Source organism: Cedecea neteri NBRC 105707 = ATCC 33855 (assembly GCF_001571265.1).
Lineage (GTDB): Bacteria > Pseudomonadota > Gammaproteobacteria > Enterobacterales > Enterobacteriaceae > Cedecea > Cedecea neteri.
Window position 1 is genome coordinate 1 of record NZ_BCTL01000036.1, and the last position, 84,472, is coordinate 84,472.

Sequence of the window (84,472 nt, forward strand, 5' to 3'; positions counted from 1 at the left end):
CATACAATTTTTTATACTATATCAATTAATCATTTACTTTCTACTATACGATATTTCGCTCAACCGGGTAAAATATTGATAGCGTAGCCCCAAGTGGGGCTTCACTACCCTCAGAACCCACGCATTCCATTGATAAAGGTATCAATCACGCTACAAACCTTATCATAGACACGTTTAAGCACCGTCTTCCTTTCAAGGATCCTTGGTGTCCACGTTAGAACCCTGGCTACCTCGTCCTCGCGTGGGGTCACATCGGTAAACAGGTAGTTATCCAGCAGGGCGGCAACTTTGCTTTCATCCAGATTTTCTTCAGCACATAGCGTTGCAACCGCTTTACGTTTTTCACGTTCAACGTAGGTTTCAAAGATCTGGGCAATATCTTCATCGTGAGATACATGCAATAGGTTTTCTTCGATGAAATTATCAATCAGTTCGCGTTTGCTGCGTAGCGTGACATCACTGTCAACGATATCCATGACCTTCTTCTTCTGCTCCTGCTGCGCTTCGGGTGGCATGGCCTGTATGCCAGCCAGTAGCCTCAGGATATAGCCGACATTAATTTCATCCCGATGAATCAGTGACACTTCAAAATCGACCTCATCCAGAATCGAGACTTTATCTTTGCCAGTGCGTTTTTTCACCTTGTCATAAATATCGAGATATTTACTGGTGTAATCGGCAAGAGTCTGATCCGATAAAGGCTTACTCACTTCATCAAAATCAGCAAAGCTCTCTAGGATATTCTTCAGTCGCATCATGTCACGGAAAGCTGTCACAAAAGCAAGCTGAGCTTTTTCATCAGGGAGGCTGTCCACGCTTTCCACTGTAGGTGTCAGGGTCATCAAGGTATCTACAGCAGCTTGATAGTCGCTCAGATACTCCTCGAAAGGCTTAACCAGCACGACTGAGGATGCGTCTTTGTTCGAGAATAGCGCTATGGCATCATCAGTGGCTTTCTTGAGGTTGCGGAAGCAGACGATGTTACCGTGGCTTTTCTTCTCATTAAGAATACGGTTGGTACGGGAGAATGCCTGTATTAATCCGTGATAACGCAGGTTTTTATCCACGTAAAGCGTATTGAGAGCCGGGCTGTCAAATCCCGTCAGGAACATATTGACCACCAGCAGGATATCGATCCCTTTTTCTTTGGTTCGCTGTGCAATGTTCTTGTAATAATTGTAAAAGCTTTGCGAATCATTAGCTGAATAGTTGGTGCCATACAGCGTATTGTAATCTTTGATGAAGTTGTCCAGATGGTCCCGACTGGATATATCGATTTTCCCGCCTTGAGGCAGGCTGATATCTTCTTCATCCAGTAAGCCGTTAACAGCTTCCTTATCGCTTTTGTCCGCTTCGTTTGCTGCATAAGTAAAGATTGTTGCGATACGCAGCGGCTTGTAATCTGGATTTGCCTGCTGAAGCTCTGTTTGTTTATCTTTAAAGAGTTTGTAGTATTTAATCAGCATGTCCACCGAGCCCACGCAGAACATCGCGGTAAACTCCCGGTTTCGGGTCTTTGCATTGTGGTGAGCCAGGATGTAGTCGGTTATCTTGCCCAGCCGGATATCGCTTTCCATGACCTCTCTGGTGTCGATATCTTCCACATCGATATCAATCTCGTTGCTGGTTTCCTTACGGCGATAAGTTCCTACATACTCTACAGCAAAGCGCAATACGTTCTCATCACGGATGGCATCGACAATGACATACTTGTGGAGGCATTTATCAAACAACATTTCAGTAGTCTGCTTGATGCCATTGGTGATGTTCACGTTATCGGCAAAGATCGGTGTACCTGTGAAACCAAACAGTTGTGCATTTTCAAAGAAATTCACGATAGCCTTGTGAGTATCACCGAACTGACTGCGGTGGCATTCGTCGAAGATAAAGACAATCCGTTCCTTACGTAGGTGCTCCAGCTGTGCCTTATAGCCTTCATGAGTAATGGCATTGTTCAGTTTCTGAATGGTGGTCAGTATCAGTTTACTGTTGTTAGCCTTGAGTTGCTTAATCAGCGTACTGGTATTGTTAGTCGTATCTACGCTGTCTTTAGCGAAACTGTTAAACTCTTTGGCTGTCTGATAATCCAGATCGCGACGATCGACGACGAAAATAACCCGATCAACTTCAGGCATCGACATGATTACCTGGCTCGCCTTAAAGCTGGTCAACGTTTTACCGCTACCTGTAGTATGCCAGATATAGCCATTACGGGGTTTCCGATGTAGGTGAAGACTGTCCTTAACATGGCGGATCATAGCTTCACAGGCATAGTACTGATAGGGACGCATGACCATCAGGCACTTACGGGTTTCATTCAGCACCGTGTAGTGAGTGATCATTTTTGCAATGTGACAAACTTTCAGGAAGGCTTCTGTAAACTTCTCCAGCGACTTAATGGGTTCATTTTTCTCGTCTGTCCAGAAGAAGGTCTGCTCGAAATGGTTAGTGCGGTTATTGGCGTAATATTTAGTATCAACACCATTACTAATAATAAACAGTTGAACATACTGGAACAGACCACTGCCTACCCAGAATGCATCCCGATGGTAACGGTCAATCTGATTAAAGGCTTCCTTCAGGCCCAGTCCACGGCGCTTTAGCTCAATTTGTACTAGTGGCAGGCCATTAATCAGCAGCGTAACGTCAAAGCGTGTTTTGCGCGTGTTTTGCTCTGCGCTGTACTGCTTAACCTGACGGGTGACCTGAAACTCGTTCTGGCACCATTCGTCTTTATTAATAAAACTGAGCCATTTCTCAGTACCGTCATCACGCAGCAACTGGTAGCGATCGCGCAGGATTCTGGCGCGATCGATCACTTCATTACCTTTGGTCAGATGCAGAAAAACATGGTTAAATTCGCTGTCAGTGAGTGGGGCAGCCTCCAGCCGATTGTGTATTTCAATCTGCTTGCGCAGGTTGGCTTTCATACTGGTTTCGTCGGTGACATTGACCAGTTCGTAGTGCATACCCACCAACTGGTTAATCAGCTGTGTTTCTAACTCGTATTCGCTTTGCGTTGCCATCAGTGTATGGTGCCTTTTGTTATTTTTTCTGCTCCAGAGTGCCCCCGCCTGGATGATTTTTATATAAACATTTGCTGGAGCAGGCCCTGTTTCCAAGTTTTTAACTTATCCAGTTCTGTTTTTTTGGTAGTGATTTTGTCGTCAATGGCAGAGAGAAATCTAGCAATTTTAGTTTGTTCTTCATCAGAAGGTTGGGGTACCGGAAGATCGAAGAAATCTGCTCCTGAAATATTCATACGGTCATGTCTGGCACCACTATTCGCTACACTTTTCATGTAATCATGCCAAACTGAACTTTCAAAAAAATATTGATAAAATTTCAACAATCCTTTTTCAAAACGAAAAACGGTATACAAAGGAGACATAACTCCTTGTGTCAATTCATTCATTTTTATAGGACCAACGGGAGCCGTTGAAGATATTCGCGGGTTGTATACGAAATCACCGATTCTAACGACGTAATATCCTGTTAAGTTGCTCTCTGTAACAATCTCTCTTTCAAAATAACTTTGTTGGCTAACAATGCCTTGTGTGGCAGAATTGGTTAAAACTGTACTTACTGAATTATCTCTATTTTTAGTATTTACCTTAGAGGCTATTTTTTTTAGCTCCACCTCTTCCCACTGAGGAAAATTCCCACCATTATCATCCTTAAACCACAGTTCCTGACTAAAAATCTTCTGCATCATGCTTTTTTTGTACTGGCATAGCAGGTCGTACTGCTTGTGCAGTAACGTGATTTTTTCGTCTACAGAGGACAGAAAATCGGCGATTATGGTTTGTTCTTCCTTGCAGGGGAAAGCTAACATGATTTGAAAAACATCTTTTTTAGTGATGTTTTTCATGCTATTACTTGTCCCTGATGCTTGCTCCTTAAGTAAAGACCTACCTTTATCTGAACTCAAAAAGCTAGCTAACCATTTAATATTACAAATATTGTCTTTTACTTTAACTTGCCATAATCGATCTGGAACAAAAGTATTTCTAGGAGCATCTTTAATATAAGCATTAGCTCCAACCAATGCTGGGGTGTTCATTCGACTTATTAAAATACTATTACTCACTAGCATTTCTTTTAATCTAGAAACCTCATCATTTACAACTTTTTTTCTCTCTCTTTCATCAAAATATCCAAATGATACACAGCTTGTTTTAAGAATAGAATATTCATTATCGCCGGGTAATTCGTCTATAGAGTTAACAGACACACCAGCATCCAAAGATACAACTAATTTACTGAGATAAGCCGAAGTCCAAGTATCTTTGAACGATGTAAATCTTAGTTTTGGCACCATCACTTATCCCCCTCAACGATAGTAAACGGCGCATCAATCCCCAGTTCCTTACAGAATCCAGCAATGGTCTTATCAAGCTCAGCTACTCTCCCTTCCAGCTCACGGATCTCTTGCGCCACGGCGTTGAGGTCAATTTCATCTTCCGCTTCAAAGGTATCGACATAGCGAGGGATATTAAGGTTGTAATCGTTATCCCGGACCTCTTTAAGAGTCGCAATATGGCTGTACTTTTCCAGCGCTTTCCAGTCGTTGTAAGTATCTGCAATCTTGTCGATATGTTCCGGTAGCAGGCGATTCTGGGTTTTCACCTTCTCAAAGTCATTGCTTGCGTCAATAAACAAAATACCGTCGTTGTGTTTGCGGCACTTACGCAACACCAGCACACAGGTTGGGATACTGGTGCCATAGAAGATATTCGCAGGTAGCCCGATAACGGCATCAATACAGTTCAGCTGTTCAATCATGAACTTGCGGATGTGTCCTTCTGCCGCACCACGGAATAAGACCCCATGAGGCAGGACAACCGCCATTGTGCCATCATCTTCTAGGTGATAGAACATATGTTGCACAAATGCCATATCCGCTTTGCTGGACGGCGCGAGCTTACCGTATTGCGCAAAGCGGTCATCGTTCATAAACAGCGGGCTGGCACTCCATTTGGCGGAGAATGGCGGGTTGGCGACGATAGCATCAAAATTCAGATGCGTGTGCTGCGGATGCTCCAGTGTATCTTCCTGCATGATTTCAAAGTCAGCATAGTGAACGCCATGCAGAATCATATTCATACGTGCAAGGTTGTAGGTGGTTCGGTTCATTTCCTGACCGTAGATTTTACCTACGGAAGAGGCTTCACGTTTTACACGCAGCAGCAGAGAGCCAGAGCCACAGGTCGGGTCATAGACGTTTTTCAGTTTGAGCTTATGTGTGGTAACAATTTTTGCCAGCAACGTAGAAACTGGCTGCGGTGTATAGAACTCGCCCGCTTTCTTACCTGCACCGGATGCAAACTGACCAATCAGATACTCGTAAGCATCGCCCAGAATGTCAGAACTGGCTTCACTCAGGTTAAAACTCAGTTTGTCGAGTTCGGTAATAACCTTACCAATCAGCTCATTTTTGGCTTTGGCAGTATTACCCAGTTTGCTGGAGCCTAAATCCAGGTCTTCAAACAGGTTGCTAAAGTCATCTGCGGAGTCAGTGCCCAGGGTGCTTTGCTCAATATTGCGCAGAGTGGTAGCAAGATCTTCAAGGATAAAACCTTCTCCAGCACCTTTCTGATCTTTCGCTACACGCTGAGCCATAGTGTGGAACAGGTCAGTTGGGGGCAGAAAGTAACCCAGCGTCTGAATGCTGTCGTCTTTTACCGCATCAATGATGTCCTGATAAGCCGGATGTCCAGCGGTCAGCTCGTTATACTTAATCCCGTCTTCTTTCAGGATTTTGTTGGCATAAGTGACAAACTTCTCGGAAAGATACTTGTAAAAGATGAAACCAAGGCAATAGTCACGAAATTCATCGGCATTCATCTTGCCACGCAGGGTATCTGCAATATTCCAAAGGCGGCTTTGCAGTTCACTTAAATTCTGTGCTTCAATCTGGGGCGACATACTTCTTCCTGTTGTTCTTATCAGTCCCGGTTAAGGGATAATTATTGAATCATATCACTGAGCTGGCTCAGGATCTGTTGTTCGTTAAGGGCGGCCAGGCGTTCCTGGTAATGGCGTTTTTCAAGGGTTGCCAGATAGAGCCCACCGATTGCCTCCTGCTTATGGAGGGGAGGCAGCGTTGCGGTAAACTGACGTACCTCAGTAAGAGACAAACGCAATACAAACGTTGACCCCTGCGTTGCCAGAGCCTGCTGGCGGCGGCTTTCCCTGCTTTCATTGAAGTGCCAGACAAACCACGCAGGAACAACCTTACCGCCGTCAACTTCGACCCTGACATAGTTATTACTGAGCAGACGACCGGCATGCTCAGGGCTGACGATAGCGGCCTTACCATGAATCAGGCTAATGACCACACCTCCCGTCCGGACTGAAAGAACAGCTTGAGTGGGGCGTACAACCTGCTCTTTATCACCGTTGATGGTATTACCCGGTTGCCAGCAGTCACTCATAAACTGCTCGGTGGCGTAAAAACGACATGCTTTAGCCTCATCATTCTGTCTGATGCGACTGACATGGGCACCGGGAGTAAATGAAGCAACGGTGGAATAGGGTACTGGCTCATTTTTCATTGAATAAACTTAAATTACAATGTGTTTAATGAGTGTATCGAACTATACGGTGAGGTCAACTGAATTTAATTTTATTACGTAACACTCTCGTTTTCAGGCCAGATCGGAGGAGTCACGTTGGAGAGTTGCATGTTACTTACTTAGTAACTTTATTGAAAATTTTACGTACTAAATTCCAGTTATTTACTAAATTTGAATGATTAATGCGATTTTTAATTACTTTATTACGTTTTAATGATATTGATTTATCTTAAATGGTTAGAATGCAATGAGGCAGTAAATTTGTATGGAGAGCTATCAGAATAATATGACTTGGGGAGAGCCTCCTCTTCCAAAAGGACCTGAACACTTTGGTGAGCGTCTGAAAACTGTTATCGGGAAACAGTCTGTCGCCTCTTTTTCCAGGGATTGTGGGGTTTCCGAAGCCTCCATGAGGAAATACCTGAAAACTGATACCGTGCCGGGTATCGATAGCGTGGCTATGATTGCCTCCTGTACGGGGCGTTCTCTGACCTGGCTTATTACGGGGGAAGGCGACCCCTTTACGGACAACGCCAGGCAGGAACACTTTTCAGAAGAAGATATCAAAAAATGGTGGGGCCTTATTTTCGACGCTTTGGACGTTGAAAATAAAACCAAAATTATCCATGCTTTTCAGCAAGGTGGACTGAGTTCTGTATTTCACCCTTCTCTCGCTACCAGTAAGGCGGTCAAAATAAAGGGATAGTGAGGGCCTGTAAGCGCATTCCTGGCTGTAGGATGTCCGCGTGAGCAACGACTTCAGGATGGCTTACCGGTCGCTTGGAGGTGGTATCTGAGCTGTCGCTTTATTCCCCGAATTCGATTTACCTTCCGGCTGATTATAATTCCAGCTCCAGTCTCTCCGGCTGATACTGTATATCCCCGTTTTGCAGGTCTTACAATGTTTCTCCCCCCGATAGTGAGTATTGCACCAGACACAGAACCAGTGCGTAACCGGGTTGATGGTATCCATACTGTCAACCAGTGCGCGTAATCGTAGAAGAAAAGCCTGTCTCCTGATTTCTGCCCGAATGTAACCGCATTTTGACACATCGGCTTTAGTGATTTCAGTGGGCTGAAGATGTTCAAACCAGGCATCTTCACCGATGATGTTGTCCTGCAGCCTTACCGGACAATGGCAATCAGGGCAACGCCACAGGTTGTCAGTCCCGGGATTAACCTCTTTTGCAGGAACGTAATGATTGTCAGCGTCGAGTGCCAGATACTGCTTTACCCGCAATATGTTTATCTTGGGCATGGCTATGATTCCTCTTAGTTTCATACAGATGAGACAGATAAGGCTAGTACGGTGCCCCCACCAGACATGATGTTTATGATTCAACAATGGTGGTCGCAGGGGATGTGTAAATGCTCATTGTATTTCTGTCGGTATTTTCGATATGCGTAGAATGCGCTAGATGCATTTCTGACCGATTTACTTTTTAAGATTGATAACTTTCTGGTTTTAAAGCGTAAAGCTTCAATGAAGGCTTTGGGGCGGTTTGAGTCAGTAGCTGGAGTCAACTTATCAGGTTCATTCTCAGTTGTGTTACTACCGTGACTGATTGATGCGGTTTTGAAGCCAGGCTTCTACTTCACTTTGCATCCAGCGGGAGCTGCGACCCAGTTTAATTGGCTTCGGAAATTCACCGTCTTTAATCAGCTTGTAGAACCATTTATCGGTTAAGCCCGTGAAGCTGGTGATGAATGCCATATCGACCATTTTGTCGTTAAGCAGGCTGGTATTGTTGTTCTGGGTGGTCATGATGACTGTTTCCATATGCATGTTGAGAGATATGGAGAAGCGCCTGTACTGGTGATGGTTAACCATTGACGCATTCTCCTTCTCAACATCCAGACGGCAGTAATAAAATAATCTGTTCCCGCTACCGAACTGAGCAGCCAAAGTTACGCTGACCATCTGAATTGTCTTTGCTGTACTCTTTAGCCATATACATCGCTCTTGAGGTCAAATCTTCGTAAGTGTCCTCGAAGTAACGGTTATTACGGTTTAACTGGTAAAACCCGCTTGGTGGGATGTGAATCAGTCCCACATACTTGCTTTCCGCGTATTCTCGTTTGATTGCCCGTATCCATGCCCGAACAACCATATTAAAAACACTCTGGTTGAAGGTATTACTAGGGTCTTGTTTAATCTTCCCCGGCCACGCATAGGCGTCTTTGTTTAGCAAAAGCAATACATGGTAATGTTTCTTGCTCCCTTCCTTATTAAATTCCCGTACCCATACAAATCTCATGTTGCATGTCAGCGTTTTCTTCCCCGCTTTCCTCTTACGTTTAATGTCCGCTTTGATCTGTGCTTTTACCGAGTTGATGAAGCGAGTGATGACCTCAGGGCCTGTATAACACTGTGTAGGGCAATCTGGACGCTCTTCTTCGTCAGGGAAGCGCAGATCGAATCTGATTGCCAATAGACGGGGATACTGTTTTAACGCTCTGTCGATTGTTTTGGTTATACCGTGCACATAGGCTTGATTAAGTTCCCCATACCAATTCTGGTTCTTGATGCTCATTACGTGGTGTCCTTAGCTGATTGAACTCAGCTCATCGGATACCTAGTAATGATTTAAGGAATGCTGAAATCTACTAATCTCTTCTCCTTGCGATATGCCACTACTCCACTTCCTATAGATTTCCCCTACCGGGATGGTTACGGGTACTCATATCCCCTTATGTAGATCTACTTCCGTATGTCTTTGTTGCTTATTGATATCTACGTCTACTACATCTACGCCCATTATTAACAATACGAAGGAACAGAGGGGAAAAGGAAGGTGATCTCAATAGAAGAAAGAAAGCTCAAAAACGAAGGAAAACAGCTACCAAAACCGACTGAAATCGCTCTCTAGTTACTCTGAGAAAATCTGGTCATTTACGAACATCTGGGGATGGTACTCAAAACTGATTATCTGCAAACCGCGTGCTCTGTAGTATTTTTTTACCCTAATGTACAGACGCATTAGGCGCATTCGGAAGCTGCAATTACAGGATTCTTTTGACATGTATTTGTAACTAAGTTATTTATTATCAGCAATAACATAAAAACAGCATCACCATAAAAATAGTATATACTAGGATCTGAACTAACTTGACAGGTGGTTTTATGATTAACAAAAGACTTTCAGTTCACTTTTCATCATTAGCAATGAAACAAAAAATAATAGAACTTGCAGAAATAAATAACTTGTCAGCATCAAAGCTAGTCGAAGATCTAATTTCATTTAGGTTGTATGACTCAGATTATTCCAAGGAGCTTCTTAAGAAGTTAGAGGGAGGTAATTATGTTAAAAATAGAAATATGCTTCCTAGCGATGGGTTTGAGTCCGCTATAAAAAGAAGCAAATTTAGATTTAATGTGTCTACAGCGGAAGTTACAGATATTTTAAGGGGATCTTTTGTCACAGAGGTTCGTAGTGGCGATATTGATGATTTTGAGAACGATAAAATTAAATATGATAAGCTAACCAAAACAATTTTTAAATGTGTTCGTGAATATATAGAAACGCAAAGCACTATAAATTGGATTGATAATGGGTATTCATCATTTAATTCAAATCTCACCCTTGTATTTATTAATGATGTTAATGTTAGTTTTGTATACTACCCACAAAGTGATTATCTACATATAGATTTTATTAGCAAATATGTCCACACTATTCCTTTCGTTTTTGATGAAAAAAATAATAATGAGTTTGTGCGCTATCTTGACTTTGACTATATCCGATTTAAAACATTTAAAAGCTATGCTGAAGATGGCTGGGATAGAAGGAAGCACTCACATCTTATTTATATTGATCGTGCTTCCAATTCAAAATCTGGTGGTTTTTTTATTGGGGTTAAGTATGAAGATAATGGCCTTTTTAAAAGTGATGAGGAAAAAAGTCGCGCGGAACTATTTGATACTGAAACGAAGATATTTTTCGCACACAGAGCTTTTAAACTAAAAAAATATCAAATAAAGGACGATAAAGACCCTTATATCCCTAACCTTTTGGATGGCTTTCAATATGGCATTGAAAAAGCAAAAAAACGATACAATCATGAATGATTCGTTTTAGTAGAGAGTTAAGAAATTAAAGAGTGTATTAATCACATGCATAAAAAATGAGACATATATAATCAATGTGAGTTAAGCAGTTTTTTATTTATCAAATAAAATCATGATAGTTACTGAAGGCCATACCCTCGCGGGTATGGCCTTTTCTGTTAATGGTGCGAAGAAGGAGTTTTCTTATGAAATTAATTAGCCGTTTTGGTCGAGTGAATCAGATTCGCCGCGACCGTCCTTTAACTCGCGAGGAGCTCATTAGTCACGTTCCCAGCGTGTTTAGCGGAGAAAAGCATGAATCCCGCAGCGAGCGGTACACGTACATCCCGACAATTACCCTTCTTGATAACCTGCAACGTGAAGGTTTTCAGTCGTTCTTTGCGTGTCAGACTCGCGTTCGTGACCTGAGTAAGCGCGAGCATACCAAACATATGCTGCGGTTACGCCGGGAAGGCCAGATTACGGGTAAGCAAGTGCCGGAGATCATTCTTCTTAACAGCCATGACGGTTCGAGCAGCTATCAAATGTTACCTGGGATTTTCAGGGCTGTATGTCAGAACGGGTTAATTTGCGGTGAGTCCTTTGGTGAAGTGCGTGTCCCCCATAAAGGAGATGTTGTTGAGAAAGTCATTGAAGGTGCCTATGAGGTTTTGGGGATCTTTGGTCGCGTAGATGAACGACGTGAGGAAATGCAGGCATTAATGCTTCCAGCACCTGCACAACAGGCTATGGCTAAAGCGGCGCTGACCTACCGATTTGGAGAAGAGTACCAGCCAGTAACTGAATCGCAAATTCTTGCACCTCGTCGCTGGCAGGACGAGAGCGATGACCTGTGGACCACCTACCAGCGCATTCAGGAAAACCTGCTGAAAGGCGGGCTAAGCGGGCGTACCGCGCAGGGTAAACGCACCCACACCCGCGCAATAAACGGGATTGATGGCGACGTTAAGTTAAACCGTGCGCTCTGGGTGATGGCAGAGAACATGATGAACCTGTTGGGCAGGTAATAACCCGCGCCCAGCCACCGAAATCAATCCCCGGTCCGACACTTCCATTCAACATATTCATGCATAAGGAAAAATTAACATGACCGACATAATTAATATCAACGATAACAATCAGCTACCTCTGCAGGCTATAGATGAAGGTTCTGCACCGGCACTGACAGCCACGCCCGTACCGGACGAACAGCGTGTGGAATTCTGGCCGCAGCACTTTGGCAGCATACCGCAGTGGATAACCCTTGAACCGCAGGTCTTTGCATGGATGGACCGGTTCTGCGCTGACTACAGCGGCGGTATCTGGAATTTTTATACTCTCAGCAACGGTGGGGTCTTCATGGCTCCGGAAACAGACAGTGATGAATTCTGGTCGCTGTTCAACGCCATGAATGGCAACGCCGCAGACACGAGCGCCGAAGCCGCCGGGATTGCAGTCTGTCTTGTCGCTTACAGTCATCATGCATGCCGCACAGAATGCGACGCCATGACGGAACATTACTGGCGTCTCCGTGACTATGCGCTCAATCACGCAGAATGTAGCACCATCATGCGCATTATCGACTGAGTGTCCCGCCATGCAGCATGAACTGTCTCACCTTAATGCCCTGTGGGATGCACTGGGGAAAACAACTGTCAGGGATGAGGACGGTGATGTTGTGACCGACGAACCCTTCCTGCATTTCCCGACGGGTACCCCTCTCTTCCATATCTGGTCATGGTTTGAATCCCTGCACGACGAGTTCGCCGTTGCCGCGAAACTGTACAACACATACGTCCCGGACGCATTAACAGACAGGAAAAGCAAATGAACATTACCACTTGTGCCCCCGACAGCAGGGGGATATCTCCCGCCGCACAGCGTACCATCAGACGCGCACTGACCCTGCTGGAACGTCAGTTACGCGAGCCAGGCGCGGCATTTACCTCCAGCCATGCAGTCCGCGACTGGCTTCGTCTGCAGCTCGCCACACAGGACCGCGAAGCCTTCACCGTCCTGTGGCTGGATAATCAGCATCGCCTGATAGCCCACGACACGCTGTTCCTCGGTACGATCAACTCTATCACTGTACATCCACGTGAGGTCGTTAAATCCGGTCTGAAAAATAATGCCGCTGCTGTCGTTCTTGCGCATAACCACCCGTCGGGTGAGGCTGAACCGAGTAAAGCCGACAGGCTGATTACAGAACGTTTGAAAAAGGCGCTGGAACTGGTTGATATTCGCCTGCTGGATCACCTGGTAGTTGGTGGCATGGATATCGTTTCGTTTGCTGAACGCGGCTGGTTATAGGGAATAAATAGCGATGAAAATTATCAGCAAACGTCAGGCGATGACGATATACCGTCAGCACCCGCAGTCCCGGCTCTTTCGTTTCTGCACCGGGAAATACACGTGGTCCGGCAGTATCTGCCACTATGCCGGTCGGGAGGTGCAGGATATCAGCGGTGTGCTGGCCGTATTCGCAGAACGCCGTCAGGACCGCAACGGTCCTTATGTCGTATTGCGCAGCGTAACCCTGAATTAACGCACAGTTAAGGATTACTTAAATGCAGAACACAATAAATGTAGCAAACCATGATATTGCTGAACCCTGGTGGGGACTTAAACCCACCGTCACGCCATGCTTTGGCGCACGGCTCGTACAGGAAGTAAACCGCCTGCATTACCTGGCTGACCGCGCCAGCATCTCCGGGACATTCAGCGATGAGGATTTACGCCATCTTGACCAGGCATTTCCGGTGCTGCTCAAACAGCTGGAACTGATGCTCACCTGCGGCGAGCTTAATCCACGGTACCAGCACTGCGTTTCGCTGTATGCAAAAGGACTGACCTGCGAAGCGGATACGCTTGGTAGCTGTGGCTACGTTTATCTCGCTATCTATCCCACCCAACGCTAAGTCAATTTCCCAACGAGAAACCTTATGAAAACTCTTCCTGCAAATCAGCGGGGGGCGAAGCCATGCCCGCCGCCAGCGCTTGTCTGGCAAACGTTACTTACATGCCTGCTGGAACAACACTATGGTCTGACGCTGAACGACACGCCGTTCAGTGATGACAGCGTTATTCAGGAGCATATCGAGGCGGGTATCTCACTGTCCGATGCCCTGAATTTTATTGTTGAAAAGTATGAACTGGTCCGCACTGACCGGCCAGGCTTCAGCATCCTGACGCAGTCTCCGTTTATTACGGCCATTGATATTCTCCGGGCCAGAAAGGCTACAGGGCTGATGAACCGTGGCACGTATAAAGACGTGACGGCTATTACCGAAGGACAACATCCGCAGGCCAGCACTTCAGGCAAGCGATGATTCGGATAAAAAGAACCGCATCCCGCAAGTACATAAACACCAGCCCTGAACGGCTGGTGTTTTTCTGACTATAAAGGAGAGAACTAATGGTCGTGCAAAATGTTAATGAACCCGAAGTGTTAACCGGGCACACCGATGTGATTTGCTCCACCAGCATTGAACGTATTGTTACAGGCCGTAATGCTGCGCTGACACGGATTGAAAGCCTTATCAGTGAACTTGATGATATCTCCATTCTGACCCACGATATCGGCGGTGGTACAGGACAAGAGTGGGGAATGCGGGAGGGCCATCGCTACGATTGCTGGTTCACGGAAAAACCCGTTAAAGCGATGAAAGCGATGACCCGCAATATTGATCGCCGTATCTGGCGCGATCTGATGAATAAATCAGGCATGCTGAGCCTGATGGATGCTCAGGCGCGTGACGAGTGGCACAAAAGCCTGGAGAAAGACGATATTCCCGCGATCTCTGAAGACAATATCCTTAGTACCTTTGAGCAACTGCATCAGAGCAAAGGTGAGGTATTTGAGCGTGGCGTAATCAATGTCTTCAAGGGGTTAAGTTGGGACTATAGAACCAATAACCCCTGTTATTTTGGCAAGAATATTATCGTTAACAATCTGGTGAAATACGACAAATGGGGTTACAGCCTGAGCTGGGGCTGGCGGCGTGACCAGTTAGCCGACCTGGAGCGCATGTTGTTTCTGCTGGATGGTAAAACCATTCCCGATAATCGGCATGATGTGACTATACGGCTGATGGACTTCATACGCGATAATCCACGACAGCAGGTATTCGAAGATGATCTCTTCACTATTCGCCTTTTCCAAAAGGGCAGTGGTCATATCACGTTTAAGCGTATGGATCTGGTAGAGAAGATGAACGATATCATCGCGAAGCACTATCCGGGGATGCTGGCTGCTAAGTGAGTGTAAAAGATCTTCTCTTTTGGGTGATGGCCTTTTAAATCTTCCATACTTATGACAAATTTTTATTTGAATACACATAAATGTGTATTTACGCGTTTTTGTGTTTTATTGTTAGCCATCAACCTCATGAGAAGAGCGATGCCATGATACAGAACAACATCAAACAGCTTCGTACTCAACTGTCGATTACGCAGCGCGAGCTGGCGTATATGGTCGGCACCAGCCAACAGCAAATCCAACGCATCGAAACCGGAAAGGTCGCAGCAAAGCTGGGCATTGCACAGGCAATATGCAGTGCTCTGGATAAGCCTTTAAACATCGTATTCCCGGAAAGCGATCAGTTGATTAACGACTTTCACAAGAAGCGCCGTAAAACCGATGATGATCTTGAGGAGATAGCTACAAGCGGTATTGAAATGGATAGCGGTCTCTGGACCGTAAAACTCTGGCTGCAGGGGCAGCAGGATTATTTATTGTTGCCCATTTCTGCTGCGGATAAGCGGAGGTTTTATTATTATTTTCAGGAAACAGTTAGCCCGAATGTAGAGCGATTTTTTGTCTTTGACTCGGACCAGTATCGCTATGCGTTAAATATGCGTGAAGTGGTATTTCACCAGTTCTTGTCTGATGGTCTACCGCCAATCGTTGCTGAAGAAGATGATGATTACGAAGATGATTATTTTAATGTCCATATCACCTTAGTGAACGGTGGCCCAGTGATTCCTCTGAGCGTTGAGCCTGATGCACCGCAAAACGAGGAGACGGATGATATCGGTCAGTTGAATGCGTTCTTTGAAAAGCTGGACTGCGAGCCTGAAACCACAGATCGTTATATGTTAACCGATGAAGACGGTGAAGATGCTTTTATCCGTATTGGTTCTATTGCCATGGTGCGAGTCGTACTTGACGCGCTGGAGCCTGTGGAAGAAGATGAAGAGTAGTTTTTAGCTAGCCGTATTCACAGGGAATCGCGTTGAGTATACATGTGAGTATATATCGTGGTTTATCGTTTTTATAAACCTATTTGTTTCAATTGGTTATGACTTAAAGCGCGGTGCGGCCTTCGACCCTACCAAAAAGAGCAGGCTGCATATAAGCGGCCTGCTCCAAAGTAATTAACTACGAACTGGTCATGTGGGTGAACGCACTAACTCCCGATTACGTCTCATAGACCGCTCCCGATCAACAATCTCCCCATCCTTCCCCACATATCGCTCAGGCCATATCTCACTCGGATGAACCTCAAGCGCTCTGGCTATCAAAAACTCACCTTTTGGCCACGGACGCGTTAACGCATTCGCTAGCGTTGAAGAAGCCAGGCCACATTCTCGTGAAAGTGCCGCCAACGATGTTCCTTTCTTGCGTAAACCGGCGATGATATCCGCTGAATGCCAACCTTTAGTCATGATTCCCTCCTGACTGTTACCTGTAAGTGGATGTGCTACAAATCAATGCTACGTTATTCGTAGTATCGTGTCTAAACAAAAACTACGAATATCGTAGTTATGCGAACCACTCCAAATTACCGTGAAATATTCTGCAAAAGGCTCAGGGCATCACGCCTTGCTAGTGGCCTGTCTCAGAAAAAGCTCGGTATGTTGGCGGGTATAGATGAGTTTGCAGCAAGTGCACGTATCAATCGGTATGAGCGTGGAATCCATGAAGTTGATGTTCAGACTGCCCAACATCTGGCTACTGTATTGAATGTGCCATTGGCCTACTTTTATGCCGATGACGATCAGCTTGCAGAGTTGATCCTTGCCTTTGGTCGATCCATATCTCAAAAATGAAAAGAGTTTATTTTGACCTTAGGTTGTAGGACTGCGCGCAGACTCAAATTTGTAACGAACTACGTTACTCGTAGTAGTAGTTGAGTCTTAAAGCTACGACTATCGTAGCCATGAATACTTCAATTAATTATCTCGACGTTTTCTGCCAGCGACTGAAAGCTGCGCGCTTGGCTAAAGGCCTATCACAAAAGAGCCTCGGCATTCTTGCCGGGATCGATGAGTTTGTCGCGAGCACTCGTATTAACCGTTATGAAAAGGGCGTTCACCAGGCCAGCATTGATGTTGCTCAACAGCTTGCTAATGCTCTGGAAGTGCCGTTGGCATACTTCTATATGGCTGATGATGAACTGGCGGAATTGACGCTTAATTGGTCCAAACTTTCTGATGAAGAAAAAGACAAGATCTTTGCCTTCATAAAAAACAAATCATCCTGATTTCTGAATAATAGAGCCAACTTATTGGTTCTATTATCATCCTTAATACTTATCTTTATTGTTTGCTGTTAACTATTGCGGTTATCGATGAGTGATGTTCATATTAAAACTAATTTATATGCTATCCGTGCTTTTTAAGAGATTAATATTCGTGACCATTATCTAACTTTTAACTATTTAAGAACAATCTCCCAACTGGACATTATCTTTAATTATCACAGGGTAGTACACTGGATAATAACTCATAACACGAAAAGGAATTTTGAATGGTAGTTGGTGAGAGGACAAAGCCTACATCGGGCACGCCTATAACTCCCGGGGGAGTCAGGCAGTTAACATTAGGTGAGATTGCATTAGCTAAGACTCTTTATGGTAACAGTATAAATTACAGCAGGATTTGGGTTCATAGGAAAAGTTACCTTCCCTTTAATCTACGGCCAGTTGGTGTTGCTATGAGCCCAAATGGAGAGATGTGGTGCAGGGAAGGTACATATTCACCTGATTTCTCATTAGAGACAGAGATACAAAAAAAGCACCTGTTTATGCATGAGATGATGCATGTATGGCAATCCCAAAAAGAGATGTTTGTAAGAACAAGAGGAATGTTCTCCCGGTTCGCCGATTATAGCTATAGTCTGGATAAAGCTGATTTGCTTCGTTACGGATTAGAACAGTAAGCATCAATAGTCAGTGATTATTGGCTTTTGTTGAATTATGGCTTACAGGGTCATAGCGACTTGCATGAATATCGTAATTACAATACTAATGAACCTGTTCATTCATTGATTTCAAGATGCAAATTGATTTTAAAGAGGTTCCCTGTATGAGGAAAATAGCTGCTACATTTACGGTTGTGATTATGCTTACAGGTTGCCCAGGGGGTAAACCGGCGCCACAGGTAAGATATACTTACATCAATGATGAAAAGCTATGTTTCAGCGTTGATAAAAAAGATGTATTGAATTATTATCGAATAGAATCAATTCAGGAAACAGGATGCATTGTAATAAAAAATGATGAAGGGTTACATCTAAAATATCCTGGTGATTGTATTAATGTGAAATGGAAGTACGGCTATAGCTATGCTATTTCTTATGGTCTGAATGATAAGCGTGATATACACCGATTTTTTATTGACAACAACGGGCAGCTCACAAATACGAAGTGTTAATAATGTCTTTTCCTGCTTGTTTATTTTTGGCGGAAATGGAGTGCAAATTGTTGGTGATTGTATACTGGCTGTCCGAGGGGCTACAGAGTTATAATCAGGATCTCAAAATTCAGTGAATATTCTTGGAGACGACCCACACGATCAATTCTGGATTAAACAGGGAATAGATTATGCCAAACAACACGGTTATTAAGAGCCTGCACTGTACGTTAACGGCTGTGCTTTTATTGCTTGTGGGTGGCTATGCGGCATATCAGTATTACTTCAATGGCCCACCGGATGATGTGTTTTTCTCCCGCCAAAAAGTCACCGATACTACGTTCTTATATATCACGCGTTACAAAGGTGGTGGCGCTACGGTTTCGGAGGTCTATCGCTATTATCTGGACGGCAACCTATCGGGCGATCCAATGGAGCATCTGAAGAGTCGTGCCCCGTTTTTGATATCAGCAGTAAGCAATGCGAAGGTTACGGGTTATGGCAGCCACGTTAACGTCACGCTCACTGGCCGCGTGTATTCGTTTACCAACTCTGACTTGTTCTATTCCGATGGCGTCGCGATTATGCCGGTTATCAGCTTTACGGCTAACGGCAGCCGTTAAAACCCCCGCACCAGTCGCGCCGGGCTGCCAACATAAACCCCGGCCACCAGAATATCTTTCGTCACCACGCTGCCTGCGCCAATCACCGCGCCGCTGCAAATATGCGCCGTCAGAATGGTGCTGCCGCTGCCGATGGTGACGTTATCGCCGAGGGTGATGGCTATCCAGCTCTCCGGGTTGGGGTCTGGCTTGCCGCTGCGGAACAGGTCGTTGGCGAAGGTGACACCGTGGCCGATAAAGCAGTTTTTGCCGGTGGTGACGTTTTCGCACAGGAACGAGTGGGACTGGATGCGGGTGCCGGAACCGATCACGCAGTGGCGCTGGATCTCAACAAATGGCCCGACGAATACGCCGCTGTGCAGCGTGCATTCGTAGAGGTTAACTGGCTCAACAACCGTCACGTCGTCAGCAGCAATCACATCCCGGATGCCGCTTTTGATGATTTTCATAAATGCCTGCCCTGGTTCATTAATCCCGTCCATTAAACAGAAGCCCCGGCCTCCCGGCCAGGACTTTGCATGCCGCTACTTCGTATAAAACCGATAAGTCGCCGTATAAGGCACTTTCAGCGTTGCGCCAAACGTTGCCGGGTCGCATATCGTTGCGCCGGTTACGCCACCGCGCGTGTCCACGCGCTGGATGCTGCTCACGTTGGCGAACAGGCCTGGCTGCGCTTCGGAAGTACCGGTTAGCAGCAGCCACGGAATCGAGCCTTTATCTTTCGACGGGCGAGTGGCGCTGAGCGTTCCGGCGACCACGCTGCCGTCCGTGGCCTGCCAGTGCGGGCCGTCGAAGTGCTTGCCGACGAGGTGCTTCAGGCCTTTGTCGCTGAACAGGTCGGCTTCCGGGGCCTGGAACACCCAGCTCCCGGTTATCGCTTCTGCGTCCGCCGCCGCGCAGCGGTAGATCTGCACGCCACGGGCATAAAGTTCGGTTTGTAGGTGCTCGCCTTTTGGCGCGTCGATGGAAGTCTCTGCCGCGTTTGCCAGGGCCGGAAGCCCGCCTGCCATCAGCGCGAAACACGCCATCGTTAAGAAGCGCTTGCTCATGACGTTACTCCGCACACCATACGCGCTCCGCCGCCGCCGAGCATCGCGGGGTGGTCAGAGTGGTTGTCACCGCCGGCGTGGATCATCAGCGAGTGGCCTTTGAGGTCAGACATGCGCAGGCGAGGAGCCAGCACCGGGTAGGTTGCCGTGCCGTCGCTGTCGACGTACAGCGCAGGCAGGTCGCCGAGGTGGCCGTTGCCCCACGGGCCTTCGTGTTTGCCGGTGTGGGCTGGATCTAAGTGGCCGCCAGCCGCCAGGCCTGCCACCATTTTGCCGTCCTGCATGCCGGGGCCGCAGTTCGGATTAGTGTGCACGTGGAAGCCGTGAATGCCCGGCGGCAGGCCTTTCAGGTTTGGCGTAAAGACCACGCCATATTGGGTGGCGTGGTATTCAATGGTGCCCGCTGGCGTTGAAGTGCCTTTGGCATCCACGGTGTTCATGGTCACGGTGGCGGCCTGCGCCAGCCCGGTACAGGCGAGGGCGGTAATACACAGCGTCAGTTTTAGCGTTTTTAACGTGTTCATCGTTTAACCCTGTATTTTTATCGGATGATGCAAAGAGACAGATGTCGCAAAATTTTGTGCTGCGGGCTTATGCGCGGCAGCAAGCTGGTTATAACAAACCGTTTTGCGGCGTGTTTGATTGCTCTGATAGGTAAAATTGTGGGTTGAAATTCAGCGTGAAGATTTTTAAAAACAATATTTTCATGAGCTTATCCTGTGGTCGGGAACGATTAAAGGGAGAGGCCTGAATGAAAAAGAAAGCGTATTTAACGGTGATAAGAGAGAGTGCAAACGACCGGCTAACGATCGTTAAAAATTATTTGGCTGCTATGCCTTAGATAAAGCATAGATGATTGCGCTGAGCGGGTTGAATACGGTCGCTGAAAATCGCGAGATTTTTAAAAAGCCCTTAATTTTCATGTGGCTTGATAAATAAGATATATCCGAATAGCAAAAGGGCCGCTTAGCGGCCCTTGAAGTGAATAAAAAGATTTAAGCCAGCGGCCGGGAGCCAATCATTCGGGCGCTCTTAATCCACGCCATAGAGCCCATCACCGCAATTGCCGTCAGCAGGATGTATTCCAGCGACATGGCATACACGCCCTGAATGGCGTAAATCACCACGCTAATCACGTCGATAATTACCCACAACAGCCAGTTCTCGACATATTTACGCGTCATCAGCACCATCGCGGCAATCGACAGGATCAGCATCGCGGAATCCCACAGCGGGAAGGCATCCGGCTGCAGCTGAGGCATCTCAACCGCCACGCCGAGGCTTTGCATAATGCCCACCGCAATGCGGGTCAGAACGGCGAAGACCGGGTCGATAAAGAAGGTCATCAGCGCGATGGCGACCAGGCACACCGCCACCAGCGTGAACGCCTTGCTGCGCGGCAGCCAGCGGATCTTCAGGGCGGCCTCGTTGGCTTCGTTCTGGCGGCTCCAGGCGTACCAGCCGTAAAGGTTGGCGGCGAAGAAGAACACCTGCAGCAGCAGGCTGGCGTAAAGCTGGATCTGGAAGAAGATCGCCGCAAACAGTGTGACGTTAATCAGGCCGAACAGGTAGTTGATGATTTTCTCTTTGCTGGCGAACCAGATGCAGAGCAGGCCGAAAACGGTGCCGATGGCCTCGATCCACGAGAGCGCGTAGCCGCCTTCGCCGAGCGGAATGGTGACCATCACATTCTTAATGCTGAAGAAATCCATGATTACTGCTCCTGGCTGTCAAGGTAGAGCGCTTCGAGGGCGAGTAAGATCTCGCGGGATTCACCCTGCAGGCAGGACTGTTCCTGCTGCTGGTAGTTGTTAATGCCTTCTTCCAGATTGCCGCTGTGTTCGACCACGACGTTCAGCACGGAGGCAATGCGCAGGCCGCGCAGCGCGCCGACTACCATTAGCGGCGCCGTTTCCATATCCGCGGCGAGAATGCCCTTGCCGGACCAGAACTGGTTAATCTCATCTTCGCGTTCGGTATAGAAGCTGTCGTGGCTGCGCACGTAGCCGCAGTGGCTGGCGTAGCCCAGCCGTTTGGCCTGTTGAGCGAGGTGATGCACTAGGCCGATGTCCGCGCAGGCCGGGTAGCCTTTGGCGATGTACATATTGCTGGTGCCGTCGTCCCGCACGGCGGCGGTGGCGATGACGAGGTCACCGAGGCGGATGTGGTTTTGCATCGCCCCGCAGCTGCCAATGCGAATCAGGTTGGTGACGCCAATCTGGCGCAACTCTTCCACGGCGATGGCGGTAGAAGGCCCGCCCATGCCGGTGGACATCACCAGCACTTCCACCCCACGGAACCAGCCGCGCAGGGCGCGATATTCCCGGTTGCTGCCGAAGTCTTCTACGTTTTCCAGAAACTGAGCGACGTGTTCCACGCGTTTAGGATCGCCCGGCAGGAGCGCATAACGGGCGTGCGTCATCTCCCGGCTGAGCCGGATATGGGGCTGGAGTTGGGTCATGATGTTTTACCTGGTGTTAAACGAGCCCTGTAAACGGGCCCAGGATTTACTGCTGTTATTTAATGTTCGGCGTACTGACGCAGGCGCTGAGGGTCGAGAACCTGAATCTGCTCGCCGTGAATCGCAATAATATTGTCTTCCCGCAGTTCGGATAAAATGCGGTTAATGCTGCGCGGAGCCACCGCAAATTGTTCACTTAATTGCTGTTTATTAAGCGGGATGTTGCCCTGTATTTGCTGGTATTTCTGCCACAGCACCAGGCAAATACGCTGATGTAACGAATAAAGAATGTCTTCTCCGGCTTTTTTGGACAGCTGATAATATTGATCGCTGACGGCCTGTAATATTTTTTGATTAAAGTAATTGTCTAACCCCAGCCAGCGAATAAACTCTTCCCGCGTCAGCACTAATAACGCCGCGTCGCTAACCGTTTCGACCGAGCAGATGTATTGCCGTCGCTCGAAGATTTCCAGCTCGCCCAGCATGTCGCCTTTTTTATAGCGCGCCTGGGAGTATTTTCGCCCGTCGTCGGCGGTAGTGAAAACGTCTATTTCCCCTTTAACGATCAGGTGGAATTCATCGCAAATTTCCCCCTGGCGAAAAATCAGCGAGCCGCGAGGGTAATGTTTTAGCTGCCAGCTGCGCAGAATATCCAGCGGGCAATACTTCAGCAGCTCATACAGCGCTGGGTCGCCGGTCACTCTTTCAATGACGCTGAGCCAGTCGCCGGGTCTGCTCTCGTTTTTCATGCTGTTCACTATAAAATTTCCCGTCAAATAAGGACAGGACGCCCGTCCCGCGTTGCCCACAGATTAGCGTGAAAACTGCCAGCGGGATCTGAAATCCGTATCGTTGCCGGGACATTTGTCCCGCCGATGCGCGGGCGGAGTGGGCGATCTGTTTGTTTTTCGTACATACTGTTTTTGAAGCTCACCCAATCTATTAACTGTTTATGATTTTAATCAAGGAGTTAACATGTCTGGTTGGTTCGAATTAAGCAAAAGCAGCGACGGGCAGTTCAAGTTTGTGCTCAAGGCGGGCAACGGGGAAGTGGTGCTCACCAGCGAGCTGTATAAAACCCGCGCCTCGGCGGACAACGGCATCGCCTCCGTGCGCACCAACAGCCCGCTGGATGAACGCTTCGACAAGAAGGTCGCCAGCAACGGGAAGTTCTACTTTAACCTCAAGGCCGGGAATCATCAGGTGATTGGCACCAGCCAGATGTACGCCACGGAGCAATCCAGGGATAAAGGCATTGCCTCGGTGAAAAATAACGGTGGAACCGAAACGGTGAAAGATAAGACTTAACAGGAACCAGGGGCGGCGGGGCAATCCGCGAGCATTCACCTGGGTGATGTTTTCGCGTGATGCTGCCCCGGCCGCCTTTTCCCGGCCGCAGCCTCAATGGCTTGTTGTTTATCGCCGGGAGCCTGGCCGTAAAAATGAAAGTTGAATCAACCCCTGCGGCATATCGCCATGCGGAACTTCACCTGTCTGCAGAGAATGAAATCCCCGGCACGGATCTGCGGCAGCTTGTCTCGCAAATCAAAGATAAAACCGGCCTCGTGCCTGCACACCTTATCCCACTTCAAAAAGTCGCCTCGGAACACAACTGCATCATTGGCGTTCGCCCGGTGGACAAGCTGGCAACGGCGCTGATTGAGGCCGGGCATCCGACCAAAGGTTTTCACATCAAGGGAAAAAGCGCCTCGTGGGGGCCGCAGGCGGGGTTTATCTGCGTGGAGCAGAGTTTCAGCAAGCTGGAGAACGCCTCGCCCGAGCGAATCACGAAATTCAACTTGCAGACGCAGGCCTGTATCGCCGAAGGGCATGCTGTCGCCGTGCCGCTAGAGGTTTCCCAAAGCCGCCTGCACGACTTGTTTGAGCAAGGGCTTATCGACAAGCTCTCGCCGGAGAATACCGGCGGCGTGAGTCATCTCAGGGCCTGCGGGCCAGGCGGGGAGCCTTATGCGTTTGAAGCCCGGCGTCTGCCGGGCAGTGGAGAAGCGCGTTACCGGATCTCTCATCACGGCGCGCCTCTGCAGGTGCTTGCTCCGAATACAGAAGCCAGGCCCTTTACTGCAGATTATGACCTGATGGTTATTGCCCCGCACGTCAGCGAGTTAGGGCCGGAAGACAATTTACAGGTGCCGGATGTGTCCCATCAGGTGTTTCGCCAGCGGCTGGAAAACTACCGCACGCTGCCGGAGCATCAGGCGCTGCGCGGGGACTATGACGACCCGGCAAGCTTCTACCGCAAGAGCGACGAGGAAACAGGCAACACGAGCGAGCGCGCCCGTCGGATGATCGGCGTGCTGAACCAGGCGCTGGTGGGAGAGGGCGAAAAAGTGGTGCATCACGCGACGGACAGCGCTAACCCTGTCACCGATCCGGAAAGCAACTACCCGGCCACGTTCGCATTGCCGGGTAAAATCGGGCGCTTCGAACCGTTGTGCATCATTGAGAATAAAGACGATCTCGCGGAGCTGGTGCTGCAGGCCAAGAACGCGGGCTACCACGTGCCGCTGAATCCGTTGTGGGAAAAAGAGGTGCTTAGCGTGCGCAGCGACAGGTTTACCGCCGCGAAACTGACGCTGGAGGCAGCGCAGTTAGCAAGGCCGGTACGGTAGCGTTGATACCGCACCATGGAAGACATTACTAGCCTGCTGTGCTAAAATTTGAGCAATAAATGAGGAGAGTTTAATGGTCATGCAAATGCTCGATGGTGTAGCCAGCTACGTTAAACAAATGGCTGAAGACAATAATGTTACTGCCTGGCGTGATGAAGCAAGCAGCATGGCCGTTGTCATCACCCGCCTCTCGGACGATGTTGTTGAGCTCGACAACGTTGAGCAGTTGCTTGTGAATCTGAAACGTGAAGGGATCCTCAGTAAAGCAGAAGCGCTTGAGCTGCAGGGGCGTTACTTTCACGAGCAGGGGGCGGCTGGCAAGAAACTCAGTGTATGAGCTTTGATCCTTTCGGCGATTTCTCTACCGCTGGCTATCTTCGAAATTCACTGCAATTAAAAGATCCTGAAAAAATCAAGAGATCTGAACATCTTGCGTTTGAATTGAGCCTTCCAGATGCTCTCAACTTTTTGTCCAGTCAGAAAGTCATTAACTACAATTCCATTCTTAGTGTTCATCAAATTCTGTTTTCCGATTTTTATCCCTGGGCAGGGAAGGACAGATATGAACTCGTCCCCAAACTTGCCGTTTTCAAAGGTTCCAGTGATAACCCGCGTCATACCGTTTTTGAGCAACCGGCCCTCATCCGCCGGGCGTGTGAGTATGCCCTTTCGCTTGCAGGTAATCATGACAGCTTTCTTCAAAAGCCGCGGGAAGTTATGGGGTTACTGGCTTTTGCCCACCCGTTCCTTGATGGTAACGGTCGAACTCTTTTGCTGGTATTTATGGAACTGGCTTTTCGGGCTGGTTTTGCCATTCACTGGGGGCAAACCAATAAGGATGAGTATTTACAGGCACTGAGCCATGAAATCAACGAGCCCGGCGGCAGGCACCTGGATAAATACCTCGAGCCTTATATCGTGCCTATTTCACGTCGTGAAGACTGGCCGCAGATTATCGGCGAAATTCGTGGGTTAGATGGGCTGGATAAAGAAAACGTCAGCTACGGAAGCCTTAACGATCCAGAAGTTCAAATCATCTATCAAACCTATCGCTCCCGTTAGCGCTGCACCTTAATACATCCGCCAGACAATGCGTGAAATGCCCCTGCAGAGCAGAGGCATTTTTTGGTACTACCGGTTATCCAACTGGGCGCGAACGTTGTTCAGCCCGGTGGTGTTGATCCGGTACGGTTGCCCATTGCTGGATTTAATCAGCTTCTTGGTTCTGAGTTTTTTGAACACGGCCAGCGTGCAGTCGCTGAGCAGCAACCCTTCGCGGGTATAACATTCAACGGTGGTGACGCGGCCAGAGCTGTCGCGGGTGTGAACGATGCGTCCCCCTTTCGCTAAAACGTGAAGGGTACGTTGTTCCTGACGGGATAAATTCATACTGGAAAAGCCTTTTCATCATCATGTGCAAAACGTGCCAACACAACGCGTGTGTTCGCATACGGATTAAGCGCAGTGATAATCAGTCCGTCCTTTGATGGGCGGGGAGCTGATTATCTGATGATTACATTCTCCAGCATCAGGCCTCTGAGTGACTTCGGTTGAGGAAACGGGCGGATAATAACATAGAAAAACTATGGGGGAATAATCTGATTATTATTTCATCTGTAATATCCTGCAACACGCTTGGTTAAAGTTCGCTCCAGCGTAAACGCCTGCGCGTTCGTGAGGGCTGCTCTGCCATTGCCTTCGCAATGGCCGCTCCAATCGCTGCGCATTCGGTAAGACCTTGCACAAAAGGCTGGTCATGCATCAGGTAAGGTAGCGCACCAAACGCGATGTGCCCGCGAGCGCACTCGGGTGAGAGCAGCGTATAGTCATCACCGATGTCCGGGATCTCATCACCGCAGGCCTCTAGTTGATGCCTTAGTGAGGTAAACGGCAGATCTCTGGTTTGCAGCGGCTTTTGCCCCCGCGCATCGATAAATACATCGAACCTCCGGCTTTTCCCTTCTGCGACGATCGACGTCTGGCTCTCTTCGACGTCCATTTTATAGTCCTGCCCCAGCGCTAATATAGTGATTAATCCCGCTTCACGTAGGGCCAGCAGGCGGCGGATTGATTCCGATGGGATGGCCGCATAGTTATCGATAAACACTCGCGCAATGCCCGCGTGGAAGCGCTTACTGTCTTCTTCATTAAGATAAGGAACGATGTCCTGGACGGCTTCATGCAGTCGCAGAATGGCATAACGCCAGGGCACCGTTCGCCTGTCGCGCTTGTTGCGCTCAACTTCAATCAGGTTGGCATAGGCCCAGCGGAAAGGATCGTTTTTACGGCGATCGGCAAACCAGGCGTGGGCAAAACTGTCTGCATCCAGCGTGCTCAGTCCGATCAACCTGCTCCACGACGGGTCGGCTAGCTCAAGTTCTTCCGCCATCAGACGGAAGATCCTGTCGAGCAGGCCCTCTGATCCCGCGGTAATCTCTTTTTCCACCGCCTGCGCGGTGACGATGCATAAAGGTTCATAGGGGAGCGGGCAGTAAAAATCAGCTTCTGGCAGGATCCCCGAGCGTGACATCAAGACGATCTCCAGCCCTTCGCTGCCTTCATCGAGTAGAAATTCAAGGTGTCCGTCATCTGTCTGTACAAACTCACCATGCTGTATCACTACGGCCATCGCGGCGTCGATTCCGCTGAGCGAGGTGCCCAAAATGCCGACTTTACAGGGTGGAATTCTGGCTTCCATCAACCCTGACCAGGGGCTGGGAAAGAAAGTTGGTGTGGATTTGCTTTCTTCTGGCCAGACGTGGCCGGTGGCGATAACGGCGAGATCAAAATGCTCTGCGACAGGCTGCCCCCTGGCCCACAGCTGTGCACCTTCCGGCGTAGCCTTCAGGTCGGTTACCTGACAGGATTCATGGACTTCTACGGTAAAACCCCGCTGTTTTGCCTGAGCAACAAGCTGCAAAAACTGGTCGCGAAAATACTCGCCAAGCAGAATTCGCGGCAGAAACTGACGAATGTGCAGGGAGCCACGCTCAACGCCATAGCGTGCGAGGCGGCTTTCACTCAGCCTGCGCAACCAGTCAATATAGGAGGAAATAACAGGGGGGATTTCAATACTGGCGATATTCGCCAGCATCATCCGCGAGTTTTCCTCGTTGCTGTAGGGCATTCCGATACCCGCCTCCCGCGCCTGCTCATATATTGAAATGGCCAGCGGAGGGGTGCTTTTGACCAGGGCGAGAAGGGTATAAATTCCCGTTGGCCCTGCGCCGATAATCGCTACCTTTTTCATCGAGGCTCACTCATCATTATTGTTATCGCGCCCGTTAGCGCCGGATTTTCACGTGGAAGCAAAACCCTTTCTGATAAGTGTGGTAGAAAATGGATATTGAGCCAGGGCATTATCTTTCAAGATGTTGGAATAATTTATTCCATTGCTGTGTCTGGCTTTGTTATTAATATAAGCCTTATCTCGTGATATTTATCACACCAAAGGAATAAAATATTCCATACTATGCACAGCAGAACACACTAATGGATGTCCCGATGAAGATTAATTTAACCAAACTGGTCACCGAGAGCCGCAATACGGCGAGCGTGGAAATCGATACGCTGCCCACTTTAGACATGCTCAAAGTTATCAATAACGAAGACAAACAGGTGCCGGTGGCGGTTGAGGCGACGCTGCCGCAGGTGGCTCAGGTCGTCGATCAAGTGGTGGCCGCGTTCGCCCAGGGCGGCAGGCTGATATACAGCGGCGCAGGGACATCAGGCCGACTGGGTATTCTGGATGCAAGTGAGTGTCCGCCAACTTTTGGCACCCCGCGCGAGCAGGTGGTCGGCCTGATTGCCGGCGGGCATCCGGCCATTCTGCAGGCGGTGGAAAACGCCGAAGACAGCCGTGAAATGGGCGAGCAGGATCTGCGGAACCTGAACTTCAGCGCGCGTGACGTGCTGGTGGGCATTGCCGCCAGCGGCCGTACGCCGTACGTACTCGGCGCCATGGCCTATGCAAAAAGTGTGGGCGCCACCGTCGCGGCAATCTCCTGTAATCCCGGCAGCGAAATGAGCCTGGCGGCAGATATCGCCATCGAACCCGTGGTCGGCCCCGAAGTCGTTACCGGCTCTTCACGCATGAAGGCAGGCACGGCGCAAAAGCTGATCCTGAATATGATCACCACCGGGTCGATGATTCGCAGCGGCAAAGTCTACGGCAACCTGATGGTGGACGTGGAAGCCACCAACGCCAAGCTGATTCAGCGCCAGATTAATATCGTGGTTGAGGCTACCGATTCCAGCCCTGAGCAGGCAGAAGAGGCGCTCAATGCCTGCCACCGGCACTGTAAAACGGCGATCTTCATGCTGCTGAGCGGCCTGTCTGCCGCAGAGGCCAGCGAGCTGTTGGCAAAAAATCAGGGCTTTATACGTAAAGCATTGCAGGGGTTAAACGGATAGCTATGGCGAAAATCACCGGCTCGATGATGGAACAAGTCCTGCGCCTGACGGGCGGCAGCGGCAATATCCTTGTCTGTGGCAACTGTATGACGCGCCTCAGGCTGACGCTCAAAGACAGAGATCTCGTTCAGCACGACGAACTGAAAAAAATTCCCGGCGTGATGGGCGTGGTCAACGGCGACGATCAGCTGCAGATCATTCTCGGCCCCGGCAAAGCGCAAACCGCCAGCGAGCTGATGAATTCGATGCTGAAGCAGGGTGGGCAAAGCGAGTCGGAGAACGGCGACAGTGCGGATCTGGCCGCGCTCGCCAGCCAGAACAAAAAGCAGATGAAGGCGAAGCAGAACAGCGCGGTGCATAACTTCCTCACTAAGTTTGCCACTATCTTCACGCCGCTGATCCCGGGATTTATTGCCGCCGGGCTGCTGCTGGGGATTGCCACGCTGCTGCAGCAAACGCTGGTGGTGGAAGGCACAACTCCTGCGGTGTGGCTGACCCAGCTTATTGCCTATATGAAGGTGTTCAGCATCGGGCTGTTTACCTTCCTGAGCATTCTGATTGGCTTCAATACCCAGAAGGCCTTCGGCGGCACCGGCGTGAACGGGGCCATCATCGCCTCGCTGTTTATTCTGCGCTACGTGCCGGAAGGCAAAGTCGGCTATTACGCGGGGATGGATACCTTCTTTGGGCTGACAATCGACCCGCGTGGCAACATCATTGGCGTGCTGCTGGCATGTATTCTGGGTGCGTGGATCGAACGCCAGGTGCGGCGGATGATCCCGGATAACCTGGACATGATCCTGACCTCGACGATCACCTTGCTGATCACCGGGGCTATCACTTTTGTGGCGATCATGCCCCTCGGCGGTGAGCTGTTCAAAGGCATGTCGTGGCTGTTTATGCACCTGAACGGCAACCCGTTCGGGACGGCGATTCTGGCCGGGCTGTTCCTGATTGCCGTGGTGTTTGGTATCCACCAGGGCTTTGTCCCGGTGTATTTCGCACTGATGGATGCCCAGGGATTCAACTCGCTGTTCCCGATTCTGGCGATGGCCGGTGCGGGGCAGGTGGGCGCGGCGCTGGCCCTGTTTGCCCGCTCGCCGAAAGGCTCGGTGCTGCGTACACAAATCAAAGGGGCCATTATTCCCGGCCTGCTGGGCATCGGCGAGCCGTTGATTTACGGCGTGACGCTGCCGCGCCTTAAGCCGTTTATCACCGCCTGTATCGGCGGCGGTATCGGCGGGTTCTTCATCGGGCTGGTGGCCTGGCTCGGGCTGCCCGTCGGGCTGAATACCGTCTTTGGCCCGTCCGGGTTAGTGTCGATTCCGCTGATGACCTCAAGTCAGGGGATCTTCGCCGGGATGGCGGTTTACGTCGCCGGGATTGTTATCGCCTACGCCGCCGGTTTTATCATGACCTGGTGCTTTGGCAGCAAGAACGTTGATTTAACTTAAGTTAATATAACTCTGCCCGCCCGCGCTCTGCGGGCGGCATTATTCCCACCTCACAGCTATCGTTACCCACTTTTTTTCTAAGGACAGAAAAGCATTAGCGATAATTTTTTATTCTTTTATGGAATCGTTGCCGTTGGAAATACTGCTCTCTCCCCCGAGACAGGAGCAGAATCATGGCAGCAAAACGACACTCACTCTGGCTGGTTGCACTGGCCCTTATTGCGGCTCAGGCCCACGCGGTGGACGTCACCGTGGCGTACCAAACCTCCGCCGAACCCGCCAAAGTGGCGCAAGCCGATGACGCTTTTGCCAAAGACAGCGGGGCGAAAGTGGAATGGCGTAAGTTCGACAGCGGCGCGAGCGTGGTGCGAGCCCTGGCATCGGGCGATGTGCAAATCGGTAATATCGGCTCCAGCCCGCTGGCCGTTGCCGCCAGCCAGAACGTGCCGATTGAAGTTTTCCTGCTGGCCTCCCAGCTCGGTAACTCCGAAGCGCTGGTGGTCAAAAAAGCCATCAAAACGCCGCAGGATTTAATCGGCAAACGTATCGCCGTGCCGTTTATCTCCACCACCCATTACAGCCTGCTGGCTTCCCTCAAACATTGGGGCATCAAGCCGGATCAGGTTCAAATCCTCAACCTTCAGCCTCCGGCAATTATTGCCGCCTGGCAACGCGGGGATATCGACGCCGCCTATGTCTGGGCTCCGGCAGTGAATGAGCTGGAAAAGGACGGCAACGTGCTGACGGACTCTGCGCAGGTGGGCAAATGGGGCTCCCCAACGCTCGACGTGTGGGTGGTGCGTAAAGATTTCGCCGAAAAACATCCTGATGTCGTCACCGCCTTTGCCCGCAGCGCCATTGCGGCCCAGAAAGGCTACATCGACAACCCGGAACAGTGGCTCAAGCAGCCGGACAACCTGAGCAAGCTCTCGCGCCTGAGCGGCGTGCCGGAAACCGACGTCCCTGGGCTGGTGAAAGGCAATACCTACCTGACGGCCAAACAGCAGGTCGAGCAGCTTAGCGGCCCGGTGAATAAAGCTATCGTCGATACAGCGCACTTCCTGAAAGAGCAGGGCAAAGTACCTGCGGTAGCAGCCGACTATAGCCAGTTTGTGACCGACCGCTTTGTGAAACCGCTGGCGCAGTAACAGTTAACAGGAGGCACGGCGATGCTACAGGTTTCGCATCTCAGCGCGGAGTACGGCGGTAAAGCGGTACTCGACGACATTAATCTGACGGTGGATGAGGGCGAGCTGCTGGTGGTGCTCGGCCCTTCCGGCTGCGGTAAGACGACGCTGCTTAACCTGATCGCCGGTTTCGTCCCCTATTACTCCGGCAGTATTACGCTGCAGGGTAAAACGGTTGAGGGCCCTGGCGCCGAGCGCGGGGTCGTTTTCCAGAACGAAGGGCTGCTGCCCTGGCGCTCGGTACTGCATAACGTGGCCTTCGGGCTGCAGCTTGCCGGGCAGGCTAAGCCCGAGCGGGAAGAGATTGCGCTCGACATGCTGCGTAAGGTTGGGCTGGAAGATAAGGCGAAAAACGCCATCTGGCAGCTTTCCGGCGGGCAGCGGCAGCGGGTGGGCATCGCCCGCGCGCTGGCAACAAAGCCTCAGCTTTTGTTGCTGGACGAACCCTTCGGGGCGCTGGATGCCTTTACCCGCGAGCAGATGCAAACCCTGCTGCTGAAACTGTGGCACGAAAGCCGCCGCCAGGTGCTGCTGATTACTCATGACATTGAGGAAGCGGTATTTCTGGCGACGGAGTTAGTGTTGCTGTCACCCGGCCCTGGCCGCGTGCTGGAGCGTTTGCAGCTTGATTTCGGGCGTCGTTTCGCCGACGGAGAGCCGTGCCGCAGCATCAAATCTGACCCTGAATTTATCGCGAAGCGCGAATACGTGCTGAACCGCGTGTTCGAACAGCGGGAGGGCTTCTTATGAGCGTAGTCATTCAGGACAAACCTGTGCGCCGCCGCCTTACGCTGCGCTGGCCGTTTTCTCGTCAGCTCACTCTGAGCGCAACCACGCTGGTCGTATTGGTGCTGCTGTGGTGGTGGGTAGCGGCACAGCACTGGGTCAGCCCGCTGTTTCTGCCGCCGCCTGGGCAGGTGCTGGCGAAGCTGATTACCATTGCCGGGCCACAGGGCTTTATGGACGCCACGCTGTGGCAGCACCTGGCTGCCAGCCTGGGGCGCATTCTTACCGCGCTTGCCGCTGCGGTACTGATCGGTATTCCGGTGGGGATTGCGATGGGGCTCAGTACCACCGTGCGCGGCATTCTTGATCCACTGATCGAGCTTTACCGCCCGGTGCCGCCGCTGGCCTATTTGCCGCTGATGGTGATTTGGTTTGGCATCGGCGAGACCTCCAAAATTCTGCTGATTTACCTCGCGATTTTTGCGCCGGTGGCGATGTCCACTATGGCGGGCGTGCGCAGTGCGAAGCAGGTACGTATTCGCGCCGCTCAGGCGCTGGGCGCGTCTCGTTTGCAGGTCATCTGGCATGTGATATTGCCGGGTGCGCTGCCTGAAATTCTGACCGGCTTCCGCATTGGGCTGGGCGTAGGCTGGTCCACTTTGGTGGCCGCAGAGCTCATCGCCGCCACGCGCGGGCTGGGCTTTATGGTGCAGTCGGCCGGTGAGTTTCTGGCAACGGATGTGGTACTGGCCGGGATCGGCGTAATTGCCGTCATCGCGTTTTGTTTAGAACTGGGGCTGCGGGCGCTACAGCGTCGCCTGACCCCGTGGCATGGAGAAGGGCAATGAGTGAAAAAGTGAACGTTAAGCCATTGGGGCCGTACATAGGGGCACAGGTCAGCGGCGTGGATTTAACACGCGGCCTGAGCGATAACCAGTTCGAGCAGATTTACCACGCGTTGATCCGTCATCAGGTGCTGTTCTTCCGTGAGCAGGAGATAACGCCTTCTCAGCAGCGCGCGCTGGCTCTGAGATTCGGCGACCTGCACATTCACCCGGTTTACCCGCATGCCGAAGGTGTGGAAGAAATTATCGTGCTGGATACCCACAATGATAATCCACCGGATAACGACAACTGGCACACCGACGTGACCTTTATTGAAAAGCCACCTGCCGGGGCGATTCTGGCGGCGAAACAGCTGCCGGAAACCGGCGGGGATACGCTGTGGACCAGCGGTATTGCTGCTTATGAAGCGCTGTCCGAGCCGTTTAAAAAGCTGCTGTCCGGGCTGGAGGCAGAACATGACTTCCGCAAATCGTTCCAGGAGTACAAGTATTCCCACAACGAAGTTGAGCACCAGCGCTGGCGCGAGGCCGTGGCGAAGAACCCGCCGATGCGCCATCCGGTGATTCGTACTCATCCGGTCAGCGGCAAGCAGGCGCTGTTCGTCAATGAAGGCTTTACCACGCGTATTGTTAACCTGACGGAAAAAGAGAGCGAGGCGCTGCTGGGCTTCCTGTTTGCCCACATCACCAAGCCGGAGTTCCAGGTGCGCTGGCGCTGGCAGCAAAACGATATTGCCATCTGGGATAACCGCGTCACCCAGCATTATGCCAACGCCGATTATCTCCCGGCTCGTCGCATCATGCACCGCGCGACTATTTTAGGTGATAAGCCTTTCTGGCGAAGTTGATAAAAAAATAGCGCCTAATATCAGGCGCTATTTTTGGATTTTTTTAAGCTCGAACTTTCACCGCAACCAGCATCGCCGTCAGCAGCATCAGGCTGCCGGACAGCATCAGCGGAGCCAGCAGGCCGAGGTTATCCAGCGCCAGGCCGCCTATCGCCGCCCCGCAGGTGTTAGCCAACTGGATCACGGCTACCTGAATCGACCCGGCTTTTTCCGCCTGATCCGCCAGCGAACGGGTGATCCACGTTGACCAGCCGACCGGTACCAGGGCAAAAGCCAGCCCCCAGACCACCGCAATCACCGAAGCCACGACTTTGTTCGCCCCCCAAAGCACCAGTACCGCGGCGCTGATAGCGAGGATCAGCGGCGCGCAGGCCAGCGCCAGCTTGAGCGATCGTTTGAGAATAGGCGCGGAAAGCGAGGTGCCGACGAAGCTGGCAATACCAAAGCTCAGCAGCACCAGCGTCAGGCCGTCAACGTCAAAGCCCGACATTGTCATATAAACCGGGCGGATATAGGTAAAGAACGAGAACTGACCCGCAAACGCCATGAAGATGGCGAGCATGCCCGCCAGCACGCCCGGGCGTTTGAGCAGGCCAAACATGTTTTGTTTCTGGTGTGCCGCTTCGCCCGGCAGGGAAGGCAGCGCTTTCCAGACCCAGACAATACAGGCGACACCCATCAGGGCGGCGGCGTTAAAGACGTTGCGCCAGCCGATGATCCCCCCGAGAAAGCTGCCCAGCGGGGCGGCAATCACTAACGCAATCGATACGGCACCGAAGATAACGGACAGCGCCTTAGGCACCGTGCGCGCAGGAACAAGGCGCATGGTCAGTGAGGCCGACATGGCCCAGAAACCGCCCAGCGCCAGCCCGAGGCACGCGCGACCAAGCAGCAACAGAGAGAAATTACCCGCGAACGAAACCAGCAGGCAGGAGGCGGTCAGCAGGACGGCAAAAAGCAGTACCACGCGGCGGCGATCGGTAGAGCCAATCAAGTTGGTAATAAACAGGCTGGCAAACATCGCCACAAACGCGGTGACGGTGACCGACTGTCCGGCAACGCCCTCGGAGATATTCAGTTCCTGCGCCATCGGAGTCAACAGGCTAACCGGCAAAAACTCAACGGTAATCAGGCAGGCCACGCAAAACGCAATAGCAAAGACTGCTGACCAGTTGGGGCGGGTTATCGAGGTCGCTGGAATGGCATGGGGAGCGGTTTCATTCATCCTGAAGTCCTGGGTAAATTTTTTGATGGCAAGCCCTCCAGTGTATCACCGCTTGCGTAACGGCTTTAACGTTTTGGCAACTTCGCTCAGTTTTGCGCATGAGGTGTTCAAAATCATCTTTCCTTGATAAAACAAAAAATAAACAAATTTAACAAAAAGTGAACAATATTCTTGTGCTCAGAGAACAATATAACCCCCTAAATTAACGAGCCTTTTATCCCTTTATGCCCGTTTTACCGAAAGGTTGCCCTGGTTATTTCTTAGGCCTCATTAAGACCTCGCTTATATAACATAAAGAATTGGCATCTATTACTTAATTCAAATTTGGCTTAATTTAGCCACACTTCGTAACCCATCACGAATATATAAAATTTCATCTTGAATTATTAAGGATAACGTTGTTCGGTGCATGAAATAATGTGCTGGGGAAGCGTTCGTCTTTAATTCTAATGAAACCACTAAGCATTCTAAGGAATTCCCACAGGATGTGGGGAATGCGTTATGCGGTCATTTAAGACCGATGATGATTCAAACGGAGTCATGAAGGATGCATAACTCCGATGTGCGTTTTATATATGAAGGAATACCCATGAAATTAAGCAAAATCGCCTCTTCTCTGATCGCAACCGTTGCTCTGGTCAGCGGCGCCGCTAACGCAGCAGATCCTGTTACCGTTAATGGCGGTACCGTGCATTTCCAGGGCGAGCTGGTTAACGCCGCTTGCGCAGTCAGCACGCAGTCCGACGGCCAGATCGTTAAACTGGGCCAGTACCGTACCGCAGCTTTCACCAAAGTGGGCGATACCTCTTCCCAGATCCCATTCAACATCGTACTGACCGATTGCGATAGCACCGTTGCGGCCACCGCTTCTGTGGCATTCACCGGCCAGACTGACGCCACCGACCCAACGCTGCTGGCGGTAAACTCCGGCGGTAACGCAACCACCGCGAAAGGCGTAGGTATCGAGATCCTGGATCGTACCTCTAAGACCCTGTCTCCGAACGGTTCTACCTTCTCTACCGCTCAGACGCTGAACGACGGCGAGAATACCATTCCGTTCACCGCTCGCTATAAAGCTACTGCTGCTACCGCCACTGCCGGTGCTGCGAACGCGGACGCAACTTTCGTAATGAAATACGAATAATCAGCCACGGCTGATTGCTCAGGGATGATTCAGCCTCAGGGACGAGGCTTGTCCGACGCGAGTCCAGAGAGGACGATGATGATAAGGAAAATCCTGCTCCTGGCTATCCTGGCCGCGGTGAATCCCGTTCAGGCAAAGCGCATTGTGGTAATCCACGGTGGGGAAGTGCATATGCAGGGTGAGCTGGTCAACGGCGCCTGCGCCGTCGCGCCTGAAAGTCAGGAAATGACCGTGCAAATGGGCCAGTACCCGAGCAACGTTTTTAAAGATGTTGGCAGCTACGCGCCGCCCAGCATCCCTTTTACCCTTCGGCTGACGGACTGTCGCCCGGAGGTTTATGACCATGTGGGCATCGCGTTTCAGGGGTCTACCCCGGCGGAAGATCCTCTGGTCTTTCTGGCCACGTCCAGCGTAAGTGGCAATGACGCCAGCAGCGGTATTGGCCTCGCGTTATTCGACCAGCAGCAGCAGTTAATTATTCCCAATAGCGAACCGGCTTCTTATTCGCAAATAACTACGCAGGAAATGAGTTTTCATTTTACTGCCCGTTATCGTTCGGTTTCTAAGCATATGTCGCCCGGAAATATTCGCTCCGACATTTGGTTCACGCTGGTTTATCCCTGAACCTCTGCTTCTCCATTCTGGCTATTTTGATGGTACCTGTCGTGATGAACAAATTATATAAAGCCGCTTCGGCACTGATGCTCTCTTTAATGATGATTGCTTTTAATGCGCAGGCCGCGGGCGGTATTGCCCTGGGGGCCACGCGCGTTATTTATCCGGCCGACGCGAAACAAACTTCGCTGGCTATCACCAACAGCGATCCGAAAGAACGCTTCCTGGTGAACTCCTGGATCGAGAACGATTTGGGGCAGAAAGAGAAAAGCTTCGTGGTTACGCCGCCGCTGTTTGTCAGCGAGCCAAAAAGCGAGAACACGCTGCGTATTATCTACGCCGGACCCGCGTTGCCGACGGATCGCGAGTCCATTTTTTGGATGAACGTTAAGGCGATCCCTTCAGTGGATAAAAACAGCGTGGAGGGCAAAAACGTTCTCCAGCTGGCGGTTCTCTCCCGCATTAAGCTGTTCGTGCGTCCTAAAAATCTGCAGATGCAGCCGGAAGATGCGCTGAAAGAGATTCGCTTCGCGCGTAACGGTCAGTACCTGAAGATAAGCAACCCTTCGCCTTACTACGTTTCGCTGGTCAACCTGAAGATGGGAAGTGAAAAACTGCCTAACACTATGGTGGCACCGAAAAATAGCGTGCAGGTTGCCGTGCCGTCCGGCGTTCAGGGCGCGGTGAGCTTCCAGACCGTTAACGACTACGGCGCGGTGACCAAAGCACAAGCGGGTGTCATGCAGTAACGCCAGGCTGGCAAAGGGAAGCAGGTAAATCATGAAGAGATCAGTCTCGCGTAAGGTGTTTAGGTTAGCGCCACTGACGGTGACCATTGTGGCCTCACTCTGGCCCGCGTTCGCTGCCGCTGAGAGCTATTTCAACCCGGCATTTTTGTCGGACGATACCGCGGCGGTGGCGGATCTGTCTCGTTTCGAAAAAGGCAGCAGTCAGCCGCCGGGCGTTTATCGCGTGGACATCTGGCGCAACGATGAATTTGTTGCCACCGAAGACGTGCGTTTTACTGCCACGGAATCGAAAGCCCCTGCTTCTGAAGCCGTGAAGTCCGGCGGGCTGACGGCCTGTCTGGACGTTGACTGGCTCAAGCGTCTTGGGCTGAATATGCTGGCGTATCCTGAGCTGGCGAAATATAAATCCGGCGAGTGCGTACCGGTGACAACGGCGGTGCCGGGCGCTGAAATGAGCTATGACTTTTCGCGTTTGCGGCTTGATATTAGCCTGCCTCAGGCCTCTTTAATCAACAGCGCGCGCGGCTACATCCCTCCGGATCAGTGGGATGAAGGGATCCCTGCGGCGCTGCTGAACTACACCTTCACCGGCAACCGCGGGACTTACAACGACAGTTATTATCTGAACTTGCAAAGCGGCCTGAATCTGGGCCCGTGGCGTCTGCGTAACAACGGCGCCTGGAACTATACCAGCGGTGATGGCCACCATCAGAACCAATGGCAGAACATCAGCACCACGCTGCAGCGCACGATTATTCCGCTCAAGGGCGAACTGGTCATGGGCGACAGCAACACCGGCAGCGATGTGTTCGACAGTCTCGGGTTTCGCGGGGCGCGCCTCTACTCTTCTGACAGCATGTATCCGGACAGCCTGCAGGGATACGCGCCCACCGTGCGTGGGATTGCCCGTACCAACGCCAAAATCGTCGTCCGCCAGAATGGCTATGTGATTTATCAGAGCTACGTCTCCCCGGGCGCGTTTGCCATCAGCGACCTTAACCCGACGTCTTCAAGCGGTGACCTTGAGGTTACGGTAGAAGAGAAAGACGGTTCTTTGCAGAAATACACCGTGCCTTATTCCACCGTGCCGATGCTGCAGCGTGAAGGCCGGTTTAAATATGACGTGGTGATGGGGGATTTCCGCAGCGGGAATAATCAGCAGGATAAACCGTTCTTTACCCAGGGCACGCTGATTGCCGGTCTGCCGAACGGCTATACCGCCTATGGCGGGACACAGCTGGCAGATCGTTATACCGCAGTCGCGTTAGGTGCCGGTAAAAACCTCGGCGACTGGGGGGCTATTTCGCTCGATCTCACCCATGCACGCAGCAAGCTGGCGGATGACAGCGAGCATCAGGGGCAGTCGCTGCGCTTCCTGTATGCGAAATCCCTGAGCGATTATGGGACCAACTTCCAGCTGCTTGGCTATCGCTACTCTACGCGCGGTTTTTACACCCTGGATGACGTGGCTTACCGGAATATGGAAGGCTACCAGTATGAGTGGCAAAACAACGACAGCAACCGGCAGGAGCTGGTGGCGACCAGCTATCACAACCTGCGCTACAACAAAAAGGGCCGATTTCAGGTCAACATATCCCAGTCGCTGGGGGATTACGGCTCGGTCTATGTTTCCGGTAGCCAGCAAACTTACTGGGGAACCGATCAGGACAATACCTGGTATCAACTGGGCTATTCCAGCGGCTGGCGCGGCATCAGCTATTCGCTTTCCTGGTCGTGGAGTAAGTCGCTCGGCCTGGCAGACACCAACCGGATTGTCGCGTTCAATCTTTCGATTCCGTTTAGCACGCTGCTTGGTCACGGTTATTCGCGCGATACGGCGTTGGATCGTGCCTATGCCACGATGGCCACAAGCCGCAGCTCTGACGGTAAAAACAGCTGGCAATCCGGGGTCGGCGGCACGCTGCTGGAAGGCCGTAACCTGAACTACAGCGTGAGTCAGGGGCATACCAGCAATAACGGTTATTCCGGCAGCGCTACCGCCAACTGGCAGGCTACGTACGGCACGCTCGGCCTGGGCTACAACTATGACCGCAATCAGCATGACTTTAACTGGCAGACTTCCGGTGGCGTGGTGGGGCATTCAGATGGCGTGACCTTCAGCCAGCCGCTGGGCGACACCAACGTGTTAATTAAAGCGCCAGGCGCTTCCGGAGTCAGCGTTGAAAACCAGACCGGCGTGAAAACGGACTGGCGTGGTTATGCCGTCATGCCGTATGCCACGGTTTACCGCTACAACCGCGTAGCGCTGGACACCAACACGATGGATAACCACACCGATATTGAAAACAACGTCAGCAGCGTGGTGCCGACGGAAGGCGCGCTGGTTCGCGCCACCTTCGACGCGCGTATTGGCGTGCGCGCCATCATTACCGTTAAACGCGGTGACCGCCCGGTGCCGTTTGGCTCAGTGGTGCGTGAGGTGCAAAGCGGCGTGACCAGCATGGCTGGCGACGACGGGCAAATCTACCTCAGCGGCCTGCCGTTGAAGGGGAACTTGTTGATCCAATGGGGCGACGGAAAAGGCTCCCAGTGTCGCGCCAACTACTCCCTGCCGGAAGAGAGCCTGAAGCAGGCTGTCGTCATGGCAACCGCCACCTGTTCATAGCGTGCGGAGAGATTCAGGAAGATGAAGATGAAACTGAACAACTTGATTACCGGCGGGCTGCTGCTGGCCTGCGCGGGGCCCGCTGCGGCGACGGTTTGCTCGAATGAAAACGGCATTCCGACGGATATTGCTTATGATTTATCTGACAAATTTAATAGCAGCAATAACAACGTCGGACAGATCGTTACCCTGTCCGAAAAATCAGGCCTGATTGGCGTGAATGCGATTTGCCCGAAGGGGACGTCGGGGAATACCACCAAGCGTAGCTACGTGACAGATTTACCCATTCAGGAAGTGGTGGGTAGTTATAAATATCTGAAAATAAACGATTACCTTAATGGGACAATGAAAATCAACGACAGCTATGCCGGTGATTTTTATCCTCCGGTGAACTACATGCAGATGGGTTCGCACCCTAACGTGTCGAAAAATAAGCCTTTTGGGGTCACAGATTCGAAACTGGTTTTTCGTCTTAAAGTCACCCGCCGTTTTATCAATATGGTGCCGATTCCACGGCAGACGATGTTCCGTGTCTACGTGACGACGACCACCGGGGATCCGTTAAGTACGGTGGTTTACACCATCAGCTATAGCGGCAAAGTTGAAGTGCCGCAGACCTGTGAAATCAACGCCGGCCAGGTGGTTGAGTTCGACTTCGGCAGTATTGGTGCCTCGCTGTTCAGCCAGGCCGGGGCCGGTAACCGCCCGCAAAGCGTGACGCCGCAGAGCAAAACCGTCGGCATCAAATGCACCAACATTGACGCTCAGGCTTACCTTACGCTACGCCTTGAGGCCGAGAAGACTAACGGCAATATGATGGTGTCCGATAACAGCGATCTTGGCTTTATCGTGGCCAATTCCAGCGGGACGCCGCTGACGCCAAATAACCTGGGCAGCAAAATTAATTTCCAGCTTGATGACACGGCGGCGGCCAGGGTGGGGATTCGCGCCTGGCCGGTCAGCGTAACGGGCGTCAAGCCGAAGGAAGGGCCGTTCACCGCCCGTGGCTATCTGCGTGTTGACTTCGATTAAGGGGACAAGGATGAAAAAATTATCCCTGACCGCGTGGGTGCTGTTTTCAGTGTTGCTGAATCCCACGGTGAAAGCAGCCTCTCCTCTGGGGGAAATCAACGTTGAGCTACGTGGCAATATTGTGGATTTCACCTGCGTTGTAGAGACGGGCAGCGACAACAAGACCGTGAAACTGGGATCGTGGCCGACCAAACAGCTGCGCACCGCCGGGAGCACAACTCAGGCAATGCCGTTCAACCTCAAGCTAACCGGCTGCCCGCCGGGCGGCACCGCCTCTATCACCTTTAACGGAAAGAGTACCGGGACGGGGCTACTGGCGCTTAATGCTGCCAGTACGGCGAAGAATGTGGCCATTGAGCTGATGAATGAGGATAAGTCCCGATTGTTGCTGAATGATGCCAGTAAAACGATGCCGGTTGATGCTAACGGTGATGTCACGCTGAAATTCTGGGCCAACTATATTGCCACAGCAGATAATGCGGATGCCGGGCTGGCTAATGCGGATGCGACGTTTCTGATTAGCTACAATTAAAAGAGTTTAATGGTTCCAGAAAATAACCGGGAGGAGCGTTCCCGGTATTTCCGCTTCCTGTGCGTGGGTATCCTTTATAGCAGTTCGTGCACCTTGGCATAGTCAATCAGCTCAACGATGGAAGTGAGTCCGAGTTTAGAGAATATATTCGCTTTATGTGCGCTTATGGTTTTATTGCTAAGCAGAAGTTGCTCGGCAATCTCTTTATTTGATAGCCCATTCGCCAAATAGCGCAGCACTGTCACCTCACGGTTGGATAACGGCATATCGTCCATTGTCCCCCGACGTGATTTATGACTGCTGATAAAGTGCAGCGTCTCCGAAGGGAAAAAGGAGTAGCCTGACAGCAGCATTTCCACCGCGTTAAATATATCTTCCTGTTCCTTACGTTTGCTTACAAAGCCGTTGGCACCGGCCTGAATAGCGCGCCCGGCGTAAAAAGACTCTGATTTTGATGACAGGAAAAGGATCTTGGTTTTTTCCTGTATTCCTTTGATTCTCTTGAGTAATGTGAAGCCGTCGGTGTTGGGGAGTTCAATATCAAGAATCACCAGGTCGACGGGATTTGCTCGCATATAGTCGATAACTTCCCGACCATCATCTGTTTTTAAAACAACATTAATATCTTTATTCTTCTGGAGCAGCACTTCTATCGACATTCTGACAATAGGGTGTTCGTCCATAATGATTACGGATGCCGGTTTCATTTTTTTTGCCTCGAGTGTTTGATAAAAACATCGCTTTGACACAGCGTCAATGGCAGCGAAAGTGATAAACAGTGAGTTGGCGGTTGCCGGTCTTTATGCGGGAACCTCCTTGTTTATATTAATACTTATCCCTTTTTAAATTCGTTATTCATGGCTGGAGAATGACTGCCTAAATAACTTCACATTTAAACGTTATAAATGCCCTGGCAAATATAAATATGTGATGAGGTGATTATACAGCGCAGTTTTTGTGGGAAAAGTCTGATGTTCCAGGCGTGCATCTGAGTCAATACGAAATGCTGTCTGGTTAATGGGCCTTTTTCCAAATTGAATTAACTCACCTTAATTTTAAGTTAGGTTGGTTTGAAAGACTTTTTATTGCAGAAAAAATGACATTTAGTTCTGATTGTTGTTAATTTGTTTTGGATCAAAAAGTGCTGAATGGCGGTATAGCGGAAGAATTGCTTCCAGGAATAGTTGTAATTGTTATTATTTTGTTGGTTTTTAACTCAGGCCAAACATAAAAATTAAGTAAATTCTTAAAATATCTTACCACTCAGTAGGTTAGTTCGATCGCCAATGTGCGTTATTTGCAACAGAAATTTCATGAAGCAGATGCAGTAGTTTACTGCGCTTATCAAGCGCCAGTCGGGCCAGCAAAACGTTGAAGCGATAAACGACGTAATGATAGGGTTTCTCCAGAAAAAGAGCGATAGATTTCAATGACTCCCCGCGACTTAGCGCCAGCAAAATCACCCATTCTCTAATGGAAAAACCGGGTGTGTCGTATCGCGTGGGTAAATCGGTGTCGCTAAAGCTCAGCGCCTGCTTTAGTTTGTCCGGCGGCAGACGACGCTCTACAAGTTTGCAGTCAACGGCCAGCAGGATAAACCGCATGACTTCAGGTTTTCGTAGTGCGCTAAGCAAGGTGATTTGGGGCTGCGGCGTGGTGATTATTTGTTGACGAATGGCCTGCAGAACTTCAAACGTCGGTGTCTCCAGACTGTCGAGGTCGATGATCAGACGGGGCACAGAGGAGAGTGCCTGATGCGCAATAACGTCATCCAGTGAAGAGGAAACCGGAATGTTAAGGTGCTGAAAAAGGTTGCCGGTGATTGCGCTGCTGAGAAAGCTGTCGGCAGAGATCAGAATGGCGTCGGGCTTCTTTGGTTTTTGTCCCCCTATCAATTGCTGCTGAAGATATTCAAGACGATCAAAAAAAAGCGGCGCGGTGTAGTTGGCGGGGTTTAGAAAATAATCAGTCCGACTACGGCGGTGTTTATTTCGCCTCATAGCTGCGCACATAAGCCTCCTCACAATGACAATGTATCAGAGAGCAGCCTGCGTTTATGCGGCCATAAATAGCCTTGTCCGAGGCTGGCGCCAGACTGGCGAGCGAGCTCGAGATGTTGCGTGTCTTCGATACCTTCAATGACAACCTGAGGCGATATATCTGCGCATTGTGCAACCAATTGCCGAAGTGCCCGGCGGTTTTTGCTGAGCGTCCAGAATGCGTGTTTATCAATTTTTACTCCGCCGACATCAATGGCGTAGCGGTGGAAGCTTGCAATACAGGTATCGGTAAGGTCATCAAGCCATACCGAAATCTTACGTTGCTGTAACAGCTTAATTCGCTCACACAGGCGAAGTTGATGCTGCCTGGAGCACATACCAAAATGTGGGGCATCCTGTATCTCAATTGTTATCCATGATTCACAAACATCAAGCAGCCGGGTGAATAGCCGATCGTCAATCAGCGCCATAAGGGGAAGGTTAAGGCTGTACCCGCCGGGTTCTGGCAGGGACTTCAGCAGGCTGGCCTGGTGGCAGAAAAGCGCCATGCTGTCGGAAACCGGCAGATGGGCAAAGAAATCGTCAGCGTCGTTCGACGGCGATAGCTGACTGAGTACTTCGTGAGTAATAACGCGTCCATTAAATAAATTAACAATCGGTTCCAGACGGAGGCCGGATATATGCTGGTTACCCGATAATAAAATGTTATCACTAGAAATATTTATCATTATTTTGTCGCTAATTGTGACAATTATTACGGAGTTGCTGATCGATCAATGACCTGAGAGAAAGAGGTGGCGTGCTGTCAGCAAATTTGGAGATTATTCTGAGTGTATTCTCTCAGCGCCGCGAAGGGGTTAATAGCAGGGATGGCTTATTCCAGGTTGCGAAAATTCGCAACCCTGAAGTGTGAAGGGAGTGTTTTTTTAATAATTAAGAGTAATTCCCTGGCGTAATAAGAAAGTACTTAATAAATGGATTCAATCCAGCAAGAAAGGCAAATTAAGCTTGATATAATTCATGAGTTTATATTGGCTCTTGATATTCAGTTTTTTCATAATCGACAGTCGTTTATCCCGCGCTGCATTTTCATCGATATGCATAATAAAAGCCGCGTCAATCAGCGAATAACCACAGGCCATTAGCTTCAGCAACTCGCGCTCCTGCATGCTGAAATGCCGTGTTGTGCAGTAGTGGCAAATAGACGTAGGCACGGGCAGCGTGTTTTTTTTGCGGCGTTCAGGATCTACCCAGGGGGCCAGCTTGAGCCTGACATCTTCGACCTCATCCTCACGGTAGATAGACGGCAGCATATACAGGCAGGGGCGAAACATCAGGTTCTCCTGATCCTGCTTTTTGCAGATGAGGATCACTCGCTGATGGCGCGTCGTCTGCGGTATTTTGTAGCAGTTGGCCGTTGACCAGTTGTCATCGAGTGCGAAAAAAACCAGATCCGCGACATCCTGGTGCGCCAACGGTAGGAAATGATAAGTCTCGCTAAACTGATGGCAGAGCTGCTGGATAATAATTTTAATGCCATTTGCAAAATGGCTATTTCTTTCACAGATAGCAACGGTAAGCATGCCTTCCTCCGGGCTGGTTGACTATTAAAAAAATGATAGTGAAAAAAACTCGGTTTATGAATGTGTTACGACTTAACCCCGCAGGCGTGGAGGATGAATTATTGCCAGGCCATTTCCTGGGAGTAGCAGAAAAAACGGCAAAAAAACGCTTTGGGTAAAGTTTTCTGCTGTTACGCCGATGATTAAGACTTGTCTTACAGGGAATGAGAAGCAATGTTAAACCGTATCAAAATCGTTACAAGCTTACTGGTCGTCCTGGGGCTGTTTGGCATTTTGCAGATAGCTTCTGGCGGGTTGTTCTTCAACGCGCTGAAGCAGGACAAAGAAAATTTCACCGTTTTACAAACCATTCGTCAGCAGCAGTCAACGCTGAACGGCAGCTGGGTTGCGCTGCTGCAAACCCGTAATACCCTGAACCGAGCGGGTATTCGCTACATGATGGATGCCAATAAAATTGGCAGCGGTTCGACCGTTGAAGAGCTGATGGCCATTGCCAGCACCTCGCTGAAACAGGCGGAAGTTGAGTGGGCGGCTTATGAAGCCTTGCCGCGCGATCCACGCCAGAGCGATGCCGCCGCGCAAGAAATTAAGCGCAACTACGACATTTATCACGGCGCGCTAGCGGAGCTGATTCAGCTGCTTGGCGCGGGGAAAATTAACGAATTCTTCGATCAGCCAACCCAGGGGTATCAGGACGGTTTTGAGAAGCAATACGTTAACTATCTGCAGCAAAACGACCACCTTTATCAGGAAGCTGTCGACAGCAGCAACAGTTCCTACAGCATGGCGATTTGGATCCTGATTGGCGTCCTGATTGTGGTGCTGGTGGTGATCCTTGTGGTCTGGCAGGGGATCCGCACAACGCTTATCTCTCCGCTGAATCGTCTGATCGAAAGCATTCGCCATATTGCCAGCGGCGATTTGGTGCGCAAAATCGACGTTGAAGGCACCAACGAGATGGGGCAGTTGGCCGAGAACCTGCGGCATATGCAAAACGAGCTGGTGATTACCGTGGGTGAAGTCCGCAACGGCGCGAATGCTATTTATAGCGGTGCCAGCGAGATTTCCATCGGCAATAACGATCTCTCTTCTCGTACCGAACAGCAGGCGGCTTCGCTTGAGGAAACGGCCGCGAGCATGGAGCAGCTGACTGCCACGGTTAAGCAGAATGCCGAGAACGCCCGTCAGGCCAGCCAGCTGGCGCTGAGCGCCTCTGAGACCGCACAGCGTGGTGGCAAAGTCGTGGACAATGTGGTGCATACCATGAGCGAAATTGCCGGCAGCTCGCAGAAAATTGCCGACATTATTAGCGTGATTGACGGCATTGCCTTCCAGACTAACATTCTGGCACTTAACGCTGCCGTTGAAGCTGCCCGTGCGGGTGAGCAGGGGCGTGGTTTTGCGGTCGTAGCCGGTGAAGTTCGTAACCTGGCGCAGCGCAGCGCCCAGGCCGCAAAAGAGATTAAAACCCTGATTGAAGACTCGGTCAGCAAGGTGGATACCGGTTCGACGCTGGTTGAAAGCGCCGGGGAAACCATGGGGGAAATCGTTAATGCGGTTACCCGCGTGACCGATATCATGGGTGAGATTGCCTCTGCTTCTGACGAGCAGAGTCGCGGTATCGATCAGGTTGGATTAGCGGTTGCAGAAATGGATCGTGTGACCCAGCAGAACGCCGCGCTGGTGGAGGAGTCTGCCGCTGCCGCTGCCGCGCTGGAAGAACAGGCCAGCCGTCTTACGCAGTCCGTTTCCGTGTTCCGTATCGCTCAGGAGCGCCAGGCAAAAGCACAGTCTGCCGCGCCGAAGGCTACTGCGACGACTGCTGCACCGCGTAAAACCGTGGCCGCAGCGTCTGACGATAACTGGGAAACCTTCTGATTTAATAGTTTTCGAAACGATAAGGCGGACAGTTTAAAGCTGTCCGCCTTTTTTATACCCTGGCCACCATTTCCAAAGCGTCGCTATCCTGAAGCCAGTCGCGTGAATTTATCCTCAGCATTTCCATAAATGTATTCCCTGCGGTGGAAAGCCGCCCAATGCTTGGGCAAACGATGTTCACGCTGGTCGCCGGTAATACTTCTTTGAGCGTGAGTGGACGAAGGTTTTTTTCATAGCCGGGAAAACGCAGCCTGACCGAAGTCCACATGCTGACAATGGGCGCTTGCTCCATCATGCGCGCCATAATCCACGGCGAAGAGCAGTGCACAATTGTCGGCGGCAGCGGCAGGTTATAGCGGCGGAAAACCTGGCCCAGAATAGAGTGCTCCCCCGGCTCATCCCAGTCCAGCCAGGGAAATTGCATCAGGCTCTTCAGAGTCGTGGTGTGGGTCACGGGATGATGTTCGCCAGCAATAATAGTGTTAGTCAGGGCGTAGAGCGCCTCGTGGTACAGCGTGCCGCTGGTGGTCCCACTGGCGCTGGTCATCACCGCCATATCCAGCCGTTGATTAGCCAGGGCATCCAGAATCTGGTGCGGCCTGCCTTCCATGGCGGTGAGTTTCACGCCAGGGTAGCGGCTTTGGTACTGGCTCATTGTGGTGCTGAAAGGGCCATAAGAGGCAGCTGAGGTAAACCCAATGCGCAGCTGACGCATGGCTTTACCAAGCAGGCTGTCTATTTCATCCCTTGCCTGATGCAGCGAACGATCGATGTCTCTGGCATGGCGCAACAGCACCTGCCCGTACTCATTTAACGTCACGCCCCGTGATGAGCGTTGCAAAATTGGCATGCCGATTTCAGTTTCCATCTCCTGAATGGTTTTGGAAATGGCTGGCTGGGTGAGGTGTAGCGCCCGGGCGGCCTTGCCAATGCTGCCTTGTGCGGCAACTTCTAATAACACATCTAACTGATTTAACTTTATTTTCATTTGTTACCCTGCCAAAGACCACCGCCGTAGTGCAAAAAATGTGCTCTCAGAATACAAAGAATATAACCAAAGCCATAACCAATTTTTATGTTTGCGATGTTCTTTTTTTATGCAGATAGTCGAATCACTCCCAGGAGTAACAACACGACATGCAAAATATAATTAGAAGGAAGTGAGCATGAAACCATCTGCCAGTTCTGCCTCAGCGGCCAACGGGTTGATAGCCCCGATCCCGCCTCAAACCCGTCCGGTGGAAGAGCAAACCAGCGCTAAGTCCCTGGTGGCCGTGACGTTGGGAAACGGGTTAGAAATCTATGATTTTGCGGTTTATAGCTTTTTCTCTGTCATTATTGGCCATCTCTTTTTCCCCTCCAGCAATGACTATGTTTCGCTGCTGCTGGCCGTTGCGACCTTTGGCGTAGGCTTTGTGATGCGTCCACTCGGTAGCCTGGTACTTGGCAATTATGCAGACAAGCATGGGCGCCGTGCAGGGATGACGCTGATCCTCGGTTTGATGGCCCTTGGTGTGATGCTGGTGGCGTTTGCGCCCACTTACAGCCAGGCGGGAATTTTTGGGCCGCTGGTGCTGATTTGCGGGCGCCTGCTGCAAGGGTTTTCTGCCGGTGGTGAAGTGGGCGCGGCAACCAGCTGGTTGATGGAGGCCGGAGATAAATCCCGACGCGGGCAGCGCGTGAGCTGGCAGATGACCAGCCAGGGTGGCGCGGCGCTGTTTGGCGCGGCAATGGGGGCGGGATTGAGTCATTATCTCAGTGAAGAAGCCCTGTACGATTGGGGCTGGCGCGTTCCTTTTATTCTAGGTCTGGCCATCATGCCCATCGGCATGTATATCCGCCGCCACCTGCCGGAAACCCATCATACTGAAGCCGCTCCACAGGGGGAGAATTCGGCCAAAATACTCTGGCGAGAGCATCGACGTGCCCTGTTGCTCGGCATTTTGCTGATCATGAAAGGCACGACCACGTTCTACATCATTATCTATTACATGCCTGCGTATATGGTGAACACGCTGCATATGCCTGCGGCAACGTCCTACTGGGTAAGCCTGACGGCGGCGCTGATGACGCTGCTGATCCCCTTTTTTGCCGGTAAGCTGGCGGATCGTCTGCCCCGACGTAAGCCGATCATGACCGCTTGCTTTGCCGTATCGTTATTGCTGATTTGGCCGATCTTCGCATCGATCCTTAACGGCATGCCGCTGTTTGTCACTATTGCGTTAATCGCTGTCGATCAGGTGCTGGCGAATATTTGCACGGTGGTGTTGTTCCTGCTGCTGCTTGAAGCGTTTCCGAAAACGGTGAGAGCTTCGGGTATCGGCATCGTGTATGCCGTTGGCGTGACGCTGTTTGGCGGCTTTGCGCAATTTAACGTGACCTGGCTACTCAAAGTAACCGGCCAGCCTATGACGCCGGCCTGGTATCTGATTTTTTGTTCTTTCGTTTCTCTGGCGGCGTTGCTTGCCTGGCGGGAACGGAAAGCGCTACCTGATGCTTAACACAAGGAGCTGATTATGTTGATTAAAGAGATTCTGGATCGTGAAGAAGAGATGATCGCCATTCGGCGCGATTTCCACCAACATCCGGAGCTGGGTTTTGAAGAGTTCCGAACGAGCGACCGTATTGCCGGGCTGCTGACTGAATGGGGTTACGAAGTGCATCGTGGGTTGGGCGGCACCGGCGTGGTTGGCACGCTTAAGGTGGGCAACGGTGGTAAAAGATTGGGGATCCGTGCCGACATGGATGCGCTACCGATGCAGGAGCAAACGGGTTTGCCGTGGGCAAGCCAGGTAGAGGGGAAGATGCATGCCTGTGGGCACGATGGTCACTGTGCCATTCTGCTTTCTGCGGCGCGTTATCTGGCGGAGAAAAAGTCTTTTAACGGCACGCTGCATCTGATCTTCCAACCTTCGGAAGAAAAGATCGGCGGCGCTAAACGCATGATTGACGATGGCCTGTTCAAGCTCTTCCCGTGTGATGCGGTGTTCGGCCTGCATAATTTCCCACTGATCCCTGCCGGGCAGATTGTGACGAAACCGGGCGCGCTAATGGCATCTTCTGACAGCATGACGATTACCCTGGAAGGCAAAGGGGGGCATGGGTCGATGCCGGAACATTGTATTGATCCCACCATTGCTGGAGCATCTATTGTGATGGCGTTGCAAACTATCGTCTCCCGCAATATTGATCCGCAGGATTCAGCGGTGGTCACCGTAGGCAGCCTGCAGAGCGGCACAACGCATAACATTATCCCTCACAGTGCCGTGCTGAAACTGAACATGCGCGCTTTTAAAGAGGAAGTTCGTGAGGCGCTTAAACAGCGGGTTGAAACCCTTGTACATGCTCAGGCGGAAAGTTTTGGCGTGAAGGCTAGCATTGAGGTGGATTTTGGTTATCCGGTGACGATCAATAACGAAGCGCAAACGGCATTCGCGCTGCAGGTTGCCCGGGACACGTTCGGTGCGGATAAAGTGGCAGATCCTCAGCAAGTTAAGAGCATGATGGGCAGCGAAGATTTCTCTTTTATGTTGGAAGAAGTGCCGGGTTGTTATATCTGGCTGGGAACTGCGACGGGTAAAGATGACTACTCGGTGCATCACCCGCTGTATCAGTTCAACGATGCCTGTATATCGGTGGGCGCAACCTATTGGGTGCGGTTGAGCGAGGCATTTTTGCGCTGAGGTTTTCCCCCTGACGCTTTCCTTTGTGGGAGCGTTAGGGGGAGGATATCCATTACTCTGCGTCTTTAGGCGCTTCGCGGTTTTCCAGCTCGGTCAGGCGCTGCTCGAGGAGAGCCAGCTTCTCGCGGGTGCGCAACAGGACCTGAGTCTGGACGTCAAACTCTTCGCGGCTTACCAGGTCAAGGCGGGTTAGCTGAGACTGCAGCACCTGGCGTACTTTTTTCTCCACGTCATCCCCGAACTCACGAATCCCTTTCGGCATTGACTCATGGACCTGACGGGCGATTTGTTCAATTTTTTTCGGGTCAATCATAGCGGCTTCCATTATCTGGCGGGTTATTGGGCTAATTGTAATGCCTGATTGCTAGGGGATAAACTGGAAATGTTGCCTGCGTAATCGTTGCCCACAAAAATGATTAGCGCTATAGTGAACCTGCTTATTCTCAGGGCGGGGCGAAACTCCCCACCGGCGGTAAATCAGCGAACGCTGAAAGCCCGCGAGCGCTTCAGGCTTTGCCTGAAGGTCAGCAGATCCGGTGTAATTCCGGGGCCGACGGTTAAAGTCCGGATGGGAGAGAGTAACGATCACGTCAGGCTTCGGCCTGCCCGCGTTATTTTTTTAGCTCCTAAGACTGCCCTGATTCTGGTAACCATAATTTTAATGAGGTTTTTTTACCATGAATCAGACGCTACTTTCTGCATTTGGCACCCCGACTGAGCGCGTTGAGCGTGCTCTTGATGCGCTTCGCGAAGGCCGTGGCGCCATGGTTCTCGACGACGAAAATCGTGAGAACGAAGGCGATATGATCTTCCCGGCTGAAACCATGACCGTTGAGCAAATGGCGCTGACCATTCGCCACGGGAGCGGTATTGTCTGCCTGTGCCTGACCGACGAACGCCGTAAACAGCTCGATCTGCCAATGATGGTCGAAAACAACACCAGCGCTTTTGGCACCGGTTTTACCGTGACCATTGAAGCTGCTCACGGCGTCACGACCGGCGTTTCTGCTGCTGACCGCCTGACCACCGTACGCGCGGCAATTGCCGACGGCGCGAAACCAAGCGATCTGCATCGTCCTGGCCACGTTTTCCCACTGCGCGCGCAGCCGGGCGGTGTGTTAACCCGCGGTGGCCACACCGAAGCCACTATCGACCTGGTTTCTCTGGCCGGTTTCAAACCCGCTGGCGTCCTGTGTGAGCTGACTAACGACGATGGCACCATGGCGCGCGCGCCGGAGTGCATCGAGTTCGCCCGCAAACACAATATGGCCGTTGTGACCATCGAAGATCTGGTGGAATATCGCCAGGCGCAAGCGCGCAAAGCCAGCTAAAAAAGTAAAGCCCGGTCAGCGCGATCGGGCTTTTGTATTTCACCTCACTTCCGCTGTTTTCGTCTTTTCAGACCTGTTCAAAATTTCTGATGATCATCATCATGCTTATCTGAGTTCTTCCCCTAAAAATTGGGCGTAATCTGTGTTCATTAAAGCTTAGCCATTTAAGGACACCCTCATGACAACCCAACGTATGCCCGCGCTGTTCCTTGGTCACGGTAGCCCGATGAACGTGCTGGAAGATAACCGTTATACCCGTGCCTGGGCGCAGCTTGGCGAAACGCTGCCGCGGCCAAAAGCGATTGTGGTGGTGTCGGCCCACTGGTTCACCCGTGGAACAGGCGTGACCGCGATGGAAGCGCCGAAGACGATTCACGACTTTGGCGGTTTTCCGCAGGCGCTGTATGACACACATTACCCGGCGCCCGGCTCGCCTGAACTGGCGCAGCAGCTGGTTGATCTGCTGGCCCCGACGCCTGTGGCGTTAGATAAAGAGGCGTGGGGCTTTGACCACGGTTCATGGGGTGTGCTGATCAAGATGTACCCGAATGCGGATATCCCGATGGTGCAACTGAGTATCGACAGCACGAAGCCGGCAGCCTGGCATTTGGAGGTTGGCCGCAAACTCGCCACGCTGCGTGACCAGGGCATTATGCTGGTGGCGAGCGGTAACGTGGTGCACAACCTGCGCACCGCCCGCTGGCACGGTGAAAATACGCCATATCCCTGGGCCGAGTCGTTTAATGACTATGTTAAAGCCAACCTAACCTGGCAGGGGCCTGCGGAGCAGCATCCGCTGGTGAACTATCTCAGCCATGAAGGTGGTTCACTGTCTAACCCTACGCCGGAACACTTCCTGCCGCTGCTTTATGTGCTGGGCGCGTGGGACGGCAAAGAGCCGGTCACGATTCCGGTCGACGGAATTGAGATGGGATCGCTGAGTATGCTGTCGGTTGTGGTGGGATAAAGAAAAGGCGCCGGATGGCGCCTTTTTTAACGTTTATTCCACAAAAATATGCGGATAGAAACGGGAAAGATCCTGCGTAATAAGTTCGCGATCTTCACGAATACCGATCCCAGCAGGTTGATCGTTAATCAGCCAGCTGCCAATTAGCGTATAGCTGTCGCCGAATTTAGGTAGCTGATAGAACTGTTGGACGATCATGCCTTCTTCGCCGTAAGGACCGTCAACGCGAGCGATCTCCTGCCCATTTTCGATGATCTTCACGTTGGCGCCTTCGCGGGAAAAGATTGGCTTCACGACGTATTTTTCCATCGGCGGGAAGTTATCTTCGGCGAAATAGGCTGGCAGCAGGTTAGGGTGGTTCGGGAACATCTCCCACAGCATCGGCAGCAGGGCTTTGTTGGAGATAATGCTTTTCCAGGCCGGCTCCAGCCAGCGCACGCCAGCATCTTCCAGTTTGGTAGAGAACATCTCACGGAGCATGAATTCCCACGGGTAGAGTTTGAACAGGTTGCTGATAACCTGATCCTGCAGATCGGTGAACTGTCCTTTCTCCCCGAGACCAATTTCCTCAATAAAGAGGAATTCGCTGGCGACGTCAGATTCGGCGGCGCAGTCCTGCAGATACTGCACTGTGCCGCGATCTTCGACGGTGTCCTGGCAGCAGGCAAAGTGCAACAGATTAAAGCCGTGCTGCTGCTTTAGCTCGGCGAAGCGTTCAATCAGCTTTTCCTGCAGGCTGTTGAACTGGTCTGCGCCTTCGGGCAGGTTACCTGCAGCGACCTGATCTTCAAGCCAGATCCACTGGAAGAACGCCGCTTCATACAGCGACGTTGGCGTATCGGCATTGTTTTCCAGCAGCTTGGGTTCACCCACGCCATCCCACGCCAGATCCAGGCGGGAATAAAGGGAAGGCTGCTGGCTGCGCCAGGACTGGCGAACAAATTCCCAGGTGTGTTTCGGAATGCGAAAACGGGCCATCAGCTCGTCGCTGGCCACCACCTTTTCCACGACCTGGAGACACATTTGATGAAGTTCGGCAGTCACCTCTTCCAGGCGTTCAACCTGAGCCAGCGTGAGCTTGTAATAGGCGTCTTCACACCAGTACGGCTCGCCGTACATGGTGTGGAAATTGAAGCCGTACTCTGTGGCTTTTTCGCGCCAGTCAGGACGCTCAACGATAGAAACTCTTTCCATGATTGATCAGCCGCCCATCGAACGGCTGCTGCCGGAGGTGGCGCTGCTGCGCTGCATGGTAGATTGCTTGGCAACGGATTCACCAAAGCCGCCGCGCGTCACCGTTGAGGTCGTGGCTGGTTTTGGCGCCATTGCGCTTTTCGGGACGGTCGTCGTCCGGCCTGGCGTGGCCGCACCGTAGCTCTTACCGCTGGCATCGGCGTACTTGCCGTAAGCCGGGCTGGCCGGGTTTTTCGAGGTAAACAGCGGTTGCTGTGCAAAGCCCGCGCCGCCGCCCATCAGGCGACCCATCATGTACCCCGCCATCAGCGGCATCCAGAAGCTACCGCTTTGCTGGGGCTGTGCCTGAGCCTGGCTTTCACCTGCAAGGCTTGCCTGAGCAGGAGCTTGCTGGCACTGGCCTTCGCCAAACTCGGCGACACAGGCTTCACGGGAAGCATATTTCGGCGCCGTGCGTTCGGCTTCTTTCAGGGCGTTATTATAGGCGGTGGTACATTCCGCGCTTTTGCTCGGGTTTGCCTGCGAGCAGTCGTCCGCGTTTTGATACATTGAGACGGTTTCGTCGTTTTGTTCACAGCCGGCCAGCATAAAGACGGCGGTAACAGCTAACGCCACCGGCGTTAAATGGCGTGCGTTCCAGCTTTTGCGGAACGATGAATGATTTATATTTTTTGTCCGTTTCATTTAATCAGTCCTGAGCCCAGTAGGTTTGGTGCTAAGGATAGGGGATGAGCGGTTGAAATTGAAGCGATGTTGGCCTGTTGGCAGGGGATCTTTACGTTGCCTTACGTTCAAATGCGAGACAGAAAAAAAGGGGCGTAAAAATACGCCCCTTTCATTGGCATTCCGGCGATTAATTAGCGAATGGGTTCGCTTTTTTGCCGCTGGTGGCCGCTGCCGGAGTGGCATGCGCCGCTTTAGTGGATGTCGTCGCTGGCGTGGTGTTGTAACCGTCAGCACGAGCATCTTGATCTGGGGTTTCCGGGGCAACGCTGTCTGCAGAGGTTGAAACCGGTTTGCCCAGCGCATTGTTCAGCGCAATCAGATCCTGCTCGTTCAACGTCCCCAGCGCTGATTTAATATTCAGCTGATTAATCAGGTAGTTGTAACGTGCGCTGGACAGCTGTTGCTTCGCGTTATACAGCGTGGTGGTAGCGTCCAGCACGTCAACGATAGTACGGGTGCCGACCGAATAACCGGCTTCCATCGCATCCAGAGAACTTTGCGCAGACACAACGGCCTGTTTGTAAGCGTTGATGGTGCTGATAGAGGCGTTCACGTTGTTAAAGGAAGAACGCACGGTCTGGACTACGCTGCGGTGCGCGCTTTCCAACTGCTCGCTGGCGCCAACAAAGTTGTACTGCGCCTGTTTAACCTGAGAGTTAACCTGACCCCCCTGGTAAAGCGGCAGGGAGAAGCTCAGGCCAACCTGGTTCTGCCCTTTGTAGCTGTTGTCATACGCCGAATTATTGGCTGTTTTTGAACCGTTATAGCTGGTGTTAGACACGCCGCTGGACGCGTTCAGGCTCAGGGTCGGCAGGTGGCCGTCTTCAGCAAGGCGAATTTGTTCGCGCGCAAGATCCTGGCTCAGGCGAGCCTGAAGCAGGCTAAGGTTGCGTTTCTCAGCGTCTTTCAGCAGGTTATTCACCGCATCTGGCTTGGTGGTTTTAAAACCATCAACGTTCAGAGAAGCCAGGCTCAGATAGTCGTTACCGGTGACCTGGCGCAGAGATTCCACCGCGTTGTCCAGATTATTGCGGGCGGTAACTTCGTTCGCCAGCACGGTGTCGTACTGCGCGCGGGCGTTCTGTACGTCAGTGATTGCAACCAGGCCTACGTTAAAGCGCTGAGTGGTCTGATCCAACTGGCGGTAGATAGCCTGTTTCTGCGCTTCAGTATAGGAAAGCGCGTCAATTGCGCTCAGCACATTAAAATAGGCTGTTGCGGTGTTTAGGATCAGCGACTGCTGATCGGTCTGGAAGCTGACATCCTGAATCCCTGCGGTTTTTTCCTGCAGGCTCAGTGCGCGCCATTTCGACATATCAAAAATGGTTTGCGTCAGCTGTAACGTTGCGCTTGTGGCGTTGGAATTAACACCATTCTGATCGCGGAAACCGTTGCCGTAGGTGTAATCTGCACCCAGGCCCAGTTGTGGTAATAATGGGCTGCGTGCTTCATTAATTTTTTCGAATGCGGCGTCACGATCAGCAGCGGATTTACGCAGGTCTGGGTTGCTGGTGCGGGCCTGTTGATAAACCTGCAGCAGGTTTTCTGCCTGGCTCATGGCGCTGAAACCCGTTAGGCTCAGACCGATAAGAATGGGGAGCAGTTTCTTCATTTGCATTCCTTGTTGTGAAGCAGAATTATTTTGTTTAACGCCGACAGGAGTCAAAGATGATCGCCGATTCTACAGATTCCGTCAGCCGGGCAGGTTGGCGTAAAGTGCCATCTACCTTAATTTTCACCAATCTACCACATCAAAATTGAAAGGGCAGTTACGCAGGGTTGAAATCGCCCAGCCAGCGCCCATTTGCCATCAGGACATCATCTATGAACAAGTCAGAAAAGCTAGCGGCTACTTTCGCCAAAAAGGATGTAGAAATTATTGCACGGGAAACGCTTTATCGTGGCTTTTTTTCACTCGATCTTTATCGTTTTCGCCATCGTTTGTTTAACGGCGAAATGAGTGGTGAGGTCAGGCGTGAAATTTTTGAGCGCGGTCACGCTGCGGTGCTGCTACCCTATGACCCTGTGCGCGATGAAGTCGTGCTAATAGAGCAGATTCGTATTGCCGCCTGGGACAGCAGTGAAACCCCGTGGCTGTTGGAAATGATCGCCGGCATGATTGAAGAAGGTGAAAGCATAGAAGATGTTGCGCGCCGCGAAGCCGTAGAAGAGGCGGGCCTTACCGTGGGTCGGACCAAACCGGTTCTGAGCTATTTAGCCAGCCCTGGCGGCACCAGCGAAAGGTTGTCTATTTTAGTCGGCGAAGTGGATGCCACTCAGGCCAAAGGTATTCATGGCCTGGTGGAAGAAAACGAAGATATTCGTGTTCATGTGGTCAGCCGGGAGCAGGCTTACCAGTGTGTCGAAGAGGGGAGCATCGACAACGCGGCGTCGGTCATCGCTTTGCAATGGCTGCAGCTGCATTATGAGCAACTAAGAAAAGAGTGGAACCACTGATTATGAAGCGCTATACCCCTGACTTCCCCGAAATGATGCGTTTGTGCGAAACCAACTTCGCGCAGCTGCGCCGCCTGTTGCCAAAAAATGATGCAGCGGGCGAAACGGTAACCTATCAGGTTAATAGCGCCAGATATCGCTTAACTATCTCAGAATCAACGCGTTATACAACGCTAGTGGAAATTGAACAAACGCAACCCGCGGTGAGTTACTGGAGCCTGCCGTCAATGTCGGTCAGGCTGTATCACGATGCGATGGTGGCGGAAGTGTGTTCAAGCCAGCAGATCTTTCGCTTCAAAGCGCGATATGATTATCCGAATAAAAAGTTGCATCAACGCGACGAAAAGCATCAAATTAACCAGTTTCTTGCTGATTGGCTGCGCTACTGTTTAGCGCATGGAGCAATGGCCTTGCCCGTGTATACCTAGTTTTTTAGGGACCAGGACGGCTAACGGCACAACGCCCTGAATAAATGGATGATATTGATACCCTGAATGAATCGAGCTGCCGCCTGGATATCAGCAGCTTAAGTGTGGTGGGTAGTAAGTGTGCGTGAAACCTAAGGACACCATTTGGAAAGCCTGTTAACCCTTCCTGTGGCCGATGGAGGCCGAATCAGGATACTGCAAATAACCGATACCCATTTGTTCGCCGGAAAGAACGAAACGCTGCTCGGCATAAATACCTGGAAGAGCTATCAGGCGGTGTTGACCGCCATTCTCGCCGAACAGCGTACCTGCGACTTACTGGTGGCAACCGGGGATTTGGCCCAGGATCACAGCGTGGAGGCTTATCAGCACTTTGCTGAAGGGATCTCCCGTATTTCTGCGCCTTGCGTTTGGCTGCCAGGTAACCACGATTTTCAGCCTGCGATGTTTAACGCCCTGCAGGACGCGGGTATTTCCCCGGCAAAGCGCGTTTACATCGGCGACCACTGGCAAATCTTGCTGCTGGATAGCCAGGTTTTTGGTGTTCCCCACGGTGAACTGAGCGATTTCCAGTTGGAATGGCTCGAGCGTCAGCTGGCTGCGGCTCCTGAGCGTCACACGTTACTTCTGCTGCATCATCATCCTCTGCCTGCCGGCTGTAGCTGGCTGGATCAGCACAGCCTGCGCAATGCTGCCGCACTGGATGCCGTGCTTAAGCCCTGGCCACAGGTGAAAACTCTGCTTTGTGGACACATTCATCAGGAACTGGATCTCGACTGGAACGGTCGTAGAATGCTGGCCACGCCTTCGACATGCGTCCAGTTCAAACCCCACTGCGCCAATTTCACGCTCGACACCATTGAGCCGGGCTGGCGCTGGCTCGATCTTTACCCTGACGGCAGCCTGACGACAGAAGTTTGCCGTCTGCAAAGCGGTAAATTTAGCCCCGACACGGATTCTGAGGGTTATTAATGCCTGCGTTACTGTATCTGCACGGGTTTAATAGCTCTCCGGCCTCCGCAAAAGCGACCCTTTTTAAGGCATGGCTGGCGCAGCATCACCCTGAAATTGAAATGATTGTGCCTCAGTTGCCGCCGTACCCGGCAGAAGCCTCCGAGCTGCTGGAGTCGCTTGTGCTTGAGCGTGGAGGAGAGCCGCTGGGCGTTGTGGGGTCTTCCCTGGGCGGCTATTATGCGACCTGGCTTTCGCAGTGCTTTACTCTGCCAGCGGTGGTGGTCAACCCGGCCGTTCGCCCCTTTGAGCTGCTGGTGGGTTATCTCGGTAAAAACGAGAACCCCTACACCGGGCAGCAATATGTGCTAGAGTCACGCCATATTTACGATCTGAAAGTTATGCAGATTGACCCGCTGGAAGCACCGGACCTGATTTGGCTGTTGCAACAAACGGGTGATGAGGTGCTTGATTACCGCCAGGCCGTAGCCTACTACGCGCTCTGCCGTCAGACGGTGAAACCCGGTGGCAATCATGCCTTTACGGGCTTCGAAGATTATTTCACACAGATTGTCGACTTCCTCGGCTTGCGCTGAGGCCTGACGGCCGATTTCCTGTTTCGCTATCTGAATGAATAAACCATGACGCAATCCTATAATGCCGATGATATAGAGGTACTCACCGGGCTTGAGCCTGTTCGCCGCCGCCCGGGGATGTACACTGACACTACTCGTCCTAACCATTTAGGGCAGGAAGTCATTGATAACAGCGTGGATGAGGCGCTGGCAGGTCACGCTAAGCGCGTGGATGTCATCCTGCACGCCGACCAGTCGCTGGAAGTCATTGATGACGGGCGTGGGATGCCTGTTGATATCCATTCCGAAGAGAAGGTACCGGCCATTGAGCTGATCCTTTGCCGTCTGCATGCCGGCGGTAAATTCTCAAATAAAAACTACCAATTCTCCGGCGGCCTCCACGGCGTAGGGATCTCTGTGGTTAACGCCCTTTCCAAACGCGTTGAAGTGACCGTCCGCCGCGACGCTCAGGTATACAGCATCGCTTTTGAAAACGGCGAGAAGGTGCAAGATCTGGAAGTGATTGGTACCTGCGGCAAGCGTAATACCGGGACCAGCGTGCACTTCTGGCCGGATGAAAGCTTCTTCGATAGCCCGCGTTTTTCCGTTTCACGCCTCAGCCACCTGCTGAAAGCGAAGGCCGTATTATGTCCGGGTGTCGAGATTACTTTTACCGATAAGGTGAATAATACCGAGCAGCGCTGGTGCTATCAGGACGGCCTTAACGACTACCTGTGCGAAGCCGTAAATGGCCTGATTACCCTGCCGGAAGCGCCGTTTATCGGCAATTTCTCAGGTGATACCGAAGCCGTTGACTGGGCGCTGCTCTGGCTGCCAGAAGGCGGTGAACTGCTGACGGAAAGCTACGTAAACCTGATCCCCACCATGCAGGGCGGTACTCACGTAAATGGCCTGCGTCAGGGCCTGCTCGACGCGATGCGTGAGTTCTGTGAATACCGCAATATTCTGCCGCGCGGCGTGAAGCTCTCCGCGGAAGATATCTGGGAGCGCTGCGCTTATGTGCTGTCGGTAAAAATGCAGGATCCTCAGTTTGCCGGTCAGACCAAAGAACGCCTCTCTTCACGTCAGTGCGCGGCTTTCGTCTCCGGCGTAGTGAAAGATGCTTTCAGCCTGTGGCTGAACCAGAACGTGCAGGCGGCAGAACAGCTGGCCGAGCTGGCAATTTCCAGCGCCCAGCGCCGTATGCGTGCGGCGAAGAAGGTTGTACGTAAGAAGCTGACCAGCGGCCCGGCATTACCTGGCAAGTTGGCGGACTGTAGCGCGCAGGATTTGAGCCGCACCGAGCTTTTCCTGGTGGAAGGGGACTCGGCGGGCGGCTCAGCGAAGCAGGCTCGTGACCGTGAGTATCAGGCGATCATGCCGTTGAAAGGGAAAATCCTGAACACATGGGAAGTTTCTTCTGACGAAGTGCTGGCCTCGCAGGAGGTTCACGATATCTCCGTGGCGATCGGCATCGATCCGGACAGCGAAGATCTGAGCCAGCTGCGCTATGGCAAGGTTTGTATTCTTGCGGATGCGGACTCCGATGGTCTGCATATTGCCACCTTGCTGTGCGCGCTCTTTGTCCGCCACTTCCGGTCATTAGTGAAAGGCGGCCACGTTTACGTAGCAATGCCGCCGCTCTACCGCATCGACTTGGGCAAAGAGGTTTATTACGCGCTGGATGAAGAAGAAAAAGCGGGCGTGCTGGAACAGCTTAAGCGCAAAAAAGGCAAGCCAAACGTGCAGCGCTTTAAAGGGCTGGGTGAGATGAACCCGCTTCAGCTTCGCGAAACCACGCTTGATCCGAATACCCGCCGTCTGGTTCAACTGACCATCAGCGATGAAGACGATCAGCGCACGCTGGCGACGATGGATATGCTGTTGGCCAAGAAACGTTCAGAAGACCGTCGTAACTGGCTGCAAGAAAAAGGTGATCTGGCCGATATCGAGGGCTAAACACTTTTCTCTAAAACGTAAAAGGGATGGCAAAAGCCATCCCTTTTTGCATTCTTAGACGCCTGTTACTTCACGGCTTCTTCGAGAATGCGGATATGCACTTCCAGCACGTCGTCTTTCACGCGGGCGCTATGCTCTTTCATGTGCGTGGTCTGAAGATGCGCTTCCAGGTGCGCAACGCTTTCCCATTTTTCGAGCATGAAGATGGAGTCCGGGGCGGTTGTCTGGAACGTTACCTGGGCGTTATGATCGACCAGCGGCGCGTAGCCGTGGCAGCCTTTTTCCTGCAGCACAGTTGGAATAATTTTCTCAAACGCTGCAATTACCGCCTGGCGATGGTGTGAACCAGGACGCGTGCGAATTTCTGCAATCACTGTCAGCATGACTAACTCCTTATGTTATCCGGCCAACAGTTAAGCAAAAATAGCAGCCAGATGCTTGCGATATTCTGCTACATAATGTGGCACGTCAGGTGCTTTGATAACGTCATTAGCGATAAAGGTAGGTAACCCTTCCATGCCCAGGAACTGGTTCGCCTTGTGGAACGGAAGATACACGCCGTCTACGCCAACGCCATGGAAGAACTGATCTTTTTCGGTGAAAGCTTCTAAAGGCGCGTTCCACGTCAGGGAGATCATGTAGGTTTTACCCTGAATCAGACCACCGGAGCCATATTTTTTAGACGCGTCTGAACGTGTACGGCCGTCGCTCGCATACAGCGAACCGTGGCCTTCAGTGAACACATCGTCAATGTACTTTTTGACCGTCCACGGGGCGCCCATCCACCAGCCTGGCATCTGCCAGATGATGCTGTCTGCCCAAAGGAATTTCTCAACTTCCGCTTTAACGTCGTATTCACTGTCTGCGCGGGTTACCTGAACATCATGTCCGAGGTCGCGCAAATAGCTTTCCGCGACTTCAGTCATGGTGTCATTGAGCTGGCCGTTAGAATGGCCGAATTTTTTACCGCCGTTAATAATCAGGATGTTGCTCATCGTTAGCCCTTAAATAATTACGTTTGCCAATCATTATAATGAGCGCGTTACTGTGAAAAAATGACCAAAATGTGCAAAGACTTTTGCTGTGTAAGCAATAATCAGGCTGAAATCTCTCAGCTCCAACTGATATGAACCCTAAAACCGCCGCTTTCTACGTTGCCGAAAGTTGCCTTCATACCGTGCAGCGCCGCAATTCGACTCACGATAGACAGCCCTAGCCCGCTGCCGGTTTTTAGCTGCCCTGGCGGGCGGAAGAAACGTTCGCCCAAAGAGGCAAGATATTCAGGGTTCACGCCCGGCCCATTGTCGATAACCTCAAGGTCATGTTCGTTTAGCACGACGTTCACAACGCTGCCTGCCGGACTGTAACGGACGGCGTTATCCAGGATATTGCGTAGCATCAACCCGAGTAGAAGTGGCTGGCCACGGCGAATCACCGATTGCTCCAACATCTGTAGGCGAATATCAATGTGTTCTCGCTGGGCCCCGTGCCACGCTTCCATCACGTTTTCCTGAAGTAGCGTCTGCAGTGATACTTCTTGCACATCGTTAAGTTCAGCCAGGGAGTCGAGTCGGGAAAGCGTAAGTAGCTGTTCAACAAGACGAGAGGCGCGATCGATGCCGTGGTGAAGCTGGTTTAGCGCCTGATCTCTGACCTGGGTATCATCTTCGGCGAGTTGAGCCACCTCAGCCTGTACCTTCAGGGCGGCCAGCGGGGTACGGAGTTCGTGCGCGGCATCGGACGTAAAGCGCCTTTCACGCTGCATAAACGCTTCCGTGCGCTCAAAAAGCTGATTTAAGGCTTCCACCAGCGGCCTGACCTCCAGTGGAAGCGCCTGTGTCGCCAGCCTGCTGCTGTCGCCCGGAGGACGATGCTGTAGTTTTTGCGTTAGCTTACGCAGCGGTGCCAGTTCTGAGCTGACTAACCAAATCAGCAACACCAGCATCAGCGGCAGCGCGATTAGCCAGGGCGTTAACTGAGCGGAAACGATGTCCAGGGCCATATCGTTCCTGTAGTCCCACTCCTGGCCGACCACGATGCGATAATGCCCATCAGGCGTAGTCAGCCAGACCAGGCGCCATAGATCGTCATCATCCTCAAGTCGCCCGTCAGCAAATCCATCTCTATGCCATGAATAGGTCAGCCCTTTACCGCTGTCGCCGTCATTGAGCACAAGCCTGCCCTCTGTGGTAAAAATGGCGAAGGCTAATGTGTCATCATCAAGTTTACCTCGATGTTTTTTCAGTATTTTTTTACTGCGCGGAAGCTGTGAATCGGCAGTGTTTGCGGCGTTGAAATCCAGCACGCTTAGCCGCTTGGCAAAAAGCAGTTGTTGCGTATCGAAGAGCTTGTTGAGCGATTTGCGGGCTTCATACCACGCGGTGGTACTGGCAATGGCCGCTGCAACAAGGGTAAGTACAATAAACCCTGCAGTCAGGCGGGTGCGCAGGCTTTTGGTCAAGGTGCTTAGCATGAGTCACCTAACGTATAGCCGATGCCGTGCACGGTGCGAATAAAACTGCTGCCCAGTTTTTTGCGAAGATGGTGGATGTGAACTTCAAGGGCGTTACGCGAGACTTCATCGTCCCAGTTATAGATTTTTTCCTCGATCAAGGTGCGTGGCAGAACACGCCCGACATTACGCATTAGCAACTCGAGTAAAGCGAATTCTTTAGGCTTTAGCTGTAAGGGCTCGCCGTTGAGAGATACCGTATGGTTTACCGGTGAAAGCACGACACTCCCATAGGTCAGCTCTGGTTGCGCGTGGCCGTGCGCCCGGCGGATGAGTACCTGCAGCCGGACAGCCACTTCTGTCAGTGCGAAAGGTTTGCAAAGGTAGTCGTCCGCACCCAGTTGCAATCCTTCAATACGCTCTTCCAGTGAGTCTCTGGCTGTCAGTATTAGTACGGGCTGGCTGTGCCCCTCTTTACGCCAGGTTCGCAGAATATCCAGACCATCCATGCCGGGCAGGCTTAGGTCCAGCACCACGGCGTCGTAGGGTGCGAGGCCCAGTGCGGCTTGCCCCTTTGGCCCATCGCTAAACCAGTCAACTGCAAACCCCATTTTGATTAATCCGGCTTTAATACCGTCACCAATCAGTGGGTCATCCTCAATAAGTAACAGGCGCATGGCGCACTCCTTGTGGCTGCCGTTAAGACGTGCAGTAAATACTTGTAGCCTTTGTGTGTACAGAAGAAAAGCCGGCTCCTTCGGCAAAGGCCGCAAATACACAATAAAAATAGTTTCAGCGATGGTGATTAAGATCCCGCTAAGATTTGGGCGTTTTAATGGGGGCCTGGAAACGAAAGGAGAATAACATTATGAAAAAGACAGCTGCTTTATTCGCCATTATTGCTTTAACTTCCGCCCCCCTTTTTGCTGCGCAGACAGGCGGGTTTGTTGACCCGAATGCCTCGGTACAAACTCAGCCTATACAGCAGGGCGGCTTTGTGGGCCCAACAGGGAGTAAAACCACGGTAAAACAGGCCAAAACGTTATCTGATGACACTTGGGTGACACTGACCGGCAAAATAGAACAGCGCATTGGTGGGGATGATTACATTTTCCGCGATGCAACCGACAGCATCAACGTAGACATTGATCATAAGCGTTGGAACGGCCAAGTGGTCACCCCACAGGATACTGTGGAAATTCAGGGTAAAGTGGATAAAGACTGGAATTCGATTGAAATCGACGTAAAGCAAATTAACAAACTGAAGTAACGCTGAAAATGCGGCTTGTCCTTCTGGGCTGCCGCTTCGTATAAAGCTATTCATCGCTATGACTCAACAGGCCAGATAAGGTACTATCGGCGGCAATTACGCCGATTGTGGCCACAATCGGTTCGTCAGTTTGAGGATGAATGAGCAATGAGTGATTTGACTCATGATGGTGCTGAGCGTCTTGCGCTGCACGAATTCACGGAAAATGCGTATCTCAACTATTCCATGTACGTCATCATGGACCGCGCTCTGCCGTTTATCGGCGATGGGCTTAAGCCGGTTCAGCGTCGAATCGTATATGCGATGTCTGAGCTGGGGCTAAACGCCAGCGCGAAATTCAAAAAGTCTGCCCGTACCGTGGGTGATGTGCTGGGTAAATACCATCCGCACGGCGACAGCGCCTGTTATGAAGCGATGGTGCTGATGGCGCAGCCCTTCTCTTACCGCTACCCGCTGGTAGACGGGCAGGGGAACTGGGGCGCGCCGGACGATCCTAAGTCCTTTGCTGCAATGCGTTATACCGAATCTCGCCTGTCGAAGTATGCGGAGCTGCTGCTTAGCGAACTTGGTCAGGGGACGGTAGATTACATCCCGAACTTTGACGGAACGCTGCAGGAGCCAAAAATGCTGCCTGCGCGTTTGCCAAACATTCTGCTTAACGGGACAACCGGCATCGCCGTGGGTATGGCAACCGACATTCCTCCGCATAACCTGCGTGAGGTTGCACAGGCCGCCATAACGCTGATTGACCAGCCAAAAACGACGCTGGAAAGCCTGCTGGATATTGTTCACGGTCCGGACTATCCGACCGAGGCGGAGATCATTACCCCGCGTGAAGATATCCGCAAAATTTACCAGAACGGGCGCGGTTCAGTCCGCATGCGTGCGGTATGGCGTAAAGAAGACGGTGACGTTGTGATCACTGCTCTGCCGCACCAGGTATCGGGTGCTCGCGTGTTGGAGCAGATTGCCAACCAGATGCGCGCGAAAAAGCTGCCGATGGTGGAAGACCTGCGGGATGAATCGAACCATGAAAACCCAACTCGCCTGGTGATTGTGCCTCGTTCCAATCGCGTAGACGTTGAGCAGGTAATGAACCATCTGTTCGCGACCACCGATCTGGAAAAAAGCTACCGCGTTAACCTGAACATGATTGGTCTGGACGGTCGTCCGGCGGTGAAAAACCTGCTGGAGATCCTCAGCGAATGGCTGGTTTACCGCCGCGATACGGTGCGTCGTCGCCTGAACTACCGTCTGGAAAAAGTCCTCAAGCGCCTGCATATCCTCGAAGGTTTGCTGGTGGCATTCCTCAATATCGACGAAGTGATTCACATCATTCGTAGCGAGGATGAGCCCAAGCCGGTACTGATGTCCCGCTTTGATATCAGCGAAACTCAGGCTGAAGCCATTCTTGAGCTGAAGCTTCGCCACCTTGCCAAGCTGGAAGAAATGAAGATCCGCGGCGAGCAGGACGAGCTGGAAAAAGAGCGCGATCGGCTGCAGGGCATTCTCGCTTCCGAGCGCAAAATGGACACCCTGCTGAAAAAAGAGCTGCAGTCCGACGCCGATACCTACGGTGACGCTCGTCGTTCTCCGCTCCATGAGCGCGGCGAAGCGAAAGCGATGAGCGAGCACGATATGGTGCCGTCTGAACCCGTCACCATCGTGCTGTCGCAAATGGGCTGGGTGCGTAGCGCCAAAGGCCACGATATTGACGCACCAGGCCTGAGTTACAAAGCCGGTGACAGCTATCTGGGCTCAGCCAAAGGCAAAAGCAACCAGCCTGTGGCGTTTATCGACTCCACCGGTCGAAGCTATGCGCTGGATCCCATCACGCTGCCGTCAGCACGCGGCCAGGGCGAGCCTTTAACCGGTAAGCTGACGCCACCACCGGGCGCGACGGTTGACTATGTTCTGATGGCTGCGGACGATCAGAAGCTGCTGATGGCGTCTGATGCGGGCTATGGTTTCGTCTGTACCTTTAACGACGTTGTGTCACGTAATCGTGCGGGTAAAACGTTGATTTCCCTCCCGGATAACGCCCGCGTTCTTGCTCCGCTGGAAATTCACAGCGCAGACGACATGCTGTTGGCTATCACCGCCGCCGGGCGCATGCTGATGTTCCCGGTGAGTGACTTACCGGAACTGTCGAAAGGCAAGGGCAATAAAATTATCTCTATCCCGGCAGCCGAAGCGGCGAAGGGTGAAGATAAGCTGGCACATCTGTTTATCCTGCCGCCGCAAAGCACGCTGACGCTGCACGTCGGGAAGCGTAAAATTAAGCTGCGTCCTGAAGAGCTGCAGAAAATTACCGGTGAGCGAGGCCGTCGCGGGACGCTGATGCGTGGCCTGCAGCGTATCGACCGCGTAGATGTCGATTCCCCGATGCGGGCTGGAGCTGGAGACAGCGAAGAATAATCCGGGGTACGGCGGCAAGGTTGCCGCCGTCCGGTGTGTTTTACGCTAAAGCCGATATACTTATCAACGGCTTCGGCTCATGAGGTAGTTATGCTAGCGATTGTACGTTTTATTATTGTCGTTATTTACTGCATCCTGGTATGCATCTTTGGTTCAATTTATTGTCTGTTTAGCCCGCGCAATCCGCGCCATGTGGCAACTTTTGGGCACCTTTTCGGGCGTCTGGCACCGGTATTCGGTCTCAAGGTTGAAACCCGTTTACCTGCCGGGGCTGAAAACCATCCAACCGCGATTTACATCGGTAACCATCAAAACAACTACGATATGGTGACGGCCTCGAGTATCGTGCAGCCGCCAACGGTGACGGTTGGGAAAAAAAGCCTGGTGTGGATCCCGTTTTTTGGCCAGCTTTACTGGCTGACGGGCAATCTGTTGATCGATCGGGATAACCGGGCAAAAGCCCACGGCACTATCTCCCAGGTTGTAGAGCAGATTCGCAAACGCAATGTTTCTATCTGGATGTTCCCGGAAGGGACCCGCAGCCGTGGCCGTGGTCTGCTGCCGTTTAAAACCGGCGCGTTTCATGCCGCGATTGCCGCAGGCGTGCCGATTATTCCGGTATGCGTTTCCAATACCAGTAATAAAATTAAGCTAAACCGTTGGAACAACGGTTTGGTTATCGTCGAAATGTTGCCGCCCATTGACACCAGCGCTTATGGGAAAGATCAGGTCCGCAAGCTGGCCACTGACTGTCGTGAACTGATGATGGCTAAAATCGACGAACTCAATCAAGAAGTTGCCGCGCGTGAAGCCGCTGGCAAAGTTGAAAAGAATCAGGCGAGTTAAATGCCGCCTTTGGCGGTACGGTTTGTATCGCCTTTCGTTATTCAGTTTTACATGGAGCAATTATGTCACTCAGTCGGCGTCAGTTTATTCAGGCATCCGGAGTTGCGCTTTGTGCCGGCTCAGTGCCGCTGAGGGCAAACGCGGCAGGGCAGCAGCAACCTTTACCCGTCCCCCCTCTGCTTGAATCTCGCCGCGGTCAGCCGTTATTCCTGACGCTGCAGCGCGCTCACTGGTCATTTACCGGCGGCGCGAAGGCGCCCGTTTGGGGCTTCAATGGTCGCTATATGGGGCCAACCATCCGCGTCTGGAGCGGGGATGACGTGAAGATGATTTACAGCAACCGTCTGCAGGAAAACGTTGCAATGACGATTGCTGGCCTTCAGGTGCCTGGGCCTTTGATTGGCGGGGCGGCACGTATGATGTCGCCAAACGTAGACTGGGCGCCCGTATTACCTATTCGCCAGCGTGCGGCCACGCTGTGGTATCACGCCAATACGCCGAATCGGACTGCACGGCAGGTTTACAACGGCCTGGCGGGAATGTGGTTGATTGAGGACGAGGTAAGTAAATCTCTGCCGATCCCTAACCATTACGGCGTGGACGACTTCCCGATTATCATCCAGGACAAGCGGCTCGATAACTTCGGCGCACCGGAATACCAGGAACCAGGCAGCGGCGGTTTTGTTGGCGATACGCTACTGGTGAATGGGGTGCAAAGCCCGTACGTGGAAGTGTCCCGTGGTTGGGTACGCCTGCGTTTGTTGAACGCATCAAACTCGCGTCGCTACCAGCTTCAAATGAGCGATGGTCGCTCCATCGCAGTGATTTCTAGCGATCAGGGGTTCCTGCCGGCACCGGTCTCGGTCAAACAGCTGTCGCTGGCGCCGGGAGAGCGGCGGGAAATTCTTATCGACATGACCGAAGGCAAAGAGGTCTCGATTACCGCGGGTGAAGCGGCCGGGATCATGGATCGCATTCGTGGTTTCTTTGAGCCGTCGAGCATTTTGATTTCCACGCTGGTGTTAACGCTGCGGCCTACCGGGCTGCTGCCGCTGGTGACCGACACGCTGCCAATGCGCCTGCTGCCGGAAGAGATTATCGGCGGTAACCCAACGCGCAGCCGTGAAATCACCCTCGGTGACGATCCGGGAATTAACGGCCAGCTGTGGGATATGAAGCGGATTGATATTCAGACCCAGCAGGGCACCTGGGAGCGCTGGACGGTGCGCGCGGACACGCCGCAGTCCTTCCATATTGAGGGCGTCAGTTTCCTGGTGCGCAACGTCAACGGCGCTTCGCCGTTTGGGGAAGATCGCGGCTGGAAAGATACCGTGTGGATCGACGGCCAGGTGGAGCTGCTCGTCTACTTTGGACAGCCGTCCTGGGAGCATTTCCCGTTCCTCTATTCCAGCCAGACGCTGGAGCTTGCCGACCGCGGCTCCATCGGTCAGCTATTGGTTCAACCCGCGCCGTAGTTTTTTACCCTCACCCTAACCCTCTCCCTAAAAGGGAGAGGGGACAGCATGGCACTCTACGCCGAGTGTTTTCCCCCTCGCCCCTTTGGGGAGAGGGCCGGGGTGAGGGGCATAAAACACCGAATAACCCTTCAAAAAATAGTCCTAATAGGCGTATAATCGCCGTCCTTTTGTTCATTTCTACCTCATCTTTTCGGAATTCCTATGAGCGTCAAAAGCCTGATCCAGCCGGATCGCGAACTCTTTTCGTGGCCACAATACTGGGCTGCCTGTTTTGGTCCGGCCCCGTTTTTACCCATGTCCCGCGAAGAGATGGATGAACTCGGCTGGGACAGCTGCGACATCATTCTGGTCACCGGCGATGCCTACGTTGACCACCCCAGCTTCGGGATGGCCATCTGTGGCCGTATGTTAGAGGCTCAGGGCTTCCGCGTGGGTATCATTGCCCAGCCTGACTGGTCTTCTAAGCAGGACTTCATGCGCCTCGGCAAGCCGAACCTGTTCTTTGGCGTCACCGCAGGGAACATGGACTCGATGATTAACCGCTACACGGCAGACCGTAAGCTGCGCCATGACGATGCCTACACGCCGGATAATGTCGCAGGCAAGCGTCCCGATCGTGCTTCTCTGGTCTACACCCAGCGCTGCAAAGAGGCATGGCGCGATGTGCCGGTGATCCTTGGTGGCATAGAGGCCAGCCTGCGCCGCACCGCGCATTATGACTACTGGTCCGATACCGTGCGCCGTTCGATTCTGGTGGATGCCAAAGCGGATATGCTGATTTTCGGCAACGGCGAGCGCCCGCTGGTGGAAGTGGCGCATCGTCTGGCTAACGGAGAAGGGATCGCTGACATTTGCGACGTGCGCAATACCGCCATCATGCGAAAAGAGGCGATGCCCGGCTGGGCTGGCGTAGATTCCACCCGGCTTGATACGCCGGGAAAAATCGATCCGATCCCGCATCCTTACGGGGACGACCTCCCCTGTGCCGACGGCAATAAACCGAAAGACCAAAAGGCGGATGAAGCCAAAGCCGTTACCGTGCAGCCGCCACGGCCAAAACCGTGGGAGAAGACTTATGTCCTGCTGCCGTCTTTTGAGAAGGTGAAGGCCGATAAGGTGATGTACGCCCACGCTTCGCGGATCCTGCATCATGAAACTAACCCTGGCTGTGCCCGGGCGCTGATGCAGAAGCACGGCGATCGCTATATCTGGATCAACCCGCCGGCGATCCCGCTTTCAACCGAAGAGATGGACAGCGTGTTTGCGCTTCCATACCAGCGCGTGCCTCATCCCTCCTACGGTAAGGCCCGTATTCCGGCCTATGAGATGATCCGCTTCTCGGTGAACATTATGCGCGGCTGCTTCGGCGGCTGTTCTTTCTGCTCCATTACCGAGCACGAAGGCCGCATTATTCAAAGCCGATCCGAAGATTCCATCATCAGCGAAATCGAAGCCATGCGTGACAGCGTGCCGGGCTTTACCGGCGTGGTATCGGATCTTGGTGGCCCAACGGCCAATATGTATATGCTGCGCTGTAAGTCGCCGCGCGCCGAGCAAACCTGTCGCCGCCTGTCGTGCGTTTACCCGGAAATTTGCCAGCATATGGACACCAATCATCAGCCGACCATCGATCTCTATCGCCGAGCCCGCGATCTTAAGGGCGTGAAGAAGATCTTAATCGCCTCCGGCGTGCGCTACGATCTGGCGGTTGCCGATCCGCGTTACATCAAGGAGTTGGCAACTCATCACGTTGGTGGGTATCTGAAAATTGCCCCTGAACACACCGAAGAGGGGCCGCTGTCGAAAATGATGAAGCCGGGGATGGGCAGCTACCATCGCTTTAAAGAGCTGTTTGATACCTATTCGAAGCAGGCTGGCAAAGAGCAGTATCTGATCCCATACTTTATCTCCGCTCATCCTGGGACGCGCGATGAGGATATGGTGAATCTCGCACTGTGGCTGAAGCAGCATCGTTTCCGCCTCGATCAGGTTCAGAACTTCTATCCGTCGCCGCTGGCTAACTCCACTACCATGTATTACACGGGCAAAAATCCGTTGAGCAAGGTGAACTACAAAAGCGAGGATATCGTCGTGCCTCGCGGTGACCGCCAGCGCCGTCTCCATAAAGCCCTATTGCGCTACCACGATCCGGCTAACTGGCCGCTGATTCGCGAGGCGCTGGAGGCGATGGGTAAAAAGCACCTGATTGGGGGCAGACGTGAATGCCTGGTGCCTTCCCCGACCCTTGAGGAGATGCGTGAGGCCCGCAGAAGTGCCCGTCACGCCCGCCCGGCGCTGACGAAACATACTCCGCTTGTGCACCAGCGGCGTCCGGCAGCAGCAGGAAAGAGGAAGCCGCTCGGGAAGTAACGGCGTGCCTTCATGCCGCTGTCATTTTTTTCTGCGACAAAGAGAAGTGGGAACTCCTGTCCGCCGGGTCTGGTGCTAAGCTGCCCGGCGGCCTCTTTGCTGAAATGAGAAATGAACATGTCTAACCCGTTGTACGTTTTTGACCTTGACCACACCCTGATAGACGCCGATTGCAGCACCCTCTGGAGCCGATTCCTTTCCCGCGAAGGGCTGATAAAAGACCCCGATTATTTGGCCAAAGAGCACAAGCTGATGCTCGATTACCAGCGTGGCGAAATGAACATTCATGAATACGTTGGCGTCACGCTGGCCCCGCTGGCCGGCATGACCATTGCCGATGTTGATACGCTGGTGGCCCGCTGCGTAGAAACCGATGTTCTGCCGATGGTTTACCCGGCAGCGAAGCGCCTGATTGAACAACTGCACGCTCAGGGCCAGCAGATGATGATTATCTCTGCGTCCGTGAGTTTGCTGGTGAAGGCCATCGCCCCGAAGCTGGGCATTGAGCACGCCATCGGTATCGATCTGGTGACCGGCAATAATGCCTACACCAGCGTGATAAGCGGCGTGCCGAGCTATCAGGCAGGCAAAATCACCCGTCTGAAAGAGTGGTTGCAGGTGAACCCGGAATACAGCGGAGAACTGACATTTTATACCGACTCTATCAACGATTTACCGCTCTGCCTTGAAGCCGATAAAGTGCTGATGGTGAACCCATGCCAGAAGCTTGCGGCGCAGGGCACACGCTACGGCTGGCAAACGCTGAACTGGTCTTTATAGCGTGGGTAGGGCACGGTCAAAACCGTGCCCCGTATTAGGCGTTATTGCGGAGAGTAAAGCGGCACCGGCTTCCCGGTGATATAACGGCGGCGCAGCCAGGCAGAAATAGCATCCATCGCCATTACCACACAGACCAGAATCAGGGTGATAAACATCACCACGTCCCAGTTCCATAGCCGCATGTTTTCGGCGTACACCAGGCCTACACCGCCTGCTCCAACAAAGCCCAGCACTGCCGCCGAGCGGGTGTTAGATTCAATTTGATACAGACTCAGGGAGAGAAACGCCGGGAACGACTGGGTGAAGATCCCGAAGCGGTGTTTCTGAATTCCCGCCGCGCCCACGGCAGTTAATCCCCGACTCGGAGAGCGCTCTACCGCTTCGTGCCCCTCGGCATACAGCCTGCCCAGCAGCCCGGTATCCTGCATGATAATTGCCAGCACGCCTGCCAGCGGGCCAAGCCCAACCGCACGTACGAAAATCAGCCCCCAAATGGCCATATCTACGCCGCGTAGCAGGTCGAACAGGCGGCGCACCAGTAGCGCGACTATGCGAGCTACCGGGCCCTGCATGATATTGCGGGCGGCAAAGAACGACAGCAGTAGCGCCAGCACCGTGGCGGTCAGCGTCCCGGCAAAAACAATGGCGAGCGTAATGGCGATTTGCGAGAAGTAATAGGCAAACGGCCAGTTAACAAAGTCATGCCAGACGAACATGCGCAGGAAGTAGCGCCCCAGTTGAACCATACCGCTGAGGATTTGCCCGGAGTCGATGCCGAAGGTGAAGAAGAACCAGACGTAATAGCCGAGAATGGCGGCGGCCAACAGGCCGATGTGGCGCAGATAGCGCCCCTGCATGCGGTAAAGTTCGCGGTGCTGCTCGCGACTTTTAGCGATATCCGGTGTTGCCTGAGAAATACTCATTTTTTCCCCTCCAGAACCCAGCGGCGCAGCCTGCCGGACAGGACATCGAGGACGGAAACCACCACGATAATTAGCAGCAGCGTGATGCTGACCTGATCGTAGCGATCGAGTTTAATGTTGGTCATCAGCTCCTGCCCGATCCCTCCCGCGCCCACGAGGCCGAGAATGGTGGAGGAGCGGAAGTTAATTTCAAAGCGCATAAAGCTGTAGGACAGGAAGATCGGCTTCACCTGTGGCCACAGGGCAAAGCGCACGCGCTGAAGTGGTGTAGCCCCGCAGGCCACAAGCCCACGAACAGGTTTGTCGGACGCGCTTTCGATGGCTTCATAAAACAGCTTGGTCAGGCTGCCAATGGTGTGCAGGGCCAGCGCCAGAAACCCCGGAATAGCGCCGATACCAAAGGCCATCACGAACATCACCGCCCACGCCAGCTCCGGCATGGTTCTTAGAAACGCAACCGACGCGCGCACGCCAAAGCGTACGGCAGGCGGCGTCCAGGTATTACCGGCGGCAAGAAAAGCCAGCACGGCGGCAATGCAGGTCGAAATCAGCGTCGAAGCCAGCGCCAGCTGCAGCGTTTCCCAAATCAGCGGCAGCTGAATAGGCAGGCGATATCCCCAGTAGGCCAGTGAGCCTTTGGTATGGACGTCGGCCAGCAGAACCGGAAGGTGCAGCGTCGGCAGGGTTTCGAACATGTAGTCGAGGAAGTTTGGCAGTGATTGCCAGATGGTGGTCAGGCTGAACTCAGCGACATGACCGGCGGTAAGATACAAACCTACCAACAGCAGGGACCAAATCAGCGTGTCGCGCTTCTGGCGCATTCTGACCTGGTGATAGTAACGCTCAAATTCCGTATTCAACATCATCACTTAATATCCGGTTTGTTTCCGGTGACGGGTCGCCCCGTCCTGATAAAAAAGCACCCAGGCAGGCCGCCGGGGTGCGATTTTTATGCGACGTGCAGCAATTAGCGAGCGCTAACCAGCTCACGCTTCATGTCGATGATCTGCTGGAAGTCAGCCACTGACGCCGGGCCGATGTGCTGGGTGCCGCCCATCGCCTTCACGAAGCAACCGTGATCTTCTTTATCCAGTTTTTTCACTGCATCTACCACTTTGGCCTTGAAGTCAGCCGGCAGCTTGTTGCTGACCAGAATTGGGCCGTTCGGGATCAGTGGTGAAGTCCAGATGATGCGGATCTGCTTCATCAGGTCAGGGTGATCCATACGGATCAGGCGGTTAAACGCCCCGGCGGTGTAGCCGTCGTTATAGTCGCCAACCATGGAAGCCCAGGTCACCGCGCCGGCAAACTGGCCGTTCAGCACGCCCAGGATGTCCTGTTCGTGGCCGCCGGAGAAGGTGACGCTGGAGAAGAAGTTGTTGTACTTGTTGTCCGCAGTGCCGCCGAGTTTCTGTTTGAACTCGTGGTTAGGGATCAGGTAGCCAGAGGTGGAGTCCGGATCCGCGAAGCCGAAGGATTTACCTTTCAGATCTTCGATGGTTTTGTACGGGCTGTCGGCTTTCACGATCACCACAGAATGGTAGCCGCGGGACTGGTCTTTATCGTCAACCGCGATGCCAACGATATCCACCGCTTTCGGGTCGTTCATGTACACCGAAGCGTAGGAAGAAGGGGACATGCTCAGCACCAGGTCGACTTTACCGCCGATCAGGCCCTGAATAACGCCAGAGTAGTCAGAAGAGTTACGCAGTTTAGTGTCGACATTCAGTTCTTTATCCATGAACTGCTTCACACACTGGTTATCACCAATTTGCTGGGTCGCATTCTGCCCGCCGAGGATCCCGAGGTTCAGTTCGCGCGGCTGGTCAGCAGCCATAGCGTGGCCTGCAATCACAAGGCCAGTAATCACTGCAGATAAACGTAATGCGCCAGTCAGTTGCTTTTTCATTATCATTGCCTGTGTTGTATCAATTGGAGAGAGAATTAATGCACTTGATTGATTTCATCGCCGTACAAGAGATGCAGCACGTCGTCCGTTAACATCGACGGATGACCGTCAAACACGATATTTCCTTTTGCAACCCCGATAACGCGGGTGCAGTACTCTTTCACCAGCTCGATGGAATGCAGGTTCACCATCACGCTGATGCCTTGCTCACACACTTCACGCAGCACTTTCATGATGCGCTGGGTATTTTTCGGGTCGAGGGAAGCTACCGGTTCATCGGCCAGCAAAATGCTCGGGTTTTGCATCAGTGCGCGGCAAATGGCCACGCGCTGCATCTGGCCGCCGGAGAGGTTCTCGGCGCGCTGCAGGGCGTGAGGCAGCATGTTCATCCACTCTAGAAGGGAAATGGCGCGAGCGCGGTCTGCCTCGGGGAAAACTTTAAACAGGGATTTCAGCGTGGAGGTCTGGCTCAGGCGGCCCAGCAGCACGTTAGTCAGCACGTCCAGTCTTGGCACCAGGCAGAAGTCCTGGAAGATCATGCCGCATTCGGTGCGCCACTGGTTCAGGGCGCGACCGCTGAGTTTAGACACATCGTGCGGCATCCCGACTTCCGGAAAGCTGAGGATCTCGCCCGACGTGGCAGTATGCGTGCCGTTAAGAATATGCAGTAGCGTTGATTTACCCGCGCCAGAGCGGCCAATCACGCCAACCAGTTCACCGGCATGCAGGTCGAAGTTAATGTCGTGTAGCACGGTCTGGTGTGCGTTATAGGCCTTACTCAGGCTCTTAACGCTCAGGACTTTACGCCCCGGCGCTGGCGCAAACTGCGGCAGTGACTCCAGGTCAGAGTTGGTAACTACGGCAAGGGATCTGTTCATAACCATTCCAAATGAGTTAGCGAAGCTGGCCCTATTTATCGTGGTGTTGTGTGACTTTTTGATTACGGCTAAAAGAACAAATAATGAACGCCGTGAAAATTCACGCGACGATCAAACAGATGTGTTACACGTAGAAAGCGCTGGGGCGGGGGGTGTGCAGGAAATAAAAAACCACCCGGCCGGTTAAGGCGAAGGTGGTTTAGGAGAGAAAAGAGAAGCCGGATTTAGCCGACAAACACGTCCGGGTCGGGCCCAAGGCGTTTGCCGCTGTCGAGCTTCGCAATGTCAGCCAGCTCTTCTTTGTCCAGCCGGAAGTCGAACACGTCAAAGTTTTCAGCAATACGGGCAGGCGTGACCGATTTAGGGATAACCACCAGTCCGCTATCGAGGTGCCAGCGAATCACGACCTGAGCCGGCGTTTTTCCGTACTTGTCCGCCAAATCACGAATGATTTTCTGATCAAATACGCCTTCACCACCCTGTGCCAGCGGGCTCCATGACTCGGTCTGAATCTTATGAGTCGCGTTCCACGCATGAAGCTGGCGTTGCTGCAGCAGTGGGTGCAGCTCAATCTGGTTGATAACCGGGCTAACGCCGGTTTCGTCGATCAGCCGCTGGAGGTGATTAATATTGAAGTTACACACCCCAATGCTCTTCACCAGGCCCTCTTTTTGCAGCTCAATCAGCCCTTTCCAGGCTTCTAGATAGTGATCTTTACTCGGTACCGGCCAGTGCAGCAGGTAGAGATCGACATAGTCGAGCTGCAGTTTCTCAAGGCTGTCTTCCAGCGCCTGGCGAGGCCTCTGCTGGTCGCTGTTCCAGAGTTTGGTGGTAATAAACAGGTCGTCACGCGCAACGCCTGCGCTCTTCAACGCGGCGCCTACGCCGTCCTCGTTTTTGTAGGCGGCGGCCGTGTCAATGGAGCGGTACCCCACCTCCAGCGCTTTCTCAATGGCGGTCCTGACTTCGTCGTTGCTTGCCTGCCAGACACCGAGCCCAAGCTGCGGCATCACATTGCCATCCTGGAGCTTGATTAAGGTTGGATGAGTCATACGTACCTCCTTAATAGTGCGAAAAACACCGGGCAAGCCCGGTGTAAGATTTGTATTAAGTCTAGTCGAAACTCAGGCAATGAAAGCCCTAACCTGAGTTCTCTTAGCGAGCGGCTTCGTAAATGCGGCGGCTAACGTCCAGCGTGATGTCCTGATGTTCACCCAGCTTCGTCATGCCTTTTTCTTCCAGTTTCACCAGCAGAGCAGGGATGGAGCTGCCGTCCAGGCCGTAGGCGGACAGGCGAGTCGAGGTGCCCATTTTCTCGAAGAAATTACGGGTCGCTTCGATAGCGGCATCAATACGCTCTTCTTCGCTGCCGGAGGTAATGTTCCAGACGCGCTCTGCGTATTGCAGCAGTTTGGCGTGCTTCTCGTGACGTTTTTCGTTCATCAGAGAAGGCAGAACCACCGCCAGCGTTTGAGCATGATCCAGGCCGTGCATTGCGGTCAGTTCGTGGCCCAGCATATGTGTCGCCCAGTCCTGCGGCACGCCAGCGCCGATCAGGCCATTTAGCGCCATTGTTGCAGCCCACATCACGTTCGCACGAACGTCATAGTTTTCCGGATCTTTCAGCGCTTTCGGGCCGTCTTCAATCAGCGTCAGCAGAATGCCTTCAGCAAAACGGTCCTGAACTTTGGCGTTAACCGGGTAAGTCAGGTACTGCTCGATGGTGTGAACAAAGGCATCCACCACGCCGTTAGCAACCTGTTTAGGCGGCAGGGTGTAGGTGTAAACCGGATCCAGCACCGCAAAGACAGGCTGTACGAAGTCAGACATAAACGCCTGCTTGTCACCGGTTGAACGGCGGGAAACTACCGCGCCTTTGTTAGATTCGGAGCCGGTTGCCGGCAGCGTCAGCACTGAGCCCATTGGGATAGCGCTTTTCACGTCGTTACCGCGGGTCAGCAGAATGTTCCACGGATCGATATCCTGCGGATAGTGCGCCGCAGCGGCGATGAATTTAGTGCCGTCGAGTACGGAGCCACCGCCGACAGCCAGCAGGAAAGTCACGTTTTCTTTACGCGCGATTTCCACGGCTTTCATCAGCGTTTCGTAAGACGGGTTAGGTTCGATGCCGCCGAACTCCAGCACGTCGAGGCCTTTCAGCGTGTCTTTAACCTGGCCCAGTACGCCGGTTTTAATCACGCTGCCGCCGCCGTAGGTTACCAGGACGCGAGCGTCCGCTGGGATCTGATCGCGCAGTTCTGCCAGGGAGCCTTTACCAAACAGGATGCGGGTTGGGGTATGAAGATTGAAGTTATTCATGATGGGTTTCCCGTTCGTTAGATGAGTCACATTGCTAAATCTGATGGCGCTTATTGTGGTCCGCCACCCTGCCTCTCTCAATGCATATTCCTGCCTTTATCTTGCCTGTTTCTCCAAACGGCTGGAGAAACCGTAGGATTCATCGCACACTGTAAGCCGGATAAAAAGCGCCGTGGAGACGTAAGCATGAACCGCCAGGCTATCTGCCAGCAGCTGACGGATAAAATCAATCAGCTGATTTTAAAAGAAAAAAGTGATGTATTTTTTGATGGCGTACGGCTGATGTACGGCACCAAACCGATGGCACGTACCCCGGTAATGTACGATCCGGGCATTGTTTTTCTCTTTTCGGGCCATAAAACGGGTTATCTCAACGATCGCGTATTCCGCTATGACGCCAACGAATACCTGCTCCTGACGGTGCCTTTGCCCTTTGAGTGTGAAACCTTTGCGACAGCCGATGTGCCGCTCGCGGGAATGCGCGTGAAGGTGGATATTCAGCAGCTGCAGGATTTGCTGATGGACATCGGTGAGGACGACCTGTTCCGGCCTCAGTCCTGCACCGATGGGATCAATTCAGCCGAGCTGTCGGAAGAAATTCTTTGCGCCACCGAGCGGCTGCTGGACGTCTTAGATCGTCCTCTTGATGCCCGGGTGCTGGGCAAACAGATTATCCGCGAGATCCTCTATCATGTGCTGACGGGGCCAAGCGGCGGGGCGCTGTTGGCGCTGGTCAGTCGCCAGACTCATTTTAGCCTTATTAGCCGGGTGCTGCGTCGGATTGAAAACCAGTACACCGAAAACCTGTCGGTGGACCAGCTGGCGGCCGAGGCCAACATGAGCGTGTCGGCGTTCCATCATAACTTTAGGTCGGTGACCAGCACCTCGCCGCTGCAATACCTGAAAAGCTATCGTCTGCATAAGGCAAGAATGTTAATGCTGCATGACGGAATGAAGGCAAGTGCGGCGGCCATTCGCGTGGGCTACGAGAGCGCGTCTCAGTTTAGCCGGGAGTTTAAGCGCTATTTTGGCGTAACGCCTGGGGAAGACATGGCGCGGATGCGGGTCATTTAATGAGGCAAAAACGAAGAGCGAATAAGTTGGGCTTATCCGCTCTTTCTCTATTAAGCGTGATTACGCGGCGCTAACTTTTTTTTTCAGCACCACAAACACCGTGCCGACCAGGCCAACAATCAGTAGAGCAACCGGCAAAATCATCAGGAAGGTCATGACCTGATCTTCATGGCGCTTAACAAAGGGGATCATGCTGAGCGCGTAGCCCAGGCTAATCACAACGCCGACCCACAGCAGGCCGCTTAGCCAGTTAAAGAACTGAAAGCGGCGGTTACTGAGGCCTGAAATACCCGCCATGGTGGGCAGCAGAGTACGAACAAAGGCCAGGAAGCGGCCCGCGAGCAGCGCCAGTAAACCGTGGCGGTCAAACATTTGCGTGGCGCGCTGGTGGTACTGGGTTGGCAGTTGTGCAAGCCAGCCTTTCACGGTACGGGTATTGCCGAGCCAGCGGCCTTGTAAATAGCTCAGCCAGCAGCCGAGGCTCGCCGCGACGGTTAAAATCACCAGCGTCGGCACAAACCCCATCACGCCTTTGGCGATAAGCGCCCCCGCAAGAAGCAACAGGCTATCGCCCGGTAAAAACGAAGCGGGAAGCAGTCCATTTTCCAGAAACAGTGTCGCAAACATGACGCAATAAACAACGCCAATGACGTGGGGGTCGGCGAGCGCGGCAAAATCGTGATGCCAAAGCGCCTCGACAATATTTTGTATAACAGCCATAGGTATTCCTGTGGAACCGCTTATTGAGTTCGCCCTGATTATTGCACCCGCAACTTAGGCTCACCTTAATTTCTACACATTGTACCGCTAAAATGCCTGCGACACCTTGATCCCAGGCTCAACAAAACATCGATGATGGCAAAAAAGCGCGCCACGGTTACCGATAAACGGAGATTTTAGGCAATACGCTGGAAACCCGCTTCCAGATCGGCAATCAGATCGTCCACGTTTTCCAGCCCAATGTGAAGGCGAACCAGGGTGCCGCTAAAGTCGACGCCGCCTGCCGGGCGGATCTCCGCCAGCTCATCAGGCTGATTAGCGAGAATAAGCGATTCATAGCCGCCCCAGGAATAGGCCATGCTGAAATACTCGAAATGATTGAGGTACCGTTCATACTCTTCATCACTGAGCCGCTTTTTCAGCACAAACGAAAACAGCCCGCTGCTGCCCGTAAAGTCACGTTTCCAGTATTCATGCCCTTTACTTCCGGGAAGCGCCGGATGATTCACTCTTTCTACCTGAGGATGACCCGCCAGCCATTCGGCCACTTTCAGGCTGCTTTCATGGTGCTGACGCAGACGAACGCCCAGCGTGCGAAGGCCACGGCTAGTCATATAAGCGGTATCCGCATCCAGCATTTGCCCCATCAGATAGGCATTCTCGCGCAGCATATCCCAGCATCGAGCATTGGATACCGCGGTGCCGACCATCGCATCCGAATGGCCAATCAGGTATTTGGTGCCCGCCTGAATAGAAATGTCGATACCGAACTCCAGCGCCTTAAACAGCACGCCAGCCGCCCAGGTATTGTCGATCATGATGATAGCCTCAGGGGCAACGCGTCTGACCGCCGCAACAATCGCCGGAATATCGTGGACTTCCATCGTAATGGAGCCGGGGGATTCCAGAAAAACGACTTTGGTGTTCGGCTGAATCAGATCGGCTATCCTGGCACCGATATCCGGCGCGAACCAACTGGTGCTCACCCCCAGCTTTGAGAGAATTTTGGTGCAGAAGTCCTGGGTGGGTTCGTAGGCGGTTTCGGTGACCAGAACATGATCGCCCTGCTCGACAAAGGCCAGGATAGTATTGGCTACAGCAGCGGCACCGCAGGGGAAGAGGGCGCAGCCGGCGCCGCCTTCAAGTTCGCACATCGCTTCCTGTAACGAGAAATGGGTCAGCGTGCCGCGGCGGCCGTAGAACAGGTCGCCCTTAGCGCGGTTAGCGGTGGCCTGTTTTTTGGCCTCAACGCTTTCAAAGACGAGGGAGGAGGCGCGCTGAATCACGCTGTTAACTGAACCCTGAGTAAACCTCTTGCTGCGACCGGCGTTGACCAGCGCCGTTTCGATGTGTTTTTCCGCCATTTCCGCTTCCCCGTCTAACCATCTGGATGTCTGGACGTAAATTAACACAAAATGCGCAAAGGGCATCATGGCGTTTTTTCAGTTTGGCGAAAAAAGTCATCATTTCGCCAGGGGGGGACTTTTCCTGCGTAAGCGCAAGGAATGCTTCAACAATTTCCGGCAGTCTGTAAATACTAATGAGAACGACTATCAATTCGATAGTTTTTTGATATATTAGTCTCAGTTTTGACATTTATTTCTCGCTGGAGCGTAAGACGTGACGAGTAATCTGATGCAGACGGATCTGTCCGTTTGGGGCATGTATCAACATGCTGACATCGTAGTGAAGATCGTGATGATTGGCCTGATTCTGGCCTCTGTTGTCACCTGGGCAATCTTTTTCAGTAAGAGCGTGGAGCTGATTACCCAGAAACGTCGCCTCAAGCGAGAGCAGCAGCAGCTGGCTAACGTGCGCTCCCTGAATGAAGCGAGCAGCGCGGCCGAAGCGTTTGACAGCAAAAGCCTGAGCACGCTGTTAATCAATGAAGCCCAAAATGAACTGGAACTTTCAGCCGGCGTAGAAGATAACGAAGGCATTAAAGATCGTACCGGTTTCCGCCTTGAGCGCCGCGTAGCCGCCGTTGGGCGTCACATGGGGCGTGGTAACGGTTTTCTGGCCACCATCGGTGCGATTTCGCCGTTCGTCGGCCTGTTTGGTACCGTTTGGGGCATCATGAACAGCTTTATCGGTATTGCTCAGTCCCAGACCACTAACCTGGCGGTCGTTGCGCCAGGCATCGCAGAAGCGCTGTTGGCAACGGCTATCGGCCTGGTCGCCGCAATCCCTGCGGTGGTTATCTATAACATCTTCGCGCGTATGATTGGCAGCTACAAAGCAAGCCTTAGCGACGTGGCGGCTCAGGTTCTGCTGTTGCAAAGTCGTGACCTTGACCTGGAAGGCACAGCCCAGCCGCGTCCGGTACGCAATACTCAGCAACTGCGTGTAGGTTAATGCCCCATGGCAATGCGTCTGAACGAAAACCTCGATGACAATGGTGAAATGCACGAAATCAACGTTACGCCGTTTATCGACGTTATGTTGGTGCTGCTGATCATCTTCATGGTGGCCGCGCCGCTGGCCACGGTGGACGTGAAGGTTAACCTTCCGGCCTCCAGCAGCGAACCGCAGCCACGCCCAGAAAAACCGGTTTACCTGTCGGTAAAAGCCGATCATTCGATGTTTATCGGTAATGACCCGGTAAGCAAAGAGTCGATGGTCAACGCGCTGATTGCCGCAACCGAAGGGAAAAAAGACACCACTATTTTCTTCCGCGCGGACAAAACGGTGGACTACGAAACGCTGATGGACGTGATGGATACGCTGCACCAGGCAGGGTATCTGAAGATTGGTCTGGTCGGCCAGGAAGTGACTAAAGCGAAGTAAGAGGGGCTGACTCTCATCCCGGCCCTCTTCCTCTTGGGAGAGGAGTCTATGACGGTTCGACTAAGGTTCCGTTCACTTCCTGTCCTGCTTCACATG

Annotated in this window: 89 protein-coding genes and 1 riboswitch; of the genes, 51 read left to right on the forward strand and 38 right to left on the reverse strand. The window is 52.3% G+C overall.

From position 1 onward, the window contains the following. Positions 1 to 110 precede the first annotated feature (110 nt). The 4 genes from CNE01S_RS15420 to CNE01S_RS15435 are packed head-to-tail and all read right to left on the reverse strand — an operon-like array spanning position 111 to position 6,437. A complete protein-coding gene (locus CNE01S_RS15420) occupies positions 111 to 3,026 on the reverse strand; it encodes a type I restriction endonuclease subunit R (protein ID WP_061277204.1) in 2,916 nt (971 codons plus the stop codon). A 59-nt stretch (positions 3,027 to 3,085) separates the two neighbouring features. After that, positions 3,086 to 4,321, reverse strand: coding sequence for a restriction endonuclease subunit S (locus CNE01S_RS24525; protein WP_072279156.1), 1,236 nt, complete (start codon positions 4,319 to 4,321; stop codon positions 3,086 to 3,088). Beyond that, on the reverse strand, positions 4,321 to 5,928 hold the full coding sequence (locus CNE01S_RS15430) for a type I restriction-modification system subunit M (RefSeq protein ID WP_061277206.1): 1,608 nt from the start codon (positions 5,926 to 5,928) through the stop codon (positions 4,321 to 4,323). The genes CNE01S_RS24525 and CNE01S_RS15430 overlap by 1 nt, the downstream gene beginning before the upstream one ends. A 41-nt stretch (positions 5,929 to 5,969) precedes the next feature. Continuing rightward, positions 5,970 to 6,437: a restriction endonuclease subunit S domain-containing protein gene (locus tag CNE01S_RS15435; protein WP_245874355.1), complete on the reverse strand. Its 468-nt coding sequence runs from the start codon at positions 6,435 to 6,437 to the stop codon at positions 5,970 to 5,972. A gap of 406 nt (positions 6,438 to 6,843) precedes the next feature. On the opposite strand from CNE01S_RS15435, the gene CNE01S_RS15440 reads away from it, so the two are divergent. Continuing rightward, entirely contained in the window at positions 6,844 to 7,284 is a 441-nt protein-coding gene (locus tag CNE01S_RS15440) for a helix-turn-helix domain-containing protein (protein ID WP_061277208.1), read from the forward strand. Positions 7,285 to 7,347: 63 nt separating this feature from the next. On the opposite strand, the gene CNE01S_RS15445 is transcribed toward CNE01S_RS15440, so the two are convergent. The 3 genes from CNE01S_RS15445 to CNE01S_RS15455 form a co-directional block, all read right to left on the reverse strand. Beyond that, positions 7,348 to 7,836, reverse strand: a complete 489-nt coding sequence (locus CNE01S_RS15445) for a putative zinc ribbon protein (protein ID WP_061277209.1) — start codon at positions 7,834 to 7,836, stop codon at positions 7,348 to 7,350. 294 nt (positions 7,837 to 8,130) lie between these two features. Next, positions 8,131 to 8,343, reverse strand: coding sequence for a helix-turn-helix transcriptional regulator (locus CNE01S_RS15450; protein ID WP_061277274.1), 213 nt, complete (start codon positions 8,341 to 8,343; stop codon positions 8,131 to 8,133). A gap of 121 nt (positions 8,344 to 8,464) precedes the next feature. Then, positions 8,465 to 9,112 carry an inovirus Gp2 family protein gene (locus tag CNE01S_RS15455; protein WP_061277210.1) on the reverse strand — a complete coding sequence of 216 codons (648 nt, stop codon included), beginning with the start codon at positions 9,110 to 9,112 and terminating at the stop codon, positions 8,465 to 8,467. A 590-nt stretch (positions 9,113 to 9,702) separates the two neighbouring features. Here CNE01S_RS15455 and CNE01S_RS15460 point away from each other — a divergent pair. From CNE01S_RS15460 to CNE01S_RS15505, 10 genes are all read left to right on the forward strand, one after another. Further along, positions 9,703 to 10,647 (forward strand): hypothetical protein, encoded by a 945-nt coding sequence (locus CNE01S_RS15460; protein ID WP_061277211.1) that lies wholly within the window; start codon positions 9,703 to 9,705, stop codon positions 10,645 to 10,647. A 185-nt stretch (positions 10,648 to 10,832) separates the two neighbouring features. Then, on the forward strand, positions 10,833 to 11,654 hold the full coding sequence (locus CNE01S_RS15465) for a DUF932 domain-containing protein (protein ID WP_061277212.1): 822 nt from the start codon (positions 10,833 to 10,835) through the stop codon (positions 11,652 to 11,654). Positions 11,655 to 11,733: 79 nt separating this feature from the next. Further along, on the forward strand, positions 11,734 to 12,213 hold the full coding sequence (locus CNE01S_RS15470) for an antirestriction protein (protein WP_082763237.1): 480 nt from the start codon (positions 11,734 to 11,736) through the stop codon (positions 12,211 to 12,213). Between the two features lie 10 nt (positions 12,214 to 12,223). Then, positions 12,224 to 12,457, forward strand: coding sequence for a hypothetical protein (locus CNE01S_RS15475; protein ID WP_061277213.1), 234 nt, complete (start codon positions 12,224 to 12,226; stop codon positions 12,455 to 12,457). Then, positions 12,454 to 12,936 (forward strand): RadC family protein, encoded by a 483-nt coding sequence (gene radC, locus CNE01S_RS15480; RefSeq protein ID WP_061277214.1) that lies wholly within the window; start codon positions 12,454 to 12,456, stop codon positions 12,934 to 12,936. The genes CNE01S_RS15475 and radC overlap by 4 nt, the downstream gene beginning before the upstream one ends. A gap of 13 nt (positions 12,937 to 12,949) precedes the next feature. Continuing rightward, complete coding sequence (locus CNE01S_RS15485; protein ID WP_061277215.1) at positions 12,950 to 13,171, forward strand: DUF987 domain-containing protein; 222 nt, start codon at positions 12,950 to 12,952, stop codon at positions 13,169 to 13,171. 22 nt (positions 13,172 to 13,193) lie between these two features. After that, the gene (locus tag CNE01S_RS15490; protein ID WP_061277216.1) at positions 13,194 to 13,544 is read left to right on the forward strand and encodes a type IV toxin-antitoxin system YeeU family antitoxin; all 351 of its coding nucleotides are present in this window, start codon (positions 13,194 to 13,196) and stop codon (positions 13,542 to 13,544) included. 24 nt (positions 13,545 to 13,568) lie between these two features. Continuing rightward, complete coding sequence (locus CNE01S_RS15495; protein WP_061277217.1) at positions 13,569 to 13,955, forward strand: TA system toxin CbtA family protein; 387 nt, start codon at positions 13,569 to 13,571, stop codon at positions 13,953 to 13,955. Positions 13,956 to 14,041: 86 nt separating this feature from the next. Continuing rightward, positions 14,042 to 14,887 carry a DUF4942 domain-containing protein gene (locus tag CNE01S_RS15500; protein WP_061277218.1) on the forward strand — a complete coding sequence of 282 codons (846 nt, stop codon included), beginning with the start codon at positions 14,042 to 14,044 and terminating at the stop codon, positions 14,885 to 14,887. A gap of 143 nt (positions 14,888 to 15,030) precedes the next feature. Continuing rightward, positions 15,031 to 15,828, forward strand: coding sequence for a helix-turn-helix transcriptional regulator (locus tag CNE01S_RS15505; protein WP_061277219.1), 798 nt, complete (start codon positions 15,031 to 15,033; stop codon positions 15,826 to 15,828). A 189-nt stretch (positions 15,829 to 16,017) separates the two neighbouring features. Here CNE01S_RS15505 and CNE01S_RS24530 read toward each other — a convergent pair whose 3' ends face one another. Next, positions 16,018 to 16,293 carry a helix-turn-helix domain-containing protein gene (locus tag CNE01S_RS24530; RefSeq protein ID WP_072279157.1) on the reverse strand — a complete coding sequence of 92 codons (276 nt, stop codon included), beginning with the start codon at positions 16,291 to 16,293 and terminating at the stop codon, positions 16,018 to 16,020. A gap of 99 nt (positions 16,294 to 16,392) precedes the next feature. Between CNE01S_RS24530 and CNE01S_RS15510 the strand changes: the two genes are divergently transcribed. The 5 genes from CNE01S_RS15510 to CNE01S_RS15530 all read left to right on the forward strand — a co-directional run bounded on the left by CNE01S_RS15510 (position 16,393) and on the right by CNE01S_RS15530 (position 18,884). Beyond that, the gene (locus tag CNE01S_RS15510) at positions 16,393 to 16,677 is read left to right on the forward strand and encodes a helix-turn-helix domain-containing protein (RefSeq protein ID WP_061277220.1); all 285 of its coding nucleotides are present in this window, start codon (positions 16,393 to 16,395) and stop codon (positions 16,675 to 16,677) included. Positions 16,678 to 16,787: 110 nt separating this feature from the next. Beyond that, entirely contained in the window at positions 16,788 to 17,111 is a 324-nt protein-coding gene (locus CNE01S_RS15515; RefSeq protein WP_061277221.1) for a helix-turn-helix domain-containing protein, read from the forward strand. 266 nt (positions 17,112 to 17,377) lie between these two features. After that, entirely contained in the window at positions 17,378 to 17,788 is a 411-nt protein-coding gene (locus CNE01S_RS15520) for a type IV secretion protein Rhs (RefSeq protein WP_245874357.1), read from the forward strand. A 146-nt stretch (positions 17,789 to 17,934) separates the two neighbouring features. Continuing rightward, entirely contained in the window at positions 17,935 to 18,282 is a 348-nt protein-coding gene (locus CNE01S_RS15525) for a putative T6SS immunity periplasmic lipoprotein (RefSeq protein WP_061277222.1), read from the forward strand. A 170-nt stretch (positions 18,283 to 18,452) separates the two neighbouring features. Continuing rightward, positions 18,453 to 18,884 carry a hypothetical protein gene (locus tag CNE01S_RS15530; RefSeq protein WP_061277223.1) on the forward strand — a complete coding sequence of 144 codons (432 nt, stop codon included), beginning with the start codon at positions 18,453 to 18,455 and terminating at the stop codon, positions 18,882 to 18,884. Here CNE01S_RS15530 and CNE01S_RS15535 read toward each other — a convergent pair. The 6 genes from CNE01S_RS15535 to CNE01S_RS15560 all read right to left on the reverse strand — a co-directional run bounded on the left by CNE01S_RS15535 (position 18,881) and on the right by CNE01S_RS15560 (position 23,152). Continuing rightward, entirely contained in the window at positions 18,881 to 19,333 is a 453-nt protein-coding gene (locus CNE01S_RS15535) for an acyltransferase (RefSeq protein ID WP_061277276.1), read from the reverse strand. The genes CNE01S_RS15530 and CNE01S_RS15535 overlap by 4 nt on opposite strands. A gap of 75 nt (positions 19,334 to 19,408) precedes the next feature. Continuing rightward, entirely contained in the window at positions 19,409 to 19,933 is a 525-nt protein-coding gene (locus tag CNE01S_RS15540) for a DUF3455 domain-containing protein (RefSeq protein ID WP_061277224.1), read from the reverse strand. Then, positions 19,930 to 20,457 (reverse strand): superoxide dismutase family protein, encoded by a 528-nt coding sequence (gene sodC / locus CNE01S_RS15545; protein ID WP_061277225.1) that lies wholly within the window; start codon positions 20,455 to 20,457, stop codon positions 19,930 to 19,932. The genes CNE01S_RS15540 and sodC overlap by 4 nt, the downstream gene beginning before the upstream one ends. Before the next feature lie 471 nt (positions 20,458 to 20,928). After that, on the reverse strand, positions 20,929 to 21,645 hold the full coding sequence (gene pnuC / locus CNE01S_RS15550) for a nicotinamide riboside transporter PnuC (RefSeq protein ID WP_061277226.1): 717 nt from the start codon (positions 21,643 to 21,645) through the stop codon (positions 20,929 to 20,931). Positions 21,646 to 21,647: 2 nt separating this feature from the next. Continuing rightward, positions 21,648 to 22,394 carry a nucleoside phosphorylase gene (locus tag CNE01S_RS15555; RefSeq protein ID WP_061277227.1) on the reverse strand — a complete coding sequence of 249 codons (747 nt, stop codon included), beginning with the start codon at positions 22,392 to 22,394 and terminating at the stop codon, positions 21,648 to 21,650. 59 nt (positions 22,395 to 22,453) lie between these two features. Then, complete coding sequence (locus CNE01S_RS15560) at positions 22,454 to 23,152, reverse strand: Crp/Fnr family transcriptional regulator (protein ID WP_425430198.1); 699 nt, start codon at positions 23,150 to 23,152, stop codon at positions 22,454 to 22,456. A 217-nt stretch (positions 23,153 to 23,369) separates the two neighbouring features. On the opposite strand from CNE01S_RS15560, the gene CNE01S_RS15565 reads away from it, so the two are divergent. The 4 genes from CNE01S_RS15565 to CNE01S_RS15580 all read left to right on the forward strand — a co-directional run bounded on the left by CNE01S_RS15565 (position 23,370) and on the right by CNE01S_RS15580 (position 26,086). Continuing rightward, a complete protein-coding gene (locus CNE01S_RS15565) occupies positions 23,370 to 23,702 on the forward strand; it encodes a YegP family protein (protein WP_061277228.1) in 333 nt (110 codons plus the stop codon). Positions 23,703 to 23,836: 134 nt separating this feature from the next. Next, positions 23,837 to 25,024 (forward strand): anthrax toxin-like adenylyl cyclase domain-containing protein, encoded by a 1,188-nt coding sequence (locus CNE01S_RS15570; RefSeq protein ID WP_245874360.1) that lies wholly within the window; start codon positions 23,837 to 23,839, stop codon positions 25,022 to 25,024. A gap of 79 nt (positions 25,025 to 25,103) precedes the next feature. After that, on the forward strand, positions 25,104 to 25,361 hold the full coding sequence (locus tag CNE01S_RS15575; RefSeq protein WP_218009453.1) for a hypothetical protein: 258 nt from the start codon (positions 25,104 to 25,106) through the stop codon (positions 25,359 to 25,361). Continuing rightward, the gene (locus CNE01S_RS15580; protein WP_061277230.1) at positions 25,358 to 26,086 is read left to right on the forward strand and encodes a Fic/DOC family protein; all 729 of its coding nucleotides are present in this window, start codon (positions 25,358 to 25,360) and stop codon (positions 26,084 to 26,086) included. Before CNE01S_RS15575 ends, CNE01S_RS15580 begins: the two co-directional genes overlap by 4 nt. Positions 26,087 to 26,155: 69 nt before the next feature. Here CNE01S_RS15580 and CNE01S_RS15585 read toward each other — a convergent pair whose 3' ends face one another. Both CNE01S_RS15585 and CNE01S_RS15590 read right to left on the reverse strand, forming a co-directional pair. After that, positions 26,156 to 26,413 carry a YjhX family toxin gene (locus tag CNE01S_RS15585; RefSeq protein WP_061277231.1) on the reverse strand — a complete coding sequence of 86 codons (258 nt, stop codon included), beginning with the start codon at positions 26,411 to 26,413 and terminating at the stop codon, positions 26,156 to 26,158. A gap of 250 nt (positions 26,414 to 26,663) precedes the next feature. Then, a complete protein-coding gene (locus tag CNE01S_RS15590; protein ID WP_061277232.1) occupies positions 26,664 to 28,274 on the reverse strand; it encodes an FAD-NAD(P)-binding protein in 1,611 nt (536 codons plus the stop codon). A gap of 254 nt (positions 28,275 to 28,528) precedes the next feature. Here CNE01S_RS15590 and murQ point away from each other — a divergent pair, with 254 nt between their 5' ends. The 6 genes from murQ (at position 28,529) to tauD (ending at position 34,497) form a co-directional block, all read left to right on the forward strand. Beyond that, positions 28,529 to 29,437: an N-acetylmuramic acid 6-phosphate etherase gene (gene murQ, locus CNE01S_RS15595; protein ID WP_061277233.1), complete on the forward strand. Its 909-nt coding sequence runs from the start codon at positions 28,529 to 28,531 to the stop codon at positions 29,435 to 29,437. Positions 29,438 to 29,439: 2 nt separating this feature from the next. Beyond that, positions 29,440 to 30,891, forward strand: coding sequence for a PTS N-acetylmuramic acid transporter subunit IIBC (gene murP, locus CNE01S_RS15600; protein WP_061277234.1), 1,452 nt, complete (start codon positions 29,440 to 29,442; stop codon positions 30,889 to 30,891). A gap of 173 nt (positions 30,892 to 31,064) precedes the next feature. After that, positions 31,065 to 32,039, forward strand: coding sequence for a taurine ABC transporter substrate-binding protein (tauA, locus tag CNE01S_RS15605; RefSeq protein WP_061277235.1), 975 nt, complete (start codon positions 31,065 to 31,067; stop codon positions 32,037 to 32,039). Between the two features lie 21 nt (positions 32,040 to 32,060). Further along, the gene (gene tauB / locus CNE01S_RS15610) at positions 32,061 to 32,828 is read left to right on the forward strand and encodes a taurine ABC transporter ATP-binding subunit (RefSeq protein ID WP_061277236.1); all 768 of its coding nucleotides are present in this window, start codon (positions 32,061 to 32,063) and stop codon (positions 32,826 to 32,828) included. Continuing rightward, positions 32,825 to 33,652: a taurine ABC transporter permease TauC gene (tauC, locus tag CNE01S_RS15615; protein WP_061277237.1), complete on the forward strand. Its 828-nt coding sequence runs from the start codon at positions 32,825 to 32,827 to the stop codon at positions 33,650 to 33,652. Before tauB ends, tauC begins: the two co-directional genes overlap by 4 nt. Beyond that, positions 33,649 to 34,497 carry a taurine dioxygenase gene (gene tauD, locus CNE01S_RS15620; protein ID WP_061277238.1) on the forward strand — a complete coding sequence of 283 codons (849 nt, stop codon included), beginning with the start codon at positions 33,649 to 33,651 and terminating at the stop codon, positions 34,495 to 34,497. The genes tauC and tauD overlap by 4 nt, the downstream gene beginning before the upstream one ends. Before the next feature lie 43 nt (positions 34,498 to 34,540). Here the strand turns inward: tauD and nepI are convergent, their stop codons facing one another. After that, a complete protein-coding gene (gene nepI, locus CNE01S_RS15625) occupies positions 34,541 to 35,722 on the reverse strand; it encodes a purine ribonucleoside efflux pump NepI (RefSeq protein WP_061277239.1) in 1,182 nt (393 codons plus the stop codon). Between the two features lie 589 nt (positions 35,723 to 36,311). Here nepI and fimA point away from each other — a divergent pair. From fimA to sfmF, 6 genes are all read left to right on the forward strand, one after another. Continuing rightward, positions 36,312 to 36,866, forward strand: a complete 555-nt coding sequence (gene fimA / locus CNE01S_RS15630) for a type 1 fimbrial major subunit FimA (protein ID WP_039287876.1) — start codon at positions 36,312 to 36,314, stop codon at positions 36,864 to 36,866. 78 nt (positions 36,867 to 36,944) lie between these two features. Beyond that, positions 36,945 to 37,490, forward strand: coding sequence for a type 1 fimbrial protein subunit FimI (gene fimI / locus CNE01S_RS15635; RefSeq protein ID WP_061277279.1), 546 nt, complete (start codon positions 36,945 to 36,947; stop codon positions 37,488 to 37,490). Between the two features lie 44 nt (positions 37,491 to 37,534). After that, complete coding sequence (gene fimC, locus CNE01S_RS15640; protein ID WP_061277280.1) at positions 37,535 to 38,230, forward strand: type 1 fimbria chaperone FimC; 696 nt, start codon at positions 37,535 to 37,537, stop codon at positions 38,228 to 38,230. A gap of 31 nt (positions 38,231 to 38,261) precedes the next feature. Further along, on the forward strand, positions 38,262 to 40,856 hold the full coding sequence (locus tag CNE01S_RS15645) for a fimbrial biogenesis usher protein (RefSeq protein WP_061277240.1): 2,595 nt from the start codon (positions 38,262 to 38,264) through the stop codon (positions 40,854 to 40,856). 27 nt (positions 40,857 to 40,883) lie between these two features. Further along, the gene (gene fimH, locus CNE01S_RS15650) at positions 40,884 to 41,888 is read left to right on the forward strand and encodes a type 1 fimbria D-mannose specific adhesin FimH (RefSeq protein ID WP_061277241.1); all 1,005 of its coding nucleotides are present in this window, start codon (positions 40,884 to 40,886) and stop codon (positions 41,886 to 41,888) included. Between the two features lie 10 nt (positions 41,889 to 41,898). Further along, entirely contained in the window at positions 41,899 to 42,420 is a 522-nt protein-coding gene (sfmF, locus tag CNE01S_RS15655) for a fimbria assembly protein (RefSeq protein ID WP_061277242.1), read from the forward strand. A gap of 74 nt (positions 42,421 to 42,494) precedes the next feature. Here sfmF and fimZ read toward each other — a convergent pair whose 3' ends face one another. The 4 genes from fimZ to fimW form a co-directional block, all read right to left on the reverse strand. After that, entirely contained in the window at positions 42,495 to 43,127 is a 633-nt protein-coding gene (gene fimZ / locus CNE01S_RS15660) for a fimbria biosynthesis transcriptional regulator FimZ (RefSeq protein WP_038478785.1), read from the reverse strand. Positions 43,128 to 43,691: 564 nt separating this feature from the next. Further along, positions 43,692 to 44,432, reverse strand: a complete 741-nt coding sequence (locus CNE01S_RS15665) for a response regulator transcription factor (protein ID WP_061277243.1) — start codon at positions 44,430 to 44,432, stop codon at positions 43,692 to 43,694. Between the two features lie 8 nt (positions 44,433 to 44,440). Further along, positions 44,441 to 45,148, reverse strand: coding sequence for an EAL domain-containing protein (locus CNE01S_RS15670; protein WP_061277244.1), 708 nt, complete (start codon positions 45,146 to 45,148; stop codon positions 44,441 to 44,443). 252 nt (positions 45,149 to 45,400) lie between these two features. After that, on the reverse strand, positions 45,401 to 46,003 hold the full coding sequence (fimW, locus tag CNE01S_RS15675) for a fimbria biosynthesis transcriptional regulator FimW (RefSeq protein ID WP_061277245.1): 603 nt from the start codon (positions 46,001 to 46,003) through the stop codon (positions 45,401 to 45,403). Between the two features lie 213 nt (positions 46,004 to 46,216). On the opposite strand from fimW, the gene tsr reads away from it, so the two are divergent. Next, positions 46,217 to 47,881, forward strand: a complete 1,665-nt coding sequence (tsr, locus tag CNE01S_RS15680; RefSeq protein ID WP_061277246.1) for a methyl-accepting chemotaxis protein — start codon at positions 46,217 to 46,219, stop codon at positions 47,879 to 47,881. A 52-nt stretch (positions 47,882 to 47,933) separates the two neighbouring features. Here tsr and CNE01S_RS15685 read toward each other — a convergent pair whose 3' ends face one another. Next, a complete protein-coding gene (locus tag CNE01S_RS15685; protein WP_061277247.1) occupies positions 47,934 to 48,869 on the reverse strand; it encodes a LysR family transcriptional regulator in 936 nt (311 codons plus the stop codon). Positions 48,870 to 49,047: 178 nt separating this feature from the next. On the opposite strand from CNE01S_RS15685, the gene CNE01S_RS15690 reads away from it, so the two are divergent. Then, the gene (locus tag CNE01S_RS15690) at positions 49,048 to 50,382 is read left to right on the forward strand and encodes an MFS transporter (protein ID WP_061277248.1); all 1,335 of its coding nucleotides are present in this window, start codon (positions 49,048 to 49,050) and stop codon (positions 50,380 to 50,382) included. Between the two features lie 15 nt (positions 50,383 to 50,397). Continuing rightward, a complete protein-coding gene (locus CNE01S_RS15695; RefSeq protein WP_061277249.1) occupies positions 50,398 to 51,564 on the forward strand; it encodes a M20 aminoacylase family protein in 1,167 nt (388 codons plus the stop codon). Positions 51,565 to 51,616: 52 nt separating this feature from the next. On the opposite strand, the gene ubiK is transcribed toward CNE01S_RS15695, so the two are convergent. Beyond that, positions 51,617 to 51,877: a ubiquinone biosynthesis accessory factor UbiK gene (ubiK, locus tag CNE01S_RS15700; protein WP_045783999.1), complete on the reverse strand. Its 261-nt coding sequence runs from the start codon at positions 51,875 to 51,877 to the stop codon at positions 51,617 to 51,619. A 122-nt stretch (positions 51,878 to 51,999) separates the two neighbouring features. Then, positions 52,000 to 52,148, forward strand: a riboswitch (FMN riboswitch). Positions 52,149 to 52,241: 93 nt separating this feature from the next. Between ubiK and ribB the strand changes: the two genes are divergently transcribed. Further along, a complete protein-coding gene (gene ribB, locus CNE01S_RS15705; protein ID WP_008460907.1) occupies positions 52,242 to 52,895 on the forward strand; it encodes a 3,4-dihydroxy-2-butanone-4-phosphate synthase in 654 nt (217 codons plus the stop codon). A gap of 178 nt (positions 52,896 to 53,073) precedes the next feature. Next, on the forward strand, positions 53,074 to 53,862 hold the full coding sequence (gene ygiD, locus CNE01S_RS15710; protein ID WP_061277250.1) for a 4,5-DOPA-extradiol-dioxygenase: 789 nt from the start codon (positions 53,074 to 53,076) through the stop codon (positions 53,860 to 53,862). 33 nt (positions 53,863 to 53,895) lie between these two features. Here the strand turns inward: ygiD and CNE01S_RS15715 are convergent, their stop codons facing one another. From CNE01S_RS15715 to tolC, 3 genes are all read right to left on the reverse strand, one after another. Continuing rightward, positions 53,896 to 55,056, reverse strand: coding sequence for a glutathionylspermidine synthase family protein (locus CNE01S_RS15715; RefSeq protein WP_061277251.1), 1,161 nt, complete (start codon positions 55,054 to 55,056; stop codon positions 53,896 to 53,898). Between the two features lie 6 nt (positions 55,057 to 55,062). Continuing rightward, the gene (locus tag CNE01S_RS15720; RefSeq protein WP_061277252.1) at positions 55,063 to 55,740 is read right to left on the reverse strand and encodes a DUF1190 family protein; all 678 of its coding nucleotides are present in this window, start codon (positions 55,738 to 55,740) and stop codon (positions 55,063 to 55,065) included. Between the two features lie 169 nt (positions 55,741 to 55,909). Next, complete coding sequence (gene tolC, locus CNE01S_RS15725) at positions 55,910 to 57,394, reverse strand: outer membrane channel protein TolC (protein ID WP_061277253.1); 1,485 nt, start codon at positions 57,392 to 57,394, stop codon at positions 55,910 to 55,912. A 212-nt stretch (positions 57,395 to 57,606) separates the two neighbouring features. On the opposite strand from tolC, the gene nudF reads away from it, so the two are divergent. From nudF to parE, 5 genes are all read left to right on the forward strand, one after another. Continuing rightward, positions 57,607 to 58,239, forward strand: coding sequence for an ADP-ribose diphosphatase (gene nudF / locus CNE01S_RS15730; RefSeq protein ID WP_061277254.1), 633 nt, complete (start codon positions 57,607 to 57,609; stop codon positions 58,237 to 58,239). Positions 58,240 to 58,241: 2 nt separating this feature from the next. Continuing rightward, positions 58,242 to 58,667, forward strand: coding sequence for a DUF1249 family protein (locus CNE01S_RS15735; protein ID WP_061277255.1), 426 nt, complete (start codon positions 58,242 to 58,244; stop codon positions 58,665 to 58,667). 144 nt (positions 58,668 to 58,811) lie between these two features. Next, complete coding sequence (cpdA, locus tag CNE01S_RS15740) at positions 58,812 to 59,639, forward strand: 3',5'-cyclic-AMP phosphodiesterase (RefSeq protein WP_061277256.1); 828 nt, start codon at positions 58,812 to 58,814, stop codon at positions 59,637 to 59,639. Next, the gene (gene yqiA / locus CNE01S_RS15745) at positions 59,639 to 60,214 is read left to right on the forward strand and encodes an esterase YqiA (protein ID WP_061277257.1); all 576 of its coding nucleotides are present in this window, start codon (positions 59,639 to 59,641) and stop codon (positions 60,212 to 60,214) included. The genes cpdA and yqiA overlap by 1 nt, the downstream gene beginning before the upstream one ends. A 45-nt stretch (positions 60,215 to 60,259) precedes the next feature. Continuing rightward, a complete protein-coding gene (gene parE / locus CNE01S_RS15750; RefSeq protein ID WP_061277258.1) occupies positions 60,260 to 62,152 on the forward strand; it encodes a DNA topoisomerase IV subunit B in 1,893 nt (630 codons plus the stop codon). Between the two features lie 65 nt (positions 62,153 to 62,217). On the opposite strand, the gene CNE01S_RS15755 is transcribed toward parE, so the two are convergent. From CNE01S_RS15755 to qseB, 4 genes are all read right to left on the reverse strand, one after another. After that, positions 62,218 to 62,535, reverse strand: coding sequence for a putative quinol monooxygenase (locus CNE01S_RS15755; protein ID WP_061277259.1), 318 nt, complete (start codon positions 62,533 to 62,535; stop codon positions 62,218 to 62,220). 30 nt (positions 62,536 to 62,565) lie between these two features. Beyond that, a complete protein-coding gene (locus tag CNE01S_RS15760; protein WP_061277260.1) occupies positions 62,566 to 63,147 on the reverse strand; it encodes an NAD(P)H-dependent oxidoreductase in 582 nt (193 codons plus the stop codon). Between the two features lie 116 nt (positions 63,148 to 63,263). Further along, positions 63,264 to 64,625: a quorum sensing histidine kinase QseC gene (gene qseC, locus CNE01S_RS15765; protein WP_061277261.1), complete on the reverse strand. Its 1,362-nt coding sequence runs from the start codon at positions 64,623 to 64,625 to the stop codon at positions 63,264 to 63,266. After that, complete coding sequence (gene qseB, locus CNE01S_RS15770; protein ID WP_061277262.1) at positions 64,619 to 65,281, reverse strand: quorum sensing response regulator transcription factor QseB; 663 nt, start codon at positions 65,279 to 65,281, stop codon at positions 64,619 to 64,621. Before qseB ends, qseC begins: the two co-directional genes overlap by 7 nt. Positions 65,282 to 65,472: 191 nt before the next feature. On the opposite strand from qseB, the gene CNE01S_RS15775 reads away from it, so the two are divergent. The 6 genes from CNE01S_RS15775 to CNE01S_RS15800 all read left to right on the forward strand — a co-directional run bounded on the left by CNE01S_RS15775 (position 65,473) and on the right by CNE01S_RS15800 (position 73,766). After that, a complete protein-coding gene (locus CNE01S_RS15775; protein ID WP_039287810.1) occupies positions 65,473 to 65,874 on the forward strand; it encodes a YgiW/YdeI family stress tolerance OB fold protein in 402 nt (133 codons plus the stop codon). Positions 65,875 to 66,021: 147 nt separating this feature from the next. Further along, on the forward strand, positions 66,022 to 68,292 hold the full coding sequence (gene parC / locus CNE01S_RS15780) for a DNA topoisomerase IV subunit A (RefSeq protein ID WP_061277263.1): 2,271 nt from the start codon (positions 66,022 to 66,024) through the stop codon (positions 68,290 to 68,292). A gap of 90 nt (positions 68,293 to 68,382) precedes the next feature. Then, complete coding sequence (locus CNE01S_RS15785; protein ID WP_008460931.1) at positions 68,383 to 69,138, forward strand: 1-acylglycerol-3-phosphate O-acyltransferase; 756 nt, start codon at positions 68,383 to 68,385, stop codon at positions 69,136 to 69,138. A gap of 62 nt (positions 69,139 to 69,200) precedes the next feature. Next, positions 69,201 to 70,613, forward strand: a complete 1,413-nt coding sequence (gene ftsP, locus CNE01S_RS15790) for a cell division protein FtsP (protein WP_039297975.1) — start codon at positions 69,201 to 69,203, stop codon at positions 70,611 to 70,613. Positions 70,614 to 70,817: 204 nt separating this feature from the next. Beyond that, the gene (locus CNE01S_RS15795; RefSeq protein WP_061277264.1) at positions 70,818 to 72,986 is read left to right on the forward strand and encodes a YgiQ family radical SAM protein; all 2,169 of its coding nucleotides are present in this window, start codon (positions 70,818 to 70,820) and stop codon (positions 72,984 to 72,986) included. Positions 72,987 to 73,103: 117 nt separating this feature from the next. Then, positions 73,104 to 73,766 carry an HAD family hydrolase gene (locus tag CNE01S_RS15800; RefSeq protein WP_061277281.1) on the forward strand — a complete coding sequence of 221 codons (663 nt, stop codon included), beginning with the start codon at positions 73,104 to 73,106 and terminating at the stop codon, positions 73,764 to 73,766. 41 nt (positions 73,767 to 73,807) lie between these two features. Here the strand turns inward: CNE01S_RS15800 and phnE (CNE01S_RS15805) are convergent, their stop codons facing one another. The 6 genes from phnE (CNE01S_RS15805) to yqhD all read right to left on the reverse strand — a co-directional run bounded on the left by phnE (CNE01S_RS15805) (position 73,808) and on the right by yqhD (position 79,795). Further along, on the reverse strand, positions 73,808 to 74,689 hold the full coding sequence (gene phnE, locus CNE01S_RS15805; RefSeq protein WP_061277265.1) for a phosphonate ABC transporter, permease protein PhnE: 882 nt from the start codon (positions 74,687 to 74,689) through the stop codon (positions 73,808 to 73,810). Next, a complete protein-coding gene (phnE, locus tag CNE01S_RS15810; RefSeq protein WP_061277266.1) occupies positions 74,686 to 75,555 on the reverse strand; it encodes a phosphonate ABC transporter, permease protein PhnE in 870 nt (289 codons plus the stop codon). The genes phnE (CNE01S_RS15805) and phnE (CNE01S_RS15810) overlap by 4 nt, the downstream gene beginning before the upstream one ends. A 101-nt stretch (positions 75,556 to 75,656) precedes the next feature. Continuing rightward, the gene (gene phnD, locus CNE01S_RS15815; RefSeq protein ID WP_008460942.1) at positions 75,657 to 76,598 is read right to left on the reverse strand and encodes a phosphonate ABC transporter substrate-binding protein; all 942 of its coding nucleotides are present in this window, start codon (positions 76,596 to 76,598) and stop codon (positions 75,657 to 75,659) included. A gap of 35 nt (positions 76,599 to 76,633) precedes the next feature. Continuing rightward, the gene (gene phnC / locus CNE01S_RS15820) at positions 76,634 to 77,476 is read right to left on the reverse strand and encodes a phosphonate ABC transporter ATP-binding protein (RefSeq protein ID WP_061277267.1); all 843 of its coding nucleotides are present in this window, start codon (positions 77,474 to 77,476) and stop codon (positions 76,634 to 76,636) included. A 224-nt stretch (positions 77,477 to 77,700) separates the two neighbouring features. Continuing rightward, positions 77,701 to 78,528 carry a 2,5-didehydrogluconate reductase DkgA gene (dkgA, locus tag CNE01S_RS15825; protein ID WP_061277268.1) on the reverse strand — a complete coding sequence of 276 codons (828 nt, stop codon included), beginning with the start codon at positions 78,526 to 78,528 and terminating at the stop codon, positions 77,701 to 77,703. Between the two features lie 103 nt (positions 78,529 to 78,631). Then, positions 78,632 to 79,795: an alcohol dehydrogenase gene (gene yqhD / locus CNE01S_RS15830; RefSeq protein WP_061277269.1), complete on the reverse strand. Its 1,164-nt coding sequence runs from the start codon at positions 79,793 to 79,795 to the stop codon at positions 78,632 to 78,634. 186 nt (positions 79,796 to 79,981) lie between these two features. On the opposite strand from yqhD, the gene CNE01S_RS15835 reads away from it, so the two are divergent. After that, on the forward strand, positions 79,982 to 80,869 hold the full coding sequence (locus CNE01S_RS15835) for an AraC family transcriptional regulator (protein WP_061277270.1): 888 nt from the start codon (positions 79,982 to 79,984) through the stop codon (positions 80,867 to 80,869). Positions 80,870 to 80,929: 60 nt separating this feature from the next. On the opposite strand, the gene yghB is transcribed toward CNE01S_RS15835, so the two are convergent. Both yghB and metC read right to left on the reverse strand, forming a co-directional pair. Beyond that, positions 80,930 to 81,589 carry a DedA family general envelope maintenance protein YghB gene (gene yghB, locus CNE01S_RS15840; RefSeq protein ID WP_061277271.1) on the reverse strand — a complete coding sequence of 220 codons (660 nt, stop codon included), beginning with the start codon at positions 81,587 to 81,589 and terminating at the stop codon, positions 80,930 to 80,932. 176 nt (positions 81,590 to 81,765) lie between these two features. After that, positions 81,766 to 82,953, reverse strand: a complete 1,188-nt coding sequence (metC, locus tag CNE01S_RS15845) for a cystathionine beta-lyase (RefSeq protein WP_061277282.1) — start codon at positions 82,951 to 82,953, stop codon at positions 81,766 to 81,768. 256 nt (positions 82,954 to 83,209) lie between these two features. Here metC and exbB point away from each other — a divergent pair, with 256 nt between their 5' ends. Both exbB and exbD read left to right on the forward strand, forming a co-directional pair. Further along, the gene (exbB, locus tag CNE01S_RS15850; RefSeq protein WP_072279159.1) at positions 83,210 to 83,944 is read left to right on the forward strand and encodes a tol-pal system-associated acyl-CoA thioesterase; all 735 of its coding nucleotides are present in this window, start codon (positions 83,210 to 83,212) and stop codon (positions 83,942 to 83,944) included. Between the two features lie 6 nt (positions 83,945 to 83,950). After that, positions 83,951 to 84,376, forward strand: coding sequence for a TonB system transport protein ExbD (gene exbD / locus CNE01S_RS15855; RefSeq protein WP_061277273.1), 426 nt, complete (start codon positions 83,951 to 83,953; stop codon positions 84,374 to 84,376). Positions 84,377 to 84,472: the final 96 nt, after the last annotated feature.

Excerpts from the sequence above, each read along its gene's own strand:
- CNE01S_RS15420 (WP_061277204.1), bottom strand. The coding sequence starts at position 3,026 with ATGGCAACGCAAAGCGAATACGAGTTAGAAACACAGCTGATTAACCAG.
- CNE01S_RS24525 (WP_072279156.1), bottom strand. The coding sequence starts at position 4,321 with ATGGTGCCAAAACTAAGATTTACATCGTTCAAAGATACTTGGACTTCG.
- CNE01S_RS15430 (WP_061277206.1), bottom strand. The coding sequence starts at position 5,928 with ATGTCGCCCCAGATTGAAGCACAGAATTTAAGTGAACTGCAAAGCCGC.
- CNE01S_RS15435 (WP_245874355.1), bottom strand. The coding sequence starts at position 6,437 with ATGAGTGACTGCTGGCAACCGGGTAATACCATCAACGGTGATAAAGAG.
- CNE01S_RS15440 (WP_061277208.1), top strand. The coding sequence starts at position 6,844 with ATGGAGAGCTATCAGAATAATATGACTTGGGGAGAGCCTCCTCTTCCA.
- CNE01S_RS15445 (WP_061277209.1), bottom strand. The coding sequence starts at position 7,836 with ATGCCCAAGATAAACATATTGCGGGTAAAGCAGTATCTGGCACTCGAC.
- CNE01S_RS15450 (WP_061277274.1), bottom strand. The coding sequence starts at position 8,343 with ATGACCACCCAGAACAACAATACCAGCCTGCTTAACGACAAAATGGTC.
- CNE01S_RS15455 (WP_061277210.1), bottom strand. The coding sequence starts at position 9,112 with ATGAGCATCAAGAACCAGAATTGGTATGGGGAACTTAATCAAGCCTAT.
- CNE01S_RS15460 (WP_061277211.1), top strand. The coding sequence starts at position 9,703 with ATGATTAACAAAAGACTTTCAGTTCACTTTTCATCATTAGCAATGAAA.
- CNE01S_RS15465 (WP_061277212.1), top strand. The coding sequence starts at position 10,833 with ATGAAATTAATTAGCCGTTTTGGTCGAGTGAATCAGATTCGCCGCGAC.
- CNE01S_RS15470 (WP_082763237.1), top strand. The coding sequence starts at position 11,734 with ATGACCGACATAATTAATATCAACGATAACAATCAGCTACCTCTGCAG.
- CNE01S_RS15475 (WP_061277213.1), top strand. The coding sequence starts at position 12,224 with ATGCAGCATGAACTGTCTCACCTTAATGCCCTGTGGGATGCACTGGGG.
- radC (WP_061277214.1), top strand. The coding sequence starts at position 12,454 with ATGAACATTACCACTTGTGCCCCCGACAGCAGGGGGATATCTCCCGCC.
- CNE01S_RS15485 (WP_061277215.1), top strand. The coding sequence starts at position 12,950 with ATGAAAATTATCAGCAAACGTCAGGCGATGACGATATACCGTCAGCAC.
- CNE01S_RS15490 (WP_061277216.1), top strand. The coding sequence starts at position 13,194 with ATGCAGAACACAATAAATGTAGCAAACCATGATATTGCTGAACCCTGG.
- CNE01S_RS15495 (WP_061277217.1), top strand. The coding sequence starts at position 13,569 with ATGAAAACTCTTCCTGCAAATCAGCGGGGGGCGAAGCCATGCCCGCCG.
- CNE01S_RS15500 (WP_061277218.1), top strand. The coding sequence starts at position 14,042 with ATGGTCGTGCAAAATGTTAATGAACCCGAAGTGTTAACCGGGCACACC.
- CNE01S_RS15505 (WP_061277219.1), top strand. The coding sequence starts at position 15,031 with ATGATACAGAACAACATCAAACAGCTTCGTACTCAACTGTCGATTACG.
- CNE01S_RS24530 (WP_072279157.1), bottom strand. The coding sequence starts at position 16,293 with ATGACTAAAGGTTGGCATTCAGCGGATATCATCGCCGGTTTACGCAAG.
- CNE01S_RS15510 (WP_061277220.1), top strand. The coding sequence starts at position 16,393 with ATGCGAACCACTCCAAATTACCGTGAAATATTCTGCAAAAGGCTCAGG.
- CNE01S_RS15515 (WP_061277221.1), top strand. The coding sequence starts at position 16,788 with ATGAATACTTCAATTAATTATCTCGACGTTTTCTGCCAGCGACTGAAA.
- CNE01S_RS15520 (WP_245874357.1), top strand. The coding sequence starts at position 17,378 with ATGGTAGTTGGTGAGAGGACAAAGCCTACATCGGGCACGCCTATAACT.
- CNE01S_RS15525 (WP_061277222.1), top strand. The coding sequence starts at position 17,935 with ATGAGGAAAATAGCTGCTACATTTACGGTTGTGATTATGCTTACAGGT.
- CNE01S_RS15530 (WP_061277223.1), top strand. The coding sequence starts at position 18,453 with ATGCCAAACAACACGGTTATTAAGAGCCTGCACTGTACGTTAACGGCT.
- CNE01S_RS15535 (WP_061277276.1), bottom strand. The coding sequence starts at position 19,333 with ATGAAAATCATCAAAAGCGGCATCCGGGATGTGATTGCTGCTGACGAC.
- CNE01S_RS15540 (WP_061277224.1), bottom strand. The coding sequence starts at position 19,933 with ATGAGCAAGCGCTTCTTAACGATGGCGTGTTTCGCGCTGATGGCAGGC.
- sodC (WP_061277225.1), bottom strand. The coding sequence starts at position 20,457 with ATGAACACGTTAAAAACGCTAAAACTGACGCTGTGTATTACCGCCCTC.
- pnuC (WP_061277226.1), bottom strand. The coding sequence starts at position 21,645 with ATGGATTTCTTCAGCATTAAGAATGTGATGGTCACCATTCCGCTCGGC.
- CNE01S_RS15555 (WP_061277227.1), bottom strand. The coding sequence starts at position 22,394 with ATGACCCAACTCCAGCCCCATATCCGGCTCAGCCGGGAGATGACGCAC.
- CNE01S_RS15565 (WP_061277228.1), top strand. The coding sequence starts at position 23,370 with ATGTCTGGTTGGTTCGAATTAAGCAAAAGCAGCGACGGGCAGTTCAAG.
- CNE01S_RS15570 (WP_245874360.1), top strand. The coding sequence starts at position 23,837 with ATGAAAGTTGAATCAACCCCTGCGGCATATCGCCATGCGGAACTTCAC.
- CNE01S_RS15575 (WP_218009453.1), top strand. The coding sequence starts at position 25,104 with ATGCAAATGCTCGATGGTGTAGCCAGCTACGTTAAACAAATGGCTGAA.
- CNE01S_RS15580 (WP_061277230.1), top strand. The coding sequence starts at position 25,358 with ATGAGCTTTGATCCTTTCGGCGATTTCTCTACCGCTGGCTATCTTCGA.
- CNE01S_RS15585 (WP_061277231.1), bottom strand. The coding sequence starts at position 26,413 with ATGAATTTATCCCGTCAGGAACAACGTACCCTTCACGTTTTAGCGAAA.
- CNE01S_RS15590 (WP_061277232.1), bottom strand. The coding sequence starts at position 28,274 with ATGAAAAAGGTAGCGATTATCGGCGCAGGGCCAACGGGAATTTATACC.
- murQ (WP_061277233.1), top strand. The coding sequence starts at position 28,529 with ATGAAGATTAATTTAACCAAACTGGTCACCGAGAGCCGCAATACGGCG.
- murP (WP_061277234.1), top strand. The coding sequence starts at position 29,440 with ATGGCGAAAATCACCGGCTCGATGATGGAACAAGTCCTGCGCCTGACG.
- tauA (WP_061277235.1), top strand. The coding sequence starts at position 31,065 with ATGGCAGCAAAACGACACTCACTCTGGCTGGTTGCACTGGCCCTTATT.
- tauB (WP_061277236.1), top strand. The coding sequence starts at position 32,061 with ATGCTACAGGTTTCGCATCTCAGCGCGGAGTACGGCGGTAAAGCGGTA.
- tauC (WP_061277237.1), top strand. The coding sequence starts at position 32,825 with ATGAGCGTAGTCATTCAGGACAAACCTGTGCGCCGCCGCCTTACGCTG.
- tauD (WP_061277238.1), top strand. The coding sequence starts at position 33,649 with ATGAGTGAAAAAGTGAACGTTAAGCCATTGGGGCCGTACATAGGGGCA.
- nepI (WP_061277239.1), bottom strand. The coding sequence starts at position 35,722 with ATGAATGAAACCGCTCCCCATGCCATTCCAGCGACCTCGATAACCCGC.
- fimA (WP_039287876.1), top strand. The coding sequence starts at position 36,312 with ATGAAATTAAGCAAAATCGCCTCTTCTCTGATCGCAACCGTTGCTCTG.
- fimI (WP_061277279.1), top strand. The coding sequence starts at position 36,945 with ATGATAAGGAAAATCCTGCTCCTGGCTATCCTGGCCGCGGTGAATCCC.
- fimC (WP_061277280.1), top strand. The coding sequence starts at position 37,535 with ATGAACAAATTATATAAAGCCGCTTCGGCACTGATGCTCTCTTTAATG.
- CNE01S_RS15645 (WP_061277240.1), top strand. The coding sequence starts at position 38,262 with ATGAAGAGATCAGTCTCGCGTAAGGTGTTTAGGTTAGCGCCACTGACG.
- fimH (WP_061277241.1), top strand. The coding sequence starts at position 40,884 with ATGAAACTGAACAACTTGATTACCGGCGGGCTGCTGCTGGCCTGCGCG.
- sfmF (WP_061277242.1), top strand. The coding sequence starts at position 41,899 with ATGAAAAAATTATCCCTGACCGCGTGGGTGCTGTTTTCAGTGTTGCTG.
- fimZ (WP_038478785.1), bottom strand. The coding sequence starts at position 43,127 with ATGAAACCGGCATCCGTAATCATTATGGACGAACACCCTATTGTCAGA.
- CNE01S_RS15665 (WP_061277243.1), bottom strand. The coding sequence starts at position 44,432 with ATGTGCGCAGCTATGAGGCGAAATAAACACCGCCGTAGTCGGACTGAT.
- CNE01S_RS15670 (WP_061277244.1), bottom strand. The coding sequence starts at position 45,148 with ATGATAAATATTTCTAGTGATAACATTTTATTATCGGGTAACCAGCAT.
- fimW (WP_061277245.1), bottom strand. The coding sequence starts at position 46,003 with ATGCTTACCGTTGCTATCTGTGAAAGAAATAGCCATTTTGCAAATGGC.
- tsr (WP_061277246.1), top strand. The coding sequence starts at position 46,217 with ATGTTAAACCGTATCAAAATCGTTACAAGCTTACTGGTCGTCCTGGGG.
- CNE01S_RS15685 (WP_061277247.1), bottom strand. The coding sequence starts at position 48,869 with ATGAAAATAAAGTTAAATCAGTTAGATGTGTTATTAGAAGTTGCCGCA.
- CNE01S_RS15690 (WP_061277248.1), top strand. The coding sequence starts at position 49,048 with ATGAAACCATCTGCCAGTTCTGCCTCAGCGGCCAACGGGTTGATAGCC.
- CNE01S_RS15695 (WP_061277249.1), top strand. The coding sequence starts at position 50,398 with ATGTTGATTAAAGAGATTCTGGATCGTGAAGAAGAGATGATCGCCATT.
- ubiK (WP_045783999.1), bottom strand. The coding sequence starts at position 51,877 with ATGATTGACCCGAAAAAAATTGAACAAATCGCCCGTCAGGTCCATGAG.
- ribB (WP_008460907.1), top strand. The coding sequence starts at position 52,242 with ATGAATCAGACGCTACTTTCTGCATTTGGCACCCCGACTGAGCGCGTT.
- ygiD (WP_061277250.1), top strand. The coding sequence starts at position 53,074 with ATGACAACCCAACGTATGCCCGCGCTGTTCCTTGGTCACGGTAGCCCG.
- CNE01S_RS15715 (WP_061277251.1), bottom strand. The coding sequence starts at position 55,056 with ATGGAAAGAGTTTCTATCGTTGAGCGTCCTGACTGGCGCGAAAAAGCC.
- CNE01S_RS15720 (WP_061277252.1), bottom strand. The coding sequence starts at position 55,740 with ATGAAACGGACAAAAAATATAAATCATTCATCGTTCCGCAAAAGCTGG.
- tolC (WP_061277253.1), bottom strand. The coding sequence starts at position 57,394 with ATGAAGAAACTGCTCCCCATTCTTATCGGTCTGAGCCTAACGGGTTTC.
- nudF (WP_061277254.1), top strand. The coding sequence starts at position 57,607 with ATGAACAAGTCAGAAAAGCTAGCGGCTACTTTCGCCAAAAAGGATGTA.
- CNE01S_RS15735 (WP_061277255.1), top strand. The coding sequence starts at position 58,242 with ATGAAGCGCTATACCCCTGACTTCCCCGAAATGATGCGTTTGTGCGAA.
- yqiA (WP_061277257.1), top strand. The coding sequence starts at position 59,639 with ATGCCTGCGTTACTGTATCTGCACGGGTTTAATAGCTCTCCGGCCTCC.
- parE (WP_061277258.1), top strand. The coding sequence starts at position 60,260 with ATGACGCAATCCTATAATGCCGATGATATAGAGGTACTCACCGGGCTT.
- CNE01S_RS15755 (WP_061277259.1), bottom strand. The coding sequence starts at position 62,535 with ATGCTGACAGTGATTGCAGAAATTCGCACGCGTCCTGGTTCACACCAT.
- CNE01S_RS15760 (WP_061277260.1), bottom strand. The coding sequence starts at position 63,147 with ATGAGCAACATCCTGATTATTAACGGCGGTAAAAAATTCGGCCATTCT.
- qseC (WP_061277261.1), bottom strand. The coding sequence starts at position 64,625 with ATGCTAAGCACCTTGACCAAAAGCCTGCGCACCCGCCTGACTGCAGGG.
- qseB (WP_061277262.1), bottom strand. The coding sequence starts at position 65,281 with ATGCGCCTGTTACTTATTGAGGATGACCCACTGATTGGTGACGGTATT.
- CNE01S_RS15775 (WP_039287810.1), top strand. The coding sequence starts at position 65,473 with ATGAAAAAGACAGCTGCTTTATTCGCCATTATTGCTTTAACTTCCGCC.
- parC (WP_061277263.1), top strand. The coding sequence starts at position 66,022 with ATGAGTGATTTGACTCATGATGGTGCTGAGCGTCTTGCGCTGCACGAA.
- CNE01S_RS15785 (WP_008460931.1), top strand. The coding sequence starts at position 68,383 with ATGCTAGCGATTGTACGTTTTATTATTGTCGTTATTTACTGCATCCTG.
- ftsP (WP_039297975.1), top strand. The coding sequence starts at position 69,201 with ATGTCACTCAGTCGGCGTCAGTTTATTCAGGCATCCGGAGTTGCGCTT.
- CNE01S_RS15795 (WP_061277264.1), top strand. The coding sequence starts at position 70,818 with ATGAGCGTCAAAAGCCTGATCCAGCCGGATCGCGAACTCTTTTCGTGG.
- CNE01S_RS15800 (WP_061277281.1), top strand. The coding sequence starts at position 73,104 with ATGTCTAACCCGTTGTACGTTTTTGACCTTGACCACACCCTGATAGAC.
- phnE (WP_061277265.1), bottom strand. The coding sequence starts at position 74,689 with ATGAGTATTTCTCAGGCAACACCGGATATCGCTAAAAGTCGCGAGCAG.
- phnE (WP_061277266.1), bottom strand. The coding sequence starts at position 75,555 with ATGATGTTGAATACGGAATTTGAGCGTTACTATCACCAGGTCAGAATG.
- phnD (WP_008460942.1), bottom strand. The coding sequence starts at position 76,598 with ATGAAAAAGCAACTGACTGGCGCATTACGTTTATCTGCAGTGATTACT.
- phnC (WP_061277267.1), bottom strand. The coding sequence starts at position 77,476 with ATGAACAGATCCCTTGCCGTAGTTACCAACTCTGACCTGGAGTCACTG.
- dkgA (WP_061277268.1), bottom strand. The coding sequence starts at position 78,528 with ATGACTCATCCAACCTTAATCAAGCTCCAGGATGGCAATGTGATGCCG.
- yqhD (WP_061277269.1), bottom strand. The coding sequence starts at position 79,795 with ATGAATAACTTCAATCTTCATACCCCAACCCGCATCCTGTTTGGTAAA.
- CNE01S_RS15835 (WP_061277270.1), top strand. The coding sequence starts at position 79,982 with ATGAACCGCCAGGCTATCTGCCAGCAGCTGACGGATAAAATCAATCAG.
- yghB (WP_061277271.1), bottom strand. The coding sequence starts at position 81,589 with ATGGCTGTTATACAAAATATTGTCGAGGCGCTTTGGCATCACGATTTT.
- metC (WP_061277282.1), bottom strand. The coding sequence starts at position 82,953 with ATGGCGGAAAAACACATCGAAACGGCGCTGGTCAACGCCGGTCGCAGC.
- exbD (WP_061277273.1), top strand. The coding sequence starts at position 83,951 with ATGGCAATGCGTCTGAACGAAAACCTCGATGACAATGGTGAAATGCAC.